This is a genomic window from Microbispora sp. H10670 (genome assembly GCF_014161385.1).
GTDB classification, from domain to species: Bacteria; Actinomycetota; Actinomycetes; order Streptosporangiales; family Streptosporangiaceae; genus Microbispora; species Microbispora triticiradicis.
The window spans coordinates 228176-342331 of sequence record NZ_JABBWW010000003.1 but is presented as its reverse complement, the minus strand read 5'-3'; the positions used below and the strand labels follow the sequence as shown (position 1 = coordinate 342331).

Genomic DNA, 114156 nt, shown 5'->3' with positions numbered 1-114156 from the left:
GGTGTGCTCGGAGACCTGCGTCGGCCGGCTGCGCTACCTGGGCGTCATGCTCTACGACGCCGACAGGGTGGGCGAGGCGGCCTCGGTGCCGCGTGAGGAGGATCTCTACCCGGCCCAGCTCGGCTGCTTCCTCGACCCCGGCGACCCGGCGGTCGCCTCGGCCGCGGAGGCGTCCGGCATACCGCACGACTGGGTGGAGGCGGCCCGCAGGTCACCGGTGTACTCGCTCATCTCCCGCTACCGCGTCGCACTGCCGCTGCACCCGGAATACCGGACCATGCCGATGGTCTGGTACGTGCCGCCGCTGTCGCCGATCGTGGACGCGCTGGCCGAGACCGGCCACGACGGCGAGGAGGTGGGGAACCTGTTCGGCGCGATCGAGTCCCTGCGCATTCCGCTCGGCTATCTGGCCGGGCTGTTCACGGCGGGCGACATCGCGCCGGTGGAGGCGGCGCTGCGCAGGCTGGGGGCCATGCGGGCGCACATGCGCAGACTCAACCTCGGCGAGGACGCGGACCCGGCCATCGCGGCGCGGGTGGACATGGAACCGGCCCAGATCGAGCGGATGTACCGCCTGCTGGCGCTGGCCAAGTACGACGAGCGATACGTCATCCCCACGGCGTACGCCGCCGGGGCCGGCGCGGGCGACGCCGTCGCCGGGTGCGGCCTGGACGCGCCCGGAGGGCCCGGAATGCTGGAGACGGGCGCCGGGGCCGCCGCCTTCCACGCCCCGCCGGGCACCGCCGACGACGACCGGCTACGCGGGCGGATCAACCTGCTGAACTGGGACGGCAAGGGGCTCCCCGCGGGCCTGTTCCCGCCGCGCGCGGAGGGCGGACGGTGACGCGGCCCGCCGTACGCCAGGCGGCCTCCCTGCTGCTCGTCTACCCGGGCGACGACTGGCCGTCGCGGCTGTCGCTGGTGGAGCGGACGCTCGGCTCGCTGCCCCGCCCGGCGGCCGAGGCGCTGGGCGGGTTCTGCGCGGGTGCCGCCGGGGCCGACCCGCTCCGGTTCGCCGCCGACTATGTGGCCACCTTCGATCGCAGCCGCCGCCGCACTCTGCACATGACCTACTACGCCGACGGCGACACCCGCAGGCGGGGCATGTCGCTCGCCCGGGTCAAGTCCGTGTACCTGGCCGCCGGCTGGCGGCCCGACGACGCCGAGCTGCCGGACTTCCTGCCCCTCATGCTGGAGTTCTCCGCCCGCTGCCCCGAGCCCGGAGAACGGCTCCTCCGGGAGCACCTCCCGGGTCTCCACCGGCTGAGGTCGGCGCTGGAGGACTTCCGCAGCCCCTACGCCGGCGTGGTGGGGGCGGTGCTGACCACTCTGCCCGAGCCGGCGCCCGCGCGGCGCCGGGCCCGGGAGACCACCGCCGAGCCCGCCCCGCCGGTCGAGCGCGTGGGACTGGACGTCCGCTCCGCCGGACCGCGAGGAGGTCACCGGTGAAACACCTGCAGATCGCCCTGTGGGGAGTCCTGCCCTACCTGGTGCTGGTCCTGTTCGTGGCGGGATCGGCCTGGCGTTATCGCTACGACCGTTTCGGGCTGACGACACGCTCCACCCAGTTGCACGAGAGCCGGCTGCTGGGCGTCGGAGGCCCGGTCTTCCACTTCGGGCTGCTGTTCGTCGTCGCCGGCCATGTCGTCGGGATGCTGGTGCCCGAGAGCGTGACGAACGCGTTGCGGCTGCCCGAGTCCGTCTACCGGGAGAACGCGCTGGTGGCCGGTGGCGCGGCCGGCCTGGCCGCCGTCGCGGGACTGGGGATCCTGCTGTGGCGGCGGCTGCGGGTGCCCGCGGTGCGCCGGACCACCAGCCGCGGGGATCGCCTGCTCTACCCGGTGCTGGCGACCGTCCTGCTGGCCGGGCTGTGGACGACCCTGGCCGGGGCGGCCACCGGCTCCTACGACTACCGCCTCGGGGTCTCGGTGTGGTTCCGCTCGCTGTTCGTGCTGGACCCCGACGTGCCCGCCATGGCGCACGCGCCGTTCGTGTTCCAGTTCCACACCGCGCTCGGCATGCTGCTGTTCGCGCTGTGGCCGTTCAGCCGGCTGGTGCACGCCTTCGCGGCTCCGCTGGGCTACCTCGTGCGGCCGTACATCGTCTATCGGTCACGCGGCGCGTCCGCCGGCGTGGGCGCCGGTCGTGGCGGCGCGCGGTGAGCCATGTCCTCGCCTCGCGTCGTACCGCAACGGTGGAAGGCCGCCCGGCAGGCGGCCGGCACGGCGATCCAGGCCGCCCTGTGCATCGCCGTCCCCGCCGTGATCGCGTGCCTGACCGGCGAGCCGTTCGTCTTCCCCTCCCTGGGACCGACGATCTTCCTGGCGCTGACCGCCTCCTCCGCCCCCACCGCGAGCCCCCGGAACACCGTCCTGGGTCACCTGGTGAGCGCGACGGCCGGGTACGCAGCGCTGGCGGTCACCGGTCTCACGCGTGCCGGGGTGAATCTCTCCCATCCTGACGGGCGCAGGGTCGCCGCCGTCGCGGTGGCCCTGCTGCTGGCCTCGGCCGGCATGATGTCCGCCGGCGTGTGGCACCCGCCCGGCGGCGCGACGACGCTCATCGTCGCGCTCGGGTTGCTGCGCACGCCCGGCCAGTTGCTCGTCCTCATGGCAGCGGTGATCACCACGAGCGGTGTGCTCGTCGTCGTCAACCGGCTGTCCGGACGTCCCTACCCGTTGTGGGCGATCCGCCGTCCTCCCGAGCCGCCGAAGGCCGCCTAGTCTCGGGTCGCTCGGGCCTGGTTCGATGGAGTCCTCGGCGTCGCCGGGAGGAGACAGGCGTGGAGACGGCGGAGTGGTACCGGTACTTCGCGGAGCGGGAGGCCAGGGGGCACAGCCCGGTCTACGAGGCGCTGGGCCTCGCCGTGGCCGCCGACCCGGGGCTGCTCGAACTGATCGACGGCCTGCCGGAGCCGAAGCGGCAGCCCAACCTGCTGTTCGCCGCGGTGCGTTTCCTCGGCGGGCCGTACGACGACTTCGGCCGCTTCCGCGCCTGGACCGTACGGCACTGGGACCGCGTGCGGGAGACCGTGCTCGCCCGGCGGACGCAGACCAACGAGACGGGCCGGTGCGCGAGCCTGCTGCCCGTGCTGGCGGCGCTGCCGCGGCCGCTGGCCCTCGTCGAGGTGGGCGCGTCGGCGGGGCTGTGCCTCTACCCGGACCGCTACCGCTACCGCTACGACGACCCTGCCGGCCCTGGGCCGGAGATCGGACCGGCCGCGAGCCCGGTCCTGCTCACCTGCCGGACGAACGGCCGGGTGCCGGTGCCGGACCACCCGCCGGAGATCGTGTGGCGGGCCGGGATCGACCTCGACCCCGTGGACGTACGCGACGACGAGGCCGTGCGCTGGCTGGAGTGCCTGGTCTGGCCGGGACAGGACGACCGGCTGGCGCGGCTGCGCGGGGCGGTGCGGATGGCGAGGCGGGACCCGCCGCGCCTGGTGCGAGGGGACGCCTCGGCCGCCCTGCCCGACCTCGTCGCCGCCGCCCCCGCCGGGGCGACGGTCGTCGTCTTCCACAGCGCGCTGATGCCGTACCTCGACGCCGGAGCGCGGAACCGGTTCGTGGCACTGGTGCGCGGCCTGCGGGCCCACGGACTTCCGGTGCGGTGGATCTCCAACGAGGGCGCGCCCCGGCTGCCCTCGGTGCTCGCGGGGCTGAGGGCCGCCCTGCCGGGCGACCGGCTGACGTTCCTGACCGCGCTCGACGGCCACCCGCTCGCCATGACCGGCCCGCACGGCGAGTGGCTGGACTGGCTCGCCTGACCGAGTGCGGCGGATGCCGATACCGGGGGTGCCGATACTGGGATCATGACGCTTTACGACGAGATCGGCACGACGTACAGCGCCGTCCGCAGGCCGGACCCGAGGGCGGCGCCCAGCGTGCGGGCCGCCGGCCGCCGCGAACGGCGGCCGGCGAGCCACTTCGTCAGGCCTTGACCTCGACCGCCGCGGGCGGCGCCTCGGCGCGGCTGCGCAGTGCCTCCAGGCCGACCAGGTCGTCGGGCTCGGCGTCCGGGGTCTCCTGGTCGAACCGCGCCAGCGCCGGGTGACGCAGGGCGATCGTGATCGTGAGGGCGATGGCCAGCCCGCAGACCACGTACAGCAGGCCGATCCCGCGCCCCTCGCCGACCCCGAGGACCTTGCCGACCGAGCCGGCCAGCGCGCCGTCCGGCCGCATCAGCGGCTCGAAGACCAGCCCCACCAGCCAGGCCTGTACGGCCAGCCCGACCGGCTGCGTCGACAGCGCGAGCATCCGGTTGATCGAGATGACGCGGGCGTGGTAGCGCTGCGGCACCTTCGAGTGGATGATCGTCAGCCAGATGCCGTCGCTGATCGTCATCATCAGCGACATGCCGAACGCGCCGAGCGTGATCAGAATGAGCGACGGCCGCAGACCGGCGATGGCGCAGAAGATCCCGAGCACTCCGGCGGCGGCCAGCATGCCGAACATCCGGCGGTCGCGCGGGCCGCCCCACAGCGTGATGACCAGGCCACCGCAGACCGCCCCGATGCCCGCGAGCAGCGCGACCCGCCCGGTGTCGGCCAGCTCGCCGACCGACAGCACCAGCGGCGGGATCATGATGAACCCGGTGAACAGGAAGAAGTTCACGATGAACATCGTGAAGGCCATCGCCCGCAGGCCCCGCCGCCGGAGCAGGTAGCGGAAGCCGTTGCGGATCTCGGCGGAGACGGTCTCCCGGCGCCGCCAGGCCATGCTGGCCGGGAAGCGCACCAGCAGGGTCACCGTGAACGCGGCCGCGTAACAGACCACGTTGGCCGTGAGGATGCCCTCGATGCCGATCAGCGCCAGCACGGCGACGGAGAACAGCGGCACCATCAGCTGGGCCACGGCGTTGCCGAGCTGGACGACCCCTCCCACGTGGTGCAGGTAGGCCTTGGGCGCGAGCTGCGGGCCCGCCGACTGCCAGGCCACCCGTTGCAGGGTCACCGATATCGAGAGCAGCACCAGCAGGCCGTAGAGCAGCGGCATGTTCAGGGTGTCGGAGACCATCAGCGCGAGCAGCCCGGCCTGTACGGCGAGGGACATGCCGTCGGCCACCAGCATCGCCCGTTTGCGGTCGTACCGGTCGACCAGCGCGCCGATCAGCGGGGCGAGGATCAGCCCCGGCACCAGCCCGACGATGGCGAACAGGCCGAACTGCACCAGCGAGCCGTTCTTCAGGTACGCCCAGATCGGCACGGCGAACTCGGTCATCACCGCGCCGATCATCGAGACGATCTGACCGGTCGCCACCGTGAAGAACCGGCCGAGGGTGGGCTGCGGCCCGTCCGTGTCGGCCTTCCGGTCGGAAGAGACGGCCTCCCGCCACCAGGTCGCCGTGTCGCCGGGCGCCGGGACGTGCCACTCCTCGGGACGGTCCACGGAGGTGTGCGCGGTGGTGACGATCGCGGCCAGCTCCTCGGTGCGGTACCGGAGGAAGTAGTGCCCGGCCTCGGCCATCACGACCAGCGCGGTGGTCTCGGAGACGCAGTGCCAGTCGCGGTAGCGCTCCTCGTAGAAGTCGGTCAGCGCGTCGCGGTCGCCCACGATGGAGATCACCGGGGCGCGCAGCTGCGGGCTCTGCTGCTCGACCAGCTCGCTGAAGTAGTCCTCACCGGCCCGCGCGTCCACCCGCATCGTGCTGATGATGTGGTCGACCTGCTCGGGGTCGAGGTCCTGCAGGTCGGCGCCCATCGCGCGCAGCCAGTTGGCGTGCGCGTTGGCGTTGTCCAGCGCCTTGCTGCGGAAGATCCGGCCGAGCAGGCCGTTCAGGCCCTTCGTGGGGGTGGCGAACGGGAAGCTGCCGCCCGTGTAGACGGCCTCGACGCGTCGCCCCGCCGCCTCCAGCCTGCGGGCGATCTCGGCGGTCAGCGCGCTGCCGACGCAGTGGCCGTACAGCGCGACCGGGCCGCGCACGCGCTCGACGACCTCGTCGCAGACCCGCTGCGCGGCCTCGTGGAACGGGATCGGGCTCTCCTCGACCCCGAGTTCGTGGCCCGGCAGGGCGACCGAGAACAGCGAGTGCCCGGCCGGCAGCGCGTCGGCCAGCGGCTGGTAGACCATCGCGCTGGCCCCGCCGTAAGGGATGCAGACCAGCGACAGCGTCGGCGTCTTCACCGGCCGGGTCAGCTCGACCAGCAGGCCCCGCGCGCCCTCGCCCGCGGCGCCCTCCGGGGCGCCGTTGGCCCTGTCGATCAGCGCGGCCAGCTCCCGTACGGTGCGGTTGGCGATCGCGTCGAGCACGGTCACCTGGTAGCCGTCGGAGGGCAGCGCCTGACGCAGCTTGGCGACCATGCGGATGAGCAGCAGCGAGTGGCCGCCCAGCGCGTTGAAGTCGCTGTCGATCGAGATGGCCTCGATGCCGAGGACCTCCCGCCAGACCCCGGCCACCACGATCTCGGTCTCGGTCTCCGGCTCCGCCAGGTCCTCCGTCGCCCGGACGACCGGGTCGGGCAGCGCCTTGCGGTCCACCTTGCCGTTCGCGTTGAGCGGGATGCTCTCCAGCGGCACGAACATCGACGGGACCATGTACTCCGGCAGCCGCGCCGCGCAGTGGTCCGCGAGGTCCCCGGGCTCCTGCGCCTCGGGCACGTAGTAGGCGACGAGCCGCTTGTCCTCGGGCGTGAACGCGTGCACGACGACGACCGCGTCCCGCACGCCGGGGTGGTCGAGCACCGCCGCCCTGACCTCGTCCAGCTCGATGCGGTAGCCGCGGATCTTCACCTGGTCGTCGAAGCGGCCGAGGAAGACCACGTTCCCGTCGCGGGCCCAGGCGACCCGGTCGCCGGTGCGGTACATCCGCCCGCCCGGCACGAAGGGATCGGCCAGGAACCGCTCCTCGGTGAGGTCGGGCCGGTTCAGGTAGCCGCGGGTGACGCCCACGCCGCCGACGTACAGCTCGCCCGGCACGCCGACCGGCTGCAGCCGCCGGTTCGGGCCGAGGACGTACATCCGCATGTTGGGCAGCGGACGCCCGATCGGCACGACCTCCACGAGTTGGGCGTCCCGCACCGGGTAGATACACGTGCCGACCGACGCCTCGGTGGGGCCGTACTCGTTGACGAGCCGCCCCGGGCCGAGCATCTCCATCCACCGGTTGGCCATCGACCCGGGCAGCGCCTCGCCCGCCACGACGATCGTGCCGGCGAGCGCCTCGGCCTGCCGGGCGTCGATCTGGTGGCCGAGCACCTCCAGATGGCCCGGGGTGCACTTGATGAAGCTGTACGGCCCGCCCGCGACGAGCAGCGCGCCCAGCTCGCCCATGTCGAAGTCCTGCGCCAGCACGGTGACCCGCTGGCCGGTGACGAGCGGCGCCCACAGGTTGGGGACCACGAGGTCGAACGCCACCGAGCCGAAGAGCGGCGCCCCACCGTCGCCCTGGCTCGCCAGGTCCTCCACGGCCCACCACACGTGGTTCACCAGGCCGCGGTGGGTGACCTGCACGCCCTTCGGCTTCCCGGTCGACCCCGAGGTGAAGATCACATACGCCAGCCGGTCGATGTCGTACGGCACGCCCACCGGGTCCGCGGGCAGGCCGTCGAGCACGCCGCTCCCCACGTCGACCACGTCGTCCAGCACGTCGACGCCGTCGAACAGGTGCGCGTACCCCGCTGAGGTCAGGACCAGCGGGGTCGCGGCGATCGACAGCATGTCCGAGACGCGCTGCGCGGGGAACTTGGGATCCATCGGCAGGTACGCCGCGCCGGCCTTCCACACGCCGAGCAGGCAGGCGATCAGCTCCGGGCTCCGGTCGAGCAGCACGCCCACCGTGTCCTCGGGCCCGATGCCCCGCTCGCGCAGCAGGTGGGCGACCTGGTTGGCGCGGGCGTGCAGCTCGGCGTACGTCGTGGTGCGGCCCTCGAACGCGACCGCGACCGCATCGGAGTCCGCGTGCCGCTCCAGCAGCTCGGGCAGGGCCACGTCCGGGTACGGCCGGGCCGAGTCGTTCCAGGCGCCCAGCGCGAGGTCGCGCTCCGTGTCGGTCAGCAGGTCCAGGTCGGCGAGCGGGGTGTCCGGGGCGGCGGCGATCCGCTCGGCCAGCGCGCGGTAGTGCCCGGCGAGCCGGGCGACCGCGTCCGCGTCGAACCGGTCCTTCTGGTAGGTCAGGTAGAGCTCGGGGTCGCCGCCGCCGTTCAGGTGCACCAGCAGCGCGAGGTCGTAGGTGAAGTCGTCGACCTCGTGCGCCCAGACCGACGCCTCCAGCCCCGGCCAGCGCCCGCGCTGGTCGCGGAAGACCCGCAGCGAGAAGCCCACGGTCGACAGCGAGAAGTTGCGGGCGTCCCGGTCGCGCAGCGCCCCCGCCAGCTCGGAGAACGGCAGGTGGTTGGTGAGCGCCTCGCCGAGCCGGCGCCGCACCCCCGCCGCGGCCTCACGGAAGGAGGGGTTGCCCGACAGGTCGGCGCGCAGCGGGAGGGCGTTGACGAAGCAGCCGAGCACGGGCTCCAGCTCCACCCGGCGGCGCCCGCCGTCGACGGTGGCGATCGTCAGGTCGTCCTGACCGGTGTAGCGGGCCAGCGCCATCGAGAAGACCGTGAGCAGGGCCACGAACGGCGTGGTCCCGGGGCCGCCCGCCTCACGCAGCGCCCGCAGGACCTCCTCCGGCAGCGTGAACAGGTGGCAGTCGCTCCGCCTGCCCTCGGGGACGGCCTGGTCGGTTCTGGCGATCGGCAGTTCGACGGAGGCGGCGCCGTCGAGCCGGTCGCGCCAGTAGGCGAGCCGCCGTTCCCGCCGCTCGCCGGTCAGCTCACGCCGGGACCAGGCCGCGTAGTCGGCGTACTGGAGCGGGGGAGGGGCGACCCCGGCGGGGCGGCCCTCGTGCGCGGCGGCGTACACGGTGGTGAGCTCGTCCACGATGATGCCGACCGACCACCCGTCGCAGGCGATGTGGTGGCAGACGAACATCAGCACGTGGTCCTCGTCGCCCAGCTGGACCAGCGTCGTGCGGTGGACCGGCCCGGTCTCCAGGTCGAAGCGCTCGACCGCGGCCCGGGACGTGATCTCGCGGGCCCGCTCCTCGCGTTCGGACTCGGGCAGGTCGCGCAGGTCGACGACGTCGAGAGGCGCGGGCCCGGGGTCGAGGACGACCTGCCGGGGCTCGGGCCCGTCGCCCTCGTAGACCGTACGCAGGATCTCGTGGCGTTCGACCAGGGTGTCCAGGGCGACTGTCAGAGCCCGGACGTCGAGCGGGCCGGCGAGCCGCAGGCCGATCGTGGCGTTCGGCGCCGGGGCGCCTTCGGCGAAACGGGCGCCGAGCCACATCTGGGCCTGCTCGTAGGAGCAGGGGGCGGGCCCCGCGCCGCGTGGCGTGATCGCGTCCGCGGCGGCCGCCCGGGCGGCGAGCAGCCGGCGCAGCGCCTCCTGCCTGCGTGGGGAAAGCGACGCTATTAGATGCTCGTTGTCAGTCGTCGGCGTTATCGTCACCGAGCGTTCTCCTCTCTGCGCACAAATGCGCAGGCGCCAACTGACCAGACGGAAAAGTGGTTGATCGAGAAACGCTTGAACGTTGAATTCCGCAGGGGTCGCCGCATATCTCGCCACTTTTGGCGGCGGGACGCATGGGAGCGCTCCCACGAAAGGATTATTACGATACGTGATACATCCTGGTAACGCAAGCCTTACATTGACCTGCCGTTGGCCACATTCGGTAAGAGGAAATCGACCTTCCGTGATCATGCGCAGACGAGGGAAGGTTCGGCCGCACAGGCCTTGCCGAGTGCCACAGCGAGGTGTCGAATAACCTGACTGAGGTGGTCGGAAAAGGCGTGTAAGTTGTTTCTTGCGCGGCACCCTATCGGGGTTCTATGTTGGCCGCCGGAATGAATTTCCGCAGGGGCGCCGCCTATTCGAGGGCCCGCCTGCCTCCTCAATTCGACTTGTCGTCGTGGCCGATCACGGCCGGATATCGCTCAGCAGGAGGACGCATGAACGACGGCTGGACGCCCCTGGAGATAAACCCGGACGGCCCCGCCACTCCCGAAGGGCTGGTCGAGCGCGTGCGCGGGCTGGACGTGGGCGATCTGCTCGTGCGGGAGAAGGCCCTCGTCTTCCGGGGTTTCGGCGTCACGCCCGAGACTCTGGACCCGGTCATGGACATGCTCCTGCCCAACCGGCTGGCGTACGTCCACGGCAACTCGCCCCGCACCAAGGTCGGCGGCAACGTCTACACCTCCACCGAGTACCCGCCCGAGTACACGATCTCGATGCACAACGAGTTGTCGTACTCCGCCACCTGGCCCTCCCGGCTGCTGTTCTTCTGCGAGAAGGCGGCCGAGACCGGCGGAGCCACCCCGGTGGTGGACGGCGTGCGCTGGCTGGAGTCGCTCGACGACGAGGTCAGGGAGGCCTTCGCCAAGGGCGTGCGCTACACCCAGAACCTGCACGCCGGCCGGGGGCTCGGCAAGAGCTGGCAGGAGACGTTCGAGACCGAGGACCGCGACCAGGTGGCCGAGTTCCTCGACGGCATCGGAGCCGACTGGCAGTGGCGGCCCGACGGCGGCGTGCGGGTCTCGCAGATCAGGCCGTCCACCACCCGGCACCCCGTGACCGGGGCCGAGGTGTGGTTCAACCAGGCCGACCAGTGGCACCCCGCCTCGCTCGGCGACGAGACCGCCGCGATGCTCGCCGAGCTCATGCCGCCGGAGGAGCTGCCGCAGTCCGTGACGTTCCCCGACGGCGCGCCGATCCCCGGCGACTACGTCATCCAGGCGCGCGACCGCGGCCTGGACAACGCGGTGGACGTCGACTGGCGGAGCGGCGACCTGCTGCTGATCGACAACGTGCTCGTCGGTCACGGCCGCCGGCCCTTCACCGGCTCCCGCCGCGTCCTCGTCGCCATGTCCGACTGAACGCCCCGTCCGACTGAGAGCACGGCCGACCGACGCCGTCTCCGACTTCCAAGCCGTCTCCGGCTGAGAGGGGATCCGCAGTGAGCAAGATCGCTTTGGGGGTCGCCGCGACCTTCACCGCCGAGCCGCTCGGGGACGCCCTGAGATTCTGGCTCGCCGAGCTGGGGACCGAGGGGGACGTCGCCTTCGCTCCGTACGACCAGGTCTTCCCCTCCCTGCTCGACCCGGGCAGCGTGCTCGGCCGGGCCGGCGCCGTGGTCGTCCTCGTCCGCGCCGAAGACCTCACGGCCGGCGCGGCGGATGCGGCCGGCGGGGACTGGGCCGCTCTCGACGCCGCCGCGGACGACCTGGCCACCGCGCTCCGGACGTCGGCGGCCGCGGCGGGCACCCCCCACCTCGTCGCCGTCTGCCCCGCCTCGCCCGAACACGGCTCGACCGGCGCCCACGCGCGCCTGACCGCCAGGCTGGCCCAGACGCTGGAGGACGACCGCGCGGTCGCCGTGCTCACCTCGGCCGAGCCGTACGAGCCCGCGGACCCGGAGGCCGTCCACGACGCGTTCGCCGACCGGACCGGCAACGTTCCCTACACCGACCACTACTTCGCCGCGCTCGCCGCGGCGGTCGTACGCCGCCTGCAGGCCGTGACCACCCCGCGTCCCAAGGTCGTCGTCGCCGACTGCGACGGCACCCTGTGGGACGGCGTGGTCGGCGAGGACGGCCCGGACGGCGTCGTGATCGGCCCCGAGCGCGAGGAGATCTGGCGGGAGCTGGCCCGGCAGGTCGCGGCGGGCCGGCTGCTGTGCCTGTGCAGCAAGAACGAGGAGAAGGACGTCCGCGAGGTCTTCGCCCGGCATCCCGGGCTGCCGTTCGGCCTGGACGACGTCACGGCGATGCGCGTCGGCTGGGAGGCCAAGTCGCAGGCCCTGCGCTCGCTGGCCGACGAGCTGAACCTCGGGCTCGACTCCTTCGTCTTCCTCGACGACAGCCCGGTCGAGTGCGCCGAGGTCCGGGCCGGCTGCCCCGAGGTGCTGACCCTCCAGATGCCGCCCCGCGCCGCGGAGGCGGCGGCCTTCCTGCGGCACTGCTGGCCGCTCGACCTCGCCGCGGTCACCGAGGCCGACCGCGAGCGCACCCGGCGCTACCAGGAGGAACGGCGGCGCGAGCAGGCCAGGGGCGAGATGTCCCTCGCCGACTTCTTCGCCACGCTCGACCTGCGGGTGACGATCACCCCGGCCGGCCCCGCGCACGAGGCGCGGGCCGCCCAGCTCGCCGAGCGGACCAACCAGTTCAACCTCTCGGGAACCCGGCGTCTGGACGGCGACGAGACGTTCGTCGTGGACGTCAGCGACCGGTTCGGCGACTACGGCGTCGTCGGCCTCACCGACGTGCGGACGGACGGGGACACGCTGCGCGCCGGCGCGTTCCTGCTGAGCTGCCGCGCGCTCGGGCGCGGGGTCGAGCACCGCATGCTCGCCCACCTGGGCGCGCTCGCGCGCGACCGCGGGCTGGCCTGGGTCGCGCTGTCGTTCCGGGCGACCGAGCGCAACCAGCCCGCCAGGGACTTCCTCGCCACCCTGCCCGCCACCGCCGAGCCGTACGGCGAGGAGGCGGCGTGGTACGTCCTCACCGCGGCCGACGCCGCGGCCGTCGTCCACTCACCCGTCCACTCACCTGCCCACTCATCGGGCCCTGCTGAGGAGAGGGCAGCGGGGCCCGTCCGGATCGATCCGACGGCCGTACCCGCCGGATGGGCGGCCGTCGAGCGGATCGCGACCCGTCTCACCGGCCCCGAGGCGATCCTGGACGCGATGCGGGCCGCGCGCCCGGCGACCGAGGTGGCCGGGGCGACGCCCGTCGAGGCGACCGTCATGCGGTGGTGGGCGGAGCTGCTCGACAAGCCGCCCACCTCGGTGAACGACGGCTTCTTCGAGCTGGGCGGCCACTCGCTGCGGCTGGTGCAGTTCATGGCCCGGGTGCGCGCCGAGTTCGGGGTGGAGCTGCCCTTCGACACCCTCTACACCACCTCGTTCACCATCGCCGAGGTGGCCAAGGTGATCGAGGAACGGCAGCTCGCCGAGACCGGCGACGAGGAGCTGGCCGGGCTGCTCGACGAGCTCGCGGGCCTGTCGGACGAGGAGATCGACGCCCTGCTCGAATCAGGGCTCGAATCGGGGAACGGCTGATCCGCATGGCCACGATGCTGCTGAGCACCCACGGCACGAACGGCGACGTGCTCCCCTTCATACGGATCGGGCGTGAGCTGGCGGAGCGCGGCCACGAGGTCACCGTGCTCACGCACTCCTGGTTCGCCGACCGGATAGCGGCCGCGGGCCTGCGGCACCTGCCGATCGACACCGCGGAGGGCTACGACCGGCACCTGGACGACGCCCGGCGCTACATGCTCGACCCGCTGAAGGACCCGGACGGCGTGCTCCGGCTCTACCGGCGCAACGGCCTCTTCGAGCTGCTGGTCGAGGAGGTGCGCATGATCGAGGCGCACTACCGGCCGGGGGAGACGGTGGTGGTAGCCCGGCACACCTCGGGCATCGCCGCGCTGATGGCCGCCGAGCTGCACGGGGTCCCGGTGGCGCTGGCGTCCGTCACGCCCCACCAGTACGTCTCGCTGCCGGTCCTCGCCAACCTCTTCCGGCACGTGCTCGGTGAGGGGTACGACGAGGTCTACCGGACGTTCGGCCTGCGCCCGGTCCGCGACTGGGCCGCCTACCTGAACAACGCCCCGGTCCAGCTGGTGCTGTGGCCGGAGTGGTTCGACGCCGCGGGCCTGCCGGCGCCCGCGAACGCCGTACGCTGCGGGTTCGTGCTCGGCGACACGGCGGAGGGGCCGGTCCCCGACTGGGCCGAGCCGCCCGTGCTGATCACCGGTGGCACCGGCCAGGTGCTGCACGACCGGTTCTACGAGGTGGCGGCCGCCGCGTGCCGGCGGATCGGGAGGCGGGCCCTGCTGGTGAACCGGCACCCGACGTTCCAGCCGGAGTCGCTGCCCGACGGGGTGGAGTGGGTGCCCTCGGCGCCGTTCGCCTCGTTCATGCCTCGTGTCGCGGCCGTCGTCCACCACGGCGGGATCGGCACGCTCGCCCGGGCGCTGGCGTCGTCGACCCCGCAGGTGCTGCTCGCCCACGGAGTCGACCGCCCCGACAACGCGGAGCGGCTCGACCGCGCGGGTGTGGCGGAGTGGCTGCCCGTGTCCCACTGGGACGAGGAACGCGCCGCCGGGCTGCTCGCCCGCGCCCTCGCCGACGACGGGTACCGCGAGCGGATCGCCCCGCTCGCGGCCGACGCCGCGTCGGAGGACGGCGTACGGGTAGCCGCCGACCACGCGGAGGCTTTGATCGGCGCCGACGAGATCCTGCGGCGGCCGGTCCCGCGCGAGCGGCTGGCCCGGCTCACCCCCGAGCAGAAGGTGCGGCTGGCCGCCCTGGCCCGCGCCCGCCGCGGCTGAAGGGGCGTGTGAAGGAGGGCCTCCCGGGTACGCCGTACGCCCACGGAGGGGGAGGCCCATGAGCGAGGTGACGGCGCCGATCTCGTGCTTCGACTATGACAAGGTGGCGATCGTCACCGGAGCCGACTCGGGGATCGGGCGGGCCACCGCGGTGGCGCTCGCCGCGCACGGGTTCGACGTCGGCGTCACCTACCACCAGGACGAGAAGGGTGCGCGGGAGACGGCCGGGCAGGTGGCGGAGCAGGGCCGCCGCGCGGCCGTCCGGCGGCACGACCTCACCGACCCCGTGACCGCCGCCGAGGTGATCGACGAACTCGCCGGCGAGCTGGGCGGCCTCGGCGTGCTGGTGAACAACGCGGGCACCGGAACGGCCGAGCCGCTGCTCGACATCGGCTACGACCGGTGGCGAGAGGTGGTGGCGGTCGACCTGGACGGGCCGTTCCTGTGCTCCCAGCGCGCCGCCCGCCGGATGATCGAGCGCGGCGCGATCTCTGGGCGTCCGCCTGAGCGAACCGGCTCAGGTGAGGTCTCGAAGCCAGCGGAGGGTGACCGCGCCGGCCAGGCGGGGCGGCACCGTGCCCGCGCCGAGCCCGACGTCCACGAGCAGGTCGAACACCTCGGTGCGGCGGGCGGCCACGGAGATCGCCGCGTCGATGAAGCCGGGGGAGCGGGCGGCCAGGGAGAGCACGTCGGTGGTGCGCAGGTGCCGCCCGAGCGCCCGGCGCAGGGCCCGCCGGTAGGCCCGCAGCGGATCCGCCGGCGAGCCGGTCGCGGCCTCGGCGGCGAGCCGCCCCGACAGCAGCGCGTAGTAGATGCCCTCGCCGGTCAGCGGATTGACAAGGCTCGCCGCGTCGCCCGCCAGCAGCACCCGGCCCGCCCCCGGCACCGGCCGTCCGCTCGACAGCGGCAGGTGGTGGGCCCGCAGGTCGCGGACGGGCGACCTGATCTCGCCGAGCAGGGGCAGCAGCCGGTCCAGCCGCCCGTGCAGGATCTCGCGCCCCGGCCGGCCGGTCTGTCTCAGCATCGGCAGCAGCAGCCCGTAACCGACGTTGGCCGTGCCGTCGCCCACCGGGAACGACCAGGCGTAGGCCGGCCACCCCTCGCTCCGCATGACGATGACCTGCACGTCGTCGTCCGGCGGCACGTCGGCGTACCCGCGCACCGCGATGGCGGTGTGCCGGTCCGGGCTCGGCGGGACGCCGATCAGCCGCCGTACGGCCGAGTTGGCGCCGTCGGCGGCGACGACCACCCGGGCCGCCACCTCGCCGTCGAGCACGACGAGCCCGTCGCGGACGGCCAGCGTGCGCACCCGGTGCCGGCGCACCTCCACGCCGCGCGCCGCGGCGGCCTCGACCAGCCGGGCGTCGAAGACCCGGCGGGGAACCACGTGGTTGGGCCGCGCGACCGCGGCCGAGACCCGGACCCCGCCGGGCGACGTCACCGCCAGGCGCGGGGTGGGCCGGTGGTCGGAGAGGAGATCGGGCAGGCCGAGCAGCGCGAGCTCCTGCCGCGCGTGCGCCGCGATGCCGTCGCCGCAGGGCTTGTCCCGGGGGAAGGCCGCCCGGTCGAGCAGCAGCACCCGGCAGCCGGGGTCGAGCTGCCTGGCCCGCAGCGCGGCGGCGGAGCCCGCCGGTCCGGCGCCCACCACCACGAGGTCCCACACGTCGTCCACATTCACAGACCGTACGTGGAGAAGAGGCTGGTGGTGGGCCACGACTTCACCGAGTTCGCGGCGGTGTGGAGAAGGGCGTCGATGTCCCCGTAGTTCAGTCCCGAGGCGTCGTCGCGCTGGTCGAACAGCACCACCCAGCTCAGTCCGTCATAGCGCCGGACCATGAGCGTGGAGGTGCCGGCCAGCGACCCCGTGTGCCAGGTGTTGCGGCCCCCGGTGACCGGGCGGACCTGCCAGCCGAGGCCGTAGTACCAGCCGTCGGAGTTGACCCCGATCGACGGCTTGGCGAACGCCTTGGAGATCGACGCCGAGGTCAGCACGCCGGCCGCGTCGAAGAGGGTGGTGAACTTGGCCAGGTCGACGGCCGTGGCGAGCCAGCCGCCGTGGGCGGCCATGTTCTCCAGGTTGAACCCGCCGTAGGGGAAGGGCACCACGGAGTTCGAGGTGTCGATCACGCTCTTGCCGGTGTACTGCGAGAAATACGGCGCCTCGCCCGACTTGCGGAGACTCTTCGCGGTCCTGCCGAGCGCCATCCGCTTGATCTTGAGGGGTGTCAGCACCTTGCTCTGGACGTAGCTCGCGTACGAGACGCCGCTCACCCTCTCGATGATCTTCTGGAGGAGGACGTATCCGTAGTTCGAGTACGCGTACGTCGTCCCGGGGGCGTGGTCGAGCTTGAGACCGGACGTGTGCGCGATGATCTGCGCCTGCGTGATCGGCAGCGGGACGCCGAGCGCCGCCGCGATGACCCGGTCCCTGAACATCGGGTCGCCCGAAACCTCGGAGTCCCACCCGCCGAGGTGCTGGAGCAGGTGGGTCACGGTCACGGCGGCGAGGCGCGGATCGGCGGTCGTGCTCAGCCCCAGCAGCGGCGCCACCTTGGCCGAGAGGCTGAGCTTGCCGTCCTGCGCCAGCTTCAGCACCGCGGCGGCGGTGACCGGCTTGCTCAGGCTCGCGACGCGGAACAGCGAGGTGGGGCCGGCCGCGAACGAGGTGTCCGCCGTCCAGTTGTAGCCCCTGGCGAGCACCAGTTTGCCCTTGCGGACCACGGCGAGGGACGCGTGCGGGATCGTCCGTGCCTGCATGAAGCGCTTCAGCGTGTCGTCGAAGGGCTTCAGCGACGTCGCGCCGCGGCCGGTGACGCTCCACACGCGGGCCGCCGCGCCCGCCGGCGACGCGGGCAGCCCGGCGGCGAGCCCCGCCGCGGCGCCGCCCGCCAGCAGGCGCAGGGTGTTCCTCCGGGTTACCGAAAACCTGTCCGAAATCATGACAGTTGATCTTAGGGGAGCTCTGACCGGTCGTTACCGCCGCCCTGACCGCGCCGACAGGTCGGCAGGCCGCCGGGCCGGTGGGGCGCGGACAGGCGTGACGGAGGCCGCGGCGGGGTGGCCGCGGCCTCCTGCGCGTCTGGAACTAGATCCTGCCGGTGCCGGCGTTGGCGAGGACGTTCGCCTTCACGCCGCTCGGGTTGTCGACCGTGTACGAGTACGGGATGGAGGCGACGCTGCCGGAGGTCTGCGGCGTGCCGGAGTTCACGAGGTAGTTGTCGCGGGCGACGATCGAGCCGCCCGGCGAGGAGCCTTCGGAGGTGTGCGTGGGCTCGGCGACGTTCTCGAAGTAGTTGCCCTCGACGAGCACCCCGGCGCCGCAGGTGGAGGCGATGCCGTAGCTGTAGTCCGTGTACGACGGGTTCTTGTAGTAGTAGTTGCTGAACACGTGGACCGGGTTGCCGAAGCGCACTCTCGGGTTGCGCTGGGCGCAGGTCTGGAACGCGTTGTGGTGGTACGTCACCCGCAGGTGCCCGGTGTCCTCGGAGCCGTTGCTGTCGCTGTGGCCGACGAGTGAGCACTTGACGTGGTCGTGGAGCTTGTTCCAGGACACGGTGACGTAGTCGGAGCCGTGCGTGATGTCGAGCAGGCCGTCGTAGTAGTCGGTGCCGTGGCTCGTGTCGCTCGACAGGTCGTTGTGGTCGAGCCACACCCGCTTGGCGTTGTCGAGGTGGATCGCGTCGCCGTTGCCGTTGCCGGCCGGAACCTTGGAGATCTTCAGGTTGCGCACGACGACGTTGGAGACGTCGCGGATGTTGACGCCGCAGCCGGTCAGCCCGGAGTTCGCGCCGACCCCGACGAGAGTGGTGTTGCCGCCCACCCGTACGTCCTCGGAGCAGGTGAAGTTGCCGTTGATCTGGACGGTCTTCGAGGTGTCGCCCTTCACGGCGGCGGTGAGCGCGGTCAGCGAGGTGACCGTCGTCGCCGGCCCGCCGGCGCCGCCGCTGGTGCCGCCGCCCTGCGTCGCCCAGCCGACCAGCCCGGTGGTCGGCGGAGTGGTGGGGCCGCCCGTGGGGGTCCCCGTCGGGGTGGAGGTCGGGGTGCTGGTGGGCGTCCCGCTCGGGGTGGAGCCGGTGGGCTGGAGGGTCCACTGTTTGGTGGCGACCGAGTCGCAGGAGTTCTGCTGGACGAGGGCGCCGGAGGCGGTGGAGTTGTCGGCGGTGTTGAGGCATTTGTCGCTGTTGGCGTTGATGACGCGGTAGGTGGATCCGGAGGCGGTGAGTTCCCAGGTTTGGGAGGTGGCGCCGGTGCAGGTTTCCTGTTGGACGGCTTTGCCGGCGGAGGTGGAGGCGCCGGTGACGCCGGCGCATTTGCCGCTGTTGCCGGCGGTGAGGCGGACGCCGCTGCCCTGGGCCGACAGGGTCCAGGTCTGGTTGGTCGCGCCGGTGCAGGCGGAGACGGTGAGTTGTACGCCGTCGGAGCCGCTGCTGCCGGGGACGGTGAGGCACAGGCCGCCGGCGCCGTTGACGATGCGGTAGGCGCCGGTGGTCGGCGCGGCGTTGGAGACGCCGGTGAACACACCGCCGACCAGGGCGACGATCCCGGCGACGGCGCCGGCCACCCCGGCTGCGTTTCTGGTTCTGGTTCTCACCCGAGCTCCTTGCGTGTCGTGCAGGACCCCTGACCGAGGGGTGAATCCTGGTCCCACGAGGAATTCATGGACGTGAACGACATTCATGAGTAGGAACGCCAGGCTCAAGGTACGGACCTGTCCAGCGGTGGTCAACGGTCACCGCCGGGGTCTCGTGCGTACGCGGCGCGCCGTACGAGATCATCGTGAAACGTTCACGCCGGACGTGCCGGGGAGGAGTGGGGAATGACCGACGAACAGGTGTTCAGCGCGTGGTTGCGGGACCGCAGCGAGCCCGACTGGACGGCGGTGGTCACGCATCCCTTCGCCGCCGCGATCAGCCGCGGCACCGCCGGCATGCGGCGCTACCTGGAGCAGGACTTCCAGTTCGTGGACGCCTTCACGGCGCTGCTCGGTGCGGCCGTCGCCGCGGCCGACTCCTTCGAGTCGCGGGTGGCCGTGGGCCGCTTCCTCGGGCAGACGGTGGCCGACACCGAGCGCGGCTACTTCCACCGCGCGCTCGCCGCGGTCGGCGGCGATCCGGCCCCGCCCGTGCTGGAACCGGTGACGATCGAGTTCCGCGCGCTGATGGACGAGGTGCGCCTCAGCCAGGACTATCCGCTGATCCTGGCCGTGCTGTGCGTGGCCGAGTGGACCTACCTCGGCTGGGCCACCCGGATCCCCGCCGAGGGCGAGAGCTTCGTCCACCGCGAGTGGGTCGAGTTGCACAGCGGGCCGGAGTTCGAGGCGTGGGTCGGCTTCCTGCGCGGCGAACTCGACCGGCTCGGCCCGGGACTGGACGAGAGCGGCCGGGCCCGCGTGCTGGACGTCTTCGGCCGCGCGACCGCCCTGGAGCGCCGCTTCTTCGACATGGCGGCCGGCTGATCGGCAGGGTCGTCTCAGGGAGCGCGCAGGGCCAGCGCGGCGAGGCGGCGCAGGGAGAGCCGGAGGAAGACGGCGCTCAGCGGCCCGGCGACCCGCCAGCCGATCCGGCCGGCCACCCCGAAGGGCAGGTGCAGGTGCTCCTCCCAGAGGATCCTGCTCCCGCCGCCGGGGCGGGGCAGCACCTGGAACCTCCCCGTCCCGCGGACGACCCGGCCGGTGTGGCGGACCTCCACCTCGTCCGGGGGGCGCCAGCCGGTGACGTCCATCGTGTCCAGGAACGAGAGCGGGCCGATCCCGGTCGTCGCCGCGAGCCTGCTGCCCCTGCTGTGGCCGTCACCCTCGACCACCCACGCCCGGGTCAGCAGCATCCACTCGTGGTGCCGGGACCAGTCGGTCAGCACGGCGAAGACGCGCTCCGGGCTCGCCTGCGCGTCCACCGTCACCGTGAGAGTCTCCATGCCTGTCCCCATACCTGTCCCTACGCATCGGTCGTCGCCGCCGGACGCCTCCCGCCTCGGAGGCGCGGATCAGGTCGGCTAGGTCAGGAAGCGGACCGCGTGCGACGTGGCGCCGTCCGCGGCGAACCCGAGCAGGCGCTCACCCTCGTCGGCCAGCGCGTCCCGGGCCGCCGAGTCCAGCGGTGCGAACGGCTCGATCTCCAGGGTCGCCGTCTCCCCGGCCCGCTCGATCCGCCACAGCCCGGCCACGAACCCGTCGACCAGGATCGTCGCCCGGACGATCCCGTTCACCGTGAACACCCGCCGCCGGTGCTCGTCGGCGATGATGCGCCTCCGGTCGGCGTGTGAGAGCAGCAGGTTGTCGAACTCGGGCAGGAACCGCACCGGCGCCTCGGCGTCCGGCTCCGGCGGCGTCGCGCCCGGCACGTCGAGGAGCTCCACGCCGTTCTCGTCCCGGTACGTCACCAGGTCCAGGCGTTTCACCACCGAGCGGAGCCCGGTCAGGCCGGACCAGGTCCGCAGGTCCGCGAGCGACGCCGGTCCGAAGGCGGCGAGATACCGCAGCACCATGTCCCCGGCGGCCGAGCCGTCGCCGAGCGGGCGGCCCAGCCACGACTCGGCCGGGACGTGGCGGGCCTGCGACGAGGCGCCCCACACGCCCCGCGGCGGCACCTGCACCAGCGGCACGATCCCGCGTACGGCCCTCGCCAGGGCCTCGCCGTCCGGCCACCGCTCGCCCAGCCGTGCGGCGAGCTCGGTGAACGTGAGGGGTCTCTCCTCCATCAGGGCGCGGGCGGCGGTCTCCACCTCCCGGAGGTCGGCCTCCGGCAGGCGTCCCGCGACCGACGTGCGGAGCCAGCGGTCGAGGACGGGCTGCACGACCGGGCGCAGGGCCAGGCAGTCGTCGGCGCTGACGAGGTGGATCGTGCCGCGCATCAGCACGATCCGCACGACGGAACGGTCGGTGAGCAGATCGGTCAGGTCCTCGTGCCGGAAGCCGAGCAGCCGCGTCCACAGGCCGACGTACGCCGACAGGGGCGCCTGGGACTGCATGCCCACCAGGCGTTCGATCGCGGCCGACGCCTTCATGGTGTGGCGGCGCAGCAGCATCTGACGGTCGAGCAGGGCGCGGTTGAGCGCACGTGTGGTCAGGGCGGGGGTGAGCACGCGTGGGGTGAGCACGCCGTCAACCTAACGCCCCCGACCGACATTCCGGCCGCGCCCTGCTGCCGGGATCACTACCGGGCCCTGCTTGCCGGGACCGTTGCCGGGATCCGCTCAGGTGCGTACGAGCGGCGTGTCGACGAGGTGCTCGGCGAGGAACCACGCCTGCAGCTCGCCCGTACGGACGACCTCGGAGACGAGCAGGTCGTTGGTGCCGTCGTCGCCCATGTCGGCCGCCCGGGAGGCGGCGTCGTGCGCGGCGACCAGGATCGTCTCGTGGGCTTCGAGAAGCCGCGAGAGCATGGCGGGCACCTCCTCCACGCCGTCCGGCGGCCGTGGGATCACGGTCATCTCCGCCACCTGGCGCGGATCGCCGACCGCGACCCCGCCGAGCGTCTGGATCCGTTCGGCGACGGCGTCGATGATCGGCAACTGCTCGCTCGCGTGCTTGTCGAGCAGCAGGTGCAACTGGTAGAAGGTCGGCCCCCGCATGAGCCAGTGGTGCTTCTTGTACAGGCTGTACAGGATCTGTGTGTCGGCCAGGATCTGGTTGAGCCGCTGGCAGGAGTACTCCCGGGTCTCTCTCGGCAGGCCGACGGGGAAGTCCCGGACCGTGCCGAACGACTGGATCTCCACACCCCTCTGGTGCAGCCAGGGCTGGCTGCTCGCACGGACTCCGGAGGAAGGGTTGGCAGCCAAGACGTCGCTCCTCACTCATTCGGTTTGTAGCTACCAATGAGTCTTTCGCCTGGTATGTCCCCTAAACGCCTTCTATAGCGATTTGGCCAAGATGAACCCTCCGGCCCCGTGCCCGCGTACCTCGGAGGTGTTGAGACTTCCGCGTCACCGCGCCCTCGCGTTCGCCGCCGTCGCGGCCACCGTCCTGTCGTCCGCCCTGTCCTCCGCCTGCGCCGGCCCCGACGCGACCCCCGCGTACGGCCCGCCGCCCACCGTCGAGCAACTCGCCGCGCGGGCGGGCTGCACCCCGAAGATGCAGATCGACGCGGCGGAACTCCGCCAGGGGCACTGCCACACGCCGATCGGCGACTTCTTCCTCACCACCTTCGCCACCCAGAGGGGCAAGGACGAGTGGATGGACCAGGCGCCGGAGTACAGCCCCCACCTCGTCGGCGACATCTGGACCGCCCTCGCGCCCCGGGACGTCCTCGACCGGCTCCGGCTGAGGATCGGCGGCGACCTCCACCTCAAGGACCACAGGGTCAAGAGCCCCGGGTGAGCCGGGCGTTATCCGGCCCGCAGAGCCTCCTCCCGGCCCTCCGACAGCCGGGCGGCCGTGCGCTCCGCCGTACGCCTGGCCCAGCGGCCGGTGGTCAGGACGGCGAGACCCAGGACGAGCAGGCCGTACGCGGCGGTGATCCAGTGGCCGGTGCGCGCGGCCGGCACGAAGCGCGCGCCGGAGGCGGCGGCCACGACGGCTCCGGCGATGGCCACGCCCAGCGACTGGCCGACCTGGCGGCTGGTCGAGGCGACCGCGGCGGCCACTCCCGCCTGCTCCAGCGGCATCCCGGAGACCGCGGTGTTGGTGATCGGCGGGTTCAGCATGCCGAACCCCACACCGAAGATCACGTAGATCCCGAGCAGCAGGGGGAGAGGCGTGGTGAGCGTCACCTGGGCGAGCAGCGCCCCGGCGGCGGCCAGGCAGACGCCCCCGGCGACCAGCGGCGCGCGCGGGCCGCGCGTGCCCACGAGCCGGCCGGACAGCGGCCCGACGATCATCGTGCTCACCGCGACGGGCAGCGTGCACAGCCCGGCGTCGAACGCGGAGAGGCCGCGGTGTCCCTGCAGGTAGAGCGTGTTGAGGAAGAGGAACGCGCCCAGGGCGGCGAAGCCGGAGACCGCCATGAGGGCCGCTCCGGAGAACGGCGCGCTGCCGAAGAACCGCATGTCGATGAGCGGTTCCGGCCTGCGCAGTTCGTAGGCGACCAGCCCGGCCAGGGCCGCCGCCGCGACCGCGAAACAGGCGGCGCTGACCGCGGCGCCCGCCGCCGGGCCCTCGATGATCCCGTACGTCAGGGTGCCGAGCAGGACGATGACCAGCACCTGCCCGGCCGGGTCGAGCCGACGTGCGGCCGGCGCCTTGGACTCGGGCACGTAACGCCAGGTGAGGAACACCGCGAGCAGGCCGATGGGCACGTTGATCCAGAAGATCGCCCGCCAGCCGACGCTGTCGGTGAGCAGGCCGCCGATCACCGGGCCGAGCGCCATGCTGATCCCCACGACTCCGCCCCACACGCCGATCGCCTGGGCCCGCTCCCTGCGGTCGGTGAACGTGTTCGTGATGATCGACATGGCGACCGGGTTCATCATCGACCCGCCGACGGCCTGGACGACCCGGGAGGCGACCAGCCAGGCGAGGCTCGGCGCGAGGCTGCACAGCAGGGACCCGGCCGAGAAGATCACCAGCCCGGTCTGGAAGGTGCGCCGGCGGCCCACGCGGTCCGCCGTGGACCCGGCCAGCATGAGCAGGCCGGCGAGCGTCAGCGTGTAGGCGTCGACCGTCCACTGCAGGCCCGAGACCGGCGCGTGCAGGTCCCGCCCGAGGGCGGGCAGCGCGACGTTCACGATCGTGTTGTCCAGCGACACGATCAGCAGGCTCATGCAGCAGATCAGGAGAACAAGAATCCGCCTTCGGCGGGTCATTTACGACACCTCACCACGCAACCGTACAGAAGCGGTCAAAAGTGGGTTGAGGTGGGTCGGGAGGCCGCCCCCGGCGGCCTCCTGGCGGTCTCGGGAGGTCAGATCTCCAGTCTGTCCTCGATCGAGCGGAGCTGGTGCCGGGCCAGCGCCAGGTTGGCCCGGGCGCGGTCGAGGGCGAGGTAGAGGAACAGACCCTTGCCGCCGCGGCCGGTCAGCGGCCGGATGAGGTGGTACTGCGAGCCCAGCGTGATGAGGATGTCCTCGATCGTCTCGTTCAGCTGGAGCGCCTCGATCGCCCGCAGCTTGGCCCTGACCACCTCGGTGTTGGCCGCCGCGGCCACCTGGAGGTCGAGGTCCTTGGACCCGCCGAGCGCGCCCAGCGCCATCCCGCTTCCGTAGTCGGCCACCACCGCGCCGACCGCGCCGTCGATGGTCAGCATCTCCTTGAGGGAGACATCCATGTTCGCCATGCGTTCTCTCCTGGTTGGTGTTCGTGTCCGCGGTCGCCCGCTGGCGCTATCCGCGTCCGGCGATGGCGGCGATCCTGTCCGCCGCCCTGCGTCCCTCGATCCGGAGCAGGCCGAGGTTCGCCCCCGGGCCCGCGAGAACGGTGAGGACGAGCGTGGGTCCCGCGGCGTAGCACGCGGTGTGCCCCTGGGCCGCGGAGACCAGCGTCTCCTCCAGCCGCCCGATCTGGGCGAGATCGGTCATCTTCCGGCTCAGCGACAGCAGCGCCGACGTGAGCGCCGCCGTCTGCTCGGTGCCTGTGCCTGTGCCGGTGGAGAGGTCAGTGGTCACGAGCATGCCGTCGACCGTGCACGTGAGCGCCCCGGTGATCTCGGGCGCCCGCTCGCGCAGGACGACCAGCTCCCGATGTATGTCCTGGCGAAGATCCACCGAGGCATCCCTTCCGGCCCGCTTGAGCCACCCGATCACTACAGCGCCTCCAGCGCGTCACGCACTCTGAGCAGCAGGTTCACGTCGGTCACGGCGCCGGCGACCGGAACCGCCGCCGGCCGGGGCGCGCGTCTGGGCAGCGCGGCCGGCGGTTCGTGCGGCTGTTCGTCCGGCCGTTCGTCCGGCTGTTCGTCCGGTGCCGCCTGGTCCCTCGCCAGCAGGCCCGCCGCCGCGAGCTCCCGTACGGCCAGCAGCGTGGAGTAGGCCGGGTGCCCGAGACGGCGGGCCAGCTCGACCGGAGTGGCGGTGGAGTCGGCGGCCAGCAGCAGCTCCCACTGCAACCGGGTGAGCAGCGCGTGGGTGCCGGGAATCCGCCGCAGGGGCGTCACCGGCCGCGCGTCCAGCTCGGCCGACGGCCACGCCCGCTCCAGCCGCGCCCGCCGCCTGGCGCACTCGCGCAGCAGCCCCGGCACGTCGAAGAACCAGTGGACCCCGAGCCAGTGCGCGTCGCCCGCCCTGAACCTGGTCCGGAGCGTCCTCGGGGCGAGCAGGAAGAACGCGGCGTCCAGCGTGGCCGACAGCACGCAGAACTCCAGCTCGCCCCGGCTGAGCATACCCCTGCTCACGAGCAGCGCGCCGCCGTCCCCGCCCGGCCCGGCCTCCTGCCGCGCGTGCCGGATCCCGGCGGCGTCGATCCGGCCCGATCCGCCGAGCAGGTCCTCCACCCCGGGCGTGGCCGCGCAGTCCACGTACGACACCCGCCCGCGTACGAGGTAAACCGTGCCCTCCTTGCCCACCCGCAGCGAGCCGGTGGCCTCGTCCTGGGCGAGACCGGTGAGCACGGTGTCCAGAGCCGGAGCGGACCCGGGCCGGGTTCCCATCAGGAGGCGACCAGCTCGTCCGTGACGGCGCGCAGCCGCAGCCGGGCCAGGGCGAGGTTCGCCCGCTCCACGTCCAGCCGTACGCACAGCAGCAGCGGGCCGTCGAACATCATCTCCATGGGCCGTACGAGGTGGTAGGACGTGCCGGTGGTCACGATCACGTCCTCGACCCGGAGGCCGGTCTCCTCGGACGCCGTCGCTACGCCGTCGAGCGTGGCGCGGTAGGCCGCGCTGAGCCCGGCGGCCGCCCGGCCGGGATCGGCGATCCCCCTCGCCGCGACGGCCATTCCGCTGGTGTGGTCGACCAGAATGGCGCCGAGCGCGCCAGGGATCGACATGGCCTCCGAGAGGCAGTCCTCTATCCCGATCAACCCGTCACTCCCGTCACTCCCGTCACGTCACGCCTCGCCGGTACAGCGCGGCCAACATTAGAGGAGCAGGTGGACGGGCCACCCGAGTCGGAAACGGGCTGGGATGAATGGATTAATCCATAAGAATAAGAATTGTTCTCCCCGGACTGGTAATCCCGGTTTTCGTGAAATTTCCTCGTATCGAGCGTCTCGGTGGGCAGGGCGCGGGGAGCCTCGTACGGCGGCCAGAATGGGAGGCGTGGAACGGATCCTGGTCAGCGCCTGCCTGCTCGGCCGCCGGGTGCGGTACGACGGCGGGGCCAAGACGAGTGACGACGACCTGCTCGCCCGGTGGCGGGCGGAGGGGCGGCTCGTGCCGTTCTGCCCCGAGGTCGAGGGCGGGCTGCCCGTGCCCCGCCCGCCGGCCGAGATCGAGGGCGGAGCGGGCGGTGCGGCGGTGCTGGCGGGGGAGGCCCGGATCCTGACGCCGGACGGCGCCGACGTGACCGAGGCGTTCCTGTCCGGGGCGCGGCAGGCCCTCGCCGCCGCCCGGTCCTCCGGCGTACGGATCGCGGTCCTCAAGGAGGGCAGCCCGTCGTGCGGGTCGCTGCGGATCTGCGACGGCACCCACCGCGGCAGGACCACCCCGGGGCAGGGGGTGACCACCGCGCTGCTGGAGCTGAACGGCGTCCGCGTCTTCGGCGAGGACCGCGTCCCCGACGCCGCCCGCTACCTGGAGACCCTCACGTAGCTCAGGGGGACAGCGGATCCGCGGTGACGATGACGGCCTTCTCGTCGGGCTTGTGCACCAGGACGTTGTCCACGTAGGACCGCACCGCGGCGTCCAGGCCGACGTCCTTGCCGGCCGCCTCCGACATGTACCAGCGGTGGTCGAGCACCTCGTGGAAGAGCTGGGCCGGTTCCAGCTTGCGCCGCATGGCGGCCGGGATCGCGCTCACCACCGCCTGGAACACCTCGGCCAGCCAGCGGTGCGCCACGATCGCCTCGTCCTCGTGCCGCAGCCCGTTCGACACCCGGAACGCGTCGAGGTCGTTGAGCAGCCGCCTGGCCTGGTTCTCCTCCACGTCGAGGCCGGTCAGGCGGAGCAGCCGGCGCTGGTGGTGCCCGGCGTCCACGACCTTCGGCCGTACGATCAGCCGGGACGTGCCGGCCTTGCGGCGCACCATCATCTCGGCCACGTCGAAACCGAGCGAGTTGAGCCGGCGGACCCGCTGGTCGACCCGGTGCCAGTCGACCTCCTCGATGATCTCGTCCTCGGTCAGCTCGTCCCACAGCCGGTGATAACGCTCGACCAGCTGGTCGGCGAAGACCAGCGGGTCGATGGTCGGGTGGAGCAGCCCGCCGGCCTCCAGGTCGAGCATCTCCCCGTAGATGTTCACGTGCGCCACGTCGATGTCGTGGGCGCGCTGGCCCTCGCTGATCGCGGGGTGGAGGTCGCCGGTCTCGGCGTCCACGAGATAGGCGGCGAACGCGCCGGCGTCCCGGCGGAACAACGTGTTCGACAGCGAGCAGTCGCCCCAGTAGAAGCCGCTCAGGTGGAGCCGTACGAGCAGCACGGCGAGCGCGTCGAGCAGGCGGGTCAGCGTGTCGGGCCGCACCGAGCCCGACAGCACGGCGCGGTACGGCAGGGAGAACTGCAGGTGCCGGGTGATCAGGGCGGAGTCGAGCTCCGAGCCGTCGGCGGCGCTGCGCCCGGTCACCACGGCCACCGGCTCGACCGACGGCGCGTCGTGCCGGGCCAGATCCCACAGCAGGCGGTACTCCCGCTTGGCGTACCGGGTGCTGATCTCCTTGATCGCGTAGACCCGGCCGGACAGCCGGGCGAAGCGCACGACATGCCGGGAGATGCCGCGCGGCAGCGTCACCAGGTGGTGGACGGGCCATTCTTCGAGGGGGAGGTCCCAGGGCAGGCGGATCAGGTCGGGGTCGCTGGGGGCTCCGGTGATCTGCAGGGGCACCGATTGCTCCTTATCTGGGGGCTTCCACACAAGTGTCGCGGATAGAGTCGGGCGCTATGACGCTGGTGGACGAGTTCATCGATTGGTACCTGGCCGAGAACCCGGTCATGGCCGCTCTGCTGGGGGCCGACGGGTACGACCGCACGCTGGGCGACTTCAGCGAGGCCGCCTTCACGGGACGGGAGCGGGCGGCCGAGGAATGGCTGCGCAAGCTGTCGGAGGCGGCCCCCGAGGACCCGGGGGACGAGATCGACCGCGACCTGGTCGCCGCCCATCTGCGCGGCGCCGTGGCGCTGGCCCGCTGGCCGGAGTGGCGGCGTGATCCGGCCGCCTACCTCGGTCTGGTCTTCGCCTCGATGTTCACGCCGTTCCAGCAGCGCCTCAAGCCGGAGGCCGAGCTGGTCGACGCCGCCGCCGCGCGCCTCGCCGAGGTGCCGGCCGTGCTCGCCGCCTGCCGGGCGAACCTGGACCCAGAGATCGCCGCCGACCTGCTGGTCCGGCGCGGCCTCGACCAGGCGCGTACGGGACGCCGGTTCCTGACCGAGACGCTGCCCGCCCAGGTCGGCGACCCGGAGCTGCGGGCGCGGCTCGCCCGGGCCGCCGAGCCCGCCGCCGACGCCTTCGACGGGCTGGTCCGCTTCCTGGAGGACTTCCGGCCGGGGGGCAGCTGGCGGATGGGCGAGGAGCTCTACTCCGCCCTGCTGCGCGAGCGGGAGATGCTCGGGTACGGCGCCCCCGAGCTGCACGAGAAGGGCAGGCAGGCCTGGGCCGAGCTCGACGGGCGGATGACCGAGGTCGCGTCCCGCCTCGGACCGGGCACCTGGCGGGAGGCGATGGAGTCGCTCATGGACGACCACCCGCCGACCCTGGAGGCCATGCGCGCCGAGTACGAGGCCGAGACGCTGCGGGCCCGCGACTTCGTCCGCGAGCGGGGACTGGTGACCTTCCCGGAGGGGGAGGAGTGCCGCGTCGAGCCGTCTCCGGAGTTCCAGCGGCCCATCATCGCCGTGGCGAGCTACCTCGCCCCGCCGCCGCTGTCGGCCTCGCGGGACGGGATCTTCTTCGTGCCGTACACGCCGGACGGCTTCACCGAGGAGCAGGTGCGGCAGCGGCTGCGGACCAACTCACGGGCCCAGATGCCCTCGATCAGCGTCCACGAGGCCTACCCCGGGCATCACTGGCACCTCGGGTGGATGGCCGGCAATCCGCGCCGCGCCCGCAAGATCTTCCGTACGCCGTACTTCGTGGAGGGCTGGGCGCTCTACGTCGAGAAGCTGATGCACGAGCAGGGATACTTCGACACCCCGCAGACCGAGCTCGCCCACCTCGACTGCCGCATCTGGCGGGCCGCCCGCATCGTGGTGGACACCGCGCTGCACTGCGACGACATGACGCCGGAGCAGGCGGAGGAGTTCCTCACCACGAAGGCGTCCCTGTCGCCGGGGACCGCCGCTGGAGAGGTCAGCCGCTACTGCGCCTGGCCCACCCAGGCTCCCTCGTACCTCACCGGCGCACTGGAGATCGAGCGCATCAGGGCCGACTACGCGGGCGACCTGCGGACCTTCCACGACACGATCGCCGGGTCGGGCGGACTGCCGCTCGGACTCGCCAGGAAGGCCGTGCTGGGCTGAGCCCCGTGGCTGGTTCAGGTCCTAGGCGTGAGGTCAGCCGGCGAGCGCACGTTCGATCACGGCGGTGAGCTGGTCCTCGGTGAGCACCGCGGGCCGGCCCACCCCCAGGGCGCGGACGTAGACCTCGCACAGCCATTCGAGCAGGCGGGTCGCCTCGAACGCCTGCTCCAGGCCGTTCCCGATCGTCACCGCGCCGTGACTGGCCATCAGGGCGGCCTGCCTGCCCTCGATCGCGGCGAGGACGCCTTGCGCCAGTTCCGGCGTGCCGTACGTCGCGTACGGGGCGACCCGGACCGTGCCGCCGAGCAGCAGCGCGTTGTAGTGGACCGGCGGCAGCTCGGTCATGGTGGAGGCGACGACGGTCGCGAAGACCGAGTGGGTGTGGACCACGGCCCGCGCGGAGGTCGCCTCATACAGGGCGAGATGCGTCGGCGTCTCCGAGGAGGGCCGGGTCCCGCCGTCGACCACCCGGCCGGTGAGGTCGAGGACCGGGCAGTCCTCGGGCCGGAGCCGGTCGAGCGCCACCCCCGACGGAGTGACGACGACCAGGTCGCCCTCCCGGGCGCTCAGGTTGCCCGAGGTCCCGATCACCAGACCGAGTTCCGCCGCCTTGCGGCCGTACTCGCACAGCTCACGCCGCAGCTCGTCCACTCGTTCGTTCACCTGCTCGTCCACCCCGTCATCCACCCGGCGAATCTACACAATCGGCGGGTTTTCGTGATGTCCTGAACTCATGTACGAGGCTTCCGAGTGGCGTCGCGAGGGTGACACGATCCGCAGGACCGTCGTCGCCCGCGACTTCCGTACGGCCATCGCGATCGTCAACGACATCGCCGAGCAGGCCGAGGCGCTGAACCACCATCCCGACATCGACATCCGGTGGCGCACCCTGCATCTGGCGCTGACCACCCACGACGCGGGCGGCCTCACCGACCTCGACTACAAACTCGCCGCCCGCATCGACGCCATAGTCGCCGACCACGAGGCAGGATCCGCACAACCCTGAAGCACGGGCTCCCGATCCTCGAAGCCCGCGCTGCCCGCGCTGCCCACACTGCCGCCGGCCCTGCGCGTCGCGGGTGCGGCGTCACGCCGCTGCACCCGGGCATGGTTCGCGGAGTCGTCCCGCCCCTTGCTGCGGCTTTTTTTGGGCGCTTTCGTCCGGCTGAGCCCCCTTATGTAGTGGCTTTGATCGGCACGTGACTGTGCAATTTGTGCTGGGAGCTGACGACATCGTGCAGTACGTCGCGCAGGGTGATATATGCCGATTTATTTGTTTCGCTGTCTCAGCGTCGTCCCTGCGCGCCTGTGACTCCAGCAAAATCGCTGCTCAGGGTGTTCGTGGCACGCTGGTGTGGAAGAATTCATACAGGATTTCGAATCGGCAGGGGAGGTATGATGGATCTGTTCGACACTGATCCTGAGCGCCTCCGTCGTTCGAACGATACTGGTGATGGCGACTGGTGGGATCAGCTCATTGCTGGCTCGCCCCTTTGGTCTTCCGAGGGCGCACTTGCCCGTGAATACGTGCCGATCGTCGATCCCGATACGCGAGAGCACGCGAGCCGGCACGGTATCCCGGCGAATTTCCCCTTCATGCGAGCATTTACGACTCGTGCGGGTACCGCTGCCGTTGACGACTCCATCGCTGACGAAACCGCGAATGGCCTCGCCTCTGATGGCGCTCCTGACCATGCCGACATGCCCGGCCCTGGAGTCGGTTCCGCCGCCTCTGCCCCTTACGCAGGAGGTGCCGGCAGCGGCGCCCCCGGCCCTGCCGGTGCCGCTGCCGCGCGCACGGATGCAGGGCGCACTGATGGTGGTGCCGCCGACGGTGCTTGTCCTGACGGCGATTCTCCTGGTTGTGCTTCTCCCGACGCGGCTTGTCCGGATGGTGCCGAGGGTGCTTACAGTGGCGCTTCCGCTGGTGCTTCTGGTGGTGGGTCCGGTGGTGTATCGGGCGGTGCCACAGGCGCCGACCGGAGCGATGCGGGCCCGGGCCGGGATGCTTCTGGTGCCGGTGGGTCGTCGTCGTGGGTGGCGGTGGCGGCTGTTGGTGAGGCGGCCCGGGCGGTGGCGCTGGTGCCGGTGCCTGAGTCGGCGGAGGTGTGTCTGGCGGAGGCTGAGGAGTTGCTGTCGGCCCGGGATCGGATCACTTCGGCGTTGGCCGCCCGGGTGGGCCTGGTGCATCGGGCCGGAGAGGCGAGGAACCATGGGCACGCCTCCACCCGGTTGTGGCTGCGCAGCGTCGGGGGGATGACCATCCCGGGTGCGGGCCGGTTGGTGACGATGGGCGTGGAGTTGGGTCGTCTGTCGCGGGTGCGTGAGCGGTTCGCCGAGGGCAGCTTGCCCGAGGGGATCGTGGAGGCGATCTGCACGGCCACCGCGGGGTTGACCGACGACCAGGCGACGACGGCTGAGGGGATTCTGCTGGAGTTGGCGGGTTCGGCGGGTGCGGCGGAGGTGGCCAAGGCGGGGCGGTATCTGCGGGCGGTGCTGGACCCCGACGGCCACGAAAACGATGAACAGGCCGACTTCGACCGCCGGTTCTTCCGGGTGCGGCGGCGCAGGAACGGCGGGCTGGAGGGAGAGTTCTACCTGCCGGTGGAGGCGGCCGCGCGGTTGCAGCACCTGCTGGACGTCTACGCCAAGCCCAAGGCTGAGGGCGACGACCGCACGCTGAGCGTGCGGAACGCCGATGCTGTCATCGCGTTCCTGGACAACAAGATCGCGACCGAGCTTCTGGTGCTGGTCACCGCCGAATCCCTCCCCAACGACCCCCCAGCCGGCCACCCCACCAGCGACCCCTCAGGCACCGACCCCTCGGGCGACCACCCCACCAGCGACCCCTCAGACACCGACCCGAGCGACGGCCCCGGCCCCGGCCCCGGCCCCGACCTCGGCTCCTGCGGCCCTGGCTCCGTCCCCGGCGCTGACGCCTGCGTCAGCGAGGACTTTGGCACGCCTTACGCCGGCACAACCGACGCCGGCAGCGAGCCCTCTGCTCCCGAGCACCCGGCCACAGGCGGCCCGGCTGTCGTCTGGCCGCACTTCGACGCGGCCCACGGCGACGAGCGTGCCGCCCTCGGCGAGGTTGGTGAGGTCGGCGAGGTCGACGACACCCGGCAGGGGCATGCTGACGAGGCAGAGACGCACAGACACCGAGCGTGGTATCCGCAGCGCACTCGTGCGCAGCAGACGCATGCCCCCGATCCCCCGACTGAGCCCCCGACCAAGAGTGACGACGCCACTGGCGCTCACACGGAGGACGGTCCAAGCGGGGATCGCCCTGGGGATCGCCGTGCTCACGGCTGCCCCGGCGAGGACCGCCCTGCCGACGACTGCCCTGCCGACGACTGCCCTGCCGACGACTGCCCGACGGAGGGCTACCGGCACGCCTCCTGGACAGGCGAGGCGCGGCATGAGACGTCCCGGACAGGAGCCGACGCTCCGCCGGGGGTGGAACGCGACGATGACGCGTGGCCTGGGGTGGGGGTGAACAGTCCGCCGCCGGGGGTGTGGTTGCGGGGGTTGCCGGGGCTGATCCTGGCGACCGGGCAGCTGCTGCCTGTTGCCAGCGTGCATCGGCTGGCTCGCACCAGCACTTTGGTGCGGATCGTGATGGACGCCGGTGGGCAGGTGCTGGACATGGGCCGCAAGGTGCGCCTGGCCACCCCGGCTCAGCGGCGGGCGGTCTTCGCCCGGTATGCGATCTGCTGGGTGGACGGCTGCCCGTTGCCCGCCACGATGTGCCAGGTCGACCACGCCGAGGACTGGTGCAGTGGCGGGCTGACCGACCTCAAGTTGCTGGGGCCGGCGTGCCAGTTCCACAACCGCGACCGCTACCGCCACCCGAACCGCTACACCCGCCGCAAGATCGGCGACGACCGCTGGGCCTTCACCTACCGCAACCCCCGAGACTCCCGAAACCCCCGCAGCGCCCGGCGGCGCCTATGACTCTGAACCCCTCGACGCCGCTGGCCGGTCAGCCGAACAGGTCGGCCGGGGGTACGGGGGCGAGGACGGAGTCGCCGTCGTGGATGGGGGCGGCCCCGGCGACCAGCCGGGTCAGGTCCCCGTCCGCGACGCATCGGGCCTGGGTGAGGCCGCCCGCGGCCCTGCGGGTCAGCGCCTCGACGGGCAACTGCCCGGGGGCCGCCGTCAGGATGACGTTGCCGAACCTGCGGCCGCGCAGGATGCCGGGCTCGGCGAGCAGTGCGGTGTGGGGGAACACGCGGGCGGCCGTGGAGACGACCCGTTTGACGAAAGGCAGGCCCTTGCCGTCCGCGACGTTGATGAGGGCGGTACCGGAGGGACGCAGGACACGGGCGATCTCCGCCATGTACTCCGCGGTCGCGAGTTCGACCGGCATGGTCGCGCCCGAGAACGCGTCAAGCACGAACAGGTCGGCCGAGGCGTCCGGCAGGGCGGCGGTCGCCGTGCGGCCGTCCGCCACCCGGACCTTCAGCCGGGGCACGGACTTAAGCCTCAGCTGGTCGCGTACGAGCTGGACCAGTCCGGCGTCCGGCTCGACGACGATGTGCCGGGACCCGGGCCTGCGGGCGGAGACGTAACGCGGGATCGTGCAGGCCCCGCCGCCGACGTGCACGGCGTCGAGCGGGCCCTCCGGCAGGCAGTCGATCACGGCGGCGATGAGCTGTACGTAGGAGAAGTCCAGATAGGTGGGATCGGTCAGGTCCACGTACGACTGGGGCACGCCGTCCCTGATCAGCATCCACCCGTCGGGCCGGTCGAGGTCGCGCAGGAGCTCCACCTCGCCGAAGGTCACTTGATAGCGGCCTGGCAACGGTTCTTTGCTCCTTGCCACCTTTGGCTCCTTTCGCGTGATATGAGAACCGTATGCGGAACAGGGCCCTGCTCGCCCTCGTCACGGTCGCCGCGGCCATTTTCGTCTTCGGCGTGGTCGGCCTCGTGGTCTCGGGCAGGCAGGAGCCGGTGATGGTCGCCACGCCGGTCGCGTCCCCCACCCTTCCGCGAACGCTCGAACTGCGTCCGGACGGCTCGCCGGACGAGACGGCCGCCGCCTACTTCGACGCCTGGACCAAGGGCGACTACGAGGCGATGCGCGACCTCGTCGACGAGCCGCCGGCCGACTTCGCCGACCAGCACCGCCAGTTCGAGGACGCTGCGCTGTCGAACTCGATGCGGATCACGCCCGGGACGGTGAAACGCGACGGGGACGAGACGGCCGAGGTGCCCTTCACGCAGGAGCGGGACGAGCCGGACAAGGGGCCCTGGCGTTTCGACTCGGTCCTGCGCCTGGCCGTAAGGGACGCCACCTGGAAGGTCCTGTGGACGCCGGCCGTCCTGTTTCCCGAGATCGAAGCCGGTGGCCGCCTCGTCAGGACCACGCCGACGACCGGGCCGCTGCGGCCGGTGACCCGGGAGGGAGAGGAGTTCCCCCAGGACTCGGACGCCGACGCGTACCTCGACGGGCTGGCGGGCCAGGTGGCGGCGCCCACGAACGGTGTCGAGGTGGGGTGGGAGCTGCGGGTCGAGAACCCGGCATCGCCGTCGAAGGTCGTCCTCGCCTACACGCCCAAGCAGCAACCGGCCGGCGTGCGGACGACCATCGAGTGGTCGGTTCAGGCGGCGGCGGCCCGGGCGCTCGACGGCGTGCCGCAGCGGGCCGCCATCGTCGCCGTACGACCGACGACCGGGGAGATCCTCGCGGTCGCCGACCGTCTGGGCGGACGGGGCGCCTTCGAGCGCAAGTACGCCCCCGGTTCGACGTTCAAGACGGTCACGGCCGCCGCCCTGCTCGGTGGAGGGCTGGCCCCCGACACCACAGTGGAGTGCCCGGCGGTGTACCAGATCCCCTTCCACCGGCCTATCCACAACTACCACGACGAGGACCACGGGGCGGTCACGCTGCGCCACGCCTTCGCCCTGTCGTGCAACACCACCTTCGCCCGGCTGACGGTCGAGCGGCTGAACGCCGACAGGCTGGTCGAGCAGGCGAGGGCGTTCGGCTTCGGCGTGCAGGGGGAGAGCGGCGGCGGGGAGGGCAGTGGGCAGGGTGGTGGCTACACGTGCGGCAGCCTGAAACGGCCGGAGAACCCCGACGCGCTCGCCGAGGACTCCTTCGGGCAGGGCACGGTCGAGGCGACCCCGCTGTGCATGGCGCTGGTCGCGGCGGCGGTGAAGAGCGGCGAGTGGCGGCCGGCCCGCCCGCTGGCGGATGACGCGTCCCAGGGCGAGCTGCCGCAGAGCGTGCCCCTGCCGTCGAACGTGGCGGAGGGGCTGCGTGACCTGATGAGCGCGGTCACCGTCGACGGGACCGCCGCCGAGGCCCACCTGCCGGAGGGTGTGGCCGGCAAGACCGGCACGGCGGAGGACTGGCAGGGCGGCCAGGACCACGCCTGGTTCATCGGCTACCAGGGCGACCTCGCCTTCGCCGTGTTCGTCGAGCACGGCGGCACCGGGCGGAGCGCCGCCGTGCCCATCGCCGCCCGCTTCCTGAAGGCCCTCTAGACCCTTCAGACACCGGGCCAGGCGAACCGGTGGGTGTGGATCCCGAAGTAGGTGAACGCCTCGGCCCTGGTGACGCCGGGCACCCGTTTGACGTGGTCGTTGAGCACGGCGAGGAGCTCGGCGGGCTCCCGGCACACCACCTCGGCGAACAGGTCGAACGAGCCCGCCGTGAGCACCACGTAGATCACGCCGGACAGTTCGCTGATCCGGTCGGCGACCTCGTGCACGTCGCTGTCGACGCGTACGCCGATCAGCGCCATGACCGGCAGGCCCAGCGCCATCGGGTCGGTGACCCCGACGATCTGCACGACGCCCTCGTCGCGCAGCCGCTGCACCCGCTGCCGTACGGCGGGGGCGGACAGGCCGGTCGCCTCGGCGAGCGCGGTGTAGGAGGCCCGGCCGTCCCGCTGCAGCTCGCTCAGCAGGACCCGGTCGATCTCGTCCGGGATCATGCGACCAGCTCGGCGACCGCCGCCGCGAACACCTCGTGGTGCCGGTCCACGTCGGCCTCGGTGGTGGCCGGGGACATCAGCGCCATGTTGTGGAACGGCGTGAGCAGCACTCCCCGGTTGGCCAGGTAGACGTGCAGGTAGTCGTCCAGGTCGGGATCGCCGGCCGCGTTCGACTCGCCGCCGTTGCGCGGGGCCGGGCTGGTGAAGCGATACTCGGCGCGTGCGCCCAGCCGGCTGACCGACCACGGCAGGCCGTGGTCGCCGATGATCTCCTCGACCCCCTTGGCGAAGCGGGTCGCCAGCTCGGTCATGGCGGTGAACGCGTCGTCGGTGAGCACGTGCTCCAGCGTGGCCCGCATGGCGGCGACCGACAGGGGGTTGCCCGCCAGCGTGCCGCCGACCCCGCCCATGTCGACCAGGTCGAGCCCGTCCATCGCCTCGATCCGCGCGGCGACCTCGGCCGACAGGCCGTACCCGCCGCTCGGGATGCCGCCGCCGACGGCCTTGCCGATCGTCACGATGTCGGGACGCAGGTCCCAGGCCTTCGTGCAGCCGCCGGGCCCGGCCGAGAAGGTGTGGGTCTCGTCGTTGATCAGCAGGCTGCCGTGCCGCCGGGTCAGCTCGCGCACGCCCTCCAGGTAGCCGGGCTCGGGCAGCACGATCCCGATGTTGGTCAGGGCGGGCTCCATCAGGACCGCCGCGACGTCGCCGTACGCCAGCTCGCGCTCAAGCGCGGGCAGGTCGTTGAACTCCACGACGCGGGAGGTCACAGTGGGGTCGACCGGTGCGCCGACGTTGCCCTCGCGGGACACCTGCCGGCCGTCCGGGCCGACCACGATCAGCACCTCGTCCACGCTGCCGTGGTAGCAGTAGCTGTTCACCAGGATCTTCGGCCTTCCGGTGATCGCCCGGGCCAGTCGGATCGCCCACCGGTTGGCGTCGGTGGCGGTCAGCGAGAAGCTCCAGTACGGCAGGCCGAACCGGCGGCCGAGTTCGGCGCCGACCCAGGCCGCGTCCTCGGTCGGCATCATCACGGTGGCGCCGCCCAGGCGGCCGAAGCGGTCGGCGACCGCCTCCACGGTCGCCCGCGGTGAGTGCCCGGCCATCGCGCCCGTGTCGCCGAGGCAGAGATCGACGTACTCGTGGCCGTCGAGGTCGGTGACGCGGGCGCCGTGGGCCTCGGCCAGGTACAGCGGGAAGCCCGCGGCCGTCTTGTTCATCCACGTCATCGGCACGCCGCCGAAGAGATGCCCTCTCGCCTGCTCGTACGCGGCGGCCGAGCGCGGGTTCCGCTCCCGGAAGAGGCCACGCTCGCGGTCGAGCAGCCGGGCCAGGTGAGTACGGTCGATCATGTTCCCTGCCTCAGAAAAGCTTGCCGAACCCAGTGTCGGCCACGGATTCTGAAGCAAAAGTACACAACCGCGTTCGTTTCGTCATCGCCGGGGTGGTCGCGTCCGTAGTCGGGAAAACTTCTCGTCTGAAAAATATTCTTCCCGGACGGTAGTAAGGCGGAAACCATTCACATAGATGACCGACTGTGAGGGAATCATCTCGTCTCCCGGCCTGACGCGGAGGCGACATGGACCCCAGCGCTGTGCACGACGCCCTCGCACGGCACCTGCTCGTCGACGGCTTCCGGCTGGTGCTCGACCTGGACCGGAGCGCGGGCTCCTGGCTGGTCGACGCCCGTGACGGGCGCAGGTATCTGGACTTCTACACGTTCTTCGCCTCCTCGCCGCTCGGGGTCAACCCCTTCGCCGGCGACCCCGGGTTCGTCGGACTGCTCGGCCGGGTGGCGGCCAACAAGCCCGCCAACTCCGACATCTACACCGTGCACCTCGCCGAGTTCGTCGAGACGTTCCGGCGGGTGCTCGGCGACCCGGAACTGCCGCACCTGTTCTTCGTCGAGGGTGGGTCGGCGGCCGTGGAGAACGCCCTCAAATGCGCCTTCGACTGGAAGAGCCGCTGGAATGAAGCCCACGGCCGCCACCCGGGTCTCGGCACCCGGGTCCTCCACCTGACCCGGGCCTTCCACGGCCGCGGCGGCTACGCGCTCTCGCTCACCAACACCGACGCCGTCAAGACCGACCGGTTCCCCCGGTTTTACTGGCCGCGCGTCGACGTCCCGGCGATCCACCTCGGGGACGTCGAACGCGCCGAGAAGCGGGCGCTGGCGCAGGCGAGGGAGGCGTTCGAGCGGTTCCGCCACGACATCGCCTGCTTCATCGCCGAGCCGATCCAGGGCGAAGGGGGCGACAACCACATGCGCCCCGAGTTCCTGCGGGCCATGCAGGGCCTGTGCCACGAGTACGAGGCGCTGTTCGTGCTGGACGAGGTGCAGACCGGGGTGGGTCTCACCGGCACGCCCTGGGCGTACCAGCAGCTCGGGCTGGCCCCCGACATCGTGGCCTTCGCGAAGAAGGTGCAGGTCGGCGGCATCATGGCGGGCCGCAGGGTGGACCTGGTGCCGGACAACGTGTTCCGGGTGAGCGGCCGGATCAACTCCACCTGGGGTGGCGGGCTGACCGACATGGTGCGGTCCCGCCGGATGCTGGAGATCATCGAGCGGGACGGGCTGATCCCGAGAGCGGCCATCCTGGGCGAGAAGCTGCTGGGCGCCCTGCGGGGCCTGGAGTCCGACGGCCTGGTCGCCAACGCGCGGGGTCGTGGGCTCATGTGCGCCTTCGACGTCCCCGACCCCGGCGGGCTGGTCACCCGGCTGCGGGAGGAGCGGGCGATCCTGGTCCTGCGCTGCGGCGAGCGGTCGGTGCGGCTACGCCCTGCCCTGTCCGTCCAGCCCGACGAGCTTGAGCACGGCCTCGCCGGTCTCCGCGCCTGCCTCGCCGGCGTCTGAGCACCTCTCCCGTCCTTCCCCGGACGGCTCCGCCTCGCCGCGCCAGCGGCAGATGGCCCTGACCCGCGACTCCACGCCCAGCTTCGCGTAGATGCGGTTCACGTGGTTCTTCACGGTCTTCTCGCTCAGGAACAGCCGCTGGGCGATCTCGCCATTGGAGTGACCTGTCGCGATCAGCTCCATGACCTCGCTCTCTCGCTTACTCAACCCAAGGGCGGTGTGGTCGTCGCCTCTCATCCGGCCTCCGTCGAAGACGTCAGAGATCGCCGGGGCCCCCGCGCGGCGGTTGTCAGGCAGCATAACCCGCAATGTCCACCGATGGGGGCTAAGAGGGCTGACTTACCCGGGTCAATGCCCTCCGTGGACCGTGACGGTTTCGAGGTGCGGATCGGCGGCGATCTCGGCCGGCGTGAAGCGCTCGGTCACCCACCCGCCGCGCGAGAACAGCGCCGTCTGGTCGGTGTGGTGCGGCGACGCGGGGTTGGCGGACAGGGAGTAGGTGAGGACGGTCCGCGTGCGGGGGCCGTCCTTGGTGAGCTCGACGGCCATCATGAAGCTGGAGCCGGTGTTCACCTCCGGATAGCGTCCGTCCGTGCCCAGCGGTCCGCCCGTGCGCACCCGGTCGAAGCAGCCCTCTCCTTCTGTGCAGCCGGGAATCGGGATCGAGGAGTAGCTCTGCGCCTGCCCGGGGGTGAGCGTCAGCGGAATCCGGTTGGACCGGAAGCGGAGCACGGCGTCGGCGAGGGCCTGCCGTACGGTCGGGTCGTCGCTCTTGAGCCCGCTCGGGGTGGTCAGCGGGCGCGCGGGGTCGAACGGCACCCGCCACGGGCTGAAGACCGGCTCTCCCGGCTTGGTGGGGCGGCCCAGCCGGCTGAAGAACTCGCGCCACAGGACGGCGCCCTCGCCGTCCAGGGTGGCGCGCCCGTTCCACTTCTCCAACGTCCGGCAGGCCTCGCGCACGTCCAGGAGTTCGGGGTGGTGCGGCACAGCTTCAGCAGGTCGTCGCGCATGAGCTCGAAGGTGAGGTTGCGCTTGCCGCGCACCGTGGCCTGCAGCGTCTCCAGCGTGAAGCCGGGCGTGCCGAGCCCGTCGGCGCCGGACAGCCGCTGGGCGATCATGTCGAGGCTTACCCGGGGGCGCGGCTCCAGGTCGGTGCCCGTCTGGCCGTACGCCTCGGGATAGCCGGTGAGCGGCTTCGCCGGGTTCGTCATCCAGTAGGTGTTGTTGGAGTTGGCCACGTAGTCGGCGCGGACCAGCCTCGGCTGGTTGCCCGGCCCGAAGACGCCCGGCACGACGGAGTCGCCGTCCCTGCCCCACAGGCACGCGGACGTCGAGCCGTCCAGGACGTACGCATCGAGGCCCGGAGGCGAGGGACTGGCGCAGCGCTCCGCCTCGGCGTCGGTGACGTGGGGGACGAGCGAGGTGTCGGCGAAGTAGGCGGTCCCGCTCGCGTCGGTGGCGAGGGTGTGGACGAACGGCATCCCCTGGTAGGTCCGCTGGGCCGTGCGCAGCTCGTCGAGGTTGCCCGCCCTGGCCATCGCCAGCCACTCGTCGGCCGCCCGCAGGTTGGCGGCGTTCGCGTCGGCCAGCGCGTACGCGGCCTCGTCGGTCCGGCCGATGGCGAGCACCGGGCCGTAGCGGGAGGTGAGGAGCGTGTGGCCGGAGACGGTGCCGTCCGGCAGGGTGACCTCCACCTCCTGCTCGCCCATCGGCTCGGCCCGGCCGTCCACGGTGTAGCTGTGGCCGTCCGCGAGCTTCAGCCGGTAGACGGTGAAGTGCTGGGCGTGGGAGACGGTGTGGGTCCAGGCGACCTTGGCGTTGTGGCCGATCTGGACGACCGGGGTGCCGTACAGGCTGCCGCCGGAGACGTCGAGCACGCCGGGGATGGTGAGCTGGACCTGGTAGAAGCGGCGGATCCCCTGCCAGGGGAAGTGCGGGTCGGCCAGCACCATGCCGCCGCCCCCGCGCGTGGCCCGACGGCCGAGCGCCCATGCGTTGCTGCCCGCCGCCGGCTCGGGCTTCGGTCCCTCAGATTCGGGTTCGGCTATCCCGGTGACGGCCTCCTTGAACGAGGAGCTCGACGTCATGCGGGCGAGGTCGAGCAGGTTGTTCCACATGTCGGTGGCGGTGATCGGACCGACCCACGCCTTGCTCCGGCAGGTGGGGTCGGGCAGGTTCGCCACGCCGGTGTCCGCGAGGTAGCGGTTGTATCCGGCGACGTAGCCGTCGACCAGGCGGCGCAGCTCGTCGCTCGGGCCGACCGGCGCGGGCCGGGCCAGCAGCCGCCGTACGACGCCGGAGGCGGCGACGCTCTTGTAGTAGACGTCGCCGGCGAGGTTGGAGACCGGGCGGACCGGATCGTCTGACTCGGCCTCCGGGCCGAAGTAGCGGGAGCGTTCGCCGCGCAGCGTCACCACCCAGGAGGCCAGCGTGCACAGGTTGTCCTGGGCGAAGGCGTAGCCGTACCCGAATCCGAGGCCGCCGTAGTCCTTGGCGGTGATGTGCGGGATGCCGTACTCGGTGCGCCGGATCGTGGCCGAGTAGCCTCCGCCGGCCGCCCCCGCGGGGGGTACGGCCGCGACGGCGGGGGCGAGTAACGCCAGCGTGATCGCCGCAGTAGGTATGAGCCTCATGGGAGCTCCTATTCGAAACGCGCGTTGTCGGGCGTGGTCATGCGCCGCAGCAGCGGCAGCGTCGTGAGGATCACCAGGAGGGAGGCGGCCAGGCCGCCGCCGAGGGAGGCGAAGTAGACGGGTCCCGGCATCGCGATCGACGCGCTCCTCATCGCGAGGGCGTCGATGAGCGGCTCGGCCACGCCGAAGCCGGAGCCGGCGGCGAGCGCGGCGGCCAGCACGAGCGGCAGCGCCGACTCCAGCAGCACCACCGCGGCCAGGGTGCGCGTGGGCGTGCCCGCCAGCCGCAGCAGGGTGAACGGCCGCCTGCGCTCCACCAGCCCGCCGCCGGCCGCCACCACGAGGCCGCAGGCACCGGCGACCAGGGTGAGCCCGACCATGGCCAGCGCGACGTTCTCCGCTCGAACGTAGAGGTCCGCCCTGACCTCGGCGACCTCGGCGAAGGTCATCGGCGCTTCGACGGTGTAGCCGGACAGCAGGGTGCGCAGCCGCTCCAGTGCCGCGGGATCGCGTGTGGTGATCATGATGGCCGCCAGGTCGAGCCCGTCGGTGGAGGCGTGCGGACTGGCCGGGCCCGCCAGCGGAAGGAGTCTGTCGACGGTGAGAGGGTTGTCGGCGCCGACGATGCGGGCGAAGTTGCCCGCCACGGCCTGAGCGCCCCTGCCGTCGATGTTCACAGGGCAGCGGCCGAGTACGGGGAAGCGGGCCAAGTCGGTGCACTCGACGACATACGGCATGGGCGGCGGGCCGTCGGGCCGCGGGCCGGCATCGATCGGCAGCGCATTGACCGGCAGCGCGTAGATCGGCAGCACGTCCACGCCCGGGCGGGCGTGCAGCCGGTCGAGGAGCTCCGTCCCCGCCCGCGGTGAGAGGCCGGAGACGCCCGGCCGGTCGAACCTGGCGCCCAGAACGTCGTTGAGCGTGCCCCCGGCCACCTGCTGCTGGCCGGCGACCACCGTCGGCACGAGGGCCGCGATCGTCGTTCCGATGAACACCGCCAGCACCAGCCCGCTCACCGACCTGAAGGCGGTCTTCGGATCGGCGGCCAGGCGGCGCGCGGCCAGCAGCGTCGCTCCGCCCCGGGTCAGCCGGGCGGCCAGCCGTGCGGCGACCATGGTCAGCCAGGGACCGGCCAGCATCAGCCCGGCCATGACCAGCGCGAGCGCGACGACGGCCGGCAGATCGTCGGGCTCGCCGTTCCGGTACACCGGGCCCGCGAACATCCCCAGCCCCGCCAGCAGCGGGATCATCCGCCACGCTCGCGGCGGGGACGCGGCGGTCTTCCGCGCCACGCCGAGCGGCGAGATCCGCACCCGGCGCAGCGACCACAGAGCGGCGCAGGCCGCCACGACCGGCACGCCGCAGAGCACGGCCGCGTACTGCCAGGCGTGCGGGGCGACCAGCCCGGGGAAGAACCGGGCACCGGTGATCCGCACCCCGGCCACGGCCGGCCGGACGAGCTGGAAGATCGCGAGGCCGGTCAGCGCGCCCACCAGCGCGCCCAGCGCGGCGTCCACCGTCGCGAGCACGTTGATCTGGCGCGTGGTCGCTCCGACCAGGCGGATCGCGGCGAAGCGGGTCTCGCGGCGAGCCGCGGCCAGCCGGGTGGCGGTGCCCACGAGCACCAGCAGCGGGACGATCAGCCCGACGGCGGCCATGCCGAAGCCGAACCGGTAGACGTCCGCGCTGTCGTCGAACGCGGGCTCGGTGGAGACCGTGTCGACCTGCCTGGCGCCGGGCATGGCGACGACCTGATCCGGCGTCTGTCCTACCACCACGACCAGCTCGTCGGGCCCGGACAGCGCCGCGTCGCCGATCAGTCCGGCGCGCGTGCCGGGGAAGCGGGCGGCCAGCTCCTCACGGGGTGCCGAGTCCAGCAGCCCGGCCAGCGCGGGCGAGGCGTAGTACTGCCCCGGGCCCGGCATGCGGGACAGGCCGGGGACGACCGGCGCCCGCGTGCCGAGCGCGGCGGCGTCGAGCCTCTTGATCGTCCGGCCCCCGTAGAAGTCCTCGTGGTAGTTCCACAGCGCGCCGTCGGCCGTCGCGTCGAGGGCCCAGCCGCTGGGCGCCGAGCCGGTCGTGCACTCCCAGCAGGGACGGCCGCCGGTGGCCTGGAAGGCGTTGAACAGCGACAGCGTGGCCAGCAGCACCGCGACGCCGGCCGCCACCCCGACGACGATCAGCGCCAGCCTGGCCGCCGCCTCCCTGCCGCTGCTCAGCGACAGCCGCAGGCCCAGCCGGATCACCGGACGGCCCCGATCGTGTACGGGTCGGAGACACGGCCGTCGCGCACCACGACCTCCCGGTCGGCGCAGGCGGCCACCCGGGCGTCATGGGTGACCACGATCACGGTGGCGCCCTCCTCGCGGGCCAGGCCCACCAGCAGGTCCATCACGTGCTCGCCGGTGAGCGTGTCCAGCGCGCCGGTGGGCTCGTCGGCGAACACGACCCGCGGCCGCGTCACCAGCGCTCTGGCGATCGCCACGCGCTGCGCCTGCCCGCCGGACAGCTCCCCGGTGCGTCGCCCGCCCAGGTCGGCCAGCTCCAGCCGCTCCAGCCATTCGGCCGCCCGCCGCTGGGCGTGCTTTCTCCTGGCGCGGCCCAGCAGCAGCGGCAGCATCACGTTGTCGGCCGCGGTCAGCTCCGGCACGAGCTGGCCGAACTGGAAGACGAAGCCGAAGGCGGTGCGCCGCAGCTCGCTGCGGCGGCCGTCGTCCAGGGTGTCCAAACGGCGTCCGTCGAACCACACCTCGCCGCTGTCGGGCGTGAAGATGCCGGCCAGGCAGTGCAGCAGCGTCGACTTGCCGGACCCGCTGGGACCCATGATCGCCACGACCTCGCCCGCGGCCACCGACAGGTTCGCCTCCCGCAGCGCGGGCGTGCTGCCGTAGGAGCGGCTGACCCCCCGAGCTTCGATGATCACGACGCGCGCACCACCTCGGCCAGGGCCCCCAGCCGGGCCTGGGTGACGTCGATCCACCGCAGGTCCGCCTCCAGGTGGAACATGGCGTGGTCGGCCAGCAGGGCGTCGGTCAGAGGGCCGACGCGCTTGATCTCCGCCAGCTCCCGCATGCGCCGCATGTGCGTGGCGCGCTGCGCGTCCAGATAGCCGGCCGCGTCCCGGCCCAGCATCAGCGCCAGCACGACCTTCGTGAACAGCACGGTCTGCAGGTACGGCTCGGCCGCGACCGGTTCGGCCAGCCACGTGGCGACCTCCTGCCTGCCCAGCGGGGTGATGGCGTAGCGCTTGCGGTCCGGCCCGTCGCCCGGTTCGCTCTGGCCCGCGACCTTGCCGTCCCTGGCCAGGCGGCCCAGCGTGGAGTACACCTGCCCGAAGGGCAGCGGCCTGCCCCGGCCGAAGAGGGTGTCGTAGTCGCGTTTCAGGTCGTATCCGTGGCTCGGCTCCCGTTCCAGCAGGCCGAGCAACGCGAGGGGAACGGTCATGTCCGCGACTATACATCGAGTGTATACGCGGAGGTGATAATTGCCCATGGAAAAACGAACGGCCGGTCCGTGAGGACCGGCCGTTCGCCGTTGGGGTGAGTGATGGGACTTGAACCCACGACATCCAGGACCACAACCTGGCGCTCTGCCAGCTGAGCTACACCCACCATGTCCGCCGTTCGCGGCGTACGAAGAAAGTGTAGCGGTATTTTCCAGTCCTCCGCGCCCTCGATACCGCACGTCCCTCCCGAGGTCCGGAGGGTCCGGAGGTCCGCCGCCTACGATCCGGAGACGGCCTCGGCGACCTCGCGGGCGGTGGCCGAGTCGGGACCCGGCTGCGGGACGAAGACCGCGGCACGGTAGTAGCGCAGCTCCCGGATGCTCTCCGTGATGTCGGCCAGCGCGCGGTGTCCGCCCTGCTTCTCGGGAGAGGCGAAGTAGACCCGGGGATACCAGCGGCGGGCGAGTTCCTTGATCGACGACACGTCGATCATCCGGTAGTGCAGGTGGCCGTCCACCAGAGGCATGTCCCGGGCGATGAAGGCGCGGTCGGTCGCGATGGAGTTGCCGCACAGCGGCGCCCGCTTGGCCTCGGGGATGTGGGACCGGATGTAGCCGAGCACGACCGCCTCGGCCTCGGCCAGCGTCACCCCCGTCGAGAGGGCCCGCAGCAGTCCCGAGGCCGTGTGCATCTCCCGCACGACGTCCGACATCTGTTCCAGTGTCTCGGCGGGCGGCTTGATGACGACGTCCACGCCCTCGTCCAGCTGGTTCAGCTCACCGTCGGTGACGATGCAGGCCACCTCGACCAGCGCGTCACGGCCCAGGTCGAGCCCGGTCATCTCACAGTCGATCCAAACCAGCGGGTCAGTCATGCCTCAAGCGTAATAGGGACGTCACTGGGCTTGGAGCGAGTTCAGCACCCGCTTGACGACCGACTGGTCCAGGTTGTCGGGCACCGAGACGTACAACATCGCCGGTTGGACCCCCTGGCCGCGGTCCACGAGGACGAACGCGCCCCGCTCCGTCTTCCAGGCGAGCTTCTGGGCGGTGGACGCCTTGGAGAAGTCCATCTCGAACTCGATGACCCAGCCCTGCTTGCCGCTCACCTTCATGGCCTCGCTGCGCAGGACCTTGCGCGTGTGCGGGAGGCCGTAGAAGGCGGGTTCGTACGCGACGAGCATCGTCTGGGAGAGCCGCTCGAAGTCCTGGGGGCCGGTGTAGGGGATGACCCGGGGCAGTTCGGCGGCGAAGACGCTGCCCACCCAGCTGCTGCCCTTGCCGTCGTAGTCCTGCTGGGACATCGCCTGGTAGCCGCTCGTCCACAGCGGGAACTGCTCGTTGGACGGGTTGTTGATCTCCTGCGACTTCGGCACCACCCACTTGCCGCCCGGGAAGGCGTAGGACAGCCCGGACACCGAGTCGTTGATCCGGCCGCCGGTCGGCTCCGGCAGCGTGGGCAGCGGCCGGGACTGCTCCGGGCTCGGCTGGGGCGGCACGGTCTGGTCCAGCCGCGGCGGGGCCGTCGTCGCCGGCTCGGGGCGGGCGGTCACCGTTCCGGCGCGGTCGCGCAGGAGGACGAACGCGCCCCCGATGAGGAGCGCCAGCACGACCACCGCCGCGATGCCCCCGACGATCCACGGCCACACCGCCGTGCTCCGCTGCTGCGTGCCGAACTGGGGCGCGGGAAGCTGGGCCGTCGGCGCGCCCTGCTGGCCGGGATGGCCCTGCTGACCCTGAAAGCCCCACGGCGGCCCGTAACCCCCGGGGCCATAGCCTCCAGGGCCCCCGGGGCCGGGACCTCCGGGACCGTAACCTCCGGGACCGCCCGAGGGCTGGGTCCACTGCTGGGCCGGTGCGGCCTGGCTCGGCACAGCCTGGCTCGGCACAGTGTGGGCCGGCGCAGTGTGGGCCGGCGCCGTCTGGGGCGGTGCCGTCTGATCGGGTGCGGCCGCGGCCTCCTGCCCCGGCTGTCCGGGGGCGTGGGTGGCGTCGGTCCACTGATTGCCGTCCCACCATCGCAGGAGGGGGGAGCCGTACGGGTCCGGATACCAGCCGGCAGGGGTCGTCGTCATGCGCGCCACACTAATGAAGTCAGCATTTGTAGGTAAAACTTGCCGTGTCCTGAATCGATTTCCCGGTCGTCGTGGGGGAAAGGACACGGAGCGTCGCCGATCCCTTGAACGATCCGGGGCCGGTCACCTTCCAGTGCAGGGGGAGATGTACCGACGTGTCCCCGGAGGATACCCGCTGCTCCTGCTCCTGCCGTTTGCGGTCGTCGCTGCGGATCCAGAGGTAGCGGATCGTCCCGGCCCCGCCGTTGGTCGTGACCACCCCGGCGAAGTCGGCCGTGCCGTCGCAGCGCACCGTCTTCTTGGCCACCTTGACGTCGACGCCGCTCACCGCGGCCTCCACGGCGGGTGTCTGCCGAAGCCACAGGATCACCGCCGCGATCAGGATCGCCAGCAGCGCCGTGCCCGCCCAGGCCGTCGTACGCCGGCGGCGCCGGGGCGGGGCGGCGGCCGGGCGCGCCCGGGCGACGGCGGAGGTCCGGCCCGACCGCCAGATCTGCGCCGCCGTGGTCTCGGCCGGGGTCTCGGTCGGCACGCCGGGCCCGAACCGCATCAGCACGTCGTCGTCCATGCCGGAGGACGCGCCGGAGGACACGGCGGAGGGTAAGGCGGAAGGCAGGTCGAGCAGGGTCACCGCCTCACCCGCGGCGGGCACAGAGCCGGGCCCAGAGCCGGGCCCAGAACCAGGCACAGAACCGGGAACGGACCCGAAGAAGTCGCGCGCGGCCCGGGCGAGCCGGTCTCGTGTCATGAACCCGGGCGGCAGCCCTTCGCGCCCGGAGAGCAGGGTGTCACGGGCGGCGGCCAGCCCGTGGGCGATGGCGGCGCCGATCGCCCGGCGCAGGAGATCCGCCTCGGGCCCGGCCGTCTGTCCGGCGGCGAGTCGCCGGGCGAGCGTCACCCAGGCCGCGACGTCGTGTTCCGGCGGCACGTGCTCGCCGCGGAGCGCCGCCACCAGGCCGCGCTCGGCGAGCAGCGCCGCGCCGTCCTCGGAGACGACGACGGTTCCGGCGCCGAACGCGCCGTGCGTCAGCCCGGCGGCGTGTACGGAGGCGAGCGTCTGCGCCGTCTCCAGGAGGACGGCGGCCACGCTGCCCGCGTCGAGATGCCCGCCGGCGCTCCCCAGCAGCTCGTCGAGGGACGGCATCGCCCTGCCGGTGATCAGCCACACCTCGTCGCGCGCGGCCACCAGGTCGACGACGGGCAGCAGCCCGGCGGCCCCGCCGCGCTGGAGGCGCAGGTCGTCGGCGACCGTCGCGACCAGCCGTTCCCTCGCCCGGGCCGCCGCCGCGGGGTCGAACCGCAGCACGCCGGACGGCCTGCCGCCGGGGGAGACCGCGTCCGTCCAGACGCCGGCCTCGCTGATCCGGGTGCGGCCGGTGAGCCGGTGCCCCGCGACCGTCACCGGGGCACCTCCTCCGGCGGTGAGCTGCTGCCGGTCCCGCTCACGGTCGGGGTGGGCCGCGTCGTGGGCGGCGTCGAGGTCCGGGTGGCGCTCGGCCTGGGGGAGGGCCGCGTGGTCGGCGGGTCGCCGGGGATCGACGCGGTGACCGTGGGGTCGGGCTGCGAGGTGGGCTTCGCCGAGGGCTTCGGCCGCGTCGTGGGCCGGGCCGTGGGCCGCGGCGTCGGCCGCACGGTGGGCTTGACCGTCGGTTTCACGGTCGGCCTGCGCGTCGGCCGGAGGGTCGGGTTCACGTTCGGCCGGCCGGTCGCGGTGGGCCGGACGACCGGCGTCGGTGAGGCGACCGGCTTCGGGCTGGTGGAGGCGGGGGAGGGCTCGGAGTCCTCCGGCTCCTCCGTTGGAGTGTCGCCGGTCGTCGAGGGATCGATCCCGAGGGGGCTCGGCGTCGCGATCGTCGTGCCCGCCTGCAGGGTGGTCCCGCTGACCGTCTGCACGAGCGCCACGGTTCCGGCCGCGATCACGACCATTCCGGCCAGGGTCAGGCCGATCTTCATCCGGGCCTGGCCCAGCAGGCCGCCCAGCCGGGTCTCGGCCAGCGTCGTGCCGGCCTCGGGAACGTCCTTCTTGAGGGGGAAGAACGGCACCAGCAGCCCGGCGAGCGCCGCGAGCCGCCGCCGTCCCCGCTCCTCCCAGGCCGGGCCGTACGCGCCGGCGGCGACAATCTCCAGTTCCCGCAGGAACTCCTCGGCGGAGGCGTACCGGTCCTCGGGCCGCTTGGCCATGCCGCGCTCCACGAGCCCGCGCAGCGGCGGCGGCACCTCGTCGACCGGCGGAGGCATGGTCTGGTGCTGGCGGGCCAGCGCGGCGATGTTCTGGGCGCGGAACGGCCGGCTGCCGGTGAGGCACTCGAAGAACACGACGGTGGCCGCGTAGACGTCGCCGGCCGGGCCGGCCCTGCCGCCGGACCACTGCTCCGGCGCCATGTACGGCGGGGTGCCGGAGGCGTTCACGCCCTCGCCGGCCTGGACGGCGATGCCGAAGTCGACGAGCTTGCTGTTGCCGTCGGCCTCGACCATGACGTTCTCCGGCTTGTAGTCCCGGTGAACGACCCCGATCTCGTGCGCCGAGGCCAGGCCGAGCAGCGAGCCCTTCAGCACGGTGAGCGCGGCCTCGGGGCCGGTGGGCCCCTCCGATCGCAGCATCGCGCGCAGTGAGACGCCGTCGACCAGCTCCATGACGATGGCCGCGCCGCGGGAGGTCTCGGCGTACTCGTAGAAGCGGGCGGCGTGCGGATTGGGATCCATCGCCGCGAGCAGCCGGGCCTCGTGCCGGAACCGGGCCACGAAGTGGAGGTCCGTCATCAACTGATCGGACAGGTACTTGATCGCCACAGGGACGTCGTCGGCGTCGTGCCGGGCGAGCACCACCCGCCCGCCGCCCCCCACGCCGAGTTCCTTGATCTCGGTATAGCCGGGGACGCGCCAGGCGTCCGTCTGGCCGTACATAACGGTCTCCTCATCGCCTGGGCCCCCGCCGAATCCGAGACCGTAGCTTAGTGACGACCCCGCCATTGCGATGAAAAGTCATGATTCAGTTAGGTTTGGTGTCAGTACCGGCGGTCGCCGACATGTGGCGGAACCGGGATGCCGGGGGTGAGGCGCGGGTCGGGCTCGGGGACGCCCCAGGACACGGCGAGCGGCAGCACGCCCGCCCAGACGGGCAGGTCGTGGTCCTCCTCGTCGTCCTTCGGCGGTCCCTGCCGCACCTTCACCGACGCCTCCTCAAGCGGCAGCGCGAGCACGGCCGTCGCGGCCATCTCCTTGCGGTCGGGCGGGCGTACGACGTCCCACTGACCGGGCGCGAGCTGCTCGGTGATCGCCCGCAGCCCGGCGAGCCGCTCCTCGGGGTCGTCCACGAGCCGGGCCGTGCCGTAGACCATGGCGCAGCGGTAGTTCACCGAGTGGTGGAACGCGGAACGGGCCAGCACGACGCCGTCGAGGTGGGTCACGGTGACGCAGACCTGAGCGCCGGAGCCGGCCCGCAGCGAGGCGGCCCCGGTGGAGCCGTGCAGGTAGAGGGTGTCGCCGATCCGCCCGTAGCCGGTGGGGATCACCATGGGGGAGCCGCCGGCCAGCACGCCGAGGTGACAGACGAGACCGGCGTCCAGGATGGCGTACAGGTCGGCGCGGTCGGTGCGGGCCCGGTCCTTCGAGCGGTTCAGGGTGGTGCGAGGGGTCGTGGAGAGCATGTCCGTTACGTTATGTCCAGGGTGGACTGGTGGAACATGTCCACTTCCGGCCGCCGCGGGGAGACCACTTTTGCGGAGAACACTTTTGCGGAGAACGCTGTGCGCCTGACCATCGATGTGCCGCTGACGGTGGACCGCGCCGCTCCGGCGTCGCTCGCCGTCCAGGTCGCCGCCCAGTTGCGGGAGGCCATGCGTACGGGCGGGCTCAAGGCGGGGGAGCGGCTGCCGTCCACCCGGAGACTCGCGGTCCTGCTGGGGGTCAGCAGGACCGTCGTGACCGACGCCTACCAGCAGCTCTACGCGGAGGGGTGGCTGGAGGGGCGGCACGGATCGGGCACCTACGTCGCCGAGGACGCGCTGCCGTACGAGTACGCGGTCCCGGACCACGCCGCCACCGGCACGGCCGGGACGGGGGAGGACGCCCCGGCGCCGACCGCTCCCGGGGACGTGGTGGACCTGCGGCCGGGGCGGCCGTGGGTGTTCGGGTACGACCGGGCGGCCTGGCGGCGGGCCTGGCGATCCGCCGGCGACCTGCCGCTGAACGCCTTCCCCGACCCCTACGGCCACCCGGAGCTGCGCGAACTGCTGGCCGGGCACCTGCGCAGGGCCCGGGCGGTGCCGGTGGACGCGGGGAACGTCATGGTGACCCGGGGCACCGGCAACGGCCTCGACCTGGTCGCGGCGACGCTGCTGGGTCCGGGAACCCGGGCCGGGGTCGAGGAGCCGGGCTGGGGGGCGGCCCGGCGCGTGTTCGCCTCGCGGGGGGCGGAGGTCGTGCCCTGCCCGGTGGACGAGCAGGGCGTGATCGTCGAGGCGCTCCCCGACGACCTGCGGGTGCTCTACACCACGCCCGCGCACCAGTTCCCGGTGGGCGGCAGGCTGCCGATCCCGCGCAGGGAGCGGCTGCTCGCCTGGGCCCGCAGGACGGGCGCGATCGTCGTGGAGGACGACTACGACGCCGAGTTCCGCTACGACGTCGCGCCGCTGCCCGCGCTCTACGGGCTCGACCCCGCGCGGGTGGTGCTGCTCGGAACGCTGTCGAAGTCGCTCGGCCCCGATGTGGGCCTCGGCTGGCTGGTCGCCCCGGCGGACCTGCTCGGCAGGGTCGCCGAGCGCCGGGCGCGCGTTGCCGACCGCACGTCGGGGCCGGTCCAGCGGGCCGTGACGACCCTGCTGGAACGCGGCGACCTCGACCGGCACCTGCGCAGGATGCGGCTGGAGTACGCCCGCCGGAGGGCCGCCATCGTCGAGGCGCTCGGGCCGTGCGTGCGTGGCGACACGGCCGGGCTCCACGTGATGGTCGCGCTGCCCGCCGCCGTCGTCCCCGGCCTCGTACGGCGGGCCGGGGAACACGGCGTGCTCCTGGACACGACCGAACGCCACCACCTCGGGCCGCCCCGGGTGCACGGCCTCGTGCTGGGGTACGGCTCCGCCTCCCTCGCCGGGGTGCGGCGCGGATGCGCGGTGATCCGGGCGCTCATACCTCCTGGAGAAGCCTGAGCCCGCCCCTGGGCAGGGCGTCCTCCAGGCCGGGCGCGTCCTCTCCGATGATGCGGGCGATGTCGATCGACCCCGGGTCGCCCTCCCGGGTGCCGGGCACCTGGGAGTGGCCGAAGTGCCCGCCCCGCGCCCACAGGCGCCTGCTGCGCTCCGCCGCCAGGGAGTGGGGATAGGGCAGCGGGGGGCCGGCCGGCCAGCGGCGCGGCACCCCCCAGGAGTCGAGCCAGGCCAGGATGTCGTCCAGGCCGTCGAGCTTGGTGTCGGTGAACGGTTCCCTCGCCGAACCGATGACGTGGATCTGCACGCAGACCCGTCCGTTCCTGCCCCGGTCCGCCGCCAGCGCGCCGCCCGCCAGGGTGGGCGGGAGCAACTGGACGATCTCCCCGGTCACCGGGTTCCACACCAGGTGGGAGGGTCGGCGGAGTTGGATCAGCCGCTGGGCGACGGATCTGGCCGAAACCCCGTGGGGATCGGCGGGCCAGATGAACCAGACGGTCCTCGGGGCTCCTCCGAGCATCGATCCGGAGTCCCCGGGGGAGGGAAGTCGGCTTGCGCCGGGCAGCCATGCTTGGGCCACAATGCCCCCTCAAATCCTCGGTCGCGTCGTTTTTCCCCTTTCAAACTTTCCTCGACACCTCAGGTCGCCTGATTGTTACCGCCCGGTGCGGATCTCCTCACGAGGAAGGAGAGGACACCGGATCGTCGGCGGGGCTCGGGCTGGGGGTGGACCCGTCACCGGGGTCGTCACTGGGCCGGGTGGTCGGGCCGGGACCGTCGTCGCCGTTCCCCTCCTGTCCGTCCCAGGAGATCCGGCAGGACGGCCGGCCCGCGGCCGACCGGAAGGTCACCACACCGCTGCCCGGGACCGCCGGATCGGCGACGGCGAGCGTGATCCGGCCGCTCGCCCCCGCGCGCAGCCTGCCCTGCCGGGGGGAGACGGTGACGCCGCCGGACGCGGCGGCCGTCCACTCGATCACCGAGCCGCGCGCGGCCAGGGTGATCGTCGCGCCGGTGGCCCCGCCGAGGTCGCCCGGGCACAGGGCGGTCAGCGACGGCCTCGGCGCGCGGGTCGTACGGGAGGATGTCGGCCGCGACCGCCCCGGCGGTGGGAGGGTGTGGGGCGGGGCGGTCGCGGCCGGGTGGGGGGAGTCGTCCGGAGGGGCGGAGGGGTCGCCGTCCTGGTCATCGGTCTGGTCGTCGGCCTGCTCGTCGGCCGGCGGGTCGCCCTCGTCCAGATCCAGCGCGGGATCCATCGCGGGGTCCAGGGCGGGGTCCGGCGCGGGGGAAGGGGCAGGGGAGGCGGTGGGGGGCACGCGCACCGCCTCCAGGCGGTCGGCGGGGGACTCCCCGGAGACCAGCGCGAGCCCGCCCGCGGTGGCGAAGACGCAGGCGGCGGCGAGCAGCACCGGGGCCACCTTGAGCGGCCGGGGCCGTCTGCGCGCTCCCCCGTGCCCACCGCTGCGCCGGGCCCGCCCCTGTGTCCGTCCCCGCGCCGCGGCGGCCGGGAAGCCGCGGTGGTCGAGGGGAGCGGTGGCGTCGGCCGGGGGGCCGGCGCGCAGGATCGAGTCGATCACCTGGCGGCGGGCGGACAGCGGCGGATACGCGATGGGGATCATGTCCAGCAGCCGCTCGGCCGACACGTGCCTGCCCCGGCCCTCCCGGCAGATCTCGCAGCCGGCGACGTGCCTGCTCAGCCGCTTGCGCAGCGGGTCGCTCAGCGACCCGTCCCGCCAGTCGGCGCCCACGCCGTTGTCCACCAGCGCCGACAGGCCGGGGCAGTGGGCCCGGGCGACCCTGGCCAGAACGAGGGCCGCCGCGCCGTTCTCCAGGTGGTCCCGGGCCCGGCCGAGCCGCGCCGACACCTGCCGGGAGGACAGCCCGAGGACCGATCCGGCCTCGGCGGGCGTCAGGCCGTGCCGTACGGCGAGGATGAGCGCCTCGCGCTCGGTGGCGCCGAGTTCCCCCAGCACCTCCTGCACGAGCGCGGCGAGCGGGGGATCGGCGGACTCTTCGAGAGCGATCACCGGTCCGGCGTGGCCGCCCGTGGTCTCGGGTGCGGCGCACTCGGACCGGGTCAGCGCGTACAGCCACGCCCGCAGCCGGGCGGGCTCGGTCAGCCGATCCGCGTAGCAGGACGCGGCGACCAGCGCGTCGTGCATGGCGCGCGCCGCGGCCTCCAGGTCGCGAAGCAGGGTGTAGGCGTAGTCGCTCAGCCGGTCGGCGTACGCGTCGTACAGGGCGGCCGCCGCCTCGGCGTCGCCGCGCCGCAGCGCCTCCAGCAGTCGATGGTCGTCGGCTCGCCCGACGCCGGGCCATTCGGGCAACGGATATTCCTCCCCGTGTGACGGAACCGGATGTCGCCGATCCCCACACGAGTGGGACGCCGCCCTGACGGGCGCCGTTTACGGGCCGCGCGGCCGTGCCCGAAATCATGCCCAACCGGCATGACCTGCGAAAACAGGGACTGATGCGGCCCTTGTGAATCAGGAGGTCACCGCTGCCCGCCGTCCCCGCAGTCGGGCGCGCAGAGGCGGCGCGCGATGCCCTTGAGGAAGATGTTGCGGATCTCCAGCACCGTCTGCGGGAAGAACGCGGCGCCGCCCGTGGCCTTGGCGATGGAGGTCATCTGCGTCCGGTCCTCGTCCTTCTGCGTGTTGTAGGAGATGATCAGGAGGCTGACCGGCCGCTTGGGATCGAAGGCGCCCTTCAGCTTCCGCAGGATCTCGGTGTTGGAGATGCCGCCGTTCGGGTCGTCGTTGCCGACGCCGTCGGTGAACAGCAGGATCGTGTTGACCTTGTCGGGTTCGTACTCCTTGGTCATCTTCTGGTAGGCGGCCCAGAGCGTGTCGTTCAGGCCGGTGTTCCCGGTGGGGATGGCCTGCGCGCTCTGCAGCGCCTTCGTGATCACGTCACGGCGGGTCACACCGTTGATCTGCTGGGCCAGCGGCCCGATGTGCACGACGGGCTTCCAGTCGACGCCCTTGCCCTGCAGGTTGTCGGAGAACGCCCAGATGCCGATCTCGGCCTTGTCGGGGAACAGCTTCAGGCCCTCGACGCTGATGTCGGTGATCGCGCGCATCCGGGTGATGCCGCTCTTGTCGGCGGGCAGCGCCATGGTGCCGGAGATGTCCATCAGCGCGAGCAGCTTGGTGCCGAGCTTGATCTGGTGCCAGGCCTGGGAGAGCCGGGTGACGGCCGCCGCGTCCGGCAGCGGGATCGTGGCCGGTTTCTTGGCGCTGACGCCGTTGTCCGGCTTGAGCAGGCTGCCGCCCTTGCCGTCCGGCGTGCGGAAACCGTAGTCCTGGACGGTCTTCCTGCCGCTGGGCGAGGAGACCTCGGCGGCGAAGGCCTGCGCGGCCTTGCGCGCCGCGGCGTCCCGGGCCGTGACGATCAGCGGGTAGTCCAGGCTGACCGTGCCCTCGGCCGGATAGAGCGCGACCGCCGGGTTCGAGGGGGTCGTCGTCGTGTTGTACGACCAGACGGCCTGCTCGGAGGTCACGCCGACGGGAATGCGGGCCGCGGCCTTGGTCAGCGTGGCGAACAGGCTGTCGGGCGACGGCACGGTCGACTCCGAGAGCCTGCGCAGCACGCCGACGAGCGTCTCCTCGCTCCCGCCTCCCTGGTTGAGCACGGCGGCCCCGGCCAGCAGCGCGCCGAGACCCGCGGCGTTCTGGGTGGGGTCGAGCGCGAGCACGCGCACCTTCTTCGCCAGGCCGTCGGGGTTGGCGGCGTTCGCGGCGCTCATCAGGCCGGTCCAGCTCGGGCTGAAGGCCGACTGCAGCTTGTCCGCGCCGGCCCTGGAAGCGGCCAGCACGACGGGGGTGCTGGCGGCGTTCGCCGCGGGCTTGGGCGCGCTCTTCAGGCCGGTCAGCCAGAGGCTGGAGTCGGGGATCCACAGGTCGGGGTCGAGCTTGCCGCTGGTGGGCCCGGTGCCGGCCAGCCCGTTGGCGACGTCGGCGGACTGCGCGGCCTTGACCGTCACGGCGACGCACCTGCCGTCCACGGATTTGCCCGCCTGGCCGAACCTGGAGGCGATCTTCTTGATGGCCGGCTGGATGTCGGGTGAGGCCACGACGGACAGCGACACCTTCTCGCCGGCGCAACCCGGGCTCTTGTTCACCACCACGTACGCCGCGACGCCGAGGAGCACGGCCAGGGCGACCGCCCCGGCCAGGGGGACGAGCACCGAGCCCCGCCCGGCCCGCCGCCGCGGCGGGGGCTCGTAGGGGGGCTCGTACGGGGGTTCGAAGCCGCCATCGAGCTCGTCTGTGCGGTGCCGTCCGCCCACGGTGCCCCCTTTCTCCACAATTTCTTAGGGGACGATACTGGCAGGGCGATGCATGGTGGTACGGCCGTTTCTCCGTCTGAGCATGGTTCCGTCCGGCATGGTTCGCGAACGGCGTACCCTGGGCCGGTGGTCATCCCGGTCGAGGACGCCGCCGACGCCCGTCTGGCGGATTACGTGCGGTTGCGCGACGTCGACCTGCGCAGGAGCGTGGAGAGCGAGCGCGGGCTGTTCGTCGCCGAGGGCGAGAAGGTGATCAGGCGCGCGATCGGGGCCGGCCATCCGGTGCGCTCGGTGCTCACCACGGCCAAGTGGCTCGACGCGCTCGCCGACGTCGTCGACGGGACCACTGGGGGAGCCACCGTCTACCTGGTCTCCGACGAGGTGATGGAGGGGGTCACCGGCTTCCCGGTGCACCGTGGCGCGCTCGCCGCCATGGAACGGACCGAACTGCCCTCCGTCGGCGCCCTCCTGTCGGGCGCGGAGCGGATCCTCGTCCTGGAGGACCTGGTCGACCACGGCAACGTGGGGGCGATCTTCCGCTGCGCGGCGGCGCTCGGCGTCGGCGCGATCGTGCTGTCGCCGCGCTGCGCCGACCCCCTCTACCGCAGGGCCGTCAAGGTGTCGATGGGCGCGGTGTTCGCCATCCCGTACGCCCGGATGACCGACTGGCACGGCGGGCTGGCGGAGGTCAGGGCGGCCGGGTTTCGCCTGCTGGCGCTCACGCCGGACCAGTCGGCCGTGCCGCTGGACGAGGCCCCGCTGTCCGGCCGGGTCGCCCTCATGCTCGGGTCCGAGGGCGACGGGCTGTCGTCCCGCTGGCTGCACGAGGCCGACCAGCCCGTCTGCATCCCGATGAGCCCCCGGGCGATGGACCTCGGCGTCGACTCGCTCAACGTGGTCGCCGCCGCGGCCGTCGCCTGCCACGGCCTGCTCAGGCGCTGAGTCAGGGGAGCGCGAGCCCCTCCTCGTCGATCCAGTCGAGGAGCCTGCGCGCGGTGGTGTAGCGCGCCCGTTCGCTGCGCTCGCCCAGCAGCACCCCGACGTACGTGCGATCGTCGCGGGTGACGGCGAACGACAGGCAGTATCCGGCCTGGCGGGTGTAGCCGGTCTTCAGCCCCACCGCGCCGTCCTTCAGCAGGTCGTTGGTGTTGCGCCACACGTGCGCCCGGTGGAGGCGCGACTTCGTCACCGCGCGCTTGGGGCTCCGGGCGACGGTCGCGATCACCGGGTCCCCCAGCGCGGCCACGGCCAGCGTCGCCTGGTCGCGGGCGGTGGAGTAGCCCTTGGAAGGCAGCCCGTCGGGGTTGGCGTAACGGGTGTCGCGCAGCCCGAGGCGCTTCGCCGTGTCGTTCATCTGCGCCACGAACTTCGCCGTCCCGGGGCCGTACCGCTCGGCCAGGGCGTGCGCGGCGTCCGCGCCGGAGGGCAGCATGAGCGCGTAGAGCAGGTCGCGCACGGTGAGCCGCTCGCCCGCCCGCAGCCCCGCCGCCGAGGCGCCGCCGGCCAGTGCGTGCTTCACGTCGGCCTTGGTGATCGTCACCACGTCGTCCAGCCGGGCCCGGCGGCGGACGACGTACGCGGTCATGACCTTGGTGAGGCTCGCGACCGGCACCCGCCGCGTCTCCCGCTTGGCGAACTGGATCGTTCCCGTCGTGACGTCGACCAGATAGGCCTCGCTGGCCGTCACCGACGGCGCCGCGGACCGTGCTGAGGACCGTGCCGCGTGTGCTGTCCCAGAGTGCGCCGCGGACACCGGGCGGGCGTCCGCGGGCGCCGCGACGGCCCCTGCCGTGACGAGGGCGGCGGCGGTCAGCGCGATGAGTACCCCGTTACGCATCCCGACATGATCGCACGGCTTCGGGGGCGGGGGCGCCGGGCCGGTTCCTGCGGCGGCGCAGGAGCAGCGCGACCACGACGGCCGCGGCGAGCACGGCCGCGGCGGCCAGCGCCGGGGACCGGGCCGCGAGCGACAGCCAGGCCCACAGGAGCGAGTAGAGACCGAAGGAGGTCACCGGCACCCAGGTCAGGCAGCCGAGGGCGCTCGCCACCAGATACCAGCGGTAGTCCACCCGCAGCGCGCCGGCCACCCACGGCAGGGTGTGCCGGAGACCGGGCACCCAGAAGCAGCCGTACACGGCGAGCGCGCCCCACCGGCGCACCACGCCCTCCACGCGCTCGATGCGCTCCCGGCCGATCCTGCGGCCCACCCGGGAGCGGTAGAGGGCGTCGCCGAGCCGGCGGCCGATCCAGTAGTACGCCTGGAACGCGCCGAACAGGGCGACCGCGCCGACCGCGACGACCAGCCACAGGGGCAGGCCGAACACCGAGGCCGCCGTGGGGTCAGGGATTCGCACGTGCTCTCACCACCGGTCCGGGGGGAGTCATCAGGCAAGCCTCACCTTAGCGTCACCGAACGCCATGTCTGCAAGCAGATGGCAACTCACGGTCAATCCACCCTCCGTACACCTGAGAGTGACGAAAACAACGAGGCGACGGGTTCGCGAAGTTGTGCGGTGTGACGCGGCCGGGGAACGCGCCCACCACCGACAGGGGCCTTCGCGAACTCGCCTCCACAGCTCCGGCGCGGGCCGGGGCTCATCCGCCGAGCGCCGCGCCGGCCTCGGCGACCCAGCGCGGCACACCCACCCGCTCGGCCACGGCCAGCGCCTTCTCGTAGTGCTCACGGGACGGCAGGCCGAGCCGTACGGCGAGATCCCCGAGGGTCTTGGCCACCGGCCAGAGGGCGACCACCCCCGTGCCCGCCCCGGCGATGCGGTCGTGGAAGGGCGCTAGCTTCTCGTACGCCTCCCGCATCCGGCCCTCGTCGTCGAGCAGCATCCCCGCGAGCGCGCGCCAGATGAGCGTCAGCTCGTAGAGGAAGTCGGTGCGGACCGGCTCCCGGCTCGCGGCCACCACCCGGGCGTCCCGGTCGTGGCCCGCGGCGGCGAGCGCCACGGCGTAGGCGTCGAGCGTCCACTTGGCGCCGCGCTGGTGGGCCTCGCTCAGCGGATCGACCATCTCCGCGGCCCGCCCGTCCACCAGGTGCAGGCAGAACGTGGCGATCAGCGGCAGGTCCTGGCGGCCTTCGAGCATGCCCGCCCGCGCGGTCAGCCGGGCCGCGTTGCGGTAGGCGCGCTCGGCCCCCGCGTAGTCGCCGGTGATCATCAGCCGCTGCCCGGCGTACCACGCGCCGACGGCGGCGGGGGCGGGCAGGTCGTAACGCCGTCCGAGCCGCTCGGCCTGGGCGAGGTGCTCGTCGGCCTCGGCGAAGGCGCCCCGCGCCGCCGCGCACTCCAGCAGCACGAGGTGCGCCAGCGTCTGCACGGCGATCTGACCCGACTCCGCGCCGACCCGCAGCAGTTCGCGGCCGATCGTCTCCCGCTCGTCGACCTGCGTCAGCGTGTACGACTGCCGCAGCCGGCCGCTCAGCGCCATCGCGAGCAGCGCGGGGTCGCCGCTCGACCTGGCCAGCTCCTCGGCCTCCAGCGACGCCTGGTAGCCGCGCTCGGTCGCCGACCCCTCCAGTTCGAGGGCGAGCGTGGCGAGCAGGCTGGCCCGCAGCGACTGCTCTCCCGCCGGCAACTCGACCAGGGCCTTCTCGGTGACGTCGACGATCTCCCAGGCCGTGCGGGTGAAGTCGCGGGCGATGCCCTTGTGCGGCACCGCGAGGGCCGCCGCGACGCGGGCGGTCAGCTCCAGGTCGCCGAACGGCAGCGCGACCGCCATCGCCTCTCCCCGGTGCGCGCGGGCGGCGGTCATGTCGCCGCACAGCGCCAGCGCCCTGATCATGCGCAGCTGTAACTCCAGCCGGTTCCGTACGGGTCCCCGGCCCGCGTGCGCCCGGTCGAAGGCGGCGATGGCCTGCTGCCACAGGGTGGCCGCCTCCCGGTGGGCGAACCTCCGCTCGGCCTGCTCGGCCGCGAGGCCGGCGTACCGCACCGCCTTGGCGGCCGTCTCCACAGTGCCCGCCGCGTCGTAGTGGTGGGCCAGCGCGGCGACGTCGTTCGGGCTGCGCTGCTCGATGACGGAGGCGACCGCCGCGTGCAGCCGCGACCGGCGCAGCCTGGAGGCGTCGGAGTAGAACGTGTCCCTGACCAGGTCGTGGTCGAACCTGAGCTTCCCGGGGCCGGGCTCGGTCACGAGGCCGGCGAGCAGCGCCGCCTCGACCGCGTCCACCACCGCGTCCTCGTCGCCCGAGACGTCGACGAGCACGTCCACGTCCACGTCGCGGCCGATCACCGCGGCCTGGAGCAGCACCTGCTGGGCCCGTTCGGGGAGCCGGGCGATCCGCCGCCGCAACACGTCGCGCACGCCCGAGGGCACCTCGGAGATGTCCGCCTCGGCCTCGAACAGGCGGGCCGTCTCCTTCACGAAGAACGGGTTGCCCCCGGCCCGCTCGACGATCGTGCTGACGACCTCCTCGTCCACCTCGCGCACGCAGGTCGCCCGGACCAGTTCCGCCACCGCCGCGTCGTCCAGGCCGCCGAGGCCGACCCGCACCGGGTCGAGCCGGGCGAGCGCGGCCAGCACGTCCTGCTGCTGGTCGTTCAGCTCGCCGTCGCGGCAGGTCACCACGACCAGCACCCGGCTGGCGGCGAGCAGGCTCGGCAGCGCGCGCAGCAGCGCGAGCGTCTGGTCGTCGGCCCAGTGCAGGTCCTCCAGGAGGATCAGCAGCGGAGCCTCCCTGGCGACCGCGGACAGGTAGCCGCCGACCGCCCGGTGCAGCCGGAAGCCCCCCGACGTCTCGTCGTCGCCCGTGTCCGGGGCGGCGTCGTCCAGCAGCGGCGCGAGCAGCGCGGCGTACTCGCCCGCGCCCCTGCGGGAGATGAGGGCGCGCAGCACCTCCACCCAGGCCCAGCCCGGCGGGGTCGCCGTGCTGTCGGGGCAGCCGCCGGTCGCCCCTATCCAGCCCTCCTGCTCCAGCCGCTCGAACAGCCGCCGTATGAGCGTCGTCTTGCCCGCGCCGGGGTCGCCGCTGATCACGGCGACGGTGAACCGGCCCGCCTGCGCGCGGGGCACTGCGGAGGCGAGCGCGGCCAGCTCGGCGTCGCGCCCGACGAACGGCTCGGGCTCCAGCGGCGGCGCGTCGCCCGTCGCGACCGGGCGGGGCGGCCAGGTCGCGGTGATCTCGACGGGCCGGCGGGGCGCGGGCAGCACGAGGTCGAGCCCGGGATCCTGGGCGAGGATGTCCGACTCCAGCTTCCGCAGCGCGGGACCGGGGTCGATGCCCAGCTCGTCGTCCAGGATCGTGCGGGCCCTGCGCAGGGCGGCCAGGGCGTCGCCCTGGCGCCCGCACCGGTACAGGCCGAGAGCGAGCAGCCGCCAGCCCTCCTCGCGCAGGGCGTGCTCGGTGGTCAGCGCCTCCAGGTCGGGCACGGTCTCGGCGTGCAGGCCCATCCGCAGCCCGGCGTCGGCGTGCCGTTCCCTGGCCACCAGGCGCAGCTCGCTGAGCCGCGCCACCTCCGCCTCGGCCCACGACTGGTCGGCGAAGTCCGAGTACGGCGTGCCCTGCCACAGCGCGAGCGCCGACTCCAGCCGGGCCCGGGCGGACTGCGGGTTCTCCTCCAGCCGCTCTCCGGCCGACCGGACCGTGGCCTCGAAGCGCAGCGCGTCGACCTGCTCGGGCGCGGCGCGCAGGGCGTAGCCGGACGCGACAGTCACGAGCAGCCGGTTCGGCCCGCCGCGCGGCCGGTTCGGCTCCAGCACCCGGCGCAGCCGGGAGATGTACACCTGCAGGCCCGACTGCGCGCCCTTGGCCGCGTCGTCGTCCCACAGGTCGAACAGCAGGGTGTCCACCGGCACCACCTGGCCGCGCGCGGCGAGGAGGCGGGCCAGCACCGCCCGCTGCCGCAACCCGCCGAGGTCGAGCTCGGCGGCGCCGTCGTGCGCCCCCACCGGCCCGAGGACCCGGAACGTCACCGGGCTCGTCGGGGGAGTCATGGGGCGCTCCTCTGCTGTTGTCGTGTGCCAGGGCGGACGGGGTGGCAGGCGTCTGTCAGGCGTCACCGTATGCGCGCCCCGAAGCGGGCACAAGGCTTTCCCCAAGCCGTGCGCCCTCACCTTCTCGCCCTGCGATATTAGGCGATCAACCGGGTGATCACGGGCGATATCGGGGTGAGTCTCGCGGCAGGACTGGCCAGAGGACTGGCGGGAAGACCGGCAGGAGGCTCAGAGGGCGCGGGAGTGCCGCACGGCGGCCGGGTCCGCGTCCGGGTCCGGGTCAGGGTCGGCGTCCGGCCCTGCGGCCCGCGCCTCCCGCCTGCGCAGCAGCGCCCAGCCGCCGAGCGCGAGCCCGCCCCACGGGATCTCGATCGTGTACGTCCAGAAGCCGAACAGCACGGCCGCGGCGGTGGCCCCGCCCGCGGGCTGGCCGAACGCCCCGATCAGCAGGGTGGCGACGCCGCCCTCCATGATCCCCGCCCCGCTGGGCGTGACGAGGGCGGTGGTGAGGACGCGGCTCAGCGCGAACACGGCGACGGTCTCGGCCGGCCCCGGGTAGGAGTCGGTGGCGACCATGCAGGCGGCCATGATGAGGCACTGCAGCGACAGGAACGCGACCATCCCCAGCGACAGCCCGGCCCACCGGGTGTGGATGATCCCGGCCGTGTCCCTGCGCAGCCGCTCGATGGCCGCCGACGCCGCGTGCTCGGCCGGGCGGAACCGCCGGGGCGCGAGCCGTACGAGCCGGTCGAGCGCACGGCCGAGCAGGGCGGCGGCGCGGTCCCAGTAGAGGGCGGCCGCCACCACGGCCACCAGCGCGAGGATCGAGACCGCGCCGGCCCAGCCCGCCTTGGCGACGGTGGGGTTGGTGGCCTTGCCCGCGATCAGCAGGCAGGCGATCCCCACGGCGGGCAGGATGAACCGGAACAGCGAGTTCCAGATGCCGGTGACCAGCGTGTAGACGACGATCGGCCGGTTCGCGAAGCCCCAGCCGCGGGTCATGCCGAACGTCAGGGCCACCCCGGCCGCGCCGCCGAACGGCAGCAGGTTGCTGACCGCGCTGCCGGCCGCGTTGAGCGTGAGCGCCTGCGGGTGGGTGAGGCCGGGCAGGGCGGAGGTCATCACGTACGTGTACGCGTACAGGCTGGCCAGCCAGAGCAGGGTCATCAGCGCGATGGTCTGCCAGCCGAGGCCGCCGAACCGCAGGCCGATCTCGTGCCAGCTCACGGTCGCGCCGGTCAGCGTGTGCACGATCTGCGGCAGGTAGACCACCAGGGCCACGGCGAGCCCGAGCGACACCGTGGACAGCGCGATCTGCAGCCACTTCCTGTTCACCCGCGAATGCCCCCAGTCCGGTCTCCGGTCGCCTTCAGTCTGCCGGGCCGCGAGACCGCCCGGCTCCTCCTCACGGAGGATCACGTCCCCTAGGGGGAGTCGAACGGATGCCTGAGGCGGGTGCCTCTGGGCAGCCCCCGGCGGACGAACCACTCGGTGCCGAAGACGAAGCGGTAGGCGGGACCGGGGATCCTGAGCATGGCGCCCAGTGTGCGGTCGCCGTCGCCGCCGGTCGCCTGGCTGGCGTGGGCCGCCATCGACGCGCGCTTCGCCTTCGCGTACCTGCGTACGCTGACCCGGTGGGTGATCGCATCGCGCGGGGAGTAGGCCCGCTCGAAGCTCCGCACGTCGATCGCCGGGTAGAACCTGGCGGCCAGCCGTACGCCCCTGAGCAGCAGGTCGCGGTCGACCGTCGCCTCCAGCACGATGGGCGTGCCGGCGATCTCGGCGGCCCGGCTGCCGACCCGGTAGACCTGCACGTGGTCGGGGTGGCCGTAGCCCCCCGCCGGGTCGTAGATCGTGAGCAGGTCGGCCGCCTCCTCCTTGAGCACCGAGGCCAGCCGTTGCGCCGCGTCCTCGACGTCGGCGTCGATGAACGCGTTGTCGGGCCGGTCGTCGGCCACGCCGCCGTCGATCGCCAGGCCGGAGTCGCCGTAGCCGAGCAGCACGACCCGGGCGCAGCCGAGGGCCGCGGCCGAGCGGTACAGCTCGTCCATTCTGGTCCTGCCCAGTTCCTCGCCCCTGGGCAGTTCGGCGAGGCCGCGCTCTCCGGCGGTCGCGACGACGAGCACCACCCGGTGTCCCTCGTCGGCCAGCATCGCCATGGTTCCGGCCGTCAGCAGCGCCTCGTCGTCGGGATGGGCGTGGAAGAACACCGCTGTGCTCATCGCGCCCCACGGAACGTTGTCATAGTGTGCTCCACCACGTGTCGTCCTCGTGCCATGATCCCACGTGGTCCGCGTCCCGCGACGCCACCCCTGCCGGGGAGCGGCCGGTTTGATGGGCATCGCGCGCTCTGTCAGGCTGACCCGGTGAGGATTCTCCACGTCAGCGACTGCTACCTGCCGCGGCTCGGAGGCATCGAGGTGCAGGTCGCGGATCTCGTCAGGGCGCAGCGTGAGGCGGGCCACCAGGTGGAGGTGGTGACGGCGACGCCGGGGGAGCCGCTGCCCGGCGTGCACCGGGTGGTCGCGAACCTCCCGTTCGACCTGCCGGTGCACCCGCGCGGGACCGCCCACCTGCTCCGGATCATGGCGAGCGGGCGGTACGACGTCGCGCACGTCCACACCGGGGCCGTCTCGCCGTTCGCGTGGATGGGGGTGCGGGCGGCGGTGCGGGCCGGGCTCCCGGTGGTCGCGACCGTGCACAGCATGTGGGACCCGGTCACCCGGGGGATGTACCGGGCGCTGCAGGGCGCCTTCGGCTGGCGGCGCTGGGGGCTGGTCGTCAGCGCGGTCAGCGAGGCCGCCGCCCGGCCCATCCGCGACGTGGCGGGTCCGCGCGTGCCGGTGCAGGTCGTCTCGAACGGGCTCGACGTGACCTCCTGGCGGCCCGGGCCGGGGAAGGGGCCCGTGGACGGCCCCGTCGACTGCTCGGTGGACGGCTTGGCGGACGGGGCCGTGCACGTGGTCGCGGTGGGCAGACTGGCGCCGCGCAAGCAGCCGCTGCGGCTGCTCAAGCTGCTGGAGGCGGCGCGCGCGCGGGTGCCGGGGGACATCGCGATGCGCGCGACGATCGTGGGGGACGGCCCCGCCCGCGGGCGGATGGAGCGTTATCTGCGGGAGCGGCGGATGGGCTGGGTGTCCCTGCCGGGCAGGTACACACGGGAGCAGATCAGGGCGTTGCTGGCCGTGGCCGACGTGTTCGTCGCCCCGGCCCCGCGCGAGTCGTTCGGGCTGGCCGCGCTGGAGGCCCGCGCGGCCGGGGTGCCGGTCGTGGCACGGGCGCAGAGCGGCGTGGCCGACTTCGTCAGTCCCGGCAAGGAGGGCCTGCTGGGCCGTACCTTCGACGACCTGGTGGCCTCGGTCGTCCGGCTGACCCGCGACTCCGCCCTGCGGCAGTCGATCGCCGAGCACAACCGGGAGACCGAGCCGGTCAGGTGTTCCTGGCCCGCGGTGCTGGAGGGCTTCGCCCGCTGCTACGAGCTGGCCAGGGGCTGACCGAAGCCGCGTTCAGAACGGGAGGACCCTTCCCGAGGGGGTGCGCAGGTCGACCGGGGCTGGCGTTCTCGGCGGCCGCGGTCGCTGCACGATCTGCACCTTCTTCATCCGGCCCTCCTTTCGGCGGTGTCCGCTCGGCTGGTGCCGTCATGATTCCCATGATTTGGCCAGGATTACCCTCCGTGCGTCAGTTCTTGTTCTTGTAACATCCGCCGTCCGGTCACCCCGGCGTCTCCCGCCGCCGCGGAGGGCCTGGCGCGGGCCGGGGCCGGGGATGTGAACGCTCACTCACCGGCGGGCGGCTCGTGATCTATCTGATAAGGACGGGGTGCTCGATTTGGCGGCGATTAGCGAGCGCCGTCTCGATGTGCTGTTCCATGGCCCGCGCGCGATCGTGATCACCCTGCCGGGAGCTGGCGGAGGCGAGATCGCGAACCACCCGCAGCACCGCCGCCGCGACTTCCTGCAGATGTGTTTCCCGGTGCCAGTTCCCGCTGAGCGGGTCCAGGCCGAGGACATTCAGCATGGCCCGGGCCGAGCGGCATTCCCGCGCCGCCCTCTCGCGGTCTCCGGCTGCCAGTGCGGCGTTGCCGTCGGCCACCGCCGCGTGGACGGCGGCCAGGGCCTGCGGCACGTTCAGGTCGCTGTCCATCGCCGCGCTGAACTGCGCGGGAAGGGAGGAGGGAAGGGGAGCGGCGGCGTCGGAGCCCACCCGCATCACGAACCTCTCGACGCGCCGGTAGGCCGCGGCCGCCTCGTCCAGGGCGTCGAGGCTGAATTCCACCGGAGACCGGTAATGGGCGGCCGCCAGGTAATAGCGGAGTTCGGCCGGCCGTACGCGGTCGAGCAGGGCCGGGAGGGCCAGCGGGTTGCGCAGGCGTTTACGCACTTTCTCGCCGCCCTGGGTGACCGGTCCGTTATGCAGCCAGAATCGCGCGAAGGCGTCTCCGGCGGCCCGTGACTGGGCCATCTCGTTCTCGTGGTGCGGGAATATGAGATTGGCTCCGCCGCCGTGGATGTCGAATTCCGTGCCGAGATATCGGCGGGCCATCGCGGAACATTCCAGATGCCACCCCGGGCGCCCCTCGCCCCAGGGTGAGTGCCACACCGGCTCGCCGGGCTTGGCACTCTTCCACAACGCGAAATCACGCGGGTCGCGTTTTCCGCGTTCGTGTTCCTCGGCCGCCCGGAGATGCCGGGCCTGCTGCCGCGAAAGGGACCCGTAATGTGGATAGGAGTCGACCGAGAAATAGACGTTGCCGTCGGCCTCGTAGGCGTGCCCGGCCGCCACGAGTTCCTCGATCATCTCGACCATCTCGGGGATGTGCCCGGTCGCCCGTGGCTCCACGCTGGGAGGAAGGCAGCCCAGTGCGGCGTAGGCGCGGACGAAGGCGCGGTGCACGGGATCGGTGATCCGCCACCAGGGAATTCCCTCGGAAAGCGACCTGCCGATTATCTTGTCCTCGATGTCGGTGACGTTACGGCAGAGCAGGACCTCGTATCCGCTGCTTTTCAGCCAGCGGTGCAGAATATCGAAGTTCACCTGCGACCTGAGCTGTCCCACATGCGGCGGAACGACGACGGTGGGGCCGCAGAGATAAATCGACACCTTTCCGGGAATTCGGGGGACGAAATCGCGGACGGCGCGGCGATGCGTATCGTAAAGGCGAAGACCCACCTAGCCGAGGGTAAGCGACTTATCCGCTCGCTGTCGATAGTGCGGGCCGACCCGGGTTCGCACACCGGGAAATGTCGATTGTGAGGGCGGGTGAGGGTGGGGGAATAAGGACGTCTCGCCCGCTCGTTGCCGCTGCCATGGAGCCGACGAAACGGGGCCGTGTCCGGGTGGAGCCGACGGCCAAGCGCGTGCGCGTCTATGTCGAGGGCCTGCCGGTGGCCGACACCACCCGCGCCCTGATGGTCTGGGAGGTTCCCTACTACCCGACGTACTACTTCCCGGTGGAGGACGTCCGCATGGACGCGCTCAAGGCCACCGGCGAGACGCGGCACTCGCCGAGCAGGGGCGACGCGCCGGTCCACGACGTGGCCGGCAGGCCGGGCGCCGCCGTCGTCCACGGCGACGACGCGCCGCTGCCGGAGATCCGCGGGCACGTCCGCTTCGACTGGGACGCGATGGACAACTGGTTCGAGGAGGACGAGGAGGTCTTCGTCCACGCCCGCGACCCCTACACCCGGGTGGACGTCCTGGCCGCTTCGCGCCACGTCCGGGTGGAGGTGGGAGGCGTCACCGTCGCCGACTCGCGCAGTCCCCGCATCCTGTTCGAGACCGGCCTGCCCCCGCGGTACTACCTGCCCAAGACCGACGTGCGGCTGGACCTGCTGCGGCCGTCGGAGACCGTGACGCGCTGCCCGTACAAGGGGCGGGCGGAGTACTGGTCGGTCGGCGAGGACGAGCGGGGCAGGGACCTCGTCTGGTCCTATCCCACCCCGCTCCCGGAGTCCCAGAAGATCGCCGGACTGGTCGCCTTCTACGACGAGAAGGTGGACGTCTACATCGACGGCGTTCTCCAGCCCCGCCCGAAGACCAAGTTCGCCTGACCCAGCACGGCGGGCGGGGGTGCTGGTCCGGCCGGACGGGACCGTCGCGCGGGCGGGGGACCGCTGCGCCGGGGGCCGGCCCGGCCGGCGCGCCGTCCCACTGGTTCGTCCCCGCGGTGCCGTCCGGCCGGCGTCGGGTCAGCGTCGGATCAGCGGCGGATGACGTGCAGGACGCTGGCGATGCGCTCGGCGGCGGTGACGACGTCCGAGGCGTGGCCGATGCGGCCCGCCCAGGACAGCCAGTACCACCACTCGCCGTCGCTGGCGTTGGACGCCAGCACGTCCTCGGCCATCGTGGGCTCCATGGGGTTGATGACACGCAGACGCGGGTAGAGGCCTGCCGGCGCGGTCAGGCGTACCTGGAACGAGTGAGCCTCGAGCTGGGCCGCGAGCCGCTCCAGATGGTCCATCGCCGCGCTTCGGTCTACCGTCGTCATCGTCGCCTCCGGGGAACGTCAGGACCTATCACCGGAAAGGGTGAACCCGCTACGACACCCCGGCAATCGTCCGGATCCCGCGAAACCGCGCAATAACCAGGGAACTCACCCCGATTCCGTGGAACGCACACGGGTTCCCGGCCACGAACGCATAACAGTCGCAGGGGGTTGGGTGCCTGCTCCTTTACGTTGGGGAAACAACCGTAAACGGGGACTCTGCACAAACGGAGGGCGTGTCCATGGCCCGCGGAGAGCACTCACCCGCTTGCGCGCGACGCTGGCGCGAACAGGCGCAGATACGGCAGTGGACGCTGTGGCAGACCGTCCAGGCGATCCACGGGTGCTGCGGCGTGAGCCTGCTGAAGGCCCACCGGCTCGGGCGCGGCTGGTCGGCCCGGCAGGCCATCGAGGAGCTGGAGCACCTGTGCGACCAGCAGGACCTCGGGCACCCGCACGCGAGCATCGACCTGCTGAACGCCTGGGAGAACAACCGGGCCCGCCCCCGCCCGCAGACGATCGACCTGCTGGCCCGTTTGTACCGTGCCAACGCCGTGCGGCTCGGCCTCGCCGCCGACTACTGCGAGGACACGGGCGGGCAGCGTATCGTCGTCGTGGGGCCCGGACAGACCGGTGAGCAGGCCCGCACCGAGGACCTGACCGCCGACGACGCCGAGCGCCGGGCGCTGTTCCACCAGGCGATGCTGCTGGGCACGCCGAACGGCCGGTTCTTCGCCGAGGTCGAGGGCATCCGTCACGAGCTCGACCGCACCCTCGCCCAGGGCACGGTGAACGAGGACCAGCTCGACCGGCTGGACGAGCAGGTCCTGCGTTACCGCCGTGAGTACATGACGACCCCGCCGATGCCCATGCTCTGCCGCGTCATGCTGGAGATCTCCGACGTGCGCCGGCTGAGCGCCGCCCGCCAGCCGTCCTCGGTGCAGCGCCGCCTGCTCACGGCGACCACGATGCTCACCCTGCTCGCCGCCGACGCGCTGATGAAGCTGGGCGACACGCGCCAGGCCCACGCGTGGTACGGCACCGCCCGCGCCGCCTCCGACGATGTGGGCGACCTGCGGCTGCGCGCGCTGGTCCGCGCCCAGCAGACGATGCTCCTCTACTACTACGGCGATCTGAACGAGACCGTCCGGCTGGCCCGCGAGGCGCGGATGCTGGCCGGCTCGGCGCCCAGCTCCCCGGCGGCGCTGGCGGCGGCGGCCGAGGCCCGCGCGCTGGCCAGGATGGGAGACGGCAAGGCGGCCAGGATCGCGCTCGCCGAGGCCGAGCAGATCTTCGCCCGGATGCGCGGCATGAGCCAGGACGACCTGGCCTTCGTCTTCACCGAGAAGCGGATGACGTTCTACCGCACCGGGACCCTGATCGAGCTGGGGGACGCCCAGAAGATCCAGGGGATGGACACGTTCCCGCCGGGCTTCCAGACGATCGACCCGGCGCTGATCCTGCTCGACCAGGCGAGCCACCTCGCGAGGACCGGCGACCACGAGGAGGCCTGCCGGATCGCGGCCGAGGCGCTGCGGCAGGTGCCGGCCGAGCACCGCACCTCGATCGTGGTGACCCGGGCCAGGGCTCTGCTCGCGGACGCCGATCCCGCTCTGCCCGCCGTACGGCGCCTGCGGCAGGTGCTGGCCGAGTCGTCGCCCGCGCTCGTGCTGAGCGGGCTGTTCCCGTCCGCAGAGAACGCCTGACGCCGTCGTGAGGACCTCCGGCATGAGGATCATGGAACGCCCGTCGCTGGCCGAGGAGGCGTTCGAGGTCCTGCGCGAGGTCTGCGCGCGGATCGGCGTGGACGCGCGCGGCGCGCAACTCATGCGGCTGCGCAGCAACGCCGTCTTCAAGCTGCGCGCGAACGCCGCCGGTGGCGGCGCGGCGGCCGGGGAGATGGTGGTGCGGATCGCGACGGCGCCGGACGCGCTGACCCGCCTGCCGGTGGTCCTGGCGGTCGCCCGCTGGCTCGCCGACCGGGGCTTCCCGACCGTGCGGCCGGTCGACGAGATTCCCGGCCAGCCCATCGTCCACGAGGGCCGGGCGGTGACCTTCTGGCGGTACGTCCCCTCCTGGGGCCGTCCGACCACCCGGCAGCTCGGCCGGGTGCTGCGCAGCCTCCACCGTGAGCCGGTGCCGCCGATGGGGCTGCGGGCGCTCACCGACCCGCTCGCCGAGGTGCGGCACGCGGTGGAGCAGCGGGCCGAGGTGCTCACTCCCGGGCAGCGCTCCTGGCTGAGAGACCGCATCGAGGAGCTCACCGGGCGCTGGCGCGACCTGGACACCGGCGCGCCGGTGCTGCTGCACGGCGACGCGTGGATCGACAACCTGCTGCGCCGCCAGGACGGGCACGTCGTGCTGTGCGACTGGGACGGCGTGGCCGTCGGGCCGCGCGAGTGGGACCTGGTGCACACCTATCACGGGCAGCGCCGCTTCGGGCTGTCGACGGACGACGTGGACGGCTTCGCCCATGCGTACGGCTCCGACCTTCGGCAGTGGCCGGGCTACGGCACGCTCATGGAGGTGCGGGACATGTACGCCGTGGGCATCCACATCCGCAACGCCGCCGGAGACCCGTTCTCGCGCCAGGAGTTGCCCCGCCGGCTCGACTCGCTCACGCGCGGTGACGGCCACGCCCGCTGGTACATGGCGGCACCGGCATAGCCTCAGGTAATCGCGGGTACTGTCCGTACAGGCTGTGAGTGTCGCAGTGGACGATTTCCAAAAACGTGGTCTGTGAAAAGCGCACCCGGGTTGTTCCCGGCGGCGGGCGTGCGTGCCATTCCAGCGTCCCACGCGGATGGGCGACGATTCCGCTACGCAGCCTCATGCTCCCGACCTGGGAACATGGTGCGGCTTCCAAGAAGGAGAAGCAGTTGTCTGAAGGCACTGTCAAGTGGTTCAACTCGGAAAAGGGCTTCGGTTTCATCGCTCCGGACGACGGCACCGCTGACGTGTTCGTTCATTATTCGGCGATAACGTCGAACGGTTATCGTACGCTGGACCAGAACCAGCGGGTCAGTTACGTGACCGTTCAGGGCACCAAGGGACCGCAGGCCGAACAGGTCACGCCGCTGTAGATCGTGACCCTCGGTGACGGTGCGGCCGTGAGCGGCCGCACGAGCGGTACCGCGTCGGCCCGCGCCGTTCCGGCGGCGCGGGCCCGATGTTTTGCCGTTCCTTTGCCGGGAAGCGGGAACGGTCATGAGACTCAGCATGACCTCCGACCTCTGGTGGAAGAACGCGGTCGTGTACTGCCTCGACATCGAGACCTTCGCCGACGGCAACGGCGACGGGATCGGCGACTTCCGGGGCGCGATCCAGCGCATCGACCACCTGGACAGGATGGGTGTCACGTGCATCTGGCTGATGCCGTTCTTCCCGACCCCTGACAAGGACGACGGGTACGACATCACCGACTTCTACAACGTCGACCCGCGCCTGGGGACGCTCGGCGACTTCGTCGAGTTCATGCGGGTGGCCAGGGACCGCGGCATCAGGGTCATCGCCGACCTCGTGGTCAACCACACCTCCGACCAGCATCCCTGGTTCAAGGAGGCGCGTTCCAGCCGGGACTCCCGCTACCGCGACTGGTACATCTGGTCGGACAAGCCGGAGCCGGACGACCCCCAGGGCGTCGTGTTCCCCGACAAGGAGGACAGCCTCTGGGAGTACGACGAGAAGACCGAGCAGTACTACTACCACCGGTTCTACCGGTTCCAGCCCGACCTGAACACGGCCAACCCCGAGGTGCAGGACGAGATCTCCCGCATCCTCGGCTTCTGGATGGAGCTCGGCCTGTCGGGGTTCCGGGTGGACGCCGTGCCGTTCCTCATCGAGCAGGTCACCGACAGCGGTGACGACCTGCCCGACCCGCACGAGTTCTTCGCCTGCCTGCGGGCGTTCCTCAGCCGCCGCGACGGCAGCGCGATCCTGCTCGGCGAGGTCAACCTGCCGTACCCGGACCTCGTGAAGTACTTCGGCAACGACCTCGGCGACGAGCTCACCATGTGCTTCGACTTCATCAGCATGCAGCGGACGTACCTGTCGCTCGCGCGCGAGGACGCCCGGCCGCTCGCCGCCGCGCTGCGGGAGCGGCCCAACCCGCCCAGGGACAGCCAGTGGGCGACGTTCATGCGCAACCACGACGAGCTCACGCTCGACAAGCTCAGCGACTCCGAACGCGAGGAGGTCTTCGCGGCGTTCGGCCCGGACAAGGACATGCAGGTGTTCGGGCGTGGCCTGCGGCGCCGCCTGCCGACGATGCTCGGCGGCGACCTGGAGCGGATCAAGATGGTCTACAGCCTGCTGTTCTCCCTGCCGGGCACACCCGTGCTCTTCTACGGCGAGGAGATCGGCATGGGGGAGAACCTGGAGATCGAGGGCCGTCTCGCTGTACGGACGCCCATGCAGTGGACCCCGCACCGCAACGGCGGCTTCAGCGACGCCGATCCCTCCAAGGTGAGCATCCCCATGCCGAAGGGCGACTTCGGCCCCGAGAAGGTGAACGTCAGCGCCCAGGAACGCGACCCCGACTCCCTCCTGGCGTGGATCACCCGCCTGATCCGGCACTACCGCGACTGCCCCGAGTTCGCCTGGGGGAAGTACACCGTGCTCGACACGGGCGTGGACGCGGTGTTCGCGCACCGCGCGGACTGCGACGGCGAGACGGTCGTCGCCGTGCACAACCTCGGCGACGCCGAGACCGAGGTGGAGCTCACGCTGGAGGGGTTCGACTCGTCGAAGGTGCTGACCGACCTGCTCGTGGACGGCCGGATCGAGATCGACGACTCGGGCAGGGTCGGTTTCCCCATGGGCCGGTACGGCTGCCGCTGGTTCCGGGCCTCCGCCCCCGAGACCGCCCCCGCCGACTCCGCAGACCCTTCCTAGGGGACGCCTCAGGGGCGGCTCCGGTGGATCTCCGATGGGCCGCCGCCATCCCCATGGCCACAGTGAGGAGCCATGGGGATGGTCTTGGGATACACGCTGGTCGCCGCCGGCGCCGCCGTGATGTTCGTGCTTCATCTGACGGCGGGGCTCGACCCGCTGACGGACATGATCAGCGAGTACGCCTTCGCGCCGCACGGCCTGCTGCTGCCCGTCTCGCTGACGCTGCTCGCGGCCGGCTCCGCCGTGCTCGCCGTACGGCTGGCGCGGCTGGACCGGCGCCCGGCCCTGCTGGTCGGCGTGTGGAGCGGCTGCCTGCTGCTGGTCGCCGGGTTCCCGACCGACCGGCCGGGGCTGTCGCTGTCGGTGTCCGGGGGCATCCACCGCTACGCGGCGTTCGCCGCGTTCGTCAGTCTTCCGCTGGCCGGGCTGCTCGTCGCCAGGGCCACCCGGTCGCGGCCGGTCCGGCTGCTGTGCGCGGTCGCGCTCGGGTCGCTCGTCCTGGTGGTCGTGCCGTACGCCCTCCGCGCGCTGGGCCTCGACCCCGGCATGGTGCCCGCCGGTCTCACGCAGCGCCTGACCGTCGTCTCGGAGGTGGCGGCGCTGCTGGTGATGGCGGCCTCAGCCGCCGCAGCTCAGGTACGCGAAGGCGCCGGAGCGGACCTTGTAGGAGTCCCGCACCCGGGTCCGGCCCGTCTCGGTGTCGACCTTCAGGACGGTCACCACGTCGCGGGATCCCCGCGACCGCACCAGGTGCAGGGTCACCTCGTGCCCGCCGGTCCAGTCGATCATGTCGAGCGCGGCGTCCTTCGGCAGGGAGAAGCGGACCGAGCCCGTCGCCTGGTCGGTCGCGACGTCGTAGAAGCGCAGCCGCGCCTTCTCGCCGAGGCCGGTGACGTAGGCGACCGTGCGGTCGTCGGCGGACAGCCCCCATGGGCCGTTGTTGGCCACGATCTGGGGCGGGACGGCGGCGGCCAGTTCGGCGCCCGTGTCGTCGTGGACGGCCAGCCCGATGGTGTTCTCGTCGCCGGCCCGCTGCAGGAGGACGGCCGAGCCGTCCCCGCTGAAGCCGGCGAACCCGTCCGTCTCCGGGGTGGTGCCGGTCGCGCTCGCCCGCGCCACGTCGAACAGGCGGACCCGGGTGTGGCCGTCCCCCGTGGTGTAGCCGAGGGCGAGGCGGTCGCCGTCCTGGGAGAGCTTCAGCCAGGCCGCGTTCATGCCGACGCCGCGCGGCAGCGGATTCCTCGGCATCACGCGGACGCCGCCCTGAACCCCGCCGTGGAACTCGCGTACCACGAGCCGGTGGTCGGACGTGCGGAAGTAGGCCACCGACTCGCCGTCGCCGCTGACGGTGAGCGGGGCGCTGTTGGTCCTGTCGGGCCTGCCCTTGGCGGTCAGCGGCCACAGCATGGCGTCCTTGAGCGCGACCCGCCTGCCGTCGAGCAGGTCCAGCCGCCAGGTGTGGCAGGGCGTCGCGGTGCCGTCCTTGCGCGGGCAGGAGTCCACCGACGCGTAGCGGATCGTGTGGTGGACCGTGTCTTGGGAGGCCCGCGCCTGCGCGGCGGCGGCGGTGGCGGGTGCTGCCGCCGGGATGGCCAGTGCCGGGACGGCCAGCATGGTCAGGGCGAGGCCGGTCAGTCCCCGTGTGATCGGCCGGGTGGGGTGCCGCATGATCATCTCCTTTCCGGGATGTCATGCATTGGACCCGCCCGGGACCCGGCCGGTTCTGTCACGTGTTGATATCGGCCTGCCGGTGGTCGAGGGTCTCCAGCGCGTCCTCGACGGCACGGTGGAAGGTCGGATAGGCGTACATCATGTGCCGCAGCCGTGCGGTGGGGATCTCGTTCTGCACCGCCACCACGAGCGCGCCGAGGACCTCGCCGCCCGCCGGACCGCTGCTGGTGGCACCGACGAGCACCCCGCGCCGCGCGTCCTCGACCAGCTTGACCAGGCCCTCGTGCCCCGGCCCGTGGATCCAGCCCCGCGCCGAGTCGCCGAGGGCGGCGAACCCCACCCGCACCTCGACGCCGGCCTCCCGGGCCTCCCGCTCGGTCATGCCGACCGCGCCGACCTCCGGGTCGGTGAACGTGACGCGCGGCACCGCGCGGTAGTCGGCGGCGGGTCCGCCCTCGCCGAGGATGTCGCGGGCGGCGATCCTGCCCTGGTAGACGGCGACGTGCGTGTAGGCGCCGCGGCCGGTCACGTCGCCCACCGCCCAGACGCCGTCGCCGGCCCGCATCCGCTCGTCCACTTCGACGAACCGGGCCTTCTCGTCCAGACCGGCGTTCCCGGCGCCGATCGCCGCCAGGTCGACGCTGCGCCCGGTCGCCACCAGCAGGTGTGCGGCGCGCAGGATCCGGCCGTCGCCGAGCGTCAGCGCGAAGCCGTCACCGTCGTGCCGCACCCGTTCGACGGCGACGCCGGTGTGCGTCTCGACGCGTTCCCCGGCGAACACGCGGGCCAGCAGCGCGCCCGCCTCCGGCTCCTCGCGGGGCAGCAGGCGGCCGGCGCCCTCCACGATCGTGACCCGGGCGCCGAACCGGGCGAAGACCTGGGCGAGCTCGCAGCCGATCGCTCCGCCGCCGAGCACGATCAGCGACTCGGGCACCCGCCGCGCCACGACGGCGTCCCGGTTGGTCCAGTACGGCGTGCCCTCCAGGCCGTCGATCGGCGGAACGGCGGGAGTGGTGCCGGTGGCGACGACGATCCCCCGCCGGGCACGCAGCCTGCGGCCGTCCACGGTCACCTCGCGCGGGCCGGTGATCCGGCCGCGGCCGCGGACGACCTCGACTCCGGCGCTCTCGAAGTGCTCGGCCCTGTCGGCGTCGCTCCAGTCGTCGGTGCCCTCCCCGGTGATCCGGTCGATCACCGGGGTCCAGGCCGGGGTCACCCGGACCGGCCCGCCCCCTCCTCACGCGGTCGTCAGATGAGGCCCAGCGCCTTGACGGCGTCGCGCTCCTCCACCAGCTCGCCGACCGAGGCGTCGATCCGCTCGCGGGAGAACGCGTCGATCTCCAGACCCTGGACGATCTCCCAGCGGCCGTTCCTGGACACGACGGGGAAGGACGAGATGAGGCCCTCCGGCACGCCGTACGAGCCGTCGGACGGCACCGCGGCGGAGGTCCAGTCGCCCTCGGGCGTGCCGTTCACCCAGTCGTGCACGTGGTCGATCGCCGCGTTGGCCGCCGACGCGGCCGAGGACGCGCCGCGCGCCTCGATGATCGCCGCGCCGCGCTTGGCGACGGTCGGGATGAAGGTGTCGCGCAGCCACTCCTCCTCGACGAGCTCGGCCGCGACCTTGCCGCCGACCTCGGTGTGGAAGAGGTCCGGGTACTGCGTCGCGGAGTGGTTGCCCCAGATCGTCATCTTGCTGATCTCGGTCACCGGGACGCTCAGCTTGCCGGCGAGCTGCGACAGCGCGCGGTTGTGGTCGAGGCGGGTCATCGCGGTGAACCGCTCGGCCGGCACGTCGGGAGCGGCGGACCGCGCGATGAGCGCGTTGGTGTTGGCCGGGTTGCCCACGACGAGCACGCGGATGTCGTCGGCGGCGTTGTCGTTGATGGCCCTGCCCTGCGGGCCGAAGATCCCGCCGTTGGCCTCGAGCAGGTCGCCGCGCTCCATGCCCTTCGTACGGGGGCGGGCGCCGACGAGCAGCGCGACGTTGGCGCCGTCGAAGGCCCGGGCCGGGTCGTCGGAGATCTCGATGCCGCGCAGCAGCGGGAACGCGCAGTCGTCGAGCTCCATCGCCGTGCCCTCGGCCGCCTTCACGGCCTGCGGGATCTCCAGGAGGCTGAGCTTCACCGGGGTGTCGGCCCCGAGAAGCTGGCCCGAGGCGACGCGGAACAGCAGCGCGTAACCGATCTGGCCGGCCGCGCCGGTGACGGTCACTTTGACGGTCATGACGATCCCCATTCGCGATATGTGTGACTCACGGATGCTACCCGCCGGACCCCGTCCCCTCGTGACCAGGTCAGGTTCGTGTCCGGCGCCGTCCGTGCCGGGCGTTCCGCCGGGGCCGCCCGGCGGAACGCCCGGAGGAGGCGGGTTGACGCGCAGTAGGCCCCTGGCCACGTGTTTCGCGGATGAATGGGTGAAACTTTCACGTAACACGCAGGCGTCTTCGGGCGTAACGTCACCATGGATGCCCTGTTCGGGCGGCGGGTACACGCCGGGTGGGCTTTCCGTGGCGATGTGGGTCTTGACGGGTCTCTGTACGGCGCCGGGGGTGGTGCCTATGGTTCGTGGGAGCGCTCCCAAGCGCAGAAACCACCGCCAGGAGGACCTTCCCAATGAGATCCACCCCCCGACCGGGAGCCGTGAGCTCCACGGTGCGCCGCGGCCTGGTCGCGGCGGCCGTGCTCGCGATCGGCTCCACGGCGGCCGTGGCCACCGCCACTTCGGCGAGTGCCGCGGTCTCCTGCAAAGTCACCTACTCCGCCAGTCAGTGGCAGGGCGGCATGTCCGCCAACCTGACCATCCAGAACCTGGGCGACGCGCTCAGCAACTGGACGCTCACGTTCACCTTCCCGAACAGCGGCCAGAAGGTCGCCCAGGGCTGGTCGGCCAACTGGAGCCAGTCGGGCAGCAACGTGAGCGCGACCGCGCTCGACTGGAACAAGTCGCTGGCGACCGGCGCGTCCACGAGCCTCGGCTTCAACGGCACCTGGACCAGCAGCAACCCGTCGCCGACCGACTTCAAGATCAACGGCGTCTCCTGCAACGGCACCCCGCAGTCGCCGTCCCAGTCGCCGTCCCAGTCGCCGTCGCGGTCTCCTTCGCAGTCGCCGTCGCAGTCGCCGTCGCAGTCCCCCTCGCAGTCCCCCTCGCAGTCGCCGTCCCAGTCTCCCTCGCAGTCCCCGTCCCAGTCGCCGTCGTACTCGCCGCCGCCGCCCGGGACCCACGTGGACAACCCGTACGTCGGCGCCACGGGTTACGTGAACCCGGACTGGTCGCGGAGCGCGTCGAACGAGCCCGGCGGCTCGCGGATCGCCAACACCTCCACGGCGGTCTGGCTGGACCGCATCGCGGCGATCAGCTCCGGCTCGGCCGGCAACAACAGCATGGGCCTGCGTGACCACCTGGACGAGGCGGTCAGGCAGGACGCGGCCAACGGCAGCGCGCCCCTCACGATCCAGGTCGTCATCTACGACCTGCCGAACCGTGACTGCTCGGCGCTCTCCTCCAACGGTGAGCTGAAGATCGCTAACAACGGTCTCGCGCGGTACAAGTCCGAGTACATCGACGTGATCGCCGGGATCATGGCGGACTCGAAGTACTCCAACCTCCGCATCGTGACGGTCATCGAGCCCGACTCGCTGCCGAACCTGATCACCAACGTCAGCAACTTCCAGGCGTGCCAGGAGGCCCAGTCCTCGGGCGCCTACGTCCAGGGCGTCCAGTACGCGCTGAACAAGCTGCACGCGATCCGGAACGTCTACACCTATGTCGACGCGGCGCACCACGCCTGGCTCGGCTGGGACACCAACTTCGGCCCGGTGGTGAACCTCTTCCACCAGGTCGCGTCCGGGACCACCGCGGGCGTGAACAGCGTCGACGGCTTCATCGTGAACACCGCCAACTTCGGCGCGACGGTCGAGCCGTACTTCACCATCAACACCTCGGTGAACGGCCAGTCGGTGCGTCAGTCCAAGTGGGTCGACTGGAACTACTACGTGGACGAGCAGTCCTTCGCGGTCGGTCTCCGCAACGCCCTGGTGGCGAAGGGCTTCCCGAACACGCTGGGCATGCTGATCGACACCTCCCGCAACGGCTGGGGCGGCTCGGCCCGTCCGACGGGGCCGAGCACGTCCACCAACGTGGACACCTTCGTCAACCAGTCCCGCGTCGACCGCCGGATCCACGCCGGCAACTGGTGCAACCAGTCCGGCGCCGGCATGGGTGAGCGGCCGAAGGCGAACCCCGTCGCCGGTCTCGACGCCTACGTCTGGATCAAGCCCCCGGGTGAGTCCGACGGCTCCAGCTCCGCCATCGACAACAACGAGGGCAAGGGCTTCGACCGGATGTGTGACCCGACCTACACGGGTAACTCGCTGAACGGCAACAACATGTCCGGTGCCCTCGGCGGCGCCCCCGTCTCGGGCCACTGGTTCTCCGCCCAGTTCCAGCAGCTCATGCAGAACGCCTACCCGCCGCTCTCGTAACCCGAGGAACCGCGTAGGCGCACAAGAAGGCGGGCCCCGTCGCGATCGCGACGGGGCCCGCCCCTTTTCTGCGTGTACCGCACCGGTCAGGTGTAGTGGCTCGACCGGCTGCTCCGGGTGAGCTTGAACACGACCGACACGATCAGGGCGATCGCGCCGATGATCAGAACCCACTTCAGTGCGCCGAAGATGAGCCCGATCACGGAGCCGAGAAGGAAGAACCCGACGACGACGGCTGCTGCGATGAGGAGAATGCGTCCCATGCCTTCACGGTACGGGCCGCACTCCCCCCGCTCACAGGGCCGAAGGCCAAGTTCAGGGCAGACTCAGGGTCATCTCAGGGTGCGCCTCGGCAGGGGAGATCAGTCGTTGGCGTGCAGCGCGGCGTTGAGCTCGATGCCCCTGCTCTCCCTGGACACCGCCTCGACGGCCCCGGTCGTCGAGTTGCGCCGCAGCAGCAGGCCCGACTTGCCCGACAGCTCCCTGGCCTTCACGACCTGCCCGTCCGGGAGGGCGACCTTGGTGCCCGCCGTGACGTACAGCCCGGCCTCCACCACGCAGTCGTCGCCCAGCGAGATGCCGATGCCCGAGTTGGCCCCGAGCAGGCACCGCTCGCCGATCGAGATGACCTCCTTGCCGCCGCCGGACAGCGTCCCCATGATCGAGGCGCCGCCGCCCACGTCGGAGCCGTCGCCCACGACGACCCCGGCGGAGATCCGGCCCTCCACCATCGAGGCGCCGAGCGTGCCGGCGTTGTAGTTGACGAAACCCTCGTGCATGACGGTGGTGCCGCTCGCCAGGTGGGCCCCGAGCCGTACGCGGTCGGCGTCGGCGATCCGCACTCCCGCGGGCAGCACGTAGTCGACCATCCGGGGGAACTTGTCCACGCCGTACACGGTCACCGGGCCGCGGGCCCGGAGGCGCAGCCGCACCTCCTCGAAGCCCTCCGCGCGGCACGGGCCGTGGTTGGTCCACACGACGTTGGCCAGCAGCCCGAAGATCCCGTCGAGGTTGAGCCCGCGCGGCCGGACCAGACGGTGGGACAGCAGGTGCAGGCGCAGGTACGCGTCGTGCGCGTCGGCCGGCGGAGCCGCCAGGTCGGCGACGCCGGTGCGCACGGCCACGACCTCGACGCCGCGGGCGGGGTCGGGGCCGACGAGCTCCGCCATGCCCTCGCCCAGGTCCTCGTGGGAGATCGGCTCGGTGCCCACGGCCGGGGGCTCGCCCAGCGCCGGGAAGGGGAACCAGGTGTCCAGCACGGTGCCGTCCGCGGCGATCGTGGCCAGGCCGATGCCGTACGCACCAGAGGTGGAGTCGATAGCTGTCATGGGCACCTACGCTACCGGCTCAGGATCCGGGATCTCCGGGGCGGACCAGACCCGACTCGTAGGCGTGCCGTACGGCCTGGGCGCGGTCGCGCAGGCCGAGCTTGGCGAGCAGCCGGTTGATGTGCGTGCTCACCGTCGCCTCGGCGATCGACAGCGCGGCCGCGATCTCGCCGTTCGACAGCCCCCGCGCGACCAGGCGGAGCACCTGCTCCTCGCGGGCCGTCAGCCCCGACCCGCCGGACGGCGCAGCGGCGGGCCGCGCGCGCCGGTAGGCGTCGACGACCCGCTCCGTCACGGCCGGGTCGAGCAGGACCTCTCCGCGCGCCGCGCTGCGGATCGCCGCGAACAGGTGTTCGGGCGGCGAGACCTTGAGCAGGAAGCCGCTCACCCCCGAGCGCAGGGCGTGGTCGAGGTTCTCGTCGGTGTCGTACGTCGTCAGCAGGATCACCCGCGGCGGCCGCGGGGAGGCGAGGATCCGCCGGGCCGCCTCCAGGCCGTCGAGGCGCGGCATCGCGATGTCGAGCAGCACGACGTCGGGCCGCAGGCTCCGGGCCAGCTCGACCGCGCGCTCGCCGTCGGACGCCTCGTCCAGCACGGCGAGGTCCGGCTGCGTCCCGATGACCAGTCGCAGCCCGGCCCGGACCATCGCCTGGTCGTCGGCGATCAGGATCCCGATCGCACTCGTGCCGTCCGGAGCGTCGTTCACGGCGTCGTTTACGGCGTCGCTCACAGCGGCAGCACCGCCCGGACGCCGAAGCCGCCCGAGGGGAGTGGCGCCGCGGTGAGCGTGCCGCGGAACAGCGCGGCCCGCTCCCGCATGCCGATGAGCCCGTGCCCGCTCCCTCGCGTGCCCGGCCGGGGGCGCCCCTCGCGGGGGCCGTGGTCCACGACGTCGAGGCGCAGCTCCCGCGGGGTGTAGGCGACGGTCACCTCCGCCCGGGTGGCGCCGGCGTGCTTGAGCGTGTTGGTCAGCGCCTCCTGCACGATGCGGTAGGCCGACAGGTCGAGCCCGGCGGACAGCGGCACCGGATCGCCCCGCACCTCCAGGGTCACGTCGAGCCCGGCGGCCCTGACCTGGTCCAGCAGGTCCCGCAGCCCGTCGAGACCGGACCGCGGCCCCGGGACATCGGCCGGCGATCCGCGCAGCAGGCCGAGCATCCGGCGCAGCTCGTCCACGGCGCCCCGGCCGGTCTCCTCGACGGCGGTGAGCACCTGCCGCTCGCGTTCCTGGTCCTCGCGCAGCATGAGCCGTACGCCGCCGGTCTGCATGGTCATCACGCTGACGCTGTGGGCGACGATGTCGTGCAGCTCGCGCGCTATCCGGGCGCGCTCCTCCGCCACCGCCTCGCGGGCCAGCAGTTCGCCGCGCTCGGCGGCCTGCTCGGCGAGCGCGCGGTGCCGGCGTACGGCGAGGCCCGCGCCCGCCGCGATCGCGCACATCACCAGCGCGACGGCGACGTCCCCCGGGCCGGACGGCGGGGACGACGCGGCCAGCATGGCGGCCACGAACGCACCGGTCGCGCCGAGGCCGCACACGGCCTTGACGCCGCGCGGCCGGACCTCCGACAGGAGCGTGAACAACAGCACGAGCTGGGTGTAGAACTGCCAGGCCGCCGCCATCTGGGGCGTCAGGACGAGCAACGCGACGTTGGCGGCGGAGTAGACGGCGAGGATCGCGAAGGGGGCGCGCCGCCGGAACAGCACGCCGGCGGCGGCGACGAGCCCGGCGGCTACCCAGAGGAGCAGATGGCCGCGTGAGGGGGCTGCCGTGCGCCCGCTGACCTCCTCGGCGACCGCGAACAGGCCCACGGCCACCGCGACGAGCCAGTCGACGGGGGCGGGGAGACGGCGGTGGAGCATGACGCAGACAGTAGTGGTCACTCGGTCAGGTATTCACGCCCATTGCATGACAAAAGGGGCACGCCTCCCGGCAGTGTTGGCGGGGCAATGATTCCGGGGATGCCTCCGCGATCAGCCGTCGAACTCGCCGTTCTTCACGCCCGCGATGAAGGCTCTCCATTCGCTCGGGGTGAAGGCCAGGACCGGGCCCGAGCGGTCCTTGCTGTCCCGTACGGCCACCAGCCCCGGCAGGTTCGTCGCCACCTCGACGCAGTTGTTCCCGCTGCCGCTGAAGCTGCTTTTACGCCAGATCGCCATGGACAGGTCATTCATGAGACAGATTGTCCTTGGCGTCGGAGATCAGCTTCAAGCTCTCTTCCGTCGGCAAGGCTGCATCGCAAATCTGCTCGAAGGCCGACCTGTAGCGGTCCACGTGATCGGTGCTCTCGACATAGACATCACCGGCTGTGCCCTCGACGTAGGCGACGTCTGGATCTTCCTCCTCGGCGAAGGAGAGTACGGTGAACGCGCCCTCCAGGCCCGCGTGCTCCCCGGCGGAGTAGGGCAGGATCCGGATCGTCACATTAGGCCGGCGTGCCGCGTTCAAGAGCGCCTCCAACTGGTCACACATCACGCGGTTGCCGCCGATCGGGCGCCGGATGACGCCCTCGTCCATGACCGCATAGAGTTCCGGGGCGTCGGAGCGGCTCAGAAGCGTGCGACGTGCCATGCGCGCCATGACTCGCCTGTGAACGTTGTCGGGGTCGGGCTTCCCGGGCCTTCCCGCAGTGATCACGCTACGCGCGTAGTCCTCGATCTGGAGCAAGCCGGGTACGAGCTGCACTTCCCACTGGCGGATGAGGGCCGCCTCATCTTCGAGACCGACGTACGAGCCGGTGAACACATCGGCATAGGCCGTCCACCATCCCCGCTGCCGGGCGTCCTTCGCGAGTTGGATCAGCCCGGCGCGTGCTTCGGAGCTGACTCCATAAAGGTCGCAGGTGTCGGCCACATCAGCGGGAGTCGCTCGCGTGCGACCCGTCTCGATGCGGCTGACTTTGCTGCGACTCCAGCCAAGCCGGACGGCTGCGGCCTCGGGACTCAAGCCGCTGTTCTCGCGCAGCCTCCGGAGCTCGCGAGCGAGGCGCCTGAGGCGCACCGTAGGGCTGGCAGGTGACATGAGGTCAGTGTGTCGAAGAAGGGCGTCTTCATGTGGCAGATTGCATGGATCAAAACGAATCTGCACAGTGCATTGACAGGCTGCAATTCGACAATCACCATGACCCATATGCAGAGCGAAGTCGACTCATCACGGAAAGCATCTCCGGGTAGCGGCTGATCTGCGTCATTCAGTAGCGGACCCGTCCGTCGCGGGCACGACCGGACGGGTCCTTGATCAGGAAGCGAGGTTCCTGACCCATGACCCAAGATAGGGCCACTGCGCCCGGTACGGAGTTCGCCGGGTGGCGGATCATGAGGAGCGATGTCGGGCGCTTCTGGGCGAGCCGTGAGCGGCCGTTCCCGTCGGAGGCCGAGCAGGCGGGCGCCTGCCGTACCGTCGACGGAGACGACCTGCGCGAACTGTGTAAGGCCATCGCCGAACAGGAGAGCCTGGCTGAGGTGGCGGTGCCACGGTGATCGAAAACCACATCAAGACGTCCGCCGGAGTCGGCCTCGGCGATCGAAAGGGACAAGGCAGCGGGTCCACGTGGGGCATGCCTTTCAGGCTGGGCCGCATGCTGGTCGAGCGTCCGCGTCGGTCGTGTCCACCCTGGTGCATGGAGGCGCACATCGATGAGCCTCCCGGTGAGCGCATCCACAGCGCCTGGCTGCAGTCCATCGAGCTGAACGCGATTCCCCTGGCCGGGCAGCCGCAGCGGTTGTGGATCGATCTCAGCCTCGGTCCGGGTGACGCCGAGCCCCGTGTTCATCTGCAGATCGAGGACCGCTCCTTCGTGGAGTTGACGATCGATGAGGCGCGGAGCGTCGGAACGCATCTGATCGGTCTGGCCGCTCTCGGCGTGATGGAGATCCCGCCGACGTCACCCGCGTGACACTCGTACGCGACGAGCGTCACCGATGAACTGCCCTGCCGCTCGTTGCCGGCTGCGACCGGCAGGGCCTGGGCGGTCTTCCGTAGGCACCTTCCCCGTCGAGGGAGACCGCCCCCGCCGAACGGCCGGCCTGCCGTACAGCCCTCGTTACGGCAGGCGGCCATGGTGCCCGGCCCAGAGGCCTGACGGCTCTCCTCGGAGCCGTGGCCCTTCCCCTGCGGCAGGACACCTCCGCTGGTATCTCAGGCGGCGTTCTCTTCGGGTATGGCCGTCGCCTGGACGGATGCGAGGACCCCGACGAGGGCGTCGACATCGGGGTCGGGGAAGAGGTCCTCGGGGCCGCCAGGGGCCAGCGACGTGAAGGGTGACTCGTAGAGCACGTCAACCTCCATGAAGCCGTTCTTCGCCAGGAAGTCGATCACCAGGGAGACGAAGTGGAGCTGGCTCGCGGTGAGGTTCTTGCCCAACTGGAACTGGTCGAACGCCTTCGCCGCGGCCTCTCGGTCGAGCCCGGTGAGAGACCGGAGGAAGAGGCCGAGCCCGCCGTGCTCGGATTTTGCCCGCTCGATGTCGTCCGCCGTGCCGAATCCGTTCCTGAGGAAGATCAGCTCAAGCTGGTCGAGGTCAGCGGAGGTGATCTGCCGGTTGCGGTGAAGCTTCTGAATCACAAGCTCGTTCTCGTGGCTGCGCAGGTACGTCCGGACCTTGGCTTCGAACTTGGACTTGTCCGTGCCCAGGGACACCCCGTTGATTTGCGTCACGCTCAGGTCGCCAAGCTCGTCTTCGAAGTCGGTGTAGACGATGCCGCGCTTCACCTTGGGAATGAGCTTGACCAGCCCGCGCAGCCGCTTGCGCATGTTCTCCAGCATCGGCAGCGTGACGTCCTCCCACCACTGATCGGTGGTGAGGTCTTCGAGGAACTCCTGCTGCTGCTTGACGTTGGGGATCGTCAGCGTGGTCGGGTCGAGCAGCGCTGAGGCGATCTCCTGCACCTGGTCACGGAGTTTGGAGTAGTCCGCGTCCGCTTGTATCAGGGCGAGTTGCAGTCGCAGCGCGAGCAGGTCGAAGCGCTTGGCTTCATGGCTGTTGTCGTCGTCGCGGAACTCCGTGGGGAGGCCGGCCAGGGTCGAGATGATCTCAGCATGCTTGTCCAGCGTGATGCGCTGCCAGTTCGCAGGTTCGCGGTACGTCTCGACCTCGCGCAGGTGACGGCGCACCTCGACGTTGGCCGTGTTCATGTTGGCCACTTCGGCCTGAAGCCGACTGGCGAGGGACCAGCGCAGATCGACCTCGCTCTTCGTCCCGTCGGGCGTGCCGTCCGGAGACGGAGGCAGGTCGGGGTGCTGCTGGTCGAGCTTGAGCAGCAGGTCCAGCCGCTGCTTGAAAAGCCGCTCGCTGAGCGAGGGCTGCACCCTGCCCTCGGCGGTCGGGAAGTTCTGGTTGAAGAACTCCACGTTCTGGAACAAGTCGAAGACAAGGAAGCCGTTCTTGTCCTGGTTGGGACCGAACAGGTCGGGACAGAGCCGCGTGCCCCGCCCGATCATCTGCCAGAACTTCGTCTTGGACCGCACGAGCTTGGCGAACACCAGATTGACGACCTCGGGCACGTCGATGCCGGTGTCGAGCATGTCAACCGAGATCGCGATGTGCGGAGCCTTGTCCCGGTCGGAAAACTTGTCGATCAATTCTTGGGCGAGCCGCTTCTGATAGGTGATGACCTGCGCGAAGGTGCCCTTGTACTCGGGGAAGAGTTCGTTGAAGCGCTGGACGATGAACTCGGCGTGGTTGTTGTTCCGGGCGAAGACGATGGTCTTGCCTAATCGCTCCCCACCCTCGACCTTCGCGCCGTACGTCATCAGCGTGATGAGTGTCTTGTCGATCGTGTCCGCGTTGAACAGGAACTTGTTGATCTCGTCGGCGCTGATCTCGTCGGGAACGTCGTCGTTCTCCGACCAGTCGAGCGCGTCCCACTTCTCCTTGTCCTCGTCGGAGAGGTCGTCGTACTTGATGCCGCCGCGCTGGAACTTCAGCGGCACGTCCACGGCGGTCGGGGCGACCAGATATCCCTCCGCCACCGCCTCGTCCAAGCCGTAGACGTCGGTGGGCACACCGTCTTCCAGGTGGAAGAGCCGGTAGGTGTTTCGGTCGATCTCGTCCTTCGGGGTGGCGGTCAGCCCGACGAGCAAGGAGTCGAAATAGTCGAAGATCGCGCCGTACTTCTGGTAGACGGACCGGTGCGCCTCATCGATGATGACCAGGTCGAAGTAGCCGGGGCCGAACCTCCGCACACCATCGGTGGTCTCGTTGATGAGGTTCATCATCGTCGGGTAGGTCGAGACGTAGACCCGGCCCTCGTCGTTCTTCTCGTTCAGCAGGTTCACCGTGGGCACGCCCGGCAGGTGCTCCTTGAACGCGTTGGTGGCCTGGGTGACTAGGGCCTTCCGGTCGGCCAGGAACAGCACCCGCTTGACCCAGTTGGCGCGAATCAACTGGTCGACCAGGGCGATGACCGTGCGAGTCTTGCCGGAACCGGTCGCCATCACGAGCAGGGCGTGCCGCAGGCTGTCCTTGTCGAACGTCTCGTCGATGCGGCGGATGGCCCGGCTCTGATAGTGACGGCCGGCGATCTCCTCGTTGATCGGCTCCGTCGTCAGCGGCCGGCGGCTGCTGCGGCGATGGATGAGGGTGCGCAGCTCGTCCTTTGTGTAGAAGCCCTGGACCTTCCGGGGGGGATAGTTCAGGTCGTCCCAGATGAAGGTGTCATAGCCGTTGGTGTAGAAGATCACCGGCCGCTGCCCGTACATCTGCTCAAGGCAGTCGGCGTACACCTTGGCCTGGTTCTGGCCGATGGCCGCATCGTGGCTGGTGCGCTTGGCCTCAACCAGGCCGAGAGGCTTGCCGTTGTCGTCCCACAACACGTAATCGACTTTGCCGGTCCCGGTCTGCGTGTCGGGCATGCCGGTGACTGAGAACTCCCGGTCCTCCTTCTTGTCGAGCGGCCAGCCCGCCTCCTTCAGCAGCAGGTCGATGAGGAGTTTCCGGGTTTCGGCTTCGTTGTAGTCGTGCGTGTCCTGAACAGTCGCGTTGGCCGCCTTGGCCTGCTTGATTTCGGCCCGGAGTTTCGCCAGCTCGGTGTCCAAGTCCTGGTTCTTCCGGAGCTGTTTGGCCAGTTCGGCCTGCTGCTTGGCGAACTCCTCGGCCATTTTCCGGAGTTCGTCCTGCTTCTTCTGCCTGACCTCGGCAGGCATGGGCTTGGGAATCAGCGTCTGGTCGAATGCCAGGCCGGCGGCGGGCAGAGCATTCTGGTTTCGGGCGTACCGTCGGGCGAGCCAGTACATGACGTGAAACAGCTCGGCCACGGTCTTGACCGCGTCCTCGGGCGGAACCGGTCCGTGCCGATGCACGGCTGTGTTCCCCTGGCGCCGGATGAGGTCCATCTTGGTGCGGATCACCGGGCCGACCAGTTTCACCATGGTCGGCTCAGTGATCAGCGCCGCGAGGTCATCCCGGTACGGCAGCCGCAGTGTGTCGTCGGCCGTGTAGAGCCAGGTGACCGCCAGTTCGAGCGTGCGCCGGGCGTAGAAGCACGACACTCGCGGATCGGCGATCGCGAGCCGCTCCGCCCGCCCCGCTTCTTCGTATAAATCAGGCCATTCCGGACAAAGGAACTCGAAGTTGCCCAACGGACACCCTCCGGGGAAGGATTCAGTTATCCCGATTGTCCCACAAGTCTCCTCGGAACGCGCGCTGCTGCAATGAAGCGAGCAGTGTATCTAGGGCGGCCAGATGTAGGGTATGAGTGCACCGGAGGGCGGCTATCTCAGAAATCTTGGACTCAAACTCCTGCTGAAGAGTTACAGGGGGTAAAAAGATCTGGATGCCACCCAATCCTTCGATATTGATATTGAACTGCCCTGCAGATGTCTTACTTTTTGCGCGAATTGCCGCACGAGTGCTCCGCCCCAGCATATACTCTCTGGCAAAGGTCGGGTTAATTTGACTATTGTCGAGTCTTGCGCGTATCAGGTAGGAGGCATATATGAAGTTATCTACATCGAGCCCCGATAACTCGACGGATGATTTGGCGAATAGTGCACAGCGTCCGACATAGTCAGGATTGCCGTTAGTCCTTACGAACAGGAGGTCGCCGTCCTCCAAGCGAAGTCTATCGAGTTCGGCTACTGTCACTGGAACGCATTTCAGATCGGAAATGTTGAGCGCCCCTCCGATGACATTTGGAATGCGTAGAGCGGGAAACCCGGTGTTTGTAGACTTGTTTGATGTTCCATACCTGAATTCATGAACTACATCTCTGAACCTCCCTGTCCTCCATCTACGAGGGTTGGTTTCTGGGTCGCCAAACATCTCAAGGAAGATGGACTTGCTGAGGTTGTCGAGGAGGGTGATTGCCTCTCGGCGCTTGGCGCGTAGTTTATCGGCGTAATCTAGTGCTTCGACGACTTTACCCTGCTCATATAGGGAGGGAAGGGGTACTTCAAGCCTGGCGAGTTTCGCCTTGTTGAGAGTTTTTCCCATTACTGCATCATTGGTTTCTGCCGTCAGTGGAATCGTTTGCAGCGCCCAGTAGAGGAAGTCGCTTGTTATGACCTCGGGGTCTTTTATGTGGAGCGCGGCAATAGCCTCATTGGTGTACATGGGAATCTTGGTGATGCCAACTTTTCCGATGCTCAATTTAAAGCTGAGGACGACCGTTTCTGGGGGGATGGGCGCCCCCATCAAGCGTTCGGCAGCGAATTGACTAATCTGTTCCTTGGTTCGCCTGAGTATGCGGCCTTGATTCATGTCGGAAATCGAAAGCCAGGGCCATCCTTCGCCCCAGTAGGCTGGCTCATTCCGGGCGGGGGTTCGCCCTATTTTTATCTCACATAGCTCGGCCAGCCTGCGTGTTTTCAAAGCCATTACTCCAGCATTCCCTTCAGCTCGGACATGACCTGCTGGATTTCGGACTCGATCTGCTCCAGCTCGTCCAGGATTTCCATCGGTGGGCGGTGTTCGACCTCCTTGTGAACAATCTCCTTGTACCGATTGAGGCTCAGGTCGTATTCCTGGGAAGCGATATCGGCCTTGGGGACAAGGAAGCTCTGCTCCGTTCGGGCCCGCTGCTTCTCACTGCCGTTGCGAAGTGCCCACCTTGCGAGAACATCAGGGAGGTTGTTCTTGGCATGCTCGGCCTCATCGAGCTGAGTCGTCGGCGTGGGACCAAGCTTGTTCTCGCTCAACAGCGGAGCGCGCTTGTCGTCGAGGGTGAATCCGTCGGCGGTGACCTCATAGAACCAGACGTCGTCCGTGCCGCCATTGTTGGTCTTGGTGAAGAACAAGATGGCCGTCGAAACTCCGGCGTACGGCTTGAAGACACCGCTCGGGAGTTTGACCACCGCGTCGAGCTTGTGGTCTTCGACCAGGATGCGGCGGAGTTCCCTGTGAGCCCCAGTTGAACCAAAGAGCACACCCTCCGGAACGATGACGGCTGCCCGGCCGCCCGGCTTGAGCAGGCGGAGGAAGAGCGCCAGGAACAGCAGCTCGGTTTTCTTGGTCTTGACGACCTTGAGGAGGTCCTTGGCGGTGGTCTCGTAGTCGAGGCTTCCGGCGAAGGGCGGGTTGGCCAGGATCATCGTGTAGCGCCCGGCCTCACTCGCGGTGCTCTCAGCCAAGGAGTCGCGATAGCGGATGTCCGGCCGCTCAATCTCGTGCTGCAGCATGTTCATGCTGGCGATCCGCAGCATCGTGCTGTCGAAGTCGAAGCCGTGGAACATGCTCTCGTTGAAGTGGCGTCGCTGAGCCAGGTCGAGCAGCGCGTCCTTGTGGGTCCGGTTGACGTACTGAGCCGCTGCCACCAGGAAGCCGGCGGTGCCGCAAGCCGGGTCGCAGATCTCGTCCTGCGGGCCGGGGGCCATCATCTCCACGATGAGCTGGATGATGTGACGCGGGGTGCGGAACTGCCCGTTCTGCCCAGCGGTAGCGATCTTGCTGAGCATGTACTCGTATAGATCGCCCTTGGTGTCCTGCTCGCCCAAGCGGATCTCGTCGAGCATATCGACGACCTTGGTGAGCAGGTTCGCCGTCGGCATTGTGAACCGGGCGTCCTTCATGTGGTGGGAGTAGGTGGAGTCTTCTCCGCCCAGGTCGCGTAGCCAGGGGAAGACCGCGTCCCGCACCACCTGGTGCATGCTCTCCGGGTGCAGTTCGGTGAACTCCGACCAACGAAGCGCGTTGGTCTCCTCGGTATAGATGGGGTTCTCGATCGGCTTCCCGCTCCGGCTGGCCTTGCGCTCCTTCGCGGTCTGGATGTCTTCCAGCCGACGAATGAACATCAGGTAGGTGATCTGCTCGATGACTTCCAGAGGGTTGGAGATCCCGCCCGACCAGAAGGCGTCCCAGATCCGGTCAATCTTGCTCTTCAGTTCACCCGTAATCACGATGCGTTAGCGTAGCGGAGCGGCCCGATACTCCATCGGCTTCCGCCACAGATCGTGACCTACGGCCAAGGGCAGCATCTCCTTACCGGACGGAGTCGGGGAGGGCGCTCAGGCTCTCGTCAACGTCAGCCGAGCCACCCCTTGGCCGAGATGGGCAAGCGCCTGGGGCTCACGCTGAACATCACCGATGATCCGAGCTCCGGGGCGGTGCTGATCCCCGACAACGTTGGCGGGGGGATGCGGGGGGCGCGGAAATCCGCCTGGAGGGGGACCAGGGGTCAAAGAGCGCTATGACGACGGGTCCCGGGACCGATCCGTACGGTCCTCCGCATGCTTACCAACGCGAACTCCTTCCGCCGCGTCGCGGCGGGCGCCAGCCTCGTCCTCGCTCCGCTCTGCCTGCTCCTCGGCATGGCCGCCGACCCTTCGGAGCCGGGGGTCGAGGACCCCCTGGTGTACGCGCACAACCCGGGCGCCGTGGGCGTCAGCGCGACCCTCCTCCACTACGCGTGGATCCTGTGGGTCCCCGGTGTGATCGGCCTCGTCCACCTCGTACGCAGGAAGGGCGTGGTGCTCGCCCACATCGCCGGGGTGATCGCGGTCCTCGGCCTGATCAACTTCTCGGCGCTCATGATCTCCGACTTCTTCGACATCGTGGCCTACCAGATGCTCCCGGCGGACCAGGCGGAGAAGCTCATGCAGGACGCGGCGCAGCCCGCGATGATCGCCGCCTGGCAGATGCCCGGCATGATCGGAAGCTTCCTCGGGCTCGTCCTCGTGGCCGTCGCGTACGCCCGGGCAGGCCGGGCGGGGTGGTGGTTCCCGGCCGGTGTGCTGGCCGGGATCATCGTCTGGCTGTTCGGCGCGAGCGCCTGGAACCTCGTCCTGGGGCTCGGCGGCCCGGTCATCCTGCTCGTGGTCTTCGGTGTCGTGGGCGTCTCGATGATCCGGATGCGGGACGAGGAGTGGGCCGCGACCTCCGCGTGACCCCTGTTGTCACCCTGTTTCGCCGGGTCTCAGGTTGAAAGAGGCGTTTGCGGGGAAAGTTGACTCGGCACCACCGAGTCGTGTGAGACGGGTCGCGTGAGGCGAGGGGGGCGGATGGCCGACGTGCAGGAGTACGCTCGGAGCTGCTTCCGCGGAGCCGCGTCGAACCGTTTGGGCGTCGAGCTGGAGTTCCTGGTGTTCGACGCGGTGGACCCGGCGAGGCCGGTCCCCGTCGCCAGGATCGCGGACGCGCTCCCGCCGCTCCCGGGCGGCAGCAAGGTGACCTTCGAGCCCGGCGGTCAGCTCGAACTGTCGGCCCCGCCGGACGCCCTGCCCGCCGCGATCGCCAAGCTCACCGCCGACGTCGAGGCCGTACGGCTCGCCCTCACCCGGGCCGGGCTGCGGCTGGGCAACCGCGGCCTCGACGTGCTCCGCCCGCCGGCCAGGCAGCTGACCGAGCCGAGGTACGAGGCGATGGACGCCTTCCTGGGCCGTCCGTACGGCCGGACGATGATGTGCTCGACGGCCTCGATCCAGGTCAACCTGGACTTCGGCGACGATCCGCGGAGCCGCTGGGAACGCGCCCACGCGCTCGGCCCGGTGCTCGTGGCCGCCTTCGCCAACTCACCCGCCGGGGGGTGGGTCTCCGGGCGTCAGGCCGTGTGGAGCCGTCTCGATCCGACCAGGACCGCTCCCGTCGCACAACGCCTGGACGGGGGAGGCGACCCGGCGGACGACTGGGCGCGCTACCTCCTCGACGCGCGTCTGATGATGGTCCGGGAGGGCGACGACTGCCGGCCCGTCCTCGACGGCTCGGCGTTCCGCGACTTCGCCCGGGTGGCCGGGCGGCCCGCCGGCGAGGCCGACCTCGTCTACCACGCGACCACGCTCTTCCCGCCGGTGCGGCCCCGGGGCTGGCTGGAGGTGCGCTACCTCGACGCGCAGGGTCCCGCCGGATGGCCCGTGTGCGCGGCCGTCGTCCACGCGCTCGTCACCGACGACCAGGCGGCGGCGACCGCCATGGAGGCCGCCCGGCCGCTCGCCGGCAGGTGGACGGACGCCGCCCGCCTCGGGCTCACCGACTCCGCCCTGCGCCGCTGCGCCTCCGTCTGCTTCCGCGCCGCCGCCGAGGCCCTGCCCCGGCTCGGAGCCGGGCCCCGGCTGGTCGGCCGGGTCCGCGCCTTCGCCTCCCGGCACATCGAATCCGGCCGCCCACCGGCCACCGACCGGATGGAGGAGATGTTCGCGTGACCGAACTCGACATCGGCATGCCCGGACTGAAGGACAGGATCGCGGCCGAACTCGCCGCCGTACGGGAGAGGTCCCTCGTCTACACCGACGCCGACGACGACGTATTGACGCGCCAGCACTCGCCTCTCATGTCGCCGCTGGTCTGGGACCTCGCCCACGTCGGCAACTACGAGGAGCTGTGGGTGCTGCGGGAGGTGGGCGGCATCGAGCCGCTGCGCCCGGAGATCGACCACCTCTACGACGCGTTCAGGTATCCGCGCGCGGACCGGCCCACGCTGCCGCTGCTCGCCCCGGCCGAGGCCAGGAGGTATATCTCAGGCGTACGCGGCCGGGTGCTCGACGTCCTCGACCGGCTGGACCCGGCCGACCCCGACCCGCTGCGGGCCGGCGGTTTCGTCTTCGGGCTGGTCCTGCAGCACGAGCACCAGCACGACGAGACCATGCTGGCCACGCTGCAGCTGTCCCGGCGGCCGGGGCTGGTGCGGGACGGCGAGCTGCCGCCCGGCGCTCCGGCCGCCGATCCCGAGGTCCACATCCCCGCCGGGATCTTCACCATGGGCACGGACACGGTGGCCTGGGCGTACGACAACGAACGCCCGGCGCACCGGCGGCACCTGCCGGGCTACTGGATCGACCGTCACCCCGTCACCTGCGGGGCGTACCTGCGGTTCGTCGAGGACGGCGGCTACCGAGACCCGCGCTGGTGGCTGCCGCAGGGCTGGGAGTGGGTCGAGCGGAGCGGTGTGGACGCCCCGCTGTTCTGGACGAGGGACGGCGACACCTGGTGGCGGCTCCGCTTCGGCCGGGAGGAGCCGGTGCCGCCGGACGAGCCGGTCCAGCACGTCTCGTGGTACGAGGCCGACGCGTACGCCCGGTGGGCGGGCAAGCGGCTGCCGACCGAGGCCGAGTGGGAGAAGGCGTGCGGTGGCCGCGAGTATCCCTGGGGTGACGCCGGGCCCGGCGACCTCGGCGACCGGGCCAACCTGGGACATCGGGCAGCCCGGCCCGCGCCGGCCGGGGCGTACCCGGCGGGAGCGAGCCCCTACGGCGTCGAGCAACTCGTCGGCGACGTCTGGGAGTGGACGGACTCGTGGTTCCAGCCCTACCCGGGCTTCCGGAGCTTCCCGTACAAGGAGTACAGCGAGGTGTTCTTCGGGGAGACCTACCGGGTGCTGCGCGGCGGGTCGTGGGCCACCCATCCCTCCGCGGTGCGGACGACCTTCCGCAACTGGGACCTCCCGATCCGCAGGCAGATCTTCGCCGGGTTCCGCTGCGCCCGCTCGGAGGACTAGGCGATGTGCCGCCACGCGGCGTGGCTGGGGCCGGCGAGGTCTCTGGCCTCGCTCGTCAGCGACCCCGAGCACGGCCTGCTTCGCCAGTCGTACGCGCCGCGCCTGCAGAGGTACGGCACCGTGAACGCCGACGGGTTCGGGTTCGGGTGGTACGACGCGGCCCTGCCGGAGCCGGTCCGCTACCGCCGGGCGGTGCCGATGTGGGCGGACGCCAACATGCCCGGCCTCGCCGCGGCGGCACGCTCGTCGTGCCTGCTCGCGGCGGTGCGGTCGGCCACGACCGGCATGCCGGTCGAGGAGACGGCGACGGCGCCGTTCGCCGACGGGCGCTGGCTGCTCAGCCACAACGGCAGGGTCCGGCGCGAGGCGGTCCGGCCCCTGGTGACCGGCGTGGAGGCCGACCCGGAGAGCGCGTGCGACTCGGCGTGGCTCGCCGCGGCGGTGTTCGCCCGTCTTCGCGGCGGTGTGCCGCTCGCCGACGCGCTGCCCCTCGTCGTGCGCGGGGCCGCGGAGGGCGACCGGCACGCGCGGCTCAACCTGCTCGTGACGGGCGGCGCGGAGGTGGCGGCCGTCGCCTGGGGCGACACCCTGTTCACCCACCTGGAGGAGGGAGTGCTCGTGTCCAGCGAGCCGCTGGACGACCGGCCCGGATGGCGGCCGGTGCCCGACCGCAGTCTGCTGCTCGCCTCCCCCGACGGCGTGGCGGTGACACCCATCGACTGAGAGGTGGCCCATGAGCATGATCGATCATCTCGGCGGCGACTACCTGCGCCAGACTCTGGAGGGCGACGTGCGCGCCGGGCTCACCTCCACACCCAAGTGGCTGCCGCCCAAGTGGTTCTACGACGCGGCCGGAGGCGAGCTGTTCGCCCGGATCACCCGGCTGGCCGAGTACTACCCCACCCGGTGCGAGCTGGAGATCCTGCGCCGCCGGGCCGTCGACGTCGCGGCCCTCAGCCGCGCCGACACGCTCGTCGAACTGGGCTCGGGCACCAGCGAGAAGACCGTGCTCCTGCTCGACGCGCTGGCCGCCGCCGGGACGCTCCGGACCTACGTCCCGGTCGACGTGGACGCCGTCACGCTGGAGGCCGCGGCCGAGCGGCTCGCCGTACGCTATCGCGGCCTGGACGTGCGGCCGGTGCGCGCCGACTTCGAGCGGCACCTGGCGCTGCTGCCGAGGACGGGCAGGCGGCTGGTCGCGTTCCTCGGCGGCACGATCGGCAACCTCACGCCCGCCGCCCGGGAGGTGTTCCTCAAGGAACTGCGCGCCACCATGCGGCCGGGGGACACCCTGCTCCTCGGCGCCGACCTGGTGAAGGACCACGCCCGGCTGGTCGCGGCGTACGACGACCCGCGGGGCGTCACGGCCGCCTTCAACCGCAACGTGCTCCGGGTGGTCAACCGCGAGCTGGACGCCGCCTTCGAGCCGGAGGCGTTCGAGCACGTCGCGCTGTACGACGAGGACAACGAGTGGATCGAGATGCGGCTGCGGGCGACCCGGCCGATGGAGGTCCCGATCAGGGCGCTCGGCCTGACGGCCGCCTTCGCCGAGGGGGAGGAGCTGCGTACGGAGATCAGCGCCAAGTTCCGCAGGGAGGGCCTGCTCCGCGAGCTGTCCCGGGCCGGGTTCGCGGTCGCCCGCTGGTACACCGACAGCGGAGGCGACTTCGCGCTGACCCTCGCCGCCGTGCCGATCGTCAACAGCTGAGCCGGCGACCCGCGGCGGCCGGGACTGCCGCGGACAGCGGCAGGCGCAGGACGAAGCGGGCGCCGCGCGGGGAGTCCTCGACGCGGAGCGTGCCGTGGTGCGCGTCCGCCGTGATGCGGCAGAGGGCGAGGCCCAGCCCGGTGCCCTTGGGGTCGCGGCGGCGCCCGTCCTTCAGCCGGACGAACGGCTCGAAGACCCGCTCGCGGTCCTCCGGCGCGATGCCGTCGCCGTCGTCGAGCACGGTGACGACCGCCTCGTCCCCGGCCCGCTCGACGCTGACCTCCACCTCGCTGTGCGCGTGCCGCTGGGCGTTGACCAGCAGGTTGGTCAGCACGCCGCACAGCTGGACCCGGTTGCCGAGGACGGTCACGTCGTCCCTGATCTCGGCGCGCACCGGCACCCCGTCCGTACGGGCGGCGGCCTCCTCCCGCGCGAGCGTCCCGAGGTCGACCGGCTCGGGCTCGGCCGCCGCGGCCGTGCGGACACGGGCCACCGCGAGCATCTCGTTGATGATCGCCTGGCAGCGCTCGGTGGTGCGCACCGCCGTGCGCAGGGTCTCGTACGGATCGGTGTCGTCGCGGTAGAGCAGGGCCTCCTCCAGCTGCGTCCGCAGCCCGGCGAGGGGGGTCCGCAGCTCGTGGGAGACCATCGAGGCGAAGTGCCGCTGCTGGCGCATCGAGGAGTCGAGGTGTTCGAGCAGGTTGTTGGAGGCCCGGGCCAGCTCGGCGATCTCGTCGCGGCCGCGCGGCTGCGGCACCCGCAGGCTGAGGTCGCACACGGTGATCTCTTCGACCTTCTCGCGGATCTCCCGGACGGGACGCAGAGTGCGCCCCGCCGCGCGCCAGCTCGCCCACGTCCAGCCTGCCGTCATGAGCAACACCCCGATCGCGATGAACAGTTCCAGCCGCCGCGTCGCCAGGAGAGCCGGCTCGGCCCTCCCGGAGTAGACGGCGTGCGGCTCGCCGTTCCAGAAGAGCCGGGTCTGCACGGGCAGCACCCGTACGGCGGTGACCACGACGCACCGCTCCCCGTCCCGGCACTCGATCCGGTACTGCAGGCGGTCCTGGTCGCCGGGCATGGGAGAGGTCAGCGGCGGCCTGCCGGTCGCCCCCCGGCTGGCGGTGATCACTCGGTTCCGCGAGTCGACGAGCTGCACCAGGTTCTCGGGCGCGGCGGGCGGCTCCGGGACGCCGTCGGGGCCCATCGAGGCGATCCATTCGGTGGCCACCCGCTGGGCGTCGATGAACAGGTGCGAGTGGATGCGGTTCCGGACCGCGAGGTCCAGGCCCACTCCGATCACGGTGAGGACCACGAGGGAGAGGACCGCGCTCATCGTGGCGATGCGCGCCTGGATCGAACGCGGGCGTAAAAGGAAAGGAATGCGCCTGCCAGCCATGACCCCTCCCCGAATCGGTGTAATGCAATGCCCGCATAAAAAGATATGAGATGTATTCGAGATCGAAACCCTCAGGACAAAGAGGATCACAAGTCTTACCAGCTCAGGGCCGATGCTTGGCTGTCCCTTTACGCTCGCCTCAGGCCGCTTTCCCGGACCGTGGGAACAGCGGTCGCCGAGGTGAAATCGCGCCGCATGTGAAAATAGTGGCGGCGCCCGCGGCGAGGACGAGACAGGCGGTCACCACCGCCGCGACCGCCTGCCGCCGCGTCGCTCCGGACAGGCGCAGGACGGCGAACTCGCGCACGCGCGCCGACGCCGCCATCACCTGCGTGTTGACGATCGCCAGGCCGGAGTAGCCGGCCGAGACCCCCACCAGCAGGAGCGTGAACAGCCAGACGAGCCGGTCCTCCTCCGCCTGGTCGGCGGCCGGGTTCCCCATGGCGTACGCCGCGGCGGTCGTCCGCACCATGCCGGTGACGAGCACGGTGAAGCCCACCGTCAGCAGCACCGGGGCCGCCGTGGCGGCGGTGCGCCGTACGGCCGCCGACGCGCTCCGCCCGGCCAGCATGCCCACGGCCGCCCGGGAGATCGGCCACGCGAAGACGCGGACGAGTGGCGGGAGGGTGACCGGCGCGAGCAGGGTGAGCCCGACGATGAGCGCCATCGCGGCGACCAGGACGGCGTTCACCAGGGAGTCCTCCCGCGCGGAGGCGCTCGCCGCCGCCAGGGCCGGTGCCCCGGCTCTCACCGCGCGAGCGCGAGGTGCTCGCCCTGGTCGCGGAGGGCAGGTCCAACGCCGCGATCGCCCGCGCGCTGTTCGTCACCGAGGCGGCCGTCGCCAAGCACATCGCGAGCATCCTCGCCAAGCTCGACCTGCCTCCGGACGCGGACGACCACCGCCGGGTGCTCGCCGTGCTCGCCTACCTGCGCGCCGGAGTCTGAGCGGGCCTGAGGTCGCGTCGCGCCGGTCGCGTGCGGATGACCGAGCGCCGGTCCCGGCGCCGGTGGGGGCGGGAAGGCGTGCCGGGCGGCTCTGTGCGTGCTCGCCCGGCGAACGCCCCGTCAGCGTCCCGCGCTGGAGATGACCTTCTCGGGAACGACGCGTACGGTGACGCGCTGCTCTCCCGGCTGGCGGTAGGGGTAGGCGTCCACCCCGAGGTACTTCTTCGCCAAGCCGTCGATGACCGCGTCCGCCCCTTCGAGCTCCAGCGTGGCGGTGCCGGAGACGCTGACGAAGCGGAAGGCGTTGCCCGGGTCGAGCACGCTGACCGACACCCGGGGGTTGTCGCGCAGGTGCCGCTCCTTCGCTCGTCCCACGGCGGTGTTGAAGACGACTTCCTCTCCGTCGATGTCGACCCACACCACGGTGTTGTGCAGCGATCCGTCCGGCCTGACGGTCGTCACCCAGGCGTGGACCGGCTCCTTCAGTAAAGCCACGGCGTTCTCGTCGAGCTTGCTCATTCGACTTCTCCTCGGTCGGTCGGCGCTGGCCCATATCGGCAACACGACAGCGCACGACCACATTCTCTTCCCGAGGACGGGGAACATGATCCTCGCCTCCGGATCAACGTACGGAGACGGGCTCGGGGACGGGAATGACGGGGCGCCGGACCTCCTCCCGCAGCCGGGGCGCGAGCTCGGTGGTCAGCGGCGCCCTCTCGGTCCGCAGCCGGTTGAGCGCGAGCACGAGCGCGGTGCCCCACAGCAGGTGTCCCGCCAGCAGCGTGGCCTGGCGGCCCGGGCGGTCCTTCGGCAGGGGCGCGTACGCGCCGATGCTCGGCGCGAGGCCCCGGCAGCCGAAGTGCCACACCAGCAGCCCGTACGCCGTGCCGATCGGGACGGGCACCCGCTGACCGGCCGACAGCAGGCCCAGCACGGTGCCGCAGCTCGACCCGAAGGCATAGTGCGCGATGGTCGAGAGCACGCTCTCGCCCGGTCGGGGACGGCTCCCGCGGCCCGGCAGAGTCATCCGGGCGAATCGCCGCGGCGGCGGCTCCTCCAGCAGACCGGCCCTGTCCGCCGCCATCAGCATCGCGCTGTACACCGCCGTCGCGAGCGCGCCGCCGACGGCGCCGTTCACCAGGTTGCGCATCATGAGGAGCCTTTTCCCACCCCGGCCGGATCACCCGCCCTCGCGGTGCCCCGTTCTCGGTAAACAATCAAGCCCTGCCCCGGCCGCCGTGTCCGCCGCTCGCACGGCCCTAGGTATCGGCTCAGTAGCTCAAGGCCAGGTGAGAGGAACAGCTCAGGGGCGTGCCAGGTGCCGGCGGGGTCCGGGCGGCCTGCTGTGCGCATTGTGCGACCACCGCTGTCTCCCTCGGAGCCCCCGCCTGCCAGAAGCCTTCCGGAAGATAGGGCGATAGCAGCTCTCCCACGAGAAGCTTGATCAGGCCAGGAAGCTGATGGATGCACTGCGGTACGGCAAGGCGCCTACTGTTCATTGGCGGACGGAGCGTGCGGGCCGCAGGGCGCTGATTGCCAACACTGTGGCTTCCTTGGATTGCCTTTCCCTGGTTGCCATCGCCTTCTACAGTCCCCCGGGCCGTTCCGAGCGCGCCAGGCGCCGCTGTCTCCTTCGGTTGCTGCCTGAACTGTCCGCCCGTGAGGTGGGGACGGTCGTCTTCGAGTCCCGTCGGGAGCAGGACGCAGGGGATAGGGCGATTCTGACGAACCTCCGTACATCTGGGCAGGTCGCCGCTGAGATGGCTGTCGTCTGGGCGCGAGCAAGTTCTGATGCGGCGTTGTGGACAGCAGACGTGGTAGCAGGAATCGTCGCCGGGTGGCTGGACGGCGAAGATCGCTGGTTGACGCTCTTCGAGGAGCGACTCGCGTTTCTGGAGGCGGAAGGAATCTGATCCCGGACAGCGCGAGCGCCGGGCTCCTGATTCCATCGGGGGGTTCCCGGCGCCACTTCCGCACCCCAGAGCGTGCGACACACTCAGTATCCATACACTTCCGGTCCGTCGTCAACCCGGGCCCCGGCCGCCTGTGACCTGCGGGCGAGAGCGCCAACGCGACCGGCGAACCGCTTACGCCGGGACGATGGAGGTGAGCAGGCGGTCCCAGTCGGCGAGGAAGCGGTCGAGGTTGTAGCGGGCGAGCGCGGCCGAGCGGGCGGCCTTGCCGGCCTGGGCGGCGAGCTCCGGCTCGTTGGCGAACCGGTCGAGGGCCCGCAGCAGCGTGGGGATCTTGGTCGAGACGACCCCCGCCTCGGGCGGCACCGCCTCGACGGCCTCGGTGGTGGCGAGGGCGACGACCGGCATGCCGATCATCATGGCCTCGATCAGCGACAGGCCGAGCGAGGTCCAGCGGTAGGGGTGCAGGTAGACCCGGCGCCTGGCCAGCTCGGCGTGCATGGCGCTCTGCGGCAGGTCCTCGAAGGCCTCCATCGCCCCGTCGAGGCCGAGCTTGGCGGGCAGGTTCCTCACCTGCATGCCGAACACGTCGATCGGGGCGCCCGTGGCGAAGGTGGGCAGCAGGTCGGTGCCCGCCACCCGCCAGCGCCTGATCGGCTCGTTGACGACCACCCCCGCGCGGGGCAGCTCACCGCTGTAGAGGTGGCCGGGGTCCACCACGCCGTGCTCGATCACGTGGGTCGGCGCGCGGCCGGAGTCCCAGAAGAGGTCGTTGAAGTGGGTGACGTGGACGAGGGGGATGTCGTCCCGGTCCGCCAGCGGGTGGCGGGTCTTCGGCACGTCTCCCGCGGGGGTGTTGTGCTCGACGTAGACGCCCGGCACGTCGCGGCCCAGCCACTCACGGGCGAGCTCGATCTCGTGCGGACGCTGGTAGACGATCAGGTCGACGTCCTCGGCGGCCAGCCGGTCGTGGGGCACCTCCCGCACGGTGCCGGGCCAGGGATAGGTCTCCGCCCGGCCCCGCCCGTCCGGGCCGCGGTCGGGCGTGAGCGGCACCAGGTATTCGTGCCCCCCGTGCACGAAGGAGGTGGTCCACGAACCGTGGACGTGCCAGACCATGATCTTCATCGTGTCGCTCCCCGTCCGTCCTTCTGCAGACTCTGGAACACCGTGCCTCCTGTCGCGCCTCCCCGCCGGGCGCGTCACCCCTCTGCCCCGCCCGTACCCGGTTAAGGCTCAGCCGTGAGCGGAATCCTCGGCAGCACCAGATCGACCGCCGCGGCGAGGTCGGGCGCCACCTCGAGGGCCGCGGCCACCTCCTCCGGCAGCGTCACCGGGGTCGGCACGAGGACGCCCCGCGCGCCCGCCGCGCGGGCCGCCTCCACGTCCCGGCCGATGTCGCCGATCACGACGCAGTCGACGGGTGAGACGCCGAGCCGGCGGGCGGCGCTCAGCACGAGGCCGGGCGCGGGCTTGCGGCAGGCGCAGCGGTCGCCGTCGTCGTGCTCGCAGATCTCCCACACGTCGAACGGGCCCAGCAGGGCCTCCACCCGGTCGTTCACGGCACGCAGGGCCTCCGGCGCGATCAGCCCCTTGGCCACCCCCGACTGGTTGGTGACCACACCGATCGGGACACCGGCCGCGCGGAGCCGGTCCAGCGCCTCCCGCGCCCCCTCCACCGGCGCAACGCGGCCGGGATCGCTGTTGTAGGGAACATCGTGGACGAGGGTGCCGTCACGGTCGAAGAGCACCGCGGCGGGCTGGTGAGCGGGCTGGGTCACGGGCGGCCTCCTGCGGAATCGCCCGCCGGGCTACCCGGAGGAAATCGGAGCAAACGCGCTGTTACCACGCCCTGGCCACGTGCTGACCACCTCCAGGTCAGGGCATTTGGCTACGCAGAGTAGCGGTTATTGAGCACATCCCCCACTCACGTCGACTTCTCTACAAAGCAGTGTTTAGCGCCACTTCTCTCGGTAACCAGACCGGCACTGCGCAACGGAGGGAAACCGATGCGGTTCTTGGGGATAAATGCGATCTTTCATGATCCAGCCGCCGCGTTGGTGATCGATGGCGAGGTGGTCGCCGCTGCGGAGGAGGAGCGCTTCAGCCGGCGCAAGCACGGCAAGCGGCCGGTGCCGTTCTCCGCCTGGGAACTGCCCGAGCAGGCCGCGGCGTGGTGCCTGGAACAGGCCGGCCTGCGACCCGAGGACCTCGACGGCGTCGCCTACTCCTACGACCCGGAGCTGGTGCTGCCCGGAGGGGAGGGACAGGACGCGCGCTGGGAGGAGATGCGCACCACCTACGCGCGCCGGGCCCCCAACTTCCTGGCGACCGCCCTGCCGGGGCTGGACTCCGCCCAGGTGCGCTTCGTTCCCCACCACATCGCGCACGCCGCGTCGGCCGGGCTGGCCGCGCCGTACCGCGAGTCGGCGGTGCTGGTCTGCGACGGCCGGGGCGAGGCCGTGTCGCACCTCGCCGGGCACTACCGGGACGGCGAGCTCACCGTCCTGGCGAGCCAGGCCCTGCCGCACTCCCTCGGACTGATGTACGAGGACCTCACCGCGCACCTCGGCTTCCTGCGGTCGAGCGACGAGTACAAGGTGATGGCCCTCGCCTCCTACGGCGAGCCGCGGTTCCTGCGGGAGATGCGCGAGCTCGTCCACCCCACGGGCGACGGCGGTTTCCGGGTCGAGCCGATCGACTGGAGCGTCTACGCCAAGGCCCTCGGCAAGGGCGAGAAGTGGACCTCCGACCACGCCGACCTCGCGGCGAGCGTGCAGACGCGGCTGGAGGAGGTGCTGCTCGACCTCGCCAAGTGGCTGCACGAGCGGACCGGCGCCCGTTATCTGACGATGGCCGGGGGAGTGGCGCTGAACTGCGTGGCCAACACCCGGCTGTTCGCCGAGGGCCCGTTCGAGGACGTCTGGGTGCAGCCCGCGGCGGGCGACTCCGGCACCGCGCTCGGCGGGGCGCTGCACCTCGCGCAGGCCTCCGGCGACCGGGTCGCCCCGATGCCCGGCGCCGACCTCGGCCGCGGCTGGACCGACGAGGAGCTCGGCGCCTGGCTCGACGTGGCGAAGGTGCCGTACGAGCGGCCCGCCGACCTCGCCGCGGCCGTCGCCGCCGAACTGGCCGCCGACCGCGTGGTGGCCTGGTTCCAGGGCCGCGCCGAGTACGGCCCCCGCGCCCTCGGCCGCCGCTCCCTGCTCGCCAACCCCGGCAATCCCCGCAACACCGAGCGGCTCAACGACGTGAAGGGCCGCGAGCAGTTCCGCCCCATCGCCCCGATGGTCCTCGCGGAACGCGCCTCCACGATCTTCGGCAGGGGCCCGATGTCGAGCCCGTACATGCTGTTCGTCCACGACGTGAAGCCCGAGTGGCGCGACCGCGTCCCCGCCGTCGTCCACGTCGACGGCACGGCCCGCATCCAGACGATCGAGCGCGGGCGCGACCCGCTGCTCGCCCGGTTACTCGAGGAGTTCGAGGCCCGCACCGGGGTTCCCGTGGTGGTCAACACGAGCCTCAACACGGCGGGCCGTCCGATGGTGGACGACCCGCGCGACGCGCTGGAGTGCTTCGGCTCGGCGCCCGTGGACGTGCTCGTTCTCGGCCCGTACGTCGTGCGCAGGGGGGCGGTGTTCGCGGGATGACATCGGAGACGACCCGGCAGACGACGCAGCAGACCGGCCGGAAGCGGAGGAACGCGCCCGCGGACGCCACCCCCCAGGGGCCGGCGGTCACCGTCGTCATCCCGACGATCGGGCGGCCGAGCCTGGCCGCCACGCTCGCCGCCATCGGCCCCCGGGAAGCCGCCGGCCCCCAGGAGGGGGACGGCCCCGAGGTGATCGTGGTGGACGACCGTCCGGGGGAGGACGCCGAGGCCCTGCCGGTCCCCGCCGGCGTACGAGTGCTCCGGTCGGGCGGGCGCGGCCCGGCCGCCGCCCGCAACGTGGGCTGGCGGGCGGCGACGACCCCGTGGGTGGCGTTCCTGGACGACGACGTGGTGCCGGGGCCCGGCTGGGCGCGGGCGCTGGCGGCCGACCTCGCCCGCCTGCCCGCGCACGTGGGCGGCAGCCAGGGACGGCTGGAGGTGCCGCTGCCCGGCTCCGCCGAGGGCCGCCGCCCGACCGACGCCGAGCGCAACACGGCCGGCCTGGCCGGCGCCGACTGGATCACCGCCGACATGGCCTACCGCAGGACCGCCCTGGAGGCGACCGGCGGGTTCGACGAACGCTTCCCCGGCGCGTACCGGGAGGACGCCGACCTCGCGATACGCGTGGAGCGGGCCGGGTTCTGCCTGGTGAAGGGGGAGCGCCTGACCTGGCATCCGGTGCGCGGCGACGGCTTCTGGTCCAGCGTGCGCTTCCAGCGCGGCAACGCCTCCGACGCGATCATGCGCCAGGCGTACGGCCGCGACTGGCGTCTGTTCATCGGCGGGCCGGGCAGGCTCAGGCGGCACGCCCTCACCACCGGCGCGGGCCTGCTCGCGCTCACGCTGGCCGCCGCCGGCGTGCGGACCGGCCGCCGGACGCGTCTCGCCGCGGGCGCCGCCGGGCTCGCCTGGCTCGGCCTCACCGGAGAGTTCGCCTGGGCGCGGATCGCTCCCGGGCCGCGTACGCCCGGGGAGATCTGGCGCATGGCCGTGACCAGCGTGGTGATCCCGCCGGTCGCGTGCGCCCACCGGCTCAGGGGCGAGCTGGCGGTGCGGACGGGGAGGCGTCCGTGATCGGGACCGCACTGGTGGTGCGGCCCGACAACGCGGGAGACGTGCTGCTCGCGGGGCCCGCCGTGCGCGCCGTCGCCGCCGGGGCGCGGGAGGTCGTCATGCTCGCCGGTCCGTACGGCAGGGCGGCGGCCGAACTGCTGCCCGGCGTCGGCCGCGTGCTGGAGTGGCGCGCCCCCTGGATCGACCCCGACCGGATGCCGGTGACCTCCGAGCACGCGGCCCGCCTGGTCGATCAGGTGCGCGCCGTCGGCCCCGACCTGGCCGTGATCTTCACGTCCTTCCACCAGTCGGCGCTGCCGACGGCCCTGCTGCTGCGGCTCGCCGGGGTGCCGCGCATCGCCGCGATCAGCGAGGACTACCCCGGCTCCCTGCTCGACGTGCGTCACATCGTGGACGAGAGCGTGGACGTGCCCGAGCCGGAGCGGATGCTCGGCCTCGCCCGCGCGGCCGGCTTCGTCCTGCCGCCGGGCGACGACGGGCGGCTCGCCGTACGCGGGCCGCTGCCGGACGTCGCGCACCTCACCGGCCCGCCGGGCTACGTAGTGGTGCATCCCGGCACGACCGCGCAGGCCAGGGCGTGGCCCGTGGAGCGCTGGGCGGAGGCGGTCGAGGCGCTGCTGGCCGCGGGCGAGCGGGTCGTCGTCACCGGCAGCCCGGGGGAGCGGGCCCTGACCGCGATCGTCTCCGGTCCCGCGGCGGACCTCGGCGGGGCGACCACGTTCGCCGAACTGGCCGCCGTGCTGGCCGGGGCGTCCGTGGTCGTGGCGGCCAACACCGGCCCCGCCCATCTCGCGGCGGCGGTCGGCACGCCGGTGGTCAGCCTGTTCGCGCCGGTCGTGCCCGCCGCCCGCTGGGCGCCGTACGGCGTGCCCTCGGTGCTCCTCGGCGACCAGGACGCCCCCTGCAGGGGGAGCAGGGCGAGGCTCTGCCCCGTCCCCGGCCATCCGTGCCTGTCCGCCGTCAGCGGCGCGCAGGTCGTGGACGCCGTCCGCGGCCTGGCCGCGGCGAAGGAGTCGCTCGGCGGGGTGGTCACGGAGCTCGGCGAGGCGGTCACGGAGGGGGTGCCATGAGGATCGCCCTGGTGTCGGAGCACGCGAGCCCGCTCGCGACCCTCGGCGGCGTGGACGCCGGCGGGCAGAACGTGCACGTGGCGGCGCTGGCCCTGGCCCTGGCGGAGCGGGGCAACGAGGTCGTCGTGCACACGCGGCGCACCTCCCCGGAGCAGCCGGACACCGTGCCCATGGCGCCCGGCGTCGCCGTCGAGCACGTGCCGGCCGGGCCGCCCGAGCCGCTGCCCAAGGACGAGCTGCTGCCGCACATGCCGGAGTTCGGGGCGCACCTCGCCCGCCGGTGGAAGGCCGAGCGGCCCGACGTGGCGCACGCCCACTTCTGGATGAGCGGCCTGGCCTCCCTGACGGCGGCCGAGCCGCTCGGCGTCCCGGTCGTGCAGACCTACCACGCGCTCGGCACGGTGAAGCGGCGCTGGCAGGGCGAGGCCGACACGAGCCCGGCGACCCGGATCTCCGCCGAGCGCGAGATCGGCCGCCGGGCCGTCGCTGTGGTCGCCACCTGCTCCGACGAGGTGCGGGAACTCGTCGCGCTGGGCGTGCCGCGCGACCAGATCGCGGTCGTGCCGTGCGGCGTCGACCTCGGCCTGTTCCACCCCGGCGGCCCGGCCGCCCCGCGCGGCGACCGGCCCCGGGTGCTGAGCATCGGGCGCATGGTGCCGCGCAAGGGGGTGGACACCGTCGTCCGCGCCCTGCGGCACCTGCCCGGCGCCGAGCTCGTCATCGCGGGCGGCGACCCGGGCGACGAGGAGGGCACGCGGCTGCGCACGCTGGCGGACGGCCTCGGCCTCGGCGACCGGGTCCGGCTGATCGGCAGCGTGGGCCGGGCCGAGGTGCCCGCCCTCATGCGCTCCGCCGACGTGCTGGTGACCGTCCCGTGGTACGAGCCGTTCGGCATGGTGCCCCTGGAGGCCCTGGCCTGTGGGGTGCCGGTGATCGCCTCGGCGGTCGGCGGCCACCTCGACACCGTCGCGGGGTGCGGCGTGCTCGTGCCGCCCCGGCGGCCCCGCGCGCTGTCCCGCGCGCTCGGCGACCTGCTCGCCCGGCCCGAGCTGCGGTCGGCGCTGTCGGCCGCTGGGGCCCGGCGGGCACGCGCCCGCTACGGCTGGCGGAGGATCGCCGAGCAGACCGAGTCCGTGTACCGAAACCTGGCCGGCGGGCGTCTCGGCGCCCTCGCCGCCGCGGGAGGCTGAGCGATGCATCCTCACCTGGCCCGGCTGAGCACCGCACTGACGGCGGTCGACCCGGAGACACCCAAGATCCACGCCTGGGGTTACAAGCTCGCCGCCGTGCTGAGCGGCGGCGGACGGCTGCTCGCGTGCGGCAACGGCGGCTCGGCCGCCGAGGCGCAGCACCTGACCGCCGAGCTGGTCGGGCGCTACCGCGCCGACCGGAGGCCGTACGCCGCGATCCCGCTGCACGGCGACACCTCGTCGCTGACCGCCATCGGCAACGACTTCGGCCTGAAGGAGCTGTACGCGCGGCAGGTGCGGGCGCACGGCCGCCCCGGCGACGTGCTGATCTGCCTGTCCACCAGCGGGACGAGCGCCAACGTGACCGAGGCGGCCGAGGCCGGCCGCGAGTGCGGCCTGACCACCTGGGCGCTGACCGGCCCCGGGCCGAACCCGCTGGCCGACCTGTGCGACGAGGCCCTGACGGTGCCCGCCGACGACACCGCGACCATCCAGGAGGTGCATCTCACGGTGATCCACATGCTGTGTGACGTGATTGAGAAGGCCGTCGCGTGAGCGCACCACTCGTCATCGTCGGAGACTCCCTGCTCGACGTCGACGTCGAGGGCACGGCCGACCGGCTGTGTCCCGACGCGCCCGTCCCCGTGGTCGAGGGGCAGGCGGAGCACCACCGGCCGGGCGGCGCCGGCCTCGCGGCGCTGCTCGCCGCCCGCGACGGCACACCGGTGACGCTGGTCACCGCCGTCGGCGACGACCCCTCCGGCCGCTGCCTGGAGGACCTGCTGTCGCCCACGGTCGAGATCGTACGGCTCCCGCTGCGCGGCACGACCGTGCGCAAGACCCGGGTCCGGGCCCGGGGGCAGACGCTGGTCAGGATCGACACCGGAGACGGCCGGGCCATGGGGCGGCCGGGCCAGGTGGCCCCCAGGAGATCCACGGGAGCCTCGGCCTTCGCCCGCGCCGCGGACGCCTTCGCCTCGGCGGGCGCGGTGCTGGTGGCCGACTACGGGCGCGGCGTGGCCGACCTGCTCCGGGAGTTGCTGCGCGGCCTCGACGTGCCGGTCGTCTGGGACCCCCACCCGCGCGGGTCGCTGCCCGTGCCGGGCTGCGCGCTCGTCACGCCCAGCGAGGCGGAGGCCCGGGGCATGTGCGGCGAGCCGTACGTCTCGCCGGAGCGCACGGCCCGCAGGCTCGTGCGTGATCTCGACGCCGAGGCCGTCGCGATCACGCTCGGCGAGCGCGGCGCGATGCTGGCCCGTCGCGGCGGTAGGTTCGGGCCGGTCCCCGCCCCGCACGTCGCCGTCGGCGCGGATGCCTGCGGCGCCGGCGACCGCTTCGCCGCGGCGGCGGCCCTCGCCCTGGCGGACGGCGCGTCCACCGAGGACGCCGTCGCCCGCGCGGTCGGTGAGGCCACCAGGTTCGTGGCGGACGGCGGGGCCGCCGCCCTCCGCCTGCCGCGTCCGGCCGCCGAGGCGCCCGTGCCGTTCCCGTCCGGCGCCTCCGCCTTCGAGGTGGCCGCCGCCGTACGGGCCTCCGGAGGCCGGCTCATCGCGACCGGCGGATGTTTCGACCTGCTGCACGCCGGGCACGTGAGCCTGCTGCGGCGGGCCAGGGCGCTCGGCGACGCCCTCGTGGTCTGCGTCAACTCCGACGACTCGATCCGGCGGCTCAAGGGCCCGAGCAGGCCGCTGGTGAGCGAGCGCGACCGCGTCGAGGTGCTGCGCGCGCTGGGCTGCGTGGACGCCGTGACGGTCTTCGGCGAGGACACGCCGTCCCAGGTCATCGAGCGGCTGGGCCCGGACGTGTGGGTGAAGGGGGGCGACTACGACGAGCGGTCGATGCCCGAGGCCGAGGCCGTGCGCCGGGCCGGTGGGGAGGTCGTCATCCTGCCGACCGTGCCCGGATATTCCACCACGGGCCTGATCGCCGCCGCCCGGGCCGCATCGTGACCTCCGTCGCGGGTAGCGGTCCTTCAGTCGAAAGGGAAACCCAATGGTGGGAAACGTACTGATCACCGGCGGCGCGTCCGGCCTCGGCCGGGCCACCGCGGCGGCGGTCGCCAAGGCCGGCGGCCGGCCGCTGGTCGTCGACCTCAACGAGCCGGACGGCGGGTTCGACCACGTGCGCGCCGACCTCGCCGACCGGGAGCAGGCCGAGCGGGCCGTACGCGAGCTCGCCGAGCGGGCGGGCGGACTCGACGCCGTGGTCACGGCGGCGGGCGTCGACGCCTGCGGACGGCTGGAGGACGTGGCCGCCGACACGTGGGAGCGGGTGATCGGGGTCAACCTCCTCGGCACCGCCGCGGTGGTCCGGGCGGCCCTGCCGTTCCTCCGCGAGTCCGGGGGCAGAGTCGTCACCGTCGCCTCCACGCTCGGCGTGCGGGCGCTCAGCGACGCCACGGCCTACTGCGCCTCGAAGTTCGGCGTGGTGGGCTTCACCCGGGCCCTGGCGGCCGAGCTGGCCGGGCAGGTCGGGGTGACCCTGCTGATCCCCGGCGGCATGCACACGAACTTCTTCGACGACCGGCCCGAGCAGTACAAGCCCGGCCCCGACGCACGGCTGAACCAGCCGGAGGACGTCGCGTCGGCGATCCTGTTCGCCCTCGGCCAGCCGCGGGGCTGCGAGGTCAGGGAGCTGGTCGTGGCCGCCTCGACGGAGACGTCATGGCCCTAGAGGAACCCGGAAGACCGGTCCTGCTCGCCCTGCGCGGGCTGGGGCTCGGCGACCTGCTCGCCTCGGTGCCCGCGCTGCGGGCGCTGCGGCGGGCGCATCCCGGGCATCGCTTCGTGCTCGCCACCCCCGCCTACCTCGGCGGGCTGCTCCCGCTGATCGGCGGCGTCGACGAACTGATCGACGTGTCCGGGCCGGGACCGGTGCCGTACGCGTCGCCGGACGTCGCGGTGAACCTCCACGGCAGCGGCCCGGAGAGCATCCAGGCGCTGCGCCGCACGCGGCCGCGCCGCCTGCTCACCCACACGCACCCCGCCGTCCCCGGCTCGGACGGCCCGGAGTGGAACGCGGAGACGCACGAGCGTCAGCGGTGGTGCGCACTGCTGGAGTGGTACGGCATCGCGGCCGACCCCGACGACCTCGCGCTCGGCGACCCGGGGCCGGGGCCGCTGCCCGGCGGCGAGGTGGTCATCCATCCGGGCGCGGCGTTCCGGGCCCGGCAGTGGCCGCCGGACCGCTTCGCCCAGGTGGCCGCCGAGCTCGTCCGGACGGGCCACCGGGTCGTCGTCACGGGCGGGGTGACCGAGATCGCGCTCGCCCGGCACGTCGCGGCCCTCGCCGGGCTGCCGGAGGAGTCGGTGCTGGCCGGCCGTACGAACCTGCCCGAGCTCGCGGCGCTCACGGCGCACGCGGCGCTGGTGGTGTGCGGCGACACCGGCATGTCACACCTGGCCACCGCCGTCGGCACGCCCTCGGTCATCCTGTACGGCCCGGTCCCGCCCGCGCTGTGGGGGCCGCCGCCGGGCCGCCCGCACATCGCGCTGTGGGCGGGACGCCGGGGAGACCCGCACGGCGACACGCCGTCGGAAGGCCTGCTGGAGATCGGAGTGGCCGAGGTGCTGGACGCGGTCAGAAGGTTGCGAGGAGTGGAGGTGCGGTGAAGGGATCCCGTGTCGTGGTCACCGGAGGAGCCGGGTTCCTCGGCTCCTACCTGTGCGAACGCCTGATCGAGAAGGGTGCGGCGGTCGTCTGCCTGGACAACTTCCTCACCGGGTCCCCGCGCAACGTCGAGCACCTGATCGGCCGCCCGGCGTTCCGGCTGGTGGAGTGCGACCTCACCGGGTTCGTCCACGTGCCCGGCCAGGTGGACCTGGTGCTCCACTTCGCGTCGGCGGCGTCGCCCGCCGACTACCTGCGTCATCCGATCGAGACGCTGAAGGTCGGCAGCATGGGCACGCTGCACGCGCTCGGGCTCGCCGCCGAGAAGAGCGCCCGGCTGGTCCTCGCGTCCACCAGCGAGGTGTACGGCGACCCGCTGGAGCACCCGCAGAAGGAGACGTACTGGGGCAACGTCAACCCGGTCGGGCCGCGCAGCGTGTACGACGAGGCCAAACGCTTCGCCGAGGCGCTGACCACGGCCTACCACGACTCGCGGGGCGTCGACACCGCCATCGCGCGGATCTTCAACACCTACGGCCCCCGGATGCGGCCGCACGACGGCCGGGCGATTCCCACCTTCATCCGGCAGGCGCTGCTGGGCGAGCCGATCACCGTGACCGGCGACGGCAGCCAGACGAGGTCGATCTGCTACGTGGACGACACGGTCGACGGCGTGCTCGCGCTCGCCGCGAGCGACTTCGCCGGGCCGGTGAACATCGGCAACCCGGCGGAGATGTCGATGTCGGACCTGGCGGAGACGATCCGGGACCTCGCGGGCTCCTCCTCGCCGGTCCGGTTCATCGACCGGCCGGTGGACGACCCGGCCGTACGCCGCCCCGACACCTCGCTCGCCGAGGAGCGGCTCGGGTGGCGTCCCCGCGTCGACCCCGTCACCGGCCTGCGCCGCACCATCGACTGGTTCGAGAAGGAGCTGAACTCCCCGTACTCCGTCGCCTCCTGATCGCCGTCGTCCCGGGCCCCCGCCCCAGCGGGGGCCTCAGTCCAGGCCCGTTCCCTCCCGCCACGCGTCGTCCGCCGCCCGGTGGCGGTGATCACGGGGGGACATGCCGAAGGCGGCGCGGAAGTTGCGGCTGAAGGTCGCGGCGTCGCTGAAACCCCAGCGGGCGGCGATGGTCTGGATGGGCCGTGCTCGCAGCAGGGGGTCGGCGAGATCGCGGTGGCACCCCTCAAGGCGGCGCCGGCGAATCCAGCCCGCCACGCTCACCCCCTGCTCCTGGAAGATCTTGTACAGGTGCCGTACGGAGATCCCGTGCGCCGCGGCGATCATCTCCGCGTTCAGGTCCGGATCGCCGAGCCGCTGCCGGATGAAATGGTGGATCAGCGACAGCAGAGCCTGGTGCCGCGACTCGGGCGCCAGCGCGCGGGTGGCCTCGCACCGGTGCGCGCAGGCCGCCGCGACCAGGTCGAGGGTGACGGCGCCCAGCGCCTCCGCGTCCTGGCGGGTGAGGTCGCCGGCGTTCTCCGTCAGCTGCCTCAGGTGCGCGGCCAGGACACCGGTGATCCCGGCCCGCGCGGGAAACGGAGCCGCGACGAGCCGCCCGATCATGTCGGACCGAAGGCCCAGCGAGGATCTCGGGAACTGGACGATCAGAGATTCCGCCGGCCCACGGCCGGCCCCTCGCCATCCCTGCCACGGCTGGGACGAGTCGATGAGAAGAAGGTGATTCACCGCGAAGCGCGCCTCCCGGCCCGCCTGCGTCATCGCACCGTCGCCGGCGAGAACGAGGTGGAGCTGGAAG

General features: G+C 71.9%; 99 protein-coding genes, 1 tRNA gene and 4 pseudogenes (2 of these 104 only partly in view). 46 read left to right on the top strand and 58 right to left on the bottom strand.

The window, feature by feature from the left end; all coding sequences use genetic code 11:
- The 6 genes in view from narH to HHX33_RS35685 are tightly spaced (at most 59 nt apart) and all read left to right on the top strand, a layout consistent with a single transcriptional unit that may run on beyond the window.
- Nucleotides 1–844, top strand: partial view of a nitrate reductase subunit beta gene (narH, locus tag HHX33_RS07230; protein ID WP_182873900.1) — the 3' portion only. 761 nt of this gene lie to the left of the window's left edge; only the last 844 of its 1605 coding nucleotides appear in the window; its start codon lies beyond the left edge, outside the window; the stop codon is at nucleotides 842–844.
- The gene (narJ, locus tag HHX33_RS07225; protein WP_182873899.1) at nucleotides 841–1449 is read left to right on the top strand and encodes a nitrate reductase molybdenum cofactor assembly chaperone; all 609 of its coding nucleotides are present in this window, start codon (nucleotides 841–843) and stop codon (nucleotides 1447–1449) included. Before narH ends, narJ begins: the two co-directional genes overlap by 4 nt.
- Nucleotides 1446–2162 (top strand): respiratory nitrate reductase subunit gamma, encoded by a 717-nt coding sequence (gene narI, locus HHX33_RS07220; RefSeq protein ID WP_182873898.1) that lies wholly within the window; start codon nucleotides 1446–1448, stop codon nucleotides 2160–2162. Before narJ ends, narI begins: the two co-directional genes overlap by 4 nt.
- A gap of 3 nt (nucleotides 2163–2165) precedes the next feature.
- The gene (locus tag HHX33_RS07215; RefSeq protein ID WP_182873897.1) at nucleotides 2166–2723 is read left to right on the top strand and encodes an HPP family protein; all 558 of its coding nucleotides are present in this window, start codon (nucleotides 2166–2168) and stop codon (nucleotides 2721–2723) included.
- A gap of 59 nt (nucleotides 2724–2782) precedes the next feature.
- Complete coding sequence (locus tag HHX33_RS07210; RefSeq protein WP_182873896.1) at nucleotides 2783–3766, top strand: DUF2332 domain-containing protein; 984 nt, start codon at nucleotides 2783–2785, stop codon at nucleotides 3764–3766.
- A gap of 45 nt (nucleotides 3767–3811) precedes the next feature.
- The gene (locus tag HHX33_RS35685; protein ID WP_259402222.1) at nucleotides 3812–3940 is read left to right on the top strand and encodes a hypothetical protein; all 129 of its coding nucleotides are present in this window, start codon (nucleotides 3812–3814) and stop codon (nucleotides 3938–3940) included.
- Here HHX33_RS35685 and HHX33_RS07205 read toward each other — a convergent pair.
- Nucleotides 3930–9425: a non-ribosomal peptide synthetase/MFS transporter gene (locus HHX33_RS07205; RefSeq protein ID WP_182873895.1), complete on the bottom strand. Its 5496-nt coding sequence runs from the start codon at nucleotides 9423–9425 to the stop codon at nucleotides 3930–3932. The two genes, HHX33_RS35685 and HHX33_RS07205, sit on opposite strands and share 11 nt — an antisense overlap.
- 500 nt (nucleotides 9426–9925) lie before the next feature.
- On the opposite strand from HHX33_RS07205, the gene HHX33_RS07200 reads away from it, so the two are divergent.
- The 4 genes and pseudogenes from HHX33_RS07200 to HHX33_RS07185 form a co-directional block, all read left to right on the top strand.
- A complete protein-coding gene (locus HHX33_RS07200) occupies nucleotides 9926–10849 on the top strand; it encodes a TauD/TfdA family dioxygenase (RefSeq protein ID WP_182873894.1) in 924 nt (307 codons plus the stop codon).
- A gap of 80 nt (nucleotides 10850–10929) precedes the next feature.
- Nucleotides 10930–13032 (top strand): HAD-IIIC family phosphatase, encoded by a 2103-nt coding sequence (locus HHX33_RS07195; RefSeq protein ID WP_182873893.1) that lies wholly within the window; start codon nucleotides 10930–10932, stop codon nucleotides 13030–13032.
- A gap of 5 nt (nucleotides 13033–13037) precedes the next feature.
- A complete protein-coding gene (locus tag HHX33_RS07190) occupies nucleotides 13038–14309 on the top strand; it encodes a glycosyltransferase (RefSeq protein ID WP_182873892.1) in 1272 nt (423 codons plus the stop codon).
- 58 nt (nucleotides 14310–14367) lie between these two features.
- Nucleotides 14368–14787, top strand: a pseudogene (locus HHX33_RS07185) (SDR family NAD(P)-dependent oxidoreductase); the annotation flags it as partial.
- 39 nt (nucleotides 14788–14826) lie between these two features.
- Here HHX33_RS07185 and HHX33_RS07180 read toward each other — a convergent pair.
- From HHX33_RS07180 to HHX33_RS07170, 3 genes are all read right to left on the bottom strand, one after another.
- Nucleotides 14827–15981, bottom strand: a complete 1155-nt coding sequence (locus HHX33_RS07180) for an NAD(P)/FAD-dependent oxidoreductase (protein WP_220501565.1) — start codon at nucleotides 15979–15981, stop codon at nucleotides 14827–14829.
- A 2-nt stretch (nucleotides 15982–15983) separates the two neighbouring features.
- Nucleotides 15984–17249, bottom strand: coding sequence for a serine hydrolase domain-containing protein (locus tag HHX33_RS07175; protein ID WP_182873891.1), 1266 nt, complete (start codon nucleotides 17247–17249; stop codon nucleotides 15984–15986).
- 145 nt (nucleotides 17250–17394) lie between these two features.
- Nucleotides 17395–18900 (bottom strand): RICIN domain-containing protein, encoded by a 1506-nt coding sequence (locus HHX33_RS07170; RefSeq protein WP_310741256.1) that lies wholly within the window; start codon nucleotides 18898–18900, stop codon nucleotides 17395–17397.
- Between the two features lie 225 nt (nucleotides 18901–19125).
- Here HHX33_RS07170 and HHX33_RS07165 point away from each other — a divergent pair, with 225 nt between their 5' ends.
- On the top strand, nucleotides 19126–19764 hold the full coding sequence (locus HHX33_RS07165; RefSeq protein ID WP_182873889.1) for a TenA family protein: 639 nt from the start codon (nucleotides 19126–19128) through the stop codon (nucleotides 19762–19764).
- 14 nt (nucleotides 19765–19778) lie between these two features.
- Here the strand turns inward: HHX33_RS07165 and HHX33_RS07160 are convergent, their stop codons facing one another.
- From HHX33_RS07160 to HHX33_RS07150, 3 genes are all read right to left on the bottom strand, one after another.
- On the bottom strand, nucleotides 19779–20222 hold the full coding sequence (locus HHX33_RS07160) for an SRPBCC family protein (RefSeq protein WP_182873888.1): 444 nt from the start codon (nucleotides 20220–20222) through the stop codon (nucleotides 19779–19781).
- Nucleotides 20223–20300: 78 nt separating this feature from the next.
- Nucleotides 20301–21404, bottom strand: a complete 1104-nt coding sequence (locus HHX33_RS07155) for a winged helix DNA-binding domain-containing protein (RefSeq protein ID WP_310741255.1) — start codon at nucleotides 21402–21404, stop codon at nucleotides 20301–20303.
- 96 nt (nucleotides 21405–21500) lie between these two features.
- Complete coding sequence (locus HHX33_RS07150) at nucleotides 21501–22085, bottom strand: Dps family protein (RefSeq protein WP_182873887.1); 585 nt, start codon at nucleotides 22083–22085, stop codon at nucleotides 21501–21503.
- Nucleotides 22086–22215: 130 nt separating this feature from the next.
- Between HHX33_RS07150 and HHX33_RS07145 the strand changes: the two genes are divergently transcribed.
- The gene (locus tag HHX33_RS07145) at nucleotides 22216–22623 is read left to right on the top strand and encodes a hypothetical protein (protein WP_182873886.1); all 408 of its coding nucleotides are present in this window, start codon (nucleotides 22216–22218) and stop codon (nucleotides 22621–22623) included.
- Between the two features lie 8 nt (nucleotides 22624–22631).
- On the opposite strand, the gene HHX33_RS07140 is transcribed toward HHX33_RS07145, so the two are convergent.
- From HHX33_RS07140 to HHX33_RS07120, 5 genes are all read right to left on the bottom strand, one after another.
- A complete protein-coding gene (locus HHX33_RS07140; protein ID WP_167521575.1) occupies nucleotides 22632–24047 on the bottom strand; it encodes an MFS transporter in 1416 nt (471 codons plus the stop codon).
- A gap of 98 nt (nucleotides 24048–24145) precedes the next feature.
- A complete protein-coding gene (locus HHX33_RS07135; RefSeq protein ID WP_111698019.1) occupies nucleotides 24146–24517 on the bottom strand; it encodes a hypothetical protein in 372 nt (123 codons plus the stop codon).
- A 46-nt stretch (nucleotides 24518–24563) separates the two neighbouring features.
- Nucleotides 24564–24944 carry a roadblock/LC7 domain-containing protein gene (locus HHX33_RS07130; RefSeq protein WP_182873885.1) on the bottom strand — a complete coding sequence of 127 codons (381 nt, stop codon included), beginning with the start codon at nucleotides 24942–24944 and terminating at the stop codon, nucleotides 24564–24566.
- A 38-nt stretch (nucleotides 24945–24982) separates the two neighbouring features.
- Entirely contained in the window at nucleotides 24983–25825 is an 843-nt protein-coding gene (locus HHX33_RS07125; protein ID WP_182873884.1) for a MarR family transcriptional regulator, read from the bottom strand.
- Nucleotides 25825–26163: a roadblock/LC7 domain-containing protein gene (locus tag HHX33_RS07120; RefSeq protein ID WP_244302199.1), complete on the bottom strand. Its 339-nt coding sequence runs from the start codon at nucleotides 26161–26163 to the stop codon at nucleotides 25825–25827. Before HHX33_RS07120 ends, HHX33_RS07125 begins: the two co-directional genes overlap by 1 nt.
- Nucleotides 26164–26434: 271 nt before the next feature.
- On the opposite strand from HHX33_RS07120, the gene HHX33_RS07115 reads away from it, so the two are divergent.
- Nucleotides 26435–26926, top strand: a complete 492-nt coding sequence (locus tag HHX33_RS07115) for a DUF523 domain-containing protein (RefSeq protein WP_182873883.1) — start codon at nucleotides 26435–26437, stop codon at nucleotides 26924–26926.
- A 1-nt stretch (nucleotide 26927) separates the two neighbouring features.
- On the opposite strand, the gene HHX33_RS07110 is transcribed toward HHX33_RS07115, so the two are convergent.
- Nucleotides 26928–28154 (bottom strand): DUF4032 domain-containing protein, encoded by a 1227-nt coding sequence (locus HHX33_RS07110; protein ID WP_182873882.1) that lies wholly within the window; start codon nucleotides 28152–28154, stop codon nucleotides 26928–26930.
- Nucleotides 28155–28210: 56 nt separating this feature from the next.
- Between HHX33_RS07110 and HHX33_RS07105 the strand changes: the two genes are divergently transcribed.
- On the top strand, nucleotides 28211–29785 hold the full coding sequence (locus HHX33_RS07105; RefSeq protein WP_182873881.1) for a DUF885 domain-containing protein: 1575 nt from the start codon (nucleotides 28211–28213) through the stop codon (nucleotides 29783–29785).
- A 33-nt stretch (nucleotides 29786–29818) separates the two neighbouring features.
- Here HHX33_RS07105 and HHX33_RS07100 read toward each other — a convergent pair whose 3' ends face one another.
- Entirely contained in the window at nucleotides 29819–30472 is a 654-nt protein-coding gene (locus HHX33_RS07100; RefSeq protein WP_310741253.1) for a class II aldolase/adducin family protein, read from the bottom strand.
- A gap of 46 nt (nucleotides 30473–30518) precedes the next feature.
- On the opposite strand from HHX33_RS07100, the gene HHX33_RS07095 reads away from it, so the two are divergent.
- On the top strand, nucleotides 30519–30791 hold the full coding sequence (locus HHX33_RS07095) for a 4a-hydroxytetrahydrobiopterin dehydratase (RefSeq protein ID WP_111698014.1): 273 nt from the start codon (nucleotides 30519–30521) through the stop codon (nucleotides 30789–30791).
- A gap of 1037 nt (nucleotides 30792–31828) precedes the next feature.
- Nucleotides 31829–33742, top strand: a complete 1914-nt coding sequence (locus HHX33_RS07090) for an HNH endonuclease signature motif containing protein (RefSeq protein WP_182873880.1) — start codon at nucleotides 31829–31831, stop codon at nucleotides 33740–33742.
- Nucleotides 33743–33770: 28 nt separating this feature from the next.
- On the opposite strand, the gene HHX33_RS07085 is transcribed toward HHX33_RS07090, so the two are convergent.
- Nucleotides 33771–34613 carry a fused MFS/spermidine synthase gene (locus HHX33_RS07085; protein WP_310741252.1) on the bottom strand — a complete coding sequence of 281 codons (843 nt, stop codon included), beginning with the start codon at nucleotides 34611–34613 and terminating at the stop codon, nucleotides 33771–33773.
- A 32-nt stretch (nucleotides 34614–34645) separates the two neighbouring features.
- Between HHX33_RS07085 and HHX33_RS07080 the strand changes: the two genes are divergently transcribed.
- A complete protein-coding gene (locus HHX33_RS07080; RefSeq protein ID WP_182873879.1) occupies nucleotides 34646–36280 on the top strand; it encodes a penicillin-binding transpeptidase domain-containing protein in 1635 nt (544 codons plus the stop codon).
- Nucleotides 36281–36285: 5 nt separating this feature from the next.
- Here HHX33_RS07080 and HHX33_RS07075 read toward each other — a convergent pair whose 3' ends face one another.
- Complete coding sequence (locus HHX33_RS07075) at nucleotides 36286–36732, bottom strand: Lrp/AsnC family transcriptional regulator (RefSeq protein ID WP_182873878.1); 447 nt, start codon at nucleotides 36730–36732, stop codon at nucleotides 36286–36288.
- Nucleotides 36729–38084, bottom strand: a complete 1356-nt coding sequence (locus tag HHX33_RS07070) for a transaminase (RefSeq protein WP_111698010.1) — start codon at nucleotides 38082–38084, stop codon at nucleotides 36729–36731. Before HHX33_RS07070 ends, HHX33_RS07075 begins: the two co-directional genes overlap by 4 nt.
- A 227-nt stretch (nucleotides 38085–38311) precedes the next feature.
- Between HHX33_RS07070 and lat the strand changes: the two genes are divergently transcribed.
- Nucleotides 38312–39586: an L-lysine 6-transaminase gene (gene lat, locus HHX33_RS07065; protein WP_111698009.1), complete on the top strand. Its 1275-nt coding sequence runs from the start codon at nucleotides 38312–38314 to the stop codon at nucleotides 39584–39586.
- Here the strand turns inward: lat and HHX33_RS37070 are convergent.
- The 12 genes and pseudogenes from HHX33_RS37070 to HHX33_RS07010 form a co-directional block, all read right to left on the bottom strand.
- Complete coding sequence (locus HHX33_RS37070) at nucleotides 39506–39823, bottom strand: helix-turn-helix domain-containing protein (protein WP_111698025.1); 318 nt, start codon at nucleotides 39821–39823, stop codon at nucleotides 39506–39508. The genes lat and HHX33_RS37070 overlap by 81 nt on opposite strands.
- A 111-nt stretch (nucleotides 39824–39934) precedes the next feature.
- Nucleotides 39935–40546, bottom strand: a complete 612-nt coding sequence (locus HHX33_RS37675; RefSeq protein ID WP_396784309.1) for a penicillin acylase family protein — start codon at nucleotides 40544–40546, stop codon at nucleotides 39935–39937.
- A gap of 131 nt (nucleotides 40547–40677) precedes the next feature.
- Nucleotides 40678–42219, bottom strand: a pseudogene (locus HHX33_RS07055) (penicillin acylase family protein); the annotation flags it as partial.
- 8 nt (nucleotides 42220–42227) lie between these two features.
- Nucleotides 42228–44465 (bottom strand): FtsX-like permease family protein, encoded by a 2238-nt coding sequence (locus tag HHX33_RS07050; protein WP_182873877.1) that lies wholly within the window; start codon nucleotides 44463–44465, stop codon nucleotides 42228–42230.
- The gene (locus HHX33_RS07045) at nucleotides 44462–45142 is read right to left on the bottom strand and encodes an ABC transporter ATP-binding protein (protein WP_182873876.1); all 681 of its coding nucleotides are present in this window, start codon (nucleotides 45140–45142) and stop codon (nucleotides 44462–44464) included. Before HHX33_RS07045 ends, HHX33_RS07050 begins: the two co-directional genes overlap by 4 nt.
- Entirely contained in the window at nucleotides 45139–45663 is a 525-nt protein-coding gene (locus tag HHX33_RS07040; protein WP_182873875.1) for a PadR family transcriptional regulator, read from the bottom strand. The genes HHX33_RS07045 and HHX33_RS07040 overlap by 4 nt, the downstream gene beginning before the upstream one ends.
- 91 nt (nucleotides 45664–45754) lie before the next feature.
- A tRNA-His gene (locus HHX33_RS07035) sits at nucleotides 45755–45830 on the bottom strand.
- A gap of 111 nt (nucleotides 45831–45941) precedes the next feature.
- Nucleotides 45942–46538 (bottom strand): oligoribonuclease, encoded by a 597-nt coding sequence (gene orn, locus HHX33_RS07030; protein WP_111698004.1) that lies wholly within the window; start codon nucleotides 46536–46538, stop codon nucleotides 45942–45944.
- Between the two features lie 21 nt (nucleotides 46539–46559).
- Nucleotides 46560–47738, bottom strand: a complete 1179-nt coding sequence (locus HHX33_RS34930; protein ID WP_220501563.1) for a DUF2510 domain-containing protein — start codon at nucleotides 47736–47738, stop codon at nucleotides 46560–46562.
- Between the two features lie 19 nt (nucleotides 47739–47757).
- A complete protein-coding gene (locus HHX33_RS07020) occupies nucleotides 47758–49140 on the bottom strand; it encodes a hypothetical protein (protein WP_182873874.1) in 1383 nt (460 codons plus the stop codon).
- Nucleotides 49137–50642 carry a serine/threonine-protein kinase gene (locus tag HHX33_RS07015; protein WP_182873873.1) on the bottom strand — a complete coding sequence of 502 codons (1506 nt, stop codon included), beginning with the start codon at nucleotides 50640–50642 and terminating at the stop codon, nucleotides 49137–49139. Before HHX33_RS07015 ends, HHX33_RS07020 begins: the two co-directional genes overlap by 4 nt.
- 101 nt (nucleotides 50643–50743) lie before the next feature.
- Nucleotides 50744–51385: a pyridoxamine 5'-phosphate oxidase family protein gene (locus HHX33_RS07010; protein WP_182873872.1), complete on the bottom strand. Its 642-nt coding sequence runs from the start codon at nucleotides 51383–51385 to the stop codon at nucleotides 50744–50746.
- A 99-nt stretch (nucleotides 51386–51484) separates the two neighbouring features.
- Here HHX33_RS07010 and HHX33_RS07005 point away from each other — a divergent pair, with 99 nt between their 5' ends.
- On the top strand, nucleotides 51485–52885 hold the full coding sequence (locus HHX33_RS07005) for a PLP-dependent aminotransferase family protein (protein WP_310741251.1): 1401 nt from the start codon (nucleotides 51485–51487) through the stop codon (nucleotides 52883–52885).
- On the opposite strand, the gene HHX33_RS07000 is transcribed toward HHX33_RS07005, so the two are convergent.
- The 3 genes from HHX33_RS07000 to HHX33_RS06990 all read right to left on the bottom strand — a co-directional run bounded on the left by HHX33_RS07000 (nucleotide 52863) and on the right by HHX33_RS06990 (nucleotide 57173).
- Entirely contained in the window at nucleotides 52863–53402 is a 540-nt protein-coding gene (locus HHX33_RS07000; RefSeq protein WP_182873870.1) for a hypothetical protein, read from the bottom strand. The genes HHX33_RS07005 and HHX33_RS07000 overlap by 23 nt on opposite strands.
- 157 nt (nucleotides 53403–53559) lie before the next feature.
- Entirely contained in the window at nucleotides 53560–55209 is a 1650-nt protein-coding gene (locus HHX33_RS06995) for an RNA polymerase sigma factor (protein WP_182873869.1), read from the bottom strand.
- Nucleotides 55210–55376: 167 nt separating this feature from the next.
- A complete protein-coding gene (locus tag HHX33_RS06990) occupies nucleotides 55377–57173 on the bottom strand; it encodes a substrate-binding domain-containing protein (RefSeq protein WP_138462116.1) in 1797 nt (598 codons plus the stop codon).
- A 126-nt stretch (nucleotides 57174–57299) separates the two neighbouring features.
- Here HHX33_RS06990 and HHX33_RS06985 point away from each other — a divergent pair, with 126 nt between their 5' ends.
- Complete coding sequence (locus HHX33_RS06985; protein WP_310741250.1) at nucleotides 57300–58115, top strand: RNA methyltransferase; 816 nt, start codon at nucleotides 57300–57302, stop codon at nucleotides 58113–58115.
- 1 nt (nucleotide 58116) lies between these two features.
- Here the strand turns inward: HHX33_RS06985 and HHX33_RS06980 are convergent, their stop codons facing one another.
- The 5 genes from HHX33_RS06980 to HHX33_RS06960 form a co-directional block, all read right to left on the bottom strand.
- Nucleotides 58117–59010, bottom strand: a complete 894-nt coding sequence (locus tag HHX33_RS06980) for a D-alanyl-D-alanine carboxypeptidase family protein (RefSeq protein WP_182873867.1) — start codon at nucleotides 59008–59010, stop codon at nucleotides 58117–58119.
- Nucleotides 59003–59527, bottom strand: coding sequence for a DedA family protein (locus HHX33_RS06975; RefSeq protein ID WP_138462113.1), 525 nt, complete (start codon nucleotides 59525–59527; stop codon nucleotides 59003–59005). Before HHX33_RS06975 ends, HHX33_RS06980 begins: the two co-directional genes overlap by 8 nt.
- Before the next feature lie 241 nt (nucleotides 59528–59768).
- A complete protein-coding gene (locus HHX33_RS06970) occupies nucleotides 59769–63113 on the bottom strand; it encodes a BTAD domain-containing putative transcriptional regulator (RefSeq protein WP_182873866.1) in 3345 nt (1114 codons plus the stop codon).
- Nucleotides 63114–63341: 228 nt separating this feature from the next.
- The gene (locus tag HHX33_RS06965) at nucleotides 63342–64448 is read right to left on the bottom strand and encodes a lysylphosphatidylglycerol synthase domain-containing protein (protein WP_182873865.1); all 1107 of its coding nucleotides are present in this window, start codon (nucleotides 64446–64448) and stop codon (nucleotides 63342–63344) included.
- A gap of 89 nt (nucleotides 64449–64537) precedes the next feature.
- Nucleotides 64538–65335, bottom strand: coding sequence for a PIG-L deacetylase family protein (locus HHX33_RS06960; RefSeq protein WP_182873864.1), 798 nt, complete (start codon nucleotides 65333–65335; stop codon nucleotides 64538–64540).
- A 144-nt stretch (nucleotides 65336–65479) separates the two neighbouring features.
- On the opposite strand from HHX33_RS06960, the gene HHX33_RS06955 reads away from it, so the two are divergent.
- A complete protein-coding gene (locus HHX33_RS06955) occupies nucleotides 65480–66607 on the top strand; it encodes a glycosyltransferase family 4 protein (RefSeq protein ID WP_182873863.1) in 1128 nt (375 codons plus the stop codon).
- 310 nt (nucleotides 66608–66917) lie between these two features.
- Here HHX33_RS06955 and cysS read toward each other — a convergent pair whose 3' ends face one another.
- Entirely contained in the window at nucleotides 66918–68285 is a 1368-nt protein-coding gene (cysS, locus tag HHX33_RS06950) for a cysteine--tRNA ligase (protein WP_182873862.1), read from the bottom strand.
- Nucleotides 68286–68473: 188 nt separating this feature from the next.
- Between cysS and HHX33_RS06945 the strand changes: the two genes are divergently transcribed.
- A complete protein-coding gene (locus HHX33_RS06945; RefSeq protein WP_310741249.1) occupies nucleotides 68474–69166 on the top strand; it encodes a DUF427 domain-containing protein in 693 nt (230 codons plus the stop codon).
- Nucleotides 69167–69315: 149 nt separating this feature from the next.
- Here the strand turns inward: HHX33_RS06945 and HHX33_RS06940 are convergent, their stop codons facing one another.
- Nucleotides 69316–69603, bottom strand: coding sequence for a hypothetical protein (locus HHX33_RS06940; protein ID WP_117408619.1), 288 nt, complete (start codon nucleotides 69601–69603; stop codon nucleotides 69316–69318).
- A gap of 239 nt (nucleotides 69604–69842) precedes the next feature.
- On the opposite strand from HHX33_RS06940, the gene HHX33_RS06935 reads away from it, so the two are divergent.
- From HHX33_RS06935 to HHX33_RS37670, 5 genes and pseudogenes are all read left to right on the top strand, one after another.
- Nucleotides 69843–71306, top strand: coding sequence for an XRE family transcriptional regulator (locus HHX33_RS06935; protein ID WP_182873860.1), 1464 nt, complete (start codon nucleotides 69843–69845; stop codon nucleotides 71304–71306).
- A gap of 22 nt (nucleotides 71307–71328) precedes the next feature.
- Entirely contained in the window at nucleotides 71329–72267 is a 939-nt protein-coding gene (locus HHX33_RS06930) for a phosphotransferase enzyme family protein (RefSeq protein ID WP_244302188.1), read from the top strand.
- Between the two features lie 212 nt (nucleotides 72268–72479).
- Nucleotides 72480–72683, top strand: a complete 204-nt coding sequence (locus HHX33_RS06925) for a cold-shock protein (RefSeq protein ID WP_117408627.1) — start codon at nucleotides 72480–72482, stop codon at nucleotides 72681–72683.
- 124 nt (nucleotides 72684–72807) lie between these two features.
- Entirely contained in the window at nucleotides 72808–74493 is a 1686-nt protein-coding gene (locus HHX33_RS06920; protein WP_182873859.1) for an alpha-amylase family protein, read from the top strand.
- A gap of 72 nt (nucleotides 74494–74565) precedes the next feature.
- Nucleotides 74566–75051 (top strand): annotated as a pseudogene (locus tag HHX33_RS37670) (DUF998 domain-containing protein); the annotation flags it as partial.
- 60 nt (nucleotides 75052–75111) lie between these two features.
- On the opposite strand, the gene HHX33_RS35660 reads toward HHX33_RS37670, so the two are convergent.
- The 3 genes from HHX33_RS35660 to HHX33_RS06900 are packed head-to-tail and all read right to left on the bottom strand — an operon-like array spanning nucleotide 75112 to nucleotide 78390.
- Entirely contained in the window at nucleotides 75112–76161 is a 1050-nt protein-coding gene (locus HHX33_RS35660) for a hypothetical protein (RefSeq protein WP_182873858.1), read from the bottom strand.
- 58 nt (nucleotides 76162–76219) lie between these two features.
- Nucleotides 76220–77380, bottom strand: coding sequence for a dihydrolipoyl dehydrogenase family protein (locus HHX33_RS06905; RefSeq protein ID WP_182873857.1), 1161 nt, complete (start codon nucleotides 77378–77380; stop codon nucleotides 76220–76222).
- 32 nt (nucleotides 77381–77412) lie between these two features.
- Entirely contained in the window at nucleotides 77413–78390 is a 978-nt protein-coding gene (locus HHX33_RS06900) for a malate dehydrogenase (RefSeq protein WP_117408628.1), read from the bottom strand.
- A gap of 416 nt (nucleotides 78391–78806) precedes the next feature.
- Between HHX33_RS06900 and HHX33_RS06895 the strand changes: the two genes are divergently transcribed.
- Nucleotides 78807–80651, top strand: coding sequence for a glycoside hydrolase family 6 protein (locus HHX33_RS06895; protein WP_396784297.1), 1845 nt, complete (start codon nucleotides 78807–78809; stop codon nucleotides 80649–80651).
- Nucleotides 80652–80737: 86 nt separating this feature from the next.
- On the opposite strand, the gene HHX33_RS06890 is transcribed toward HHX33_RS06895, so the two are convergent.
- From HHX33_RS06890 to HHX33_RS06865, 6 genes are all read right to left on the bottom strand, one after another.
- On the bottom strand, nucleotides 80738–80914 hold the full coding sequence (locus HHX33_RS06890) for a hypothetical protein (RefSeq protein WP_182873855.1): 177 nt from the start codon (nucleotides 80912–80914) through the stop codon (nucleotides 80738–80740).
- Nucleotides 80915–81013: 99 nt separating this feature from the next.
- Entirely contained in the window at nucleotides 81014–81979 is a 966-nt protein-coding gene (gene dapD, locus HHX33_RS06885) for a 2,3,4,5-tetrahydropyridine-2,6-dicarboxylate N-succinyltransferase (protein ID WP_182873854.1), read from the bottom strand.
- 19 nt (nucleotides 81980–81998) lie between these two features.
- Complete coding sequence (locus HHX33_RS06880) at nucleotides 81999–82709, bottom strand: response regulator transcription factor (protein ID WP_310741248.1); 711 nt, start codon at nucleotides 82707–82709, stop codon at nucleotides 81999–82001.
- Entirely contained in the window at nucleotides 82706–83839 is a 1134-nt protein-coding gene (locus HHX33_RS06875; protein ID WP_182873853.1) for a sensor histidine kinase, read from the bottom strand. The genes HHX33_RS06880 and HHX33_RS06875 overlap by 4 nt, the downstream gene beginning before the upstream one ends.
- Nucleotides 83840–83950: 111 nt before the next feature.
- Entirely contained in the window at nucleotides 83951–84151 is a 201-nt protein-coding gene (locus HHX33_RS06870; RefSeq protein WP_182873852.1) for a DUF397 domain-containing protein, read from the bottom strand.
- On the bottom strand, nucleotides 84144–84998 hold the full coding sequence (locus tag HHX33_RS06865; protein ID WP_182873851.1) for a helix-turn-helix domain-containing protein: 855 nt from the start codon (nucleotides 84996–84998) through the stop codon (nucleotides 84144–84146). Before HHX33_RS06865 ends, HHX33_RS06870 begins: the two co-directional genes overlap by 8 nt.
- Nucleotides 84999–85291: 293 nt before the next feature.
- On the opposite strand from HHX33_RS06865, the gene HHX33_RS06860 reads away from it, so the two are divergent.
- Together HHX33_RS06860 and HHX33_RS06855 are read left to right on the top strand one after the other, a co-directional pair.
- Nucleotides 85292–85456, top strand: coding sequence for a hypothetical protein (locus HHX33_RS06860; protein WP_259402221.1), 165 nt, complete (start codon nucleotides 85292–85294; stop codon nucleotides 85454–85456).
- Nucleotides 85453–85872 carry a hypothetical protein gene (locus HHX33_RS06855; protein ID WP_182873849.1) on the top strand — a complete coding sequence of 140 codons (420 nt, stop codon included), beginning with the start codon at nucleotides 85453–85455 and terminating at the stop codon, nucleotides 85870–85872. The genes HHX33_RS06860 and HHX33_RS06855 overlap by 4 nt, the downstream gene beginning before the upstream one ends.
- Nucleotides 85873–86114: 242 nt before the next feature.
- Here HHX33_RS06855 and HHX33_RS06850 read toward each other — a convergent pair whose 3' ends face one another.
- From HHX33_RS06850 to HHX33_RS06840, 3 genes are read right to left on the bottom strand one after another with little or no spacing between them, the layout of a single operon-like run.
- Nucleotides 86115–89555, bottom strand: a complete 3441-nt coding sequence (locus HHX33_RS06850; protein WP_182873848.1) for a DEAD/DEAH box helicase family protein — start codon at nucleotides 89553–89555, stop codon at nucleotides 86115–86117.
- Between the two features lie 22 nt (nucleotides 89556–89577).
- Nucleotides 89578–90792 (bottom strand): restriction endonuclease subunit S, encoded by a 1215-nt coding sequence (locus HHX33_RS06845; RefSeq protein ID WP_182873847.1) that lies wholly within the window; start codon nucleotides 90790–90792, stop codon nucleotides 89578–89580.
- Nucleotides 90792–92309: a type I restriction-modification system subunit M gene (locus HHX33_RS06840; RefSeq protein ID WP_182873846.1), complete on the bottom strand. Its 1518-nt coding sequence runs from the start codon at nucleotides 92307–92309 to the stop codon at nucleotides 90792–90794. The genes HHX33_RS06845 and HHX33_RS06840 overlap by 1 nt, the downstream gene beginning before the upstream one ends.
- A gap of 330 nt (nucleotides 92310–92639) precedes the next feature.
- Between HHX33_RS06840 and HHX33_RS06835 the strand changes: the two genes are divergently transcribed.
- The 5 genes from HHX33_RS06835 (at nucleotide 92640) to egtD (ending at nucleotide 97547) form a co-directional block, all read left to right on the top strand.
- The gene (locus HHX33_RS06835; RefSeq protein ID WP_138462104.1) at nucleotides 92640–93296 is read left to right on the top strand and encodes a hypothetical protein; all 657 of its coding nucleotides are present in this window, start codon (nucleotides 92640–92642) and stop codon (nucleotides 93294–93296) included.
- Nucleotides 93297–93410: 114 nt separating this feature from the next.
- Complete coding sequence (egtA, locus tag HHX33_RS06830) at nucleotides 93411–94547, top strand: ergothioneine biosynthesis glutamate--cysteine ligase EgtA (RefSeq protein WP_182873845.1); 1137 nt, start codon at nucleotides 93411–93413, stop codon at nucleotides 94545–94547.
- A gap of 17 nt (nucleotides 94548–94564) precedes the next feature.
- Nucleotides 94565–95839 (top strand): ergothioneine biosynthesis protein EgtB, encoded by a 1275-nt coding sequence (gene egtB, locus HHX33_RS06825; protein WP_182873951.1) that lies wholly within the window; start codon nucleotides 94565–94567, stop codon nucleotides 95837–95839.
- A 3-nt stretch (nucleotides 95840–95842) separates the two neighbouring features.
- Entirely contained in the window at nucleotides 95843–96562 is a 720-nt protein-coding gene (egtC, locus tag HHX33_RS06820; RefSeq protein WP_182873844.1) for an ergothioneine biosynthesis protein EgtC, read from the top strand.
- A gap of 16 nt (nucleotides 96563–96578) precedes the next feature.
- Nucleotides 96579–97547, top strand: a complete 969-nt coding sequence (egtD, locus tag HHX33_RS06815) for an L-histidine N(alpha)-methyltransferase (protein ID WP_396784343.1) — start codon at nucleotides 96579–96581, stop codon at nucleotides 97545–97547.
- Here egtD and HHX33_RS06810 read toward each other — a convergent pair.
- Both HHX33_RS06810 and HHX33_RS06805 read right to left on the bottom strand, forming a co-directional pair.
- Entirely contained in the window at nucleotides 97537–98880 is a 1344-nt protein-coding gene (locus HHX33_RS06810) for a sensor histidine kinase (RefSeq protein ID WP_182873842.1), read from the bottom strand. The genes egtD and HHX33_RS06810 overlap by 11 nt on opposite strands.
- Before the next feature lie 202 nt (nucleotides 98881–99082).
- The gene (locus HHX33_RS06805) at nucleotides 99083–99694 is read right to left on the bottom strand and encodes an FtsX-like permease family protein (protein ID WP_182873841.1); all 612 of its coding nucleotides are present in this window, start codon (nucleotides 99692–99694) and stop codon (nucleotides 99083–99085) included.
- Between HHX33_RS06805 and HHX33_RS06800 the strand changes: the two are divergent.
- Nucleotides 99676–99888, top strand: a pseudogene (locus tag HHX33_RS06800) (response regulator transcription factor); the annotation flags it as partial. The gene HHX33_RS06805 and the pseudogene HHX33_RS06800 sit on opposite strands and share 19 nt — an antisense overlap.
- Before the next feature lie 120 nt (nucleotides 99889–100008).
- Here the strand turns inward: HHX33_RS06800 and HHX33_RS06795 are convergent.
- Together HHX33_RS06795 and HHX33_RS06790 are read right to left on the bottom strand one after the other, a co-directional pair.
- The gene (locus HHX33_RS06795) at nucleotides 100009–100407 is read right to left on the bottom strand and encodes a PPOX class F420-dependent oxidoreductase (RefSeq protein WP_117410392.1); all 399 of its coding nucleotides are present in this window, start codon (nucleotides 100405–100407) and stop codon (nucleotides 100009–100011) included.
- A gap of 103 nt (nucleotides 100408–100510) precedes the next feature.
- Nucleotides 100511–101041 (bottom strand): hypothetical protein, encoded by a 531-nt coding sequence (locus tag HHX33_RS06790; RefSeq protein WP_182873840.1) that lies wholly within the window; start codon nucleotides 101039–101041, stop codon nucleotides 100511–100513.
- 511 nt (nucleotides 101042–101552) lie between these two features.
- On the opposite strand from HHX33_RS06790, the gene HHX33_RS06785 reads away from it, so the two are divergent.
- Complete coding sequence (locus HHX33_RS06785) at nucleotides 101553–101801, top strand: hypothetical protein (protein WP_182873839.1); 249 nt, start codon at nucleotides 101553–101555, stop codon at nucleotides 101799–101801.
- 174 nt (nucleotides 101802–101975) lie between these two features.
- On the opposite strand, the gene HHX33_RS06780 is transcribed toward HHX33_RS06785, so the two are convergent.
- Together HHX33_RS06780 and HHX33_RS06775 are read right to left on the bottom strand one after the other, a co-directional pair.
- Nucleotides 101976–102929, bottom strand: a complete 954-nt coding sequence (locus HHX33_RS06780) for a glycosyltransferase (RefSeq protein ID WP_182873838.1) — start codon at nucleotides 102927–102929, stop codon at nucleotides 101976–101978.
- A gap of 101 nt (nucleotides 102930–103030) precedes the next feature.
- On the bottom strand, nucleotides 103031–103582 hold the full coding sequence (locus tag HHX33_RS06775; protein ID WP_310740379.1) for an HAD family hydrolase: 552 nt from the start codon (nucleotides 103580–103582) through the stop codon (nucleotides 103031–103033).
- Nucleotides 103583–103810: 228 nt separating this feature from the next.
- Here HHX33_RS06775 and HHX33_RS06770 point away from each other — a divergent pair, with 228 nt between their 5' ends.
- The 9 genes from HHX33_RS06770 to HHX33_RS06730 are packed head-to-tail and all read left to right on the top strand — an operon-like array spanning nucleotide 103811 to nucleotide 113357.
- Nucleotides 103811–105451, top strand: coding sequence for a carbamoyltransferase (locus tag HHX33_RS06770; protein WP_117410388.1), 1641 nt, complete (start codon nucleotides 103811–103813; stop codon nucleotides 105449–105451).
- Nucleotides 105448–106527: a glycosyltransferase family 2 protein gene (locus HHX33_RS06765; RefSeq protein ID WP_182873837.1), complete on the top strand. Its 1080-nt coding sequence runs from the start codon at nucleotides 105448–105450 to the stop codon at nucleotides 106525–106527. The genes HHX33_RS06770 and HHX33_RS06765 overlap by 4 nt, the downstream gene beginning before the upstream one ends.
- Nucleotides 106524–107597, top strand: coding sequence for a glycosyltransferase family 9 protein (locus HHX33_RS06760; protein WP_310741247.1), 1074 nt, complete (start codon nucleotides 106524–106526; stop codon nucleotides 107595–107597). The genes HHX33_RS06765 and HHX33_RS06760 overlap by 4 nt, the downstream gene beginning before the upstream one ends.
- A complete protein-coding gene (locus HHX33_RS06755) occupies nucleotides 107594–108787 on the top strand; it encodes a glycosyltransferase (RefSeq protein ID WP_182873836.1) in 1194 nt (397 codons plus the stop codon). Before HHX33_RS06760 ends, HHX33_RS06755 begins: the two co-directional genes overlap by 4 nt.
- Nucleotides 108788–108790: 3 nt before the next feature.
- Complete coding sequence (locus HHX33_RS06750) at nucleotides 108791–109342, top strand: D-sedoheptulose-7-phosphate isomerase (protein WP_182873835.1); 552 nt, start codon at nucleotides 108791–108793, stop codon at nucleotides 109340–109342.
- On the top strand, nucleotides 109339–110736 hold the full coding sequence (gene rfaE2 / locus HHX33_RS06745; protein WP_182873834.1) for a D-glycero-beta-D-manno-heptose 1-phosphate adenylyltransferase: 1398 nt from the start codon (nucleotides 109339–109341) through the stop codon (nucleotides 110734–110736). The genes HHX33_RS06750 and rfaE2 overlap by 4 nt, the downstream gene beginning before the upstream one ends.
- Nucleotides 110737–110779: 43 nt before the next feature.
- A complete protein-coding gene (locus HHX33_RS06740) occupies nucleotides 110780–111460 on the top strand; it encodes an SDR family oxidoreductase (RefSeq protein ID WP_182873833.1) in 681 nt (226 codons plus the stop codon).
- Nucleotides 111451–112398: a glycosyltransferase family 9 protein gene (locus HHX33_RS06735; RefSeq protein WP_182873832.1), complete on the top strand. Its 948-nt coding sequence runs from the start codon at nucleotides 111451–111453 to the stop codon at nucleotides 112396–112398. Before HHX33_RS06740 ends, HHX33_RS06735 begins: the two co-directional genes overlap by 10 nt.
- Entirely contained in the window at nucleotides 112395–113357 is a 963-nt protein-coding gene (locus HHX33_RS06730; protein ID WP_182873831.1) for a UDP-glucuronic acid decarboxylase family protein, read from the top strand. The genes HHX33_RS06735 and HHX33_RS06730 overlap by 4 nt, the downstream gene beginning before the upstream one ends.
- Before the next feature lie 36 nt (nucleotides 113358–113393).
- On the opposite strand, the gene HHX33_RS06725 is transcribed toward HHX33_RS06730, so the two are convergent.
- A protein-coding gene (locus HHX33_RS06725) for a helix-turn-helix domain-containing protein (RefSeq protein WP_259402220.1) crosses the window boundary here: on the bottom strand, nucleotides 113394–114156 show its 3' portion. 236 nt of this gene lie beyond the right edge of the window; the window shows 763 of its 999 coding nt (coding positions 237–999); the start codon falls outside the window, past its right edge; the stop codon is at nucleotides 113394–113396.

Bases quoted from the DNA above. Each gene is read 5' to 3' on its own strand.
- HHX33_RS06865 (WP_182873851.1), bottom strand. From the start codon at position 84,998: ATGTCACCTGCCAGCCCTACGGTGCGCCTCAGGCGCCTCGCTCGCGAG.
- HHX33_RS07070 (WP_111698010.1), bottom strand. From the start codon at position 38,084: ATGATCGACCGTACTCACCTGGCCCGGCTGCTCGACCGCGAGCGTGGC.
- HHX33_RS06735 (WP_182873832.1), top strand. From the start codon at position 111,451: ATGGCCCTAGAGGAACCCGGAAGACCGGTCCTGCTCGCCCTGCGCGGG.
- dapD (WP_182873854.1), bottom strand. From the start codon at position 81,979: ATGACAGCTATCGACTCCACCTCTGGTGCGTACGGCATCGGCCTGGCC.
- HHX33_RS34930 (WP_220501563.1), bottom strand. From the start codon at position 47,738: ATGACGACGACCCCTGCCGGCTGGTATCCGGACCCGTACGGCTCCCCC.
- HHX33_RS35660 (WP_182873858.1), bottom strand. From the start codon at position 76,161: ATGCGGCACCCCACCCGGCCGATCACACGGGGACTGACCGGCCTCGCC.
- HHX33_RS35685 (WP_259402222.1), top strand. From the start codon at position 3,812: ATGACGCTTTACGACGAGATCGGCACGACGTACAGCGCCGTCCGCAGG.
- HHX33_RS06780 (WP_182873838.1), bottom strand. From the start codon at position 102,929: ATGAAGATCATGGTCTGGCACGTCCACGGTTCGTGGACCACCTCCTTC.
- HHX33_RS07135 (WP_111698019.1), bottom strand. From the start codon at position 24,517: ATGGCGAACATGGATGTCTCCCTCAAGGAGATGCTGACCATCGACGGC.
- HHX33_RS06810 (WP_182873842.1), bottom strand. From the start codon at position 98,880: ATGAGCGCGGTCCTCTCCCTCGTGGTCCTCACCGTGATCGGAGTGGGC.
- HHX33_RS07080 (WP_182873879.1), top strand. From the start codon at position 34,646: ATGCGGAACAGGGCCCTGCTCGCCCTCGTCACGGTCGCCGCGGCCATT.
- HHX33_RS06890 (WP_182873855.1), bottom strand. From the start codon at position 80,914: ATGGGACGCATTCTCCTCATCGCAGCAGCCGTCGTCGTCGGGTTCTTC.
- HHX33_RS06930 (WP_244302188.1), top strand. From the start codon at position 71,329: ATGAGGATCATGGAACGCCCGTCGCTGGCCGAGGAGGCGTTCGAGGTC.
- HHX33_RS07215 (WP_182873897.1), top strand. From the start codon at position 2,166: ATGTCCTCGCCTCGCGTCGTACCGCAACGGTGGAAGGCCGCCCGGCAG.
- HHX33_RS37070 (WP_111698025.1), bottom strand. From the start codon at position 39,823: ATGAGAGGCGACGACCACACCGCCCTTGGGTTGAGTAAGCGAGAGAGC.
- HHX33_RS06740 (WP_182873833.1), top strand. From the start codon at position 110,780: ATGGTGGGAAACGTACTGATCACCGGCGGCGCGTCCGGCCTCGGCCGG.
- orn (WP_111698004.1), bottom strand. From the start codon at position 46,538: ATGACTGACCCGCTGGTTTGGATCGACTGTGAGATGACCGGGCTCGAC.
- egtD (WP_396784343.1), top strand. From the start codon at position 96,579: ATGATCGATCATCTCGGCGGCGACTACCTGCGCCAGACTCTGGAGGGC.
- HHX33_RS07200 (WP_182873894.1), top strand. From the start codon at position 9,926: ATGAACGACGGCTGGACGCCCCTGGAGATAAACCCGGACGGCCCCGCC.
- egtC (WP_182873844.1), top strand. From the start codon at position 95,843: ATGTGCCGCCACGCGGCGTGGCTGGGGCCGGCGAGGTCTCTGGCCTCG.
- HHX33_RS06870 (WP_182873852.1), bottom strand. From the start codon at position 84,151: ATGAATGACCTGTCCATGGCGATCTGGCGTAAAAGCAGCTTCAGCGGC.
- HHX33_RS07015 (WP_182873873.1), bottom strand. From the start codon at position 50,642: ATGTACGGCCAGACGGACGCCTGGCGCGTCCCCGGCTATACCGAGATC.
- HHX33_RS06900 (WP_117408628.1), bottom strand. From the start codon at position 78,390: ATGACCGTCAAAGTGACCGTCACCGGCGCGGCCGGCCAGATCGGTTAC.
- HHX33_RS07160 (WP_182873888.1), bottom strand. From the start codon at position 20,222: ATGGAGACTCTCACGGTGACGGTGGACGCGCAGGCGAGCCCGGAGCGC.
- HHX33_RS06935 (WP_182873860.1), top strand. From the start codon at position 69,843: ATGGCCCGCGGAGAGCACTCACCCGCTTGCGCGCGACGCTGGCGCGAA.
- egtA (WP_182873845.1), top strand. From the start codon at position 93,411: ATGGCCGACGTGCAGGAGTACGCTCGGAGCTGCTTCCGCGGAGCCGCG.
- HHX33_RS06960 (WP_182873864.1), bottom strand. From the start codon at position 65,335: ATGAGCACAGCGGTGTTCTTCCACGCCCATCCCGACGACGAGGCGCTG.
- HHX33_RS06790 (WP_182873840.1), bottom strand. From the start codon at position 101,041: ATGATGCGCAACCTGGTGAACGGCGCCGTCGGCGGCGCGCTCGCGACG.
- HHX33_RS06835 (WP_138462104.1), top strand. From the start codon at position 92,640: ATGCTTACCAACGCGAACTCCTTCCGCCGCGTCGCGGCGGGCGCCAGC.
- HHX33_RS06875 (WP_182873853.1), bottom strand. From the start codon at position 83,839: ATGCTCCACCGCCGTCTCCCCGCCCCCGTCGACTGGCTCGTCGCGGTG.
- HHX33_RS06755 (WP_182873836.1), top strand. From the start codon at position 107,594: ATGAGGATCGCCCTGGTGTCGGAGCACGCGAGCCCGCTCGCGACCCTC.
- HHX33_RS06845 (WP_182873847.1), bottom strand. From the start codon at position 90,792: ATGGCTTTGAAAACACGCAGGCTGGCCGAGCTATGTGAGATAAAAATA.
- HHX33_RS07165 (WP_182873889.1), top strand. From the start codon at position 19,126: ATGACCGACGAACAGGTGTTCAGCGCGTGGTTGCGGGACCGCAGCGAG.
- HHX33_RS07010 (WP_182873872.1), bottom strand. From the start codon at position 51,385: ATGCTCTCCACGACCCCTCGCACCACCCTGAACCGCTCGAAGGACCGG.
- HHX33_RS07190 (WP_182873892.1), top strand. From the start codon at position 13,038: ATGGCCACGATGCTGCTGAGCACCCACGGCACGAACGGCGACGTGCTC.
- HHX33_RS07075 (WP_182873878.1), bottom strand. From the start codon at position 36,732: ATGATCCCGGACGAGATCGACCGGGTCCTGCTGAGCGAGCTGCAGCGG.
- HHX33_RS06765 (WP_182873837.1), top strand. From the start codon at position 105,448: ATGACATCGGAGACGACCCGGCAGACGACGCAGCAGACCGGCCGGAAG.
- HHX33_RS07000 (WP_182873870.1), bottom strand. From the start codon at position 53,402: ATGCTCGGAGGAGCCCCGAGGACCGTCTGGTTCATCTGGCCCGCCGAT.
- HHX33_RS06940 (WP_117408619.1), bottom strand. From the start codon at position 69,603: ATGACGACGGTAGACCGAAGCGCGGCGATGGACCATCTGGAGCGGCTC.
- HHX33_RS07140 (WP_167521575.1), bottom strand. From the start codon at position 24,047: ATGACCCGCCGAAGGCGGATTCTTGTTCTCCTGATCTGCTGCATGAGC.
- HHX33_RS06750 (WP_182873835.1), top strand. From the start codon at position 108,791: ATGCATCCTCACCTGGCCCGGCTGAGCACCGCACTGACGGCGGTCGAC.
- HHX33_RS07175 (WP_182873891.1), bottom strand. From the start codon at position 17,249: ATGATTTCGGACAGGTTTTCGGTAACCCGGAGGAACACCCTGCGCCTG.
- HHX33_RS06770 (WP_117410388.1), top strand. From the start codon at position 103,811: ATGCGGTTCTTGGGGATAAATGCGATCTTTCATGATCCAGCCGCCGCG.
- lat (WP_111698009.1), top strand. From the start codon at position 38,312: ATGGACCCCAGCGCTGTGCACGACGCCCTCGCACGGCACCTGCTCGTC.
- HHX33_RS07040 (WP_182873875.1), bottom strand. From the start codon at position 45,663: ATGACCGTTCCCCTCGCGTTGCTCGGCCTGCTGGAACGGGAGCCGAGC.
- HHX33_RS06980 (WP_182873867.1), bottom strand. From the start codon at position 59,010: ATGCGTAACGGGGTACTCATCGCGCTGACCGCCGCCGCCCTCGTCACG.
- HHX33_RS07120 (WP_244302199.1), bottom strand. From the start codon at position 26,163: ATGTCGATCCCTGGCGCGCTCGGCGCCATTCTGGTCGACCACACCAGC.
- HHX33_RS07095 (WP_111698014.1), top strand. From the start codon at position 30,519: ATGTACGAGGCTTCCGAGTGGCGTCGCGAGGGTGACACGATCCGCAGG.
- HHX33_RS06920 (WP_182873859.1), top strand. From the start codon at position 72,808: ATGAGACTCAGCATGACCTCCGACCTCTGGTGGAAGAACGCGGTCGTG.
- egtB (WP_182873951.1), top strand. From the start codon at position 94,565: ATGCCCGGACTGAAGGACAGGATCGCGGCCGAACTCGCCGCCGTACGG.
- HHX33_RS06860 (WP_259402221.1), top strand. From the start codon at position 85,292: ATGAGGAGCGATGTCGGGCGCTTCTGGGCGAGCCGTGAGCGGCCGTTC.
- HHX33_RS06970 (WP_182873866.1), bottom strand. From the start codon at position 63,113: ATGACTCCCCCGACGAGCCCGGTGACGTTCCGGGTCCTCGGGCCGGTG.
- HHX33_RS07125 (WP_182873884.1), bottom strand. From the start codon at position 25,825: ATGGGAACCCGGCCCGGGTCCGCTCCGGCTCTGGACACCGTGCTCACC.
- HHX33_RS07105 (WP_182873881.1), top strand. From the start codon at position 28,211: ATGACGCTGGTGGACGAGTTCATCGATTGGTACCTGGCCGAGAACCCG.
- HHX33_RS06795 (WP_117410392.1), bottom strand. From the start codon at position 100,407: ATGAGCAAGCTCGACGAGAACGCCGTGGCTTTACTGAAGGAGCCGGTC.